The organism is Flavobacterium sp. MMLR14_040 (assembly GCF_033657265.1).
In the GTDB taxonomy this organism is placed as follows: Bacteria; Bacteroidota; Bacteroidia; order Flavobacteriales; family Flavobacteriaceae; genus Flavobacterium.
The window spans coordinates 173,015-288,357 of sequence record NZ_JAWVWO010000005.1; the positions used below are offsets into that span (position 1 = coordinate 173,015).

The 115,343-nt window shown below is 33.7% G+C and carries 97 protein-coding genes, 2 tRNA genes and 1 riboswitch (1 of these 100 cut by a window edge); of the genes, 46 read left to right on the top strand and 53 right to left on the bottom strand.

The window, feature by feature from the left end; genetic code table 11:
- The 4 genes from SD960_RS09295 to SD960_RS09310 all read left to right on the top strand — a co-directional run.
- A protein-coding gene (locus SD960_RS09295; protein ID WP_318802414.1) for an alpha-2-macroglobulin family protein crosses the window boundary here: on the top strand, nucleotides 1–4,775 show its 3' portion. 916 nt of this gene lie to the left of the window's left edge; the window shows 4,775 of its 5,691 coding nt (coding positions 917–5,691); the start codon falls outside the window, past its left edge; the stop codon is at nucleotides 4,773–4,775.
- A gap of 133 nt (nucleotides 4,776–4,908) precedes the next feature.
- Complete coding sequence (gene pbpC / locus SD960_RS09300) at nucleotides 4,909–7,284, top strand: penicillin-binding protein 1C (RefSeq protein ID WP_318802415.1); 2,376 nt, start codon at nucleotides 4,909–4,911, stop codon at nucleotides 7,282–7,284.
- Nucleotides 7,285–7,405: 121 nt separating this feature from the next.
- Entirely contained in the window at nucleotides 7,406–7,630 is a 225-nt protein-coding gene (locus SD960_RS09305) for a DUF2798 domain-containing protein (protein WP_318802416.1), read from the top strand.
- Nucleotides 7,631–7,679: 49 nt separating this feature from the next.
- Complete coding sequence (locus SD960_RS09310) at nucleotides 7,680–8,252, top strand: Crp/Fnr family transcriptional regulator (protein ID WP_318802417.1); 573 nt, start codon at nucleotides 7,680–7,682, stop codon at nucleotides 8,250–8,252.
- A 223-nt stretch (nucleotides 8,253–8,475) separates the two neighbouring features.
- Here SD960_RS09310 and SD960_RS09315 read toward each other — a convergent pair whose 3' ends face one another.
- Nucleotides 8,476–10,020: a ribonuclease E/G gene (locus SD960_RS09315; protein WP_318802418.1), complete on the bottom strand. Its 1,545-nt coding sequence runs from the start codon at nucleotides 10,018–10,020 to the stop codon at nucleotides 8,476–8,478.
- Between the two features lie 395 nt (nucleotides 10,021–10,415).
- Nucleotides 10,416–10,706 carry an HU family DNA-binding protein gene (locus tag SD960_RS09320; protein WP_042566188.1) on the bottom strand — a complete coding sequence of 97 codons (291 nt, stop codon included), beginning with the start codon at nucleotides 10,704–10,706 and terminating at the stop codon, nucleotides 10,416–10,418.
- Between the two features lie 139 nt (nucleotides 10,707–10,845).
- Here SD960_RS09320 and mutY point away from each other — a divergent pair, with 139 nt between their 5' ends.
- The 4 genes from mutY to gldD are packed head-to-tail and all read left to right on the top strand — an operon-like array spanning nucleotide 10,846 to nucleotide 14,249.
- Nucleotides 10,846–11,892 (top strand): A/G-specific adenine glycosylase, encoded by a 1,047-nt coding sequence (mutY, locus tag SD960_RS09325; RefSeq protein WP_318802419.1) that lies wholly within the window; start codon nucleotides 10,846–10,848, stop codon nucleotides 11,890–11,892.
- A 35-nt stretch (nucleotides 11,893–11,927) separates the two neighbouring features.
- The gene (locus SD960_RS09330; protein ID WP_302094517.1) at nucleotides 11,928–12,368 is read left to right on the top strand and encodes a single-stranded DNA-binding protein; all 441 of its coding nucleotides are present in this window, start codon (nucleotides 11,928–11,930) and stop codon (nucleotides 12,366–12,368) included.
- A gap of 23 nt (nucleotides 12,369–12,391) precedes the next feature.
- Entirely contained in the window at nucleotides 12,392–13,687 is a 1,296-nt protein-coding gene (locus SD960_RS09335; RefSeq protein WP_318802421.1) for a gliding motility-associated protein GldE, read from the top strand.
- A gap of 1 nt (nucleotide 13,688) precedes the next feature.
- Nucleotides 13,689–14,249, top strand: coding sequence for a gliding motility lipoprotein GldD (gene gldD, locus SD960_RS09340; protein ID WP_318802422.1), 561 nt, complete (start codon nucleotides 13,689–13,691; stop codon nucleotides 14,247–14,249).
- A gap of 69 nt (nucleotides 14,250–14,318) precedes the next feature.
- Here the strand turns inward: gldD and SD960_RS09345 are convergent, their stop codons facing one another.
- Nucleotides 14,319–14,780 carry a VOC family protein gene (locus SD960_RS09345; protein ID WP_318802423.1) on the bottom strand — a complete coding sequence of 154 codons (462 nt, stop codon included), beginning with the start codon at nucleotides 14,778–14,780 and terminating at the stop codon, nucleotides 14,319–14,321.
- Between the two features lie 132 nt (nucleotides 14,781–14,912).
- Nucleotides 14,913–15,287, bottom strand: coding sequence for a heavy metal-associated domain-containing protein (locus tag SD960_RS09350; RefSeq protein WP_318802425.1), 375 nt, complete (start codon nucleotides 15,285–15,287; stop codon nucleotides 14,913–14,915).
- Nucleotides 15,288–15,389: 102 nt separating this feature from the next.
- Between SD960_RS09350 and SD960_RS09355 the strand changes: the two genes are divergently transcribed.
- Complete coding sequence (locus tag SD960_RS09355) at nucleotides 15,390–16,256, top strand: DMT family transporter (RefSeq protein WP_318802426.1); 867 nt, start codon at nucleotides 15,390–15,392, stop codon at nucleotides 16,254–16,256.
- Nucleotides 16,257–16,443: 187 nt separating this feature from the next.
- Here SD960_RS09355 and SD960_RS09360 read toward each other — a convergent pair whose 3' ends face one another.
- Both SD960_RS09360 and SD960_RS09365 read right to left on the bottom strand, forming a co-directional pair.
- On the bottom strand, nucleotides 16,444–18,492 hold the full coding sequence (locus SD960_RS09360) for a pitrilysin family protein (protein WP_318802427.1): 2,049 nt from the start codon (nucleotides 18,490–18,492) through the stop codon (nucleotides 16,444–16,446).
- Between the two features lie 12 nt (nucleotides 18,493–18,504).
- On the bottom strand, nucleotides 18,505–19,827 hold the full coding sequence (locus tag SD960_RS09365; protein ID WP_042566197.1) for a M16 family metallopeptidase: 1,323 nt from the start codon (nucleotides 19,825–19,827) through the stop codon (nucleotides 18,505–18,507).
- Nucleotides 19,828–20,104: 277 nt separating this feature from the next.
- Between SD960_RS09365 and rplU the strand changes: the two genes are divergently transcribed.
- The 3 genes from rplU to SD960_RS09380 all read left to right on the top strand — a co-directional run bounded on the left by rplU (nucleotide 20,105) and on the right by SD960_RS09380 (nucleotide 22,409).
- Nucleotides 20,105–20,548, top strand: a complete 444-nt coding sequence (gene rplU, locus SD960_RS09370; RefSeq protein WP_115843754.1) for a 50S ribosomal protein L21 — start codon at nucleotides 20,105–20,107, stop codon at nucleotides 20,546–20,548.
- Between the two features lie 24 nt (nucleotides 20,549–20,572).
- Nucleotides 20,573–20,833 (top strand): 50S ribosomal protein L27, encoded by a 261-nt coding sequence (rpmA, locus tag SD960_RS09375; RefSeq protein WP_017497241.1) that lies wholly within the window; start codon nucleotides 20,573–20,575, stop codon nucleotides 20,831–20,833.
- Nucleotides 20,834–21,122: 289 nt separating this feature from the next.
- Nucleotides 21,123–22,409, top strand: a complete 1,287-nt coding sequence (locus tag SD960_RS09380) for a hypothetical protein (protein ID WP_318802431.1) — start codon at nucleotides 21,123–21,125, stop codon at nucleotides 22,407–22,409.
- Nucleotides 22,410–22,567: 158 nt separating this feature from the next.
- Here SD960_RS09380 and SD960_RS09385 read toward each other — a convergent pair whose 3' ends face one another.
- Together SD960_RS09385 and SD960_RS09390 are read right to left on the bottom strand one after the other, a co-directional pair.
- Nucleotides 22,568–25,297 carry an AsmA family protein gene (locus SD960_RS09385; RefSeq protein ID WP_318802432.1) on the bottom strand — a complete coding sequence of 910 codons (2,730 nt, stop codon included), beginning with the start codon at nucleotides 25,295–25,297 and terminating at the stop codon, nucleotides 22,568–22,570.
- A gap of 57 nt (nucleotides 25,298–25,354) precedes the next feature.
- Nucleotides 25,355–25,936 (bottom strand): tRNA-(ms[2]io[6]A)-hydroxylase, encoded by a 582-nt coding sequence (locus SD960_RS09390; protein WP_065448101.1) that lies wholly within the window; start codon nucleotides 25,934–25,936, stop codon nucleotides 25,355–25,357.
- 113 nt (nucleotides 25,937–26,049) lie between these two features.
- On the opposite strand from SD960_RS09390, the gene SD960_RS09395 reads away from it, so the two are divergent.
- Nucleotides 26,050–27,294 carry a glycosyltransferase gene (locus SD960_RS09395; protein ID WP_318802434.1) on the top strand — a complete coding sequence of 415 codons (1,245 nt, stop codon included), beginning with the start codon at nucleotides 26,050–26,052 and terminating at the stop codon, nucleotides 27,292–27,294.
- On the opposite strand, the gene SD960_RS09400 is transcribed toward SD960_RS09395, so the two are convergent.
- The 9 genes from SD960_RS09400 to porU all read right to left on the bottom strand — a co-directional run bounded on the left by SD960_RS09400 (nucleotide 27,291) and on the right by porU (nucleotide 40,109).
- Nucleotides 27,291–28,169, bottom strand: coding sequence for a helix-turn-helix domain-containing protein (locus SD960_RS09400; protein WP_318802435.1), 879 nt, complete (start codon nucleotides 28,167–28,169; stop codon nucleotides 27,291–27,293). The genes SD960_RS09395 and SD960_RS09400 overlap by 4 nt on opposite strands.
- 10 nt (nucleotides 28,170–28,179) lie before the next feature.
- Complete coding sequence (locus tag SD960_RS09405; RefSeq protein WP_318802436.1) at nucleotides 28,180–28,593, bottom strand: nuclear transport factor 2 family protein; 414 nt, start codon at nucleotides 28,591–28,593, stop codon at nucleotides 28,180–28,182.
- Nucleotides 28,594–28,666: 73 nt separating this feature from the next.
- Nucleotides 28,667–29,218: a carboxymuconolactone decarboxylase family protein gene (locus SD960_RS09410; RefSeq protein WP_318802437.1), complete on the bottom strand. Its 552-nt coding sequence runs from the start codon at nucleotides 29,216–29,218 to the stop codon at nucleotides 28,667–28,669.
- Between the two features lie 485 nt (nucleotides 29,219–29,703).
- Nucleotides 29,704–31,566, bottom strand: a complete 1,863-nt coding sequence (locus SD960_RS09415) for a hydrolase/aminopeptidase (protein WP_318802438.1) — start codon at nucleotides 31,564–31,566, stop codon at nucleotides 29,704–29,706.
- Nucleotides 31,567–31,658: 92 nt separating this feature from the next.
- Nucleotides 31,659–33,302 carry a pyruvate dehydrogenase complex dihydrolipoamide acetyltransferase gene (locus SD960_RS09420; RefSeq protein WP_318802439.1) on the bottom strand — a complete coding sequence of 548 codons (1,644 nt, stop codon included), beginning with the start codon at nucleotides 33,300–33,302 and terminating at the stop codon, nucleotides 31,659–31,661.
- A 6-nt stretch (nucleotides 33,303–33,308) separates the two neighbouring features.
- Nucleotides 33,309–34,307, bottom strand: coding sequence for a pyruvate dehydrogenase (acetyl-transferring) E1 component subunit alpha (pdhA, locus tag SD960_RS09425; protein ID WP_115843738.1), 999 nt, complete (start codon nucleotides 34,305–34,307; stop codon nucleotides 33,309–33,311).
- 158 nt (nucleotides 34,308–34,465) lie between these two features.
- Complete coding sequence (gene cdd, locus SD960_RS09430; protein ID WP_318802441.1) at nucleotides 34,466–34,948, bottom strand: cytidine deaminase; 483 nt, start codon at nucleotides 34,946–34,948, stop codon at nucleotides 34,466–34,468.
- 75 nt (nucleotides 34,949–35,023) lie between these two features.
- Complete coding sequence (gene porV / locus SD960_RS09435; protein ID WP_318802442.1) at nucleotides 35,024–36,232, bottom strand: type IX secretion system outer membrane channel protein PorV; 1,209 nt, start codon at nucleotides 36,230–36,232, stop codon at nucleotides 35,024–35,026.
- Between the two features lie 40 nt (nucleotides 36,233–36,272).
- Nucleotides 36,273–40,109, bottom strand: a complete 3,837-nt coding sequence (porU, locus tag SD960_RS09440; RefSeq protein ID WP_318802443.1) for a type IX secretion system sortase PorU — start codon at nucleotides 40,107–40,109, stop codon at nucleotides 36,273–36,275.
- 213 nt (nucleotides 40,110–40,322) lie between these two features.
- Here porU and gldJ point away from each other — a divergent pair, with 213 nt between their 5' ends.
- Complete coding sequence (gene gldJ, locus SD960_RS09445) at nucleotides 40,323–42,005, top strand: gliding motility lipoprotein GldJ (RefSeq protein WP_318802583.1); 1,683 nt, start codon at nucleotides 40,323–40,325, stop codon at nucleotides 42,003–42,005.
- A gap of 120 nt (nucleotides 42,006–42,125) precedes the next feature.
- A complete protein-coding gene (locus SD960_RS09450) occupies nucleotides 42,126–43,409 on the top strand; it encodes a UDP-N-acetylmuramoyl-tripeptide--D-alanyl-D-alanine ligase (protein ID WP_318802444.1) in 1,284 nt (427 codons plus the stop codon).
- A gap of 59 nt (nucleotides 43,410–43,468) precedes the next feature.
- Here the strand turns inward: SD960_RS09450 and SD960_RS09455 are convergent, their stop codons facing one another.
- Entirely contained in the window at nucleotides 43,469–46,348 is a 2,880-nt protein-coding gene (locus SD960_RS09455; protein WP_318802445.1) for a triple tyrosine motif-containing protein, read from the bottom strand.
- A gap of 344 nt (nucleotides 46,349–46,692) precedes the next feature.
- Between SD960_RS09455 and SD960_RS09460 the strand changes: the two genes are divergently transcribed.
- From SD960_RS09460 to SD960_RS09495, 8 genes are all read left to right on the top strand, one after another.
- Nucleotides 46,693–49,815: a TonB-dependent receptor gene (locus SD960_RS09460; protein WP_318802446.1), complete on the top strand. Its 3,123-nt coding sequence runs from the start codon at nucleotides 46,693–46,695 to the stop codon at nucleotides 49,813–49,815.
- Between the two features lie 18 nt (nucleotides 49,816–49,833).
- Entirely contained in the window at nucleotides 49,834–51,378 is a 1,545-nt protein-coding gene (locus SD960_RS09465) for a RagB/SusD family nutrient uptake outer membrane protein (RefSeq protein WP_318802447.1), read from the top strand.
- A 187-nt stretch (nucleotides 51,379–51,565) separates the two neighbouring features.
- A complete protein-coding gene (locus tag SD960_RS09470) occupies nucleotides 51,566–53,026 on the top strand; it encodes a glycoside hydrolase family 30 protein (protein ID WP_318802449.1) in 1,461 nt (486 codons plus the stop codon).
- Between the two features lie 37 nt (nucleotides 53,027–53,063).
- Entirely contained in the window at nucleotides 53,064–54,518 is a 1,455-nt protein-coding gene (locus SD960_RS09475) for a glycoside hydrolase family 30 protein (protein WP_318802451.1), read from the top strand.
- A gap of 32 nt (nucleotides 54,519–54,550) precedes the next feature.
- A complete protein-coding gene (locus SD960_RS09480; RefSeq protein ID WP_318802453.1) occupies nucleotides 54,551–56,815 on the top strand; it encodes a glycoside hydrolase family 3 N-terminal domain-containing protein in 2,265 nt (754 codons plus the stop codon).
- A 238-nt stretch (nucleotides 56,816–57,053) separates the two neighbouring features.
- On the top strand, nucleotides 57,054–58,799 hold the full coding sequence (locus SD960_RS09485) for a cellulase family glycosylhydrolase (RefSeq protein ID WP_318802454.1): 1,746 nt from the start codon (nucleotides 57,054–57,056) through the stop codon (nucleotides 58,797–58,799).
- 129 nt (nucleotides 58,800–58,928) lie between these two features.
- Entirely contained in the window at nucleotides 58,929–59,768 is an 840-nt protein-coding gene (locus SD960_RS09490) for an endonuclease/exonuclease/phosphatase family protein (RefSeq protein ID WP_318802455.1), read from the top strand.
- Between the two features lie 6 nt (nucleotides 59,769–59,774).
- Nucleotides 59,775–62,003, top strand: a complete 2,229-nt coding sequence (locus SD960_RS09495; RefSeq protein WP_318802456.1) for a glycoside hydrolase family 3 N-terminal domain-containing protein — start codon at nucleotides 59,775–59,777, stop codon at nucleotides 62,001–62,003.
- A gap of 49 nt (nucleotides 62,004–62,052) precedes the next feature.
- Here the strand turns inward: SD960_RS09495 and SD960_RS09500 are convergent, their stop codons facing one another.
- Nucleotides 62,053–62,310 (bottom strand): hypothetical protein, encoded by a 258-nt coding sequence (locus SD960_RS09500; RefSeq protein WP_318802458.1) that lies wholly within the window; start codon nucleotides 62,308–62,310, stop codon nucleotides 62,053–62,055.
- Nucleotides 62,311–62,608: 298 nt separating this feature from the next.
- Here SD960_RS09500 and SD960_RS09505 point away from each other — a divergent pair, with 298 nt between their 5' ends.
- Nucleotides 62,609–63,364, top strand: a complete 756-nt coding sequence (locus SD960_RS09505) for an NrtR DNA-binding winged helix domain-containing protein (protein ID WP_318802460.1) — start codon at nucleotides 62,609–62,611, stop codon at nucleotides 63,362–63,364.
- A 57-nt stretch (nucleotides 63,365–63,421) separates the two neighbouring features.
- Here SD960_RS09505 and SD960_RS09510 read toward each other — a convergent pair whose 3' ends face one another.
- From SD960_RS09510 to ahcY, 8 genes are all read right to left on the bottom strand, one after another.
- Nucleotides 63,422–64,036 carry an alpha-ketoglutarate-dependent dioxygenase AlkB family protein gene (locus tag SD960_RS09510; protein WP_318802462.1) on the bottom strand — a complete coding sequence of 205 codons (615 nt, stop codon included), beginning with the start codon at nucleotides 64,034–64,036 and terminating at the stop codon, nucleotides 63,422–63,424.
- On the bottom strand, nucleotides 64,023–64,268 hold the full coding sequence (locus SD960_RS09515) for an Ada metal-binding domain-containing protein (RefSeq protein ID WP_318802463.1): 246 nt from the start codon (nucleotides 64,266–64,268) through the stop codon (nucleotides 64,023–64,025). The genes SD960_RS09510 and SD960_RS09515 overlap by 14 nt, the downstream gene beginning before the upstream one ends.
- A gap of 115 nt (nucleotides 64,269–64,383) precedes the next feature.
- A complete protein-coding gene (locus SD960_RS09520) occupies nucleotides 64,384–65,097 on the bottom strand; it encodes a 2OG-Fe(II) oxygenase (RefSeq protein WP_318802464.1) in 714 nt (237 codons plus the stop codon).
- A 100-nt stretch (nucleotides 65,098–65,197) separates the two neighbouring features.
- Nucleotides 65,198–66,040, bottom strand: coding sequence for a methylated-DNA--[protein]-cysteine S-methyltransferase (locus SD960_RS09525; RefSeq protein WP_318802465.1), 843 nt, complete (start codon nucleotides 66,038–66,040; stop codon nucleotides 65,198–65,200).
- Between the two features lie 135 nt (nucleotides 66,041–66,175).
- Nucleotides 66,176–67,261 carry a WG repeat-containing protein gene (locus SD960_RS09530; RefSeq protein ID WP_318802467.1) on the bottom strand — a complete coding sequence of 362 codons (1,086 nt, stop codon included), beginning with the start codon at nucleotides 67,259–67,261 and terminating at the stop codon, nucleotides 66,176–66,178.
- A 9-nt stretch (nucleotides 67,262–67,270) separates the two neighbouring features.
- Entirely contained in the window at nucleotides 67,271–67,555 is a 285-nt protein-coding gene (locus SD960_RS09535; protein WP_318802469.1) for a hypothetical protein, read from the bottom strand.
- Between the two features lie 119 nt (nucleotides 67,556–67,674).
- Entirely contained in the window at nucleotides 67,675–68,151 is a 477-nt protein-coding gene (locus SD960_RS09540; RefSeq protein WP_318802470.1) for a hypothetical protein, read from the bottom strand.
- Between the two features lie 224 nt (nucleotides 68,152–68,375).
- On the bottom strand, nucleotides 68,376–69,692 hold the full coding sequence (gene ahcY, locus SD960_RS09545; RefSeq protein ID WP_318802471.1) for an adenosylhomocysteinase: 1,317 nt from the start codon (nucleotides 69,690–69,692) through the stop codon (nucleotides 68,376–68,378).
- 345 nt (nucleotides 69,693–70,037) lie between these two features.
- On the opposite strand from ahcY, the gene SD960_RS09550 reads away from it, so the two are divergent.
- On the top strand, nucleotides 70,038–70,688 hold the full coding sequence (locus SD960_RS09550; RefSeq protein ID WP_318802472.1) for a 4'-phosphopantetheinyl transferase family protein: 651 nt from the start codon (nucleotides 70,038–70,040) through the stop codon (nucleotides 70,686–70,688).
- Nucleotides 70,689–70,840: 152 nt separating this feature from the next.
- Here the strand turns inward: SD960_RS09550 and SD960_RS09555 are convergent, their stop codons facing one another.
- The 3 genes from SD960_RS09555 to SD960_RS09565 form a co-directional block, all read right to left on the bottom strand.
- Entirely contained in the window at nucleotides 70,841–71,239 is a 399-nt protein-coding gene (locus SD960_RS09555) for a group III truncated hemoglobin (RefSeq protein WP_318802473.1), read from the bottom strand.
- Nucleotides 71,236–71,523, bottom strand: a complete 288-nt coding sequence (locus SD960_RS09560; RefSeq protein WP_042566229.1) for a hypothetical protein — start codon at nucleotides 71,521–71,523, stop codon at nucleotides 71,236–71,238. The genes SD960_RS09555 and SD960_RS09560 overlap by 4 nt, the downstream gene beginning before the upstream one ends.
- Before the next feature lie 81 nt (nucleotides 71,524–71,604).
- Nucleotides 71,605–72,201: a Crp/Fnr family transcriptional regulator gene (locus tag SD960_RS09565; RefSeq protein WP_318802474.1), complete on the bottom strand. Its 597-nt coding sequence runs from the start codon at nucleotides 72,199–72,201 to the stop codon at nucleotides 71,605–71,607.
- 95 nt (nucleotides 72,202–72,296) lie between these two features.
- Here SD960_RS09565 and SD960_RS09570 point away from each other — a divergent pair, with 95 nt between their 5' ends.
- From SD960_RS09570 to SD960_RS09590, 5 genes are all read left to right on the top strand, one after another.
- The gene (locus SD960_RS09570; protein WP_318802475.1) at nucleotides 72,297–73,025 is read left to right on the top strand and encodes a geranylgeranylglyceryl/heptaprenylglyceryl phosphate synthase; all 729 of its coding nucleotides are present in this window, start codon (nucleotides 72,297–72,299) and stop codon (nucleotides 73,023–73,025) included.
- A 33-nt stretch (nucleotides 73,026–73,058) separates the two neighbouring features.
- The gene (gene pnuC, locus SD960_RS09575) at nucleotides 73,059–73,679 is read left to right on the top strand and encodes a nicotinamide riboside transporter PnuC (RefSeq protein ID WP_318802476.1); all 621 of its coding nucleotides are present in this window, start codon (nucleotides 73,059–73,061) and stop codon (nucleotides 73,677–73,679) included.
- Nucleotides 73,643–75,757, top strand: a complete 2,115-nt coding sequence (locus tag SD960_RS09580) for a DUF4301 family protein (protein ID WP_318802478.1) — start codon at nucleotides 73,643–73,645, stop codon at nucleotides 75,755–75,757. Before pnuC ends, SD960_RS09580 begins: the two co-directional genes overlap by 37 nt.
- Nucleotides 75,757–76,161, top strand: a complete 405-nt coding sequence (gene arfB / locus SD960_RS09585; protein ID WP_318802479.1) for an alternative ribosome rescue aminoacyl-tRNA hydrolase ArfB — start codon at nucleotides 75,757–75,759, stop codon at nucleotides 76,159–76,161. Before SD960_RS09580 ends, arfB begins: the two co-directional genes overlap by 1 nt.
- Before the next feature lie 325 nt (nucleotides 76,162–76,486).
- The gene (locus SD960_RS09590; protein ID WP_318802481.1) at nucleotides 76,487–78,649 is read left to right on the top strand and encodes a TonB-dependent receptor; all 2,163 of its coding nucleotides are present in this window, start codon (nucleotides 76,487–76,489) and stop codon (nucleotides 78,647–78,649) included.
- A gap of 55 nt (nucleotides 78,650–78,704) precedes the next feature.
- On the opposite strand, the gene SD960_RS09595 is transcribed toward SD960_RS09590, so the two are convergent.
- Nucleotides 78,705–79,121: a hypothetical protein gene (locus tag SD960_RS09595; RefSeq protein ID WP_318802483.1), complete on the bottom strand. Its 417-nt coding sequence runs from the start codon at nucleotides 79,119–79,121 to the stop codon at nucleotides 78,705–78,707.
- Between the two features lie 155 nt (nucleotides 79,122–79,276).
- Here SD960_RS09595 and greA point away from each other — a divergent pair, with 155 nt between their 5' ends.
- Both greA and SD960_RS09605 read left to right on the top strand, forming a co-directional pair.
- Nucleotides 79,277–79,753: a transcription elongation factor GreA gene (greA, locus tag SD960_RS09600; RefSeq protein WP_173969212.1), complete on the top strand. Its 477-nt coding sequence runs from the start codon at nucleotides 79,277–79,279 to the stop codon at nucleotides 79,751–79,753.
- Between the two features lie 74 nt (nucleotides 79,754–79,827).
- Complete coding sequence (locus tag SD960_RS09605; protein WP_318802486.1) at nucleotides 79,828–80,214, top strand: HIT family protein; 387 nt, start codon at nucleotides 79,828–79,830, stop codon at nucleotides 80,212–80,214.
- A gap of 68 nt (nucleotides 80,215–80,282) precedes the next feature.
- Here SD960_RS09605 and SD960_RS09610 read toward each other — a convergent pair whose 3' ends face one another.
- The gene (locus SD960_RS09610) at nucleotides 80,283–81,431 is read right to left on the bottom strand and encodes a HAMP domain-containing sensor histidine kinase (protein WP_318802487.1); all 1,149 of its coding nucleotides are present in this window, start codon (nucleotides 81,429–81,431) and stop codon (nucleotides 80,283–80,285) included.
- Between the two features lie 158 nt (nucleotides 81,432–81,589).
- On the opposite strand from SD960_RS09610, the gene SD960_RS09615 reads away from it, so the two are divergent.
- The 4 genes from SD960_RS09615 to SD960_RS09630 all read left to right on the top strand — a co-directional run bounded on the left by SD960_RS09615 (nucleotide 81,590) and on the right by SD960_RS09630 (nucleotide 84,452).
- Complete coding sequence (locus tag SD960_RS09615; protein ID WP_318802488.1) at nucleotides 81,590–82,465, top strand: flavin reductase family protein; 876 nt, start codon at nucleotides 81,590–81,592, stop codon at nucleotides 82,463–82,465.
- A 30-nt stretch (nucleotides 82,466–82,495) separates the two neighbouring features.
- Nucleotides 82,496–82,867: a DUF3127 domain-containing protein gene (locus SD960_RS09620; protein WP_318802490.1), complete on the top strand. Its 372-nt coding sequence runs from the start codon at nucleotides 82,496–82,498 to the stop codon at nucleotides 82,865–82,867.
- 149 nt (nucleotides 82,868–83,016) lie between these two features.
- Nucleotides 83,017–83,661 (top strand): leucyl/phenylalanyl-tRNA--protein transferase, encoded by a 645-nt coding sequence (gene aat / locus SD960_RS09625; protein ID WP_318802491.1) that lies wholly within the window; start codon nucleotides 83,017–83,019, stop codon nucleotides 83,659–83,661.
- Nucleotides 83,658–84,452, top strand: coding sequence for an MOSC domain-containing protein (locus SD960_RS09630; RefSeq protein WP_318802492.1), 795 nt, complete (start codon nucleotides 83,658–83,660; stop codon nucleotides 84,450–84,452). Before aat ends, SD960_RS09630 begins: the two co-directional genes overlap by 4 nt.
- Here SD960_RS09630 and SD960_RS09635 read toward each other — a convergent pair.
- From SD960_RS09635 to SD960_RS09690, 12 genes are all read right to left on the bottom strand, one after another.
- The gene (locus tag SD960_RS09635; RefSeq protein ID WP_318802494.1) at nucleotides 84,449–85,159 is read right to left on the bottom strand and encodes a HesA/MoeB/ThiF family protein; all 711 of its coding nucleotides are present in this window, start codon (nucleotides 85,157–85,159) and stop codon (nucleotides 84,449–84,451) included. The two genes, SD960_RS09630 and SD960_RS09635, sit on opposite strands and share 4 nt — an antisense overlap.
- A gap of 61 nt (nucleotides 85,160–85,220) precedes the next feature.
- Nucleotides 85,221–86,333, bottom strand: a complete 1,113-nt coding sequence (gene thiH, locus SD960_RS09640) for a 2-iminoacetate synthase ThiH (protein WP_318802496.1) — start codon at nucleotides 86,331–86,333, stop codon at nucleotides 85,221–85,223.
- A 133-nt stretch (nucleotides 86,334–86,466) separates the two neighbouring features.
- The gene (locus tag SD960_RS09645) at nucleotides 86,467–87,243 is read right to left on the bottom strand and encodes a thiazole synthase (RefSeq protein WP_318802497.1); all 777 of its coding nucleotides are present in this window, start codon (nucleotides 87,241–87,243) and stop codon (nucleotides 86,467–86,469) included.
- A complete protein-coding gene (locus SD960_RS09650) occupies nucleotides 87,224–87,862 on the bottom strand; it encodes a thiamine phosphate synthase (protein ID WP_318802499.1) in 639 nt (212 codons plus the stop codon). The genes SD960_RS09645 and SD960_RS09650 overlap by 20 nt, the downstream gene beginning before the upstream one ends.
- A complete protein-coding gene (locus SD960_RS09655) occupies nucleotides 87,852–88,607 on the bottom strand; it encodes a hydroxymethylpyrimidine/phosphomethylpyrimidine kinase (RefSeq protein ID WP_318802500.1) in 756 nt (251 codons plus the stop codon). Before SD960_RS09655 ends, SD960_RS09650 begins: the two co-directional genes overlap by 11 nt.
- Nucleotides 88,574–89,173 (bottom strand): thiamine phosphate synthase, encoded by a 600-nt coding sequence (locus tag SD960_RS09660; RefSeq protein WP_318802501.1) that lies wholly within the window; start codon nucleotides 89,171–89,173, stop codon nucleotides 88,574–88,576. The genes SD960_RS09655 and SD960_RS09660 overlap by 34 nt, the downstream gene beginning before the upstream one ends.
- Before the next feature lie 34 nt (nucleotides 89,174–89,207).
- Nucleotides 89,208–91,031, bottom strand: a complete 1,824-nt coding sequence (gene thiC / locus SD960_RS09665; RefSeq protein WP_318802503.1) for a phosphomethylpyrimidine synthase ThiC — start codon at nucleotides 91,029–91,031, stop codon at nucleotides 89,208–89,210.
- 105 nt (nucleotides 91,032–91,136) lie between these two features.
- On the bottom strand, nucleotides 91,137–91,343 hold the full coding sequence (gene thiS / locus SD960_RS09670) for a sulfur carrier protein ThiS (RefSeq protein ID WP_318802505.1): 207 nt from the start codon (nucleotides 91,341–91,343) through the stop codon (nucleotides 91,137–91,139).
- An 85-nt stretch (nucleotides 91,344–91,428) separates the two neighbouring features.
- A riboswitch (TPP riboswitch) is annotated at nucleotides 91,429–91,527 on the bottom strand.
- 89 nt (nucleotides 91,528–91,616) lie between these two features.
- Nucleotides 91,617–92,177: a DNA-3-methyladenine glycosylase I gene (locus tag SD960_RS09675; RefSeq protein WP_318802508.1), complete on the bottom strand. Its 561-nt coding sequence runs from the start codon at nucleotides 92,175–92,177 to the stop codon at nucleotides 91,617–91,619.
- Nucleotides 92,178–92,253: 76 nt separating this feature from the next.
- Nucleotides 92,254–92,685: a lipocalin family protein gene (locus SD960_RS09680; protein ID WP_318802510.1), complete on the bottom strand. Its 432-nt coding sequence runs from the start codon at nucleotides 92,683–92,685 to the stop codon at nucleotides 92,254–92,256.
- A 251-nt stretch (nucleotides 92,686–92,936) separates the two neighbouring features.
- Nucleotides 92,937–93,590 carry a hypothetical protein gene (locus tag SD960_RS09685; protein ID WP_318802512.1) on the bottom strand — a complete coding sequence of 218 codons (654 nt, stop codon included), beginning with the start codon at nucleotides 93,588–93,590 and terminating at the stop codon, nucleotides 92,937–92,939.
- Nucleotides 93,591–93,604: 14 nt separating this feature from the next.
- A complete protein-coding gene (locus SD960_RS09690) occupies nucleotides 93,605–94,276 on the bottom strand; it encodes a queuosine precursor transporter (RefSeq protein ID WP_318802514.1) in 672 nt (223 codons plus the stop codon).
- A gap of 195 nt (nucleotides 94,277–94,471) precedes the next feature.
- Here SD960_RS09690 and SD960_RS09695 point away from each other — a divergent pair, with 195 nt between their 5' ends.
- Nucleotides 94,472–96,559, top strand: a complete 2,088-nt coding sequence (locus tag SD960_RS09695; protein WP_318802516.1) for a M3 family metallopeptidase — start codon at nucleotides 94,472–94,474, stop codon at nucleotides 96,557–96,559.
- A 68-nt stretch (nucleotides 96,560–96,627) separates the two neighbouring features.
- Here the strand turns inward: SD960_RS09695 and tsf are convergent, their stop codons facing one another.
- The 6 genes from tsf to SD960_RS09725 all read right to left on the bottom strand — a co-directional run bounded on the left by tsf (nucleotide 96,628) and on the right by SD960_RS09725 (nucleotide 101,316).
- The gene (gene tsf / locus SD960_RS09700) at nucleotides 96,628–97,590 is read right to left on the bottom strand and encodes a translation elongation factor Ts (RefSeq protein ID WP_294928287.1); all 963 of its coding nucleotides are present in this window, start codon (nucleotides 97,588–97,590) and stop codon (nucleotides 96,628–96,630) included.
- 134 nt (nucleotides 97,591–97,724) lie between these two features.
- Nucleotides 97,725–98,522: a 30S ribosomal protein S2 gene (rpsB, locus tag SD960_RS09705; protein WP_318802518.1), complete on the bottom strand. Its 798-nt coding sequence runs from the start codon at nucleotides 98,520–98,522 to the stop codon at nucleotides 97,725–97,727.
- Between the two features lie 173 nt (nucleotides 98,523–98,695).
- The gene (rpsI, locus tag SD960_RS09710) at nucleotides 98,696–99,082 is read right to left on the bottom strand and encodes a 30S ribosomal protein S9 (protein ID WP_007808909.1); all 387 of its coding nucleotides are present in this window, start codon (nucleotides 99,080–99,082) and stop codon (nucleotides 98,696–98,698) included.
- Nucleotides 99,082–99,537: a 50S ribosomal protein L13 gene (rplM, locus tag SD960_RS09715; protein WP_026983738.1), complete on the bottom strand. Its 456-nt coding sequence runs from the start codon at nucleotides 99,535–99,537 to the stop codon at nucleotides 99,082–99,084. Before rplM ends, rpsI begins: the two co-directional genes overlap by 1 nt.
- A gap of 193 nt (nucleotides 99,538–99,730) precedes the next feature.
- Complete coding sequence (locus SD960_RS09720) at nucleotides 99,731–100,543, bottom strand: ferritin-like domain-containing protein (RefSeq protein ID WP_318802532.1); 813 nt, start codon at nucleotides 100,541–100,543, stop codon at nucleotides 99,731–99,733.
- 26 nt (nucleotides 100,544–100,569) lie between these two features.
- Nucleotides 100,570–101,316: a ferritin-like domain-containing protein gene (locus SD960_RS09725; RefSeq protein WP_318802534.1), complete on the bottom strand. Its 747-nt coding sequence runs from the start codon at nucleotides 101,314–101,316 to the stop codon at nucleotides 100,570–100,572.
- A 194-nt stretch (nucleotides 101,317–101,510) separates the two neighbouring features.
- Between SD960_RS09725 and SD960_RS09730 the strand changes: the two genes are divergently transcribed.
- Nucleotides 101,511–102,536, top strand: a complete 1,026-nt coding sequence (locus tag SD960_RS09730; protein WP_318802535.1) for a LacI family DNA-binding transcriptional regulator — start codon at nucleotides 101,511–101,513, stop codon at nucleotides 102,534–102,536.
- 181 nt (nucleotides 102,537–102,717) lie between these two features.
- On the opposite strand, the gene polA is transcribed toward SD960_RS09730, so the two are convergent.
- Nucleotides 102,718–105,558 (bottom strand): DNA polymerase I, encoded by a 2,841-nt coding sequence (gene polA, locus SD960_RS09735; RefSeq protein ID WP_318802536.1) that lies wholly within the window; start codon nucleotides 105,556–105,558, stop codon nucleotides 102,718–102,720.
- Between the two features lie 314 nt (nucleotides 105,559–105,872).
- On the opposite strand from polA, the gene SD960_RS09740 reads away from it, so the two are divergent.
- The 6 genes from SD960_RS09740 (at nucleotide 105,873) to SD960_RS09765 (ending at nucleotide 110,627) form a co-directional block, all read left to right on the top strand.
- The gene (locus SD960_RS09740; protein ID WP_318802538.1) at nucleotides 105,873–106,082 is read left to right on the top strand and encodes a hypothetical protein; all 210 of its coding nucleotides are present in this window, start codon (nucleotides 105,873–105,875) and stop codon (nucleotides 106,080–106,082) included.
- A 412-nt stretch (nucleotides 106,083–106,494) separates the two neighbouring features.
- Nucleotides 106,495–107,169 (top strand): response regulator transcription factor, encoded by a 675-nt coding sequence (locus SD960_RS09745; RefSeq protein ID WP_318802540.1) that lies wholly within the window; start codon nucleotides 106,495–106,497, stop codon nucleotides 107,167–107,169.
- Between the two features lie 7 nt (nucleotides 107,170–107,176).
- Entirely contained in the window at nucleotides 107,177–108,514 is a 1,338-nt protein-coding gene (locus SD960_RS09750; RefSeq protein ID WP_318802542.1) for a HAMP domain-containing sensor histidine kinase, read from the top strand.
- Nucleotides 108,515–108,619: 105 nt separating this feature from the next.
- Nucleotides 108,620–108,823: a hypothetical protein gene (locus SD960_RS09755; protein WP_318802545.1), complete on the top strand. Its 204-nt coding sequence runs from the start codon at nucleotides 108,620–108,622 to the stop codon at nucleotides 108,821–108,823.
- Nucleotides 108,824–109,017: 194 nt separating this feature from the next.
- Nucleotides 109,018–110,253 (top strand): metallophosphoesterase, encoded by a 1,236-nt coding sequence (locus SD960_RS09760; protein ID WP_318802546.1) that lies wholly within the window; start codon nucleotides 109,018–109,020, stop codon nucleotides 110,251–110,253.
- A gap of 71 nt (nucleotides 110,254–110,324) precedes the next feature.
- Complete coding sequence (locus SD960_RS09765) at nucleotides 110,325–110,627, top strand: thioredoxin family protein (protein ID WP_042566267.1); 303 nt, start codon at nucleotides 110,325–110,327, stop codon at nucleotides 110,625–110,627.
- Between the two features lie 22 nt (nucleotides 110,628–110,649).
- Here SD960_RS09765 and SD960_RS09770 read toward each other — a convergent pair whose 3' ends face one another.
- The gene (locus SD960_RS09770; protein WP_318802548.1) at nucleotides 110,650–111,288 is read right to left on the bottom strand and encodes a polysaccharide deacetylase family protein; all 639 of its coding nucleotides are present in this window, start codon (nucleotides 111,286–111,288) and stop codon (nucleotides 110,650–110,652) included.
- Between the two features lie 95 nt (nucleotides 111,289–111,383).
- Nucleotides 111,384–114,665, bottom strand: a complete 3,282-nt coding sequence (locus SD960_RS09775; protein ID WP_318802551.1) for a DUF2723 domain-containing protein — start codon at nucleotides 114,663–114,665, stop codon at nucleotides 111,384–111,386.
- A 245-nt stretch (nucleotides 114,666–114,910) separates the two neighbouring features.
- Between SD960_RS09775 and SD960_RS09780 the strand changes: the two genes are divergently transcribed.
- Together SD960_RS09780 and SD960_RS09785 are read left to right on the top strand one after the other, a co-directional pair.
- A tRNA-Gln gene (locus SD960_RS09780) sits at nucleotides 114,911–114,981 on the top strand.
- Nucleotides 114,982–115,223: 242 nt separating this feature from the next.
- A tRNA-Gln gene (locus SD960_RS09785) sits at nucleotides 115,224–115,294 on the top strand.
- Nucleotides 115,295–115,343: the final 49 nt, after the last annotated feature.

Sequence of the window (115,343 nt, forward strand, 5' to 3'; positions counted from 1 at the left end):
TGGTTCACGAAGTTGAAGTTGAAACCGAAGCTGTTGCTGTAGATTCTGCAAGCGCAGTTGTAGATTCTGCGAGTGTTGCCGTGGATACTGTTGCAGTCGCAGAATCGGTTGTAGAGGAAGAAGTTGTAGCAGAGCCAGAACCGGAATCAGCAGTTGTTTCAGGTGAATTATTATTGGAAGTTTTTCAGGGAATCGAGAGCCAGTACGGTCAGAAAATGAAAAGCAATTATTCTGAAAAAATCTCTTTTGATCAAATAAAACCAAATGTTCGCCTTATCAAAAACGGGACAATCCTTCCAAGTTCAAGTAATTTGAAACTGAATTTCGAAGCCGTAAATTTAAGTGCTGTTGATGTAAAAGTGTATAAAATTTACAAAAATAATATTCTTCAGTTTCTTCAAAATAACGAACTAAACGGAACACAAAACCTAAAACGAGTTTCGCAGCCTGTCGCCAAAACGAGACTTAATCTTAAAGAAAATTCATTAATAAATCCGAGTAAATGGAACACTTTTGCATTGGATTTGTCTAAAATTATAAGCCCTGAACCGGGCGCAATTTACAGGGTTGAGTTCTCCTATAAAAAAGCCTATTCTTTATATAAATGCGAAAGTTCTGAAAGCGATGACAGTTCCGCAGAAAAAGAGGAAGAAGTCGATGAAAATGACGTAAACTACAGCGGAAACTCCTACGACGATTATTATTACGATGATTACGAATGGAGAGAAAGTCAGGATCCGTGTACGGGTTCATATTATTACAATGCTAAAATAGGAACCAATATTTTAGCTTCAGATTTAGGTGTAATTGCCAAAAGAGGTGAAAACAAATCCTATTTTTTTGCTGTAAATAATATTATTACAACTGAGCCGGTTTCAAATGCAAGAGTTGACTTATATAGTTTTCAGCAACAAAAGCTGGCAACAGCAGCAACAAGCAGCGAAGGAATTGCTTCGTTTCAGTTAGATAAATTTGCCTATTTTGCCATTGTCACTTTAGGAAATCAATCGACTTATGTAAAACTTGACGACGGAAATTCACTTTCGGTAAGTAATTTTGATGTTTCCGGCGAGACTTTACAAAAAGGATTAAAAGGGTTTATTTACGGAGAACGCGGCGTTTGGCGTCCTGGAGATAATTTGTATTTATCTTTTATTTTAAATGATGCTGCGAATAAATTACCAAAAGCGCACCCGATAAAATTCAGATTAACAGATCCGAATGGAAAAGTAACGTATCAAACCGTACAAAAAACGAATGAATTAAATCATTACGCTTTTACAGTCCCTACAGATCCTGATGCGCCAACCGGAAATTGGGAAGCGATGGTAAGCGTAGGCGGAGCAAAATATTATAAAAGCATCAAAATAGAAACGATTAAGCCGAATCGTTTAAAAATTAAAAATAGTTTCAGAAATCCTATTTTATCTTCCACTTATTCTAATACTAGTAATCTTGAAGTAACCTGGCTTCATGGTGCTATTGCCAAGAATTTGAATGTAGAAATGCAGGCTAAATTTTCGCAGCAAAGCACAACTTTCAAAAGTTATCCTAAATATGTTTTTGATGATTTGGTGCGCCAGTTTAGTACAGAAGAAATTAATGTTTTCTCCGGAAAATTAGACGCCAACGGAAGAGCATCCGTGAATATAGATCCTAAATTACAAGGTCAGGCGCCGGGAATGCTAAAAGCTGCGTTTGTTACCAAAGTTTATGAAGAAGGCGGGGATTTTAGTACCGATGTTATCTCGACAACTTATTCTCCGTATAAAACATATGTGGGGATTAAATCGCCAGAGCCAAACAAATACGGAATGCTCGAAACCAGAACAACTAATAAATTTGATGTTGTAACCGTTGATGAAAACGGAAAGCCAAAAGCAGTTAAAAATCTTGAAGTAAAAGTTTACAAGGTCGAATGGCGCTGGTGGTGGGATGCCTCAAGCGATAATTTATCGAATTACAATTCATCAGAAGCAACAACTTCATACAAAACCTTTAAAGTTAATACAGATTCAAGCGGAAAAGCAAGTTTTCAGTTTGCCTTAACAGATGAAGAATGGGGGCGTTATCTAATCCGTGTTTCAGATGAAGATGGCGGACATGCATCTGCATTAACTGTAAATATCGATTGGCCAATCTGGTCTGGGAAAACTAGAAATACAGATGCTTCTACAGCTAATATGCTTGTTTTTTCTACCGATAAAAAAGAATATGCTGTAGGTGAAAAAGCGCAAATTTCGTTCCCTTCAAGTGAAGGCGGAAGAGCTTTGGTTTCTATAGAAAACGGATCGAAAGTAGTGCAGACACTTTGGGTTGAAACTAAAAAAGGCGAAACAAAAGTTGAAGTTCCGGTTACAGCCGCAATGGCACCAAATGTGTATTTTAATATTACACTTTTACAGCCGCATGCAACGACCAAAAATGATTCGCCAATAAGAATGTACGGAATTGTTCCGATTGAAGTTGTGGACAAAAACACTATTCTTTCTCCTAAAATTACCATGCCCGATGTTTTAAAACCGGAACAGACATTTTCTTTAAAAGTAAATGAACAATCCGGAAAAGAAATGACGTATACGATTGCTATTGTCGATGAAGGTTTGCTGGATTTAACACGCTTTAAAACTCCAAATGCCTGGGATAGTTTTTATGTCAGAGAAGCTTTGGGCGTAAAAACCTGGGACGTTTACAATGATGTTATTGGAGCGTATGGCGGAAAAGTAAATCAGATTTTCAGTATTGGTGGAGATCAGGATTTAGGTGGAGGAAAAGCAAAAAAAGCCAATCGTTTTAAACCGGTGGTGGTTTATCTGGGGCCATTTAAATTAGAAAAAGGACAAACCAAAACACATCAGATCAAATTACCAAAATACATTGGTTCTGTTCGAACAATGGTTGTGGCGGGAGATGCGAACACAAGTGCTTACGGAAGTGTGGAGAAAGTAACTCCGGTTCGTAGTCCGTTGATGGTATTGGCTTCATTGCCGAGAAAAATTTCCCCATCAGAAAAAGTAACGATTCCAGTTACGGTTTTTGCAATGGAAAAACAGATTAAAAATGTTTCGGTTCAGATAAAAACCAGTAATGGATTAAAAGTTATAGGAAGCGCATCGCAAAGATTAACATTTGCTCAGCCAGATGAAAAAATGGCGTACTTTAATCTTGCAGTTGGAAGTTTAACAGGAATTGCAAAAGTGCAGATTGTTGCAACTTCCGGAAGCGAAAAATCGGTTTATGATGTTGAGATTGACATGACGAACCCAAATCCGGTAACGAATACTTTTACAGATGTAATTTTAGAACCTAATAGCTCTAAAACAATTAGCTGGAAAACGTTTGGAGTTTCAGGAAGTAATAAAGCTAAGTTGGAAGTTTCGTCAATGCCAACAATTAATTTAAACGGAAGATTACAGTTTCTTATTCAATATCCTCACGGTTGTGTAGAGCAGACAACTTCATCTGTATTTCCGCAATTATTCTTAAATGAAGTTGCCGATATTGATGCAACACGTTTACAATTGATTCAAAAAAATGTTACCGCCGGTATAAATCGATTAGGAAGTTTTCAGTTGCCAAACGGAGGGCTTTCTTATTGGCAGGGAAATACGCTTGCCGATGATTGGGGAACTTCATACGCAGGACATTTTATGATTGAGGCAGAGAAAAAAGGCTATGTTTTACCTATTAATTTCAAATCAAAATGGCTATCCTACCAACAAAAAGAAGCCAAACAGTGGCGATTTGAACCTCGTTACGGAAATGATCTGGCACAAGCTTATCGTTTGTATACATTGGCTTTGGCTGGTTCTTCAGATTTATCTTCGATGAATAGATTAAGAGAAACAAAAGGAATTTCTAATGAAAGTAAATTGCGATTGGCTGCCGCTTATATTTTGGCAGGACAAAAATCAGCAAGTCAGAACCTGTTTTTACATAGTAAAATTGAAGACGAAACCAGTGATTATAATTACTATTATTATGGTTCAAGCGCCAGAAACAGAGCAATGGCTCTTGAAACGATGTTATTGTTAGGGCAAAAAGAAAAAGCATTTGCAATGGCGATAAAATTGGCTAAAAATATGGCAAGTGACCAATGGATGAGCACGCAAACAACAGCATATTGCCTATATGCAATGTCTAAATTTGCTGCAAATAATGGTGCCAAAGGAATTGATGTTCAATTTAGTAAAGATGGGAAAACCCAAGTCGTAAAAACATCAAAAACAGTTGCTGACAAGAGTCTGGTTGTAAAAACAGGATCAAACAGTATTACTTTAAAAAATAATAAAAAGAACACCATTTATGTTCGTGTATTAAACACAGGAATTTTACCAATTGGGCAGGAAAATGTGGTGCAAAATGATGTTTCGGCCGGAATTGTTTTCAAAAATCGTAAAGGCGGAACAATAGATGTTTCGAGAATTACACAAGGAACCGAATTTGTTGCAGAAGTTACGGTTAGAAATCAACGAAATGAACATGTTGAAAATGTAGCATTATCACAAATTCTCCCGTCTGGGTTTGAAATCGTAAATACCCGTTTTACTGACTACGGAGATGCAACAAACAATATTGCAGATTATATTGATATTCGTGATGACAGGACAAATTTTTATTTTGGAATGAAAGCAGGCGAAACCAAAGTATTTAGAATTCTCCTGAATGCTTCTTATTTAGGAAATTATTATTTACCTGGATTGCAATGTGAAGCGATGTATGATAATACGTTTTTAGCAAGAACTAAAGGATTTTGGGTTGAGGTTGTGAAGTAAATAGATAAGATAGCCCACGGATCGAACGGATTAAACGGATTTACACAGATTATTTTTAAAATCATTCAGAAAAATTAAAAACCCGTGTAAATCCGTTTAATCCGCACAATCAGTGGGCTAAAATTCAAAAGTGTTGAAAAATAAAGTAAAAGCGTTCTCGCAACGCATTATAAACTGGATAAAAAGGAATAAAATAAAATTAGCAATTGTATTTTTACTCTTGCTGATTTATTATTTCTCGTTGCCGCGAACGTTATTTCAGGAACCTTATTCTACCGTTATTGAAAGTAAAGAAGGCGAATTATTAGGCGCAAAAATCGCCCGTGACGGGCAATGGCGCTTTCCTGAGCAAGATAGCGTTCCTGATAAATTTAAAAAATGCATTGTTTATTTTGAAGATGAATATTTCTATAAACATCCCGGTTTTAATCCTGTCGCAATGGTTAATGCCATCAAACAAAATCGCAAAGCCGGAAAAGTGGTTCGCGGTGGAAGTACATTAACGCAACAAGTAATAAGGCTTTCGCGAAAAGGAAAAAACAGAACTTATTTTGAAAAAATCATTGAACTTATTCTGGCAACACGTTTAGAGTTAGGGTATTCAAAAGATGAAATTTTAGATCTTTACGCCGCGCACGCACCTTTTGGTGGAAATGTGGTTGGACTCGAAATGGCTTCCTGGCGTTATTTCGGATTAAAATCCACACAGCTTTCGTGGGCAGAAAGCGCAACATTAGCAGTTTTGCCCAATGCTCCAAGTTTAATTTATCCCGGAAAAAATCAAATTAAATTACTTGAAAAAAGAAATAGACTTTTATTGAAATTAAATCAGGAAGGTATAATTGACAAACAAACCTATGAACTTTCTGTCGATGAGCCATTACCCGGAAAACCGTATAATTTGCCTCAAATTGCGCCTCATTTATTACAGCGGGTTGCTAAAGATCAGGAAGGAACAAAAGTAAAAACCACGGTTGATTTTGCTTTACAAAACAGAGTAAATCAAATTGCGAAGTATTATTACAATCAATACAAACAAAACGAAGTTAACAATCTGGCTATTTTGGTCATTGATGTCAAAAACAGAAATGTAATAAGTTATGTTGGAAATGCGCCAACAGATAAAGATCACCAAAAAGATGTTGATATTATTGACGCACCAAGAAGTACAGGAAGTATTCTAAAACCTTTATTATACGCTGCAATGCTCGACGATGGAGAAATTTTACCTAATACTTTGGTTGCAGATGTACCAACTCAAATTGCGGGTTATACACCCGAAAACTTTAATCTAACCTTTGACGGAGCTGTTCCGGCCCATCGCGCTTTGTCGCGTTCATTGAATATTCCGGCGGTTTTAATGCTGCAGGAATTTGGTGTAAATAAATTTTATGAAGAATTGCAAAAATTCAAATTAAGAGATATTAATAAAACACCGGATCATTACGGATTATCGCTTATTCTGGGCGGAGCCGAAAGTAATCTGTGGGATTTATGCCGTTCCTATGCAAACTTATCTTCGACAGTAAATTATTATACTAAAAGCCACGGAAAATATAGAACAAATGAGTTTGCAGAACTGAATTACGAAAATAATTTTGAGGCTGATTTTGGAGAAGAAACAAATCAGAAGAATATTTTAGGTGCCGGCTCAATTTGGCTGACGTATAATGCTATGGAAGAAGTAAACCGACCGGAAGGAGACGAAGCGTGGAAATTTTATGACAGTTCGTTAAAAATTGCCTGGAAAACCGGAACCAGTTTTGGTAATCGTGATGCGTGGGCTATCGGAACAAATTCTAGATATGTAGTGGGTGTTTGGGTTGGAAATGCAACAGGCGAGGGAAGGCCAACTTTGACAGGGGTTACAAGTGCGGCTCCTATTTTGTTTGATGTTTTTAATTTACTGCCAAGGCAAAAATGGTTCGAAACGCCGTATGATGATTTAGATGAGGTTGAAGTTTGTAAATTAAGCGGTTATCTGGCAAAAGAAGGTTGTCCGACATTGAAACAATGGGTTACCAAAAAAGGAAAAACAACGAGTATTTGTCCTTACCATAAAATAGTTCATCTCGATAAAACGGAACAGTTTCAGGTTAATAGCAGTTGTGAAAGTGTAGAGAATATCGTAGTTAAAAATTGGTTTATTCTGCCTCCGGTTATGGCTTGGTATTACAAAAGCAAACATATTGAATATTTACCATTGCCGCCATTTAGAGAAAATTGTATCGGTACTCAAACCGCCTCAATGGATTTTATTTATCCAAAAGCAAACAACAAAATTTATCTCACAAAAGATTTTAATAGCGAAATACAGCCCGTAATTTTTAAAGTAGCGTATTCGCAAAGAGAAAATAAATTGTTCTGGTATGTTGATAATGTCTACAAAGGCGAAACAAAAGTTTTTCATGAAAAACCAATTTTGATGACCGCCGGTTTTCATTATATTACCGTTGTTGATGAGTTTGGAAATGAGATTAGGAGAAAGGTTGAGATTGTGAGAGAGTAATGCTTTTTTTTGAAATCGAATATATTTTTTGTATAAATAACCGTTTTTGATGTACATCAAAATTTTTACTTTTTTGATTATACACCTTTGTCGTGAATTAATTATTAAACAAAAAATAAAAATGAAGAAAAAGTATTTTAAGTACATCAACACATTGTTTGTTGTGATTCCAATGACGTTAATTATGGCTTTTGTTGGGCTAATGCGTAATTATGGTTTTGGTCAAGATTGGTTTGTAAAGTTTCTTAAAGCCTGGAGTATTATGTTGCCTGTTGCTTATTTGGCTGCGTTTGTTATTATTCCGAATGCTAGAAAATTGGCAGAAAGAACAACCTCCAAATCATAATTTACAGAAAAGGTTTTTTTGTATATATTGGTAAATATTAGAATTGATAATGATACAGCAACTAAGTAATTACATAAAAAGTATTATAACCGTTACAGACGAAGAGCTGGTGATAATTCTTTCTTATTTTAAATCGCTAAAGGCAGACAAGAATGAGTTATTAGTGGTTCAGGGACAGATGAATCAAAGAAGCTTTTTTGTGGGTTTAGGTTGCTTGCGAATATATTTTATTACCGAAGAAGGGCAGGAAGCGACACGATATTTAGCATTTGAAAATAACTTCGCGACGGCTTTATGCAGTTTTATTTCAAACGAGCCATCGTTAGAATTTATTCAGGCGTTAGAACCAACGGAATTACTTTATATTTCAAGTCAGGATTTTTATTATCTACTTGAGAATATTCCGGCATGGGAAAAATTTTATCGCCATTATTTAGAATATGCCTATGTAAGTAATACCAATAGGCTTATGTCTTTTTTAACTCTTGATGCAACAGAACGATATAAGCAGCTGATGAATATAAGCCCGAAGATTATTCAGCGTTTGCCAAATAGAATAGTAGCAACTTACTTGAATATTTCACAAGAAACGTTAAGTAGATTGAAATCTAAACGCTACTAATTTTTACCTTATTCAAATTGGATTCCTAATAAGATTTATAAAATGATAAATTACTTATGAAAATTGCTGCTAACCCAGATAGAAGTGGAAATCCTGGAAATTGCTCCTAAAAAACAGCCACGAATTCACGAATTAAAACTTATAACAATTCTGAATTCGTGGCAAAAAAAAATAAAAAAAGGCACAAAAAAACCGCCAATCTTTCGAGAGGCGGTTTCTTGTTTTATTCTTTGATAACATTTCCTTTTTTGTCGTAGAAATGATATTCTAAGTACGTGTAAGCGTCACGAGGTATGATTTTCACCCATTTCTTATGTTCAAAAAACCATTTTGAACGTAATGATGGAAAACCTTTACTGAGGTATGCAGCCACAAATGGATGTGTGTTAAGCACAACTTTATTGTGGGTTTTTAAAATTCTTTCTAAATCGGAGGTGATTTTATCAATGATTAAAATTGGCGCTTCAATTTCGCCATGTTCATTGTTTGGATCTTCTTCTCTAGTTTTAATATTAACTTCGGGTCTTACTCTTTGTCTGGTAATTTGAACTAAGCCAAATTTACTAGGCGGTAAGATTTTATGCTTTGCTTTATCGTCGCTCATTTCTTCTCGCAAGAAGTCGAACAAAACCTTCCTGTTTTCAGGATTAGACATATCGATAAAATCAACTACGATTATTCCGCCCATATCACGCAAACGAAGTTGTCTGGCAATTTCAGCGGCAGCGATCATATTTACTTCCATGGCGGTATCTTCCTGATTAGTCGCCTTATTCGAACGATTTCCGCTATTTACGTCTATAACGTGAAGAGCTTCAGTGTGTTCGATAATAAGATAAGCGCCTTTGCTCATTGAAACCGTTCTTCCAAATGAAGTTTTGATTTGTCTCTCTATATTGTATTTCTCAAAAATTGGAGTGTCGTTTGATTGATAAAACTTAACAATCGATTGTTTTGAAGGGGCTATCTCTTGCAGATATTCCTTCGTTTGATGGTACAACTCTTCATCATCTATTTGGATACCGCTAAAGGTATCATTAAAAACATCTCTTAATATTGAAGAAGCTCTGTTAAGCTCTCCTAATACTTTTGATGGATGATGAGCAGTTGGTAATTTTTTACACATTGCAGTCCATCTGGCAAGCAGGTTCTGCAAATCTTTTTCTAATTCGGCTACGTTTTTGCCTTCGGCTACTGTACGAACAATAACACCAAATCCTTTTGGTTTGATAGATAGAACAAGTTTTTTTAGACGATCCTTTTCTTTTTTGTCTTCTATTTTTTGAGAAATAGAAACTCTGTCAGAAAACGGAACGAGAACAATAAATCTTCCTGCCAATGAAAGCTCAGCGCTTATTCTTGGACCTTTGGTAGATATAGGTTCTTTTACAACTTGAACTAAAACAGATTGATTGGCACTTAAAATATCAGTAATGATGCCATCTTTGTCAATCTCTTTTTCAAACTGAAAGGTTTTTAGGGAGAAATCTTTTAATTTACCTGCGCTTACAAGTTTTATGAATTTCAATTGAGAAGCTAAGTTAGGTCCTAAATCGTGATAATGTAAAAAGGCATCTTTTTCGAAGCCAACATTTACAAAAGCAGCGTTAAGACCAGCAACTGGTTTTCTTATTTTGGCAATAAAAATATCACCAACCTGAAAGTTGCTTTTCTCTTCTTCTTTATGTAATTCAATTAGTTTTCCATCTTTTAATAAGGCAAAATCTACGGCTTCAGAACTAGATCTAATGATTAATTCTTTATTCACACTGTAAATTTTTATCTGTTTTTTCAGAAAATAGAGTAAAGAGTAAAGAATATAGACTTAGTAAAAATCTAAAGTCTGAAATCTAAAATCTAAAATCTTATCTACAGATGGATTAAACAATATTTTTAACAGGTATTGAACCCGGGGAAAAGAAGATTAATAGAGAATAGAACAAAGAATATAGATTTTTAAGTCTATCTTCTATTTTCTTTACTCTTTCATCTTTTTTCAATTTCAATGAACGTTTAAAAAGAAAAAAGTAGTTTAAAACTACTTTTTCTTTTTGTGACGGTTAGCTCTCGCTCTTTTCTTTCTTTTGTGAGTAGCTACCTTATGTCTCTTTCTTTTTTTACCACTTGGCATATCGTGTCGATTTTATAAATTAATTAATAGTATTATTTTGCTTCGTTGTTTGTTTTTACTCCTTCTACAAAAACTTTTGCAGGTTTGAACGCAGGAATGTTGTGCGCTGGAATTTTGATAGTGGTGTTTTTAGAGATGTTTCTTCCAGTCTTTTCAGCTCTAGTTTTTACGATAAAACTTCCGAAACCTCTTAGGTAAACATTGTCACCAGTTTCTAATGAAATTTTAACTTCTTCCATAAAAGTTTCTACTGTTGCTTGAACATCTCCTTTTTCAAGACCTAGTTTCTCTGAAATTTTCGCTACGATATCTGCTTTCGTCATTTTCTTTCCTATTTTATTTATAAATGATGTACTATTTTTTTGAGTTTGCAAATATAGGAATTAAAAAAATAATTAATCAAGCTAATTCGTTAAATTTTAATTACATAAACATTTACTTTTGTATTCTAAGTATTTTACGATGGATTTTTCTAACATATTGATAAAATGGTATTTACAAAACAAACGTGATTTGCCTTGGCGAAAAACGACCAATCCGTACCTAATTTGGCTATCAGAAATAATGTTGCAACAGACTAGAGTTGCGCAGGGAACGCCTTATTTTTTTTCTTTTTCAAAGGAATTTCCTACGGTATTTGATCTTGCAAATGCTTCAGAAGAGCAAGTTTTGAAACTTTGGCAGGGATTAGGGTATTATTCTCGTGCCCGAAATTTGCATAAAACGGCTCAATATGTAGCAAATGAGTTAAATGGAATTTTTCCACCTTCTTATACTGAATTGTTAAAATTAAAAGGTGTTGGTGAATATACAGCTGCTGCAATTGCTTCTTTTTCTTATAACGAACCCGTTCCGGTAGTAGACGGAAACGTATTTAGAGTGCTTTCTCGTTATTTTGATGTTGAATCTGATATTACATTGCCGGCAACCAAAAAAGAATTTACAGAACTGGCTCGCCAATTAATGCCAAAGGAAGATCCTGCAATTTTCAATCAGGCAATAATGGAATTTGGCGCTTTGCAATGTGTGCCTAAAAGTCCGAATTGCCCGATTTGTGTTTTTACAAATAGTTGTGCGGCATTGCAAAAAAAGAAAGTAGATGTTTTGCCTGTAAAGTCTAAAAAAATAAAAGTAACGAATCGATTTTTTAATTATTTAATTTTAGAAGATGCCTTAGGTAATACTTTAATTCACAAAAGAACCGCAAAAGGAATCTGGCATAATCTGTATGAGTTTCCTCTTTTAGAAACGCGGGAAATTGTTGACTTTGATTTTGTTTCAAAAACTGTTCAAAATGATATATTTACAAACTATACTATATTAGGTATAGAAGATTGTAGCCATGCAACGGTTATTCATAAACTTTCGCATCAGCATTTGCATATTCAGTTCTGGAAGGTTAAAATCAATGAAATAATTGAAAATGGAGTAGACTCAGTTAGTTTGGAAGCATTTCCTTTTCCTATTGTAATTTATAATTTTATCAAAAAGCAAGAAATAAATTGCTAAAAAAATGTATCTTTGAGATAAATACCACAAAAAAAATGAACGGAACATTAAATAAAGTGATGCTCATCGGCCACTTAGGCGATGATGTAAAGATGCATTATTTTGATGGAGGAAATTGCATTGGACGTTTTCAGTTGGCAACAAACGAAGTTTATATTAATAAAACGACCAATGAAAAGATAACCTCTACAGAGTGGCATAATTTAGTAGTACGCAATAAAGCGGCTGAAATTTGTGAAAAATATCTCTCTAAGGGAGATAAGATTTATATCGAGGGACGCATAAAATCGCGTCAATGGCAAGCCGAAGACGGGACTACAAAATATACAACCGAAATTCAGGTTACGGAGTTTACTTTCTTGACTACCAAAAAAGAAGTGTCAAATCATAAACAAAATCACGAGTCAGAATCAGCAAAAAGTGTTAACTTTGATGCGAGTAATGAAGGCTTGCCTATAAATGATTTGCCTTTTTGATTGTTTAACTAATCTTTTTTGATTTGGACCCGGAGCCCAGTTTATTTTTCTCTACTAACTTAGACATCCATTTAATTATTGGTTTTGTCGGAATATTTATTTTGCTGTTCTTATCAGCAATTGTATCAGGTGCCGAAGTAGCACTTTTTTCTTTATCTCAAAAAGATATCGAAGATACTTTACAAGAAGATACTTCAAAAGGAAAGATTATTTCCAGTCTTTTAGACAAACCCAAAAAACTCTTAGCCACTTTATTGGTAGCCAACAATTTTTTAAATATTGGAGTTGTTATTTTATTCTCTTTTATTGGACAAAATATTTTTGCAAATGTTATTTCACCTGTATTTAAGTTTGGTTTAGAAGTTACTCTGGTGACAACTTTGATTTTGCTATTTGGTGAAGTTTTACCTAAAGTTTACGCCAGCCGAAACAATATAAAATTTGCCAAATGGGCAGCATATCCAATTTCTTTTTTAGATACATTACTCTCGCCAATAAGTTTGCCGATGCGTCGGGTTACCTTATATTTGCAGGATAAATTAGGAAAACAGAAGAATAATTTTTCGATCAATCAGCTTTCACAGGCTTTAGAACTTACAGATTCTGAAGGAACATCAAGCGAAGAACAAAAAATACTCGAAGGAATTGTTTCCTTTGGAAATACGGACACAAAACAGGTAATGAGTCCAAGGATTGATATTTTTGCATTAGAGATATCAGAATCATTTGCTTCAATTTATCCAAAAATAATCGAAAAAGGATTTTCACGAATTCCTGTTTATAAAGACAATATCGATCAGATAGAAGGCGTTTTGTTTGTTAAAGATTTATTGCCTCATATTGATAAAAAGGAATTTGAATGGACATCTTTATTAAGAGAGCCTTTTTTTGTTCCGGAGAATAAAAAACTGGACAATTTATTAAAGGATTTTCAAAGCCTTAAAAGCCATTTGGCTATTGTGGTTGATGAATATGGCGGAACATCCGGATTGGTTTCTTTAGAAGATGTTATAGAAGAAATTGTAGGCGATATAAGTGACGAGTTTGATGATGAAAACCTGAATTATTCTCAAATAGATGAAAAGAATTTTCTCTTTGAAGGAAAAATCAATATGAAGGATTTCTACAGAATTGTAGATGTAAATGAAGATGTTTTTGAATCACATAAAGGTGAAGCCGAAACATTAGCCGGTTTTATTCTTGAGATTCTGGGGAATTTCCCTAAAAAAGACCAAAAAATAGCGTTTGAGAACTGTGTTTTTACTATAGAGACAGTTGATAAAAAACGTGTAAAACAAATAAAAGTAACAATAGAATAAAATGCTTAAAAGAATAATTTTAGTAGCAACAATTTTACTAACACTAACAATTGTAAGCTGTAAAGATGATGTGATGCCCAAACCGGCAAGCTTTTTACGTTTGGATTATCCGGAAGCTACTTATGCTAATTTTGAAAGTAATTGTCCGTTTTCTTTTCAAATGAATGACGCTGCAATTATAAAAGACGAAAAAAATTGTGGTTTTGCTATTACATATCCGAAGATGAAAGCTACCATTTATTTAACTTATAAGCCAGTAAACGGCAATATCGAAAAATTGCTTAAAGATGCTCAGAAACTAACTTACGAGCATGTAATAAAAGCTGATGATATATTAGAACAGCCGTATTTAAACCCTGAAAAAAAGGTTTACGGGATGTTTTATCAAGTTGATGGAAACGCTGCTACAAACTCTCAATTTTACGTTACAGACAGTACAAAGCATTTTATAACCGGATCGGTTTATTTTTATGCAAAACCCAATTTTGATTCGATTATGCCGGCAGCCAGCTATATCAAAAATGATATGCGACAGCTGATGGAAACATTAAAATGGAAATAACATAAAAAAAGCATTCAACTGAATGCTTTTTTTACGTTTTAAAGTGATGTAATTTAAAATTGCATTGAACTAATAAGCTGAAAATGCATCATTCATAAATTCCTGAAGTCCTGCTTCTTCGAGTATCTCGATTGAGAATCCTCCAAAACGCTTTGGAAGCCAAATAATTCGAATTCCGCTGGGAGAATTAAGGCTTTCCAGTGATAAAGGATTTCCATTTTCATCTTCCGGCTGAACTCCCTTAGATACCAATTCACCAAAAACTTTTTCAATGTCGGGAACAGAATAACAATGACGATAAATAGTTCCTTCGCCTTTAGTATCTAATAGTTCTTTTAAATTTCCTGAAAAAGGCTTCACCAGCATAAATCGTTCCTGACCCATTTTCACCACAGCATATTCGACATGGAGTTCTCCTCTTTTCCAAGTGAATTTCTTTGAGATTTCGGCTCCGAGGATTTGTTTGTAATAATCACAAGCTGCCTGAAGGTCTTTAACTAAAATGTCTATATGGCTAAATTTAAGGTTCATTCTTTTTGTATTAATTATTATTGCTTTGATTGAAATCGATTAGAATAATTCAAAAAAAAACAGTAGCAATCCGGAGTTTGCTACTGTTTGAAATGTATTATTTCTTTTGTTTTTCAGTACTCTGCAAATGTTTTACGATTTTACATTCGAAGTTTTATATGTCTTTCCGTCTCCTGTTTCCTGAACCACTTTAGTTAAACTTTCAGGGTTTTGAATTGTTTTATCGAAAGTAACTGTTGCTGTTTTTTTGTCAAAATCAACGGCAGCTTTTTCAACTCCTTCAAGATTAGATAATTCTTTTTCAATCGTTTTTGCGCATCCTACTGCACAAGTCATTCCTTCGATTGTAAAACTTGCAGTTTGCACGTTTTCAGCTGCAATTGTTTTGTGTTCTTTTGGAGATTCTACAGCTTTTATATTGGCTAAGTTTTTATCTTCTTCTTTTTTACAGCTTACAAATACTAAACCTGAAATTGCTAATGCCGTGATGATTTTTGTGAATTTCATTATATTGATGTTTTTAAATTAGCTAAATGATGTTTACAAAATTAATAAAAAACAGAAGGTCAGTTCATAAAATAATTACAAATTTGCAGTAAAATACTATTTATGGATGCAAAACAATTAAAGTGGTTTTATTTATTCTTGCTTTCACTAATTTGGGGAAGTTCTTTTATTTTAATTAAAAGAGGATTAGTTGGTTTGACAGCGATTCAGGTAGGTTCACTCCGAATTATTTTTGCCGCTTTGTTTTTGCTAATTATAGGATTTTCGAGTTTAAAGAAAATTTCCCGCCGTCAATGGAAATTTGTGGCGCTAACATCAGTTTTTGGGACATTTATTCCGGCTTTCTTTTTTGCTATTGCCGAAACTCAGGTGGATAGCTCGATTGTAGCTATTTTAAATTCGCTTACCCCTTTAAATACATTGGTTTTAGGAATAATTGCTTTTGGAATCCAATTTCAAAAACGTCAGGTTTTAGGAGTTTTTGTTGGTTTAGTTGGATGCTTATTACTGGTTTTAAGCGGCGCTTCTGCGCATCCGGGACAAAACTATTATTATGTTTTTTTGGTAGTAATTGCAACGATTTGTTATGCTATAAATGTAAATCTAATCAAGAAGTATTTACCAGATTTAAATTCATTGAGCATTACAACAGGAAATTTTACGGTTTTGCTTATTCCAGCATTAATTATTTTAAGCACAACCGATTTTGCACAAAGAATAAATATCGAAACAACACAGCATTCTATTCTATTTGTAATGATTTTGGGTGTTTTGGGTACCGGAATCGCCAATGTTTTATTCTTCAAATTAATTCAAATGTCCTCGCCTGTATTCGCAACATCTGTAACTTATTTAATTCCTATCGTTGCTTTTTTCTGGGGATTATTAGATAATGAAATGCTAACACCAGTTCAGTTTTTTGGTGCTTTTATTATTTTGATTGGCGTTTATTTATCGGCGAAGAAATAAGAGTTTTTGTTTTTAACGGATGCCAGGCTGAGCGAAGGCGAAGCCCGTTCCAATTGGTGCGCCCTTCTCCCTAAGCTTCGGGACGCTCAGGTGACAAAAATAACCCATAAAAAAAGCTTTGTCAAAGTTTAAAACTTTGACAAAGCTTTTAAGAAATCTTAGTATCTCAAGACCTCAGACCCTTTCCCTAAAGAAAATCTGCTTCAGAAACACCTTCGTTGATTTTAATGTCTGACATTTTAATATCCAATTCAAAACCTGCGTTTTGTATTAGGTTAAAAGGAACTTTCACGCCTTTTACTTCTTTATAATCATTAAAATAAGTTGTTTGTGTTGTCGATTGCCCGCTTTGTTCTTTTATTTTGGTTTCAGCTACTTTTAATCCTGATTTTACATCATAATAATAAATAGTTTTTCCATCTTTTATAGCATAGGCGTCGTTACCGTTTATTGGTTCTATTCCTTCAACTTTTAAACCCGTTTTTTTGCTTAATAGCAATTCCTCAAAGGGAGCTGCGTTTGCTTTCATTTCGGCTAAATCTGCTCCTTCCAGGTTTTTACGTTGACCTTGTTGTTCGATATAAGCACCTTTGTCGTTCACAACTTGCTTCATCAAAGCCATAGTTCCCATAGAAAGTGAAACCATCATTTTGCCTTTTGAATCTAATTTTGAAGTAAAAGTTAAAGGAGTCGGCGCTTGCGGAATTGTTGTTGAACCTTTCATGGAAAGTGTTTTTGCTGCAGAAACTGCTTTTTCGCCGCCAATTGCTTTGATGTAATTTTCAAACACAGTTTTTGCGGTGATTTCAGACGGAGCCTCTTTTTTGCTTGCCGGTTTTTCAACAGGGTTTCCGTATTTGTCAAAATAATAAATAGGAATTTGAAGTTTTTCTAAACCGCCTAACACTTCAGATCCTTTTCCTACGATAACAATTCGCATATTATCAAGAGGAAAATATTTGTTGGCAACACGATAAATATCATCCGGAGTAACATTGTTAATCGTCTGAATGTATTTTTCATAGAAATCAGCCGGAAGCTTTTCTGTTTCGATATTTAAAGCGTAACGAGCCACAGCCTGAGGTTTTTCAACCTGCATAACAAATCTTCCGATATAACCTGCCTTTACGTTTTTTAATACATCATCAGAAACTTTTTCTGTTCTGATTCTTTTAATTTCTTTTACAAATTCTGTAACGGCACTATCGGTAACAGCATTTCTAACTGCAGATGTTGCTTTGAATTTAGTAACATATTTTCCACTTCCAATATTTGAGTTAGCACCGTATGTCCAGGCATGCTGTTCGCGGAGATTCATGTTTAAATAACTGTTGAAATCACCACCCAAAATTTGATTTGCAATTACAGCAGGGAAAAAATCAGGATCACTCATTTTTAAATTTACTGTATTTACCAATGAAATTTCAGATTGAACTGCGTTTGGAACATCAACAAAATCAATTTGAAGTTTTGATACATTCTGCGGATCTGTGTAATTGTTTTTTGGAGCGCTTTGTTTTTTCCATTCACCAAAAAGCTTTTCTACAGCTGCTTTTGTTTCTTTAAATTTAACATCTCCAATTACAACCAAATAAGCATTTTCAGGAACAAAATAAGTAGCATAATTTGCCTGAACATCTGCAAGTGTTACATTTTTTAAAGTTTCTTCAGAAATAAATTCCCCCGCTGGATGGTTTTTTCCAAAAGCTAAAGCATCTACAACGCGATTTGCAATTGCCGGAACGCTTTTTTCATCGGCTTTAAGGCCTTCTAATAATTTTGCCTTTTCCTTATCAAATTCTTCCTGAGTAAAATTTGGCTGTAAAGCGCCTTCGGCTAAAAGCTCCAGAACTCTTCCGGAATATTTAGAAAGCGAACTTGCATAAGCACCAGATGAAGTAAAATTGATGCTTGCGCCATAAAAGTCAATTTCTTCATTAAAAGCTTCTTTTTTTGTTTTTTTAGAGCCGTTTCCGATTAAACTGCTGGTTAATTCGTCAACGCCTTTTTTGTTTCCTTCGGTAAAAGGAGCATTGTCAAGCGTAAGGTTAAAGCTCACTCTTGGTAATTTATGATTTTCGACTACCAAAACTTTCATGCCGTTTGCCAAAACAAAAGTTTGTGGTTTTTTAATATTGACTACTGGCGGATTGCCTGGTTTAGGTTGTGTGCGATCTTGTGCTTGCATAATTCCGGTAAGGAATAAAAGGATTAAAATTGTATGTATTTTTTTCATGATTTGAGATTCTTAGTTTTCAACTTTTTTTGAAGGAACATAATCTAAAATTAAACGCTGATTAGGGTTTAAATACTTTTTAGCGACATCTCTAATTTCTTCTCTTGTTATAGAGTGGTAGAGGTCGATTTCGGTATTTATAAGATTTACATCTCCATAAAGTAAATAATAAGAAGCTAAATTTTCGGCAATTCCTTCGACACTTGCGTTTGCGTTGACGAAATTATTATCAAATTTATTTTGTAATTTTTGATAATCTTTTTCAGAAATCAAATCGGTTTGGATTTTTACAATTTCCTCATCCATTTCTTTTAAAATGTCTGCGGTTGTATTGGGCTGCATTGGCAAGCCGTATAAAATGTACATTCCGTAATCTTCCTGACTAAACCCGACAGCACCAATTTGAAGCGCCATTTTTTTATCATCAACTATTTTTTTGTACAATTTTGAACTTTTCCCATCACTTAAATAAGAAGAGATTAAGTCTAAAACACGGGCGTCCCTTGTTTTCATTGACGGTGTTCTGTACGAGGCAACCACCATCGGAATCTGAATATTTGGATCTTCGTAAGTTGCTTTTATCGTTTGATTAATTGGTTCTTCAGTAAAAGTTTGTTTTTTTACAACTTCCCCTTTCGGAATTGGGCCAAAATACTTTTGAATCCATTCTTTGGTTTTTGTTTTGTCAAAATCACCGGCAACAACTAAAACGGCATTATTTGGGGTGTAGAATTTTTTATTAAAAGCCTGGAATTCTTCAAGAGTTGCGGCATCCAGATCTTTCATAGAGCCAATTGTTGTCCATCGATACGGATGATTTTTGAACATATTTTTCTTCACTTCCGGCAAAATATTTCCGTAAGGCTGATTGTCGTAACGCATTCTTTTTTCTTCTTTTACAACTTCATTTTGCGTGTCAACTCCAATTTTGTTGATGATTGGATGCATCAATCTTTCAGATTCCATCCATAAACCAAGTTCTAAACTATTTGACGGAAAAACTTCATAATAATAAGTTCTGTCATCAGATGTATTGGCATTGTTTACTCCACCATTTGCGGTAACAATTTTCATCCATTCACCGCGTTTTATGTTTTGGGTTCCTTCAAATAACAAATGTTCAAAAAAGTGAGCAAAGCCTGTACGATCCGGGCGTTCATCTTTAGATCCCACGTGATACATCACAGAAGTTACAACAACCGGCGCCGAAGGATCGTTGTGCAAAATAACATGCATGCCGTTGTCTAAATTATATTCTTCAAAAGCTACTTTTTGAGCATGAGCTACTCCGCCAAGCATTAATGCAGCACTTAACATCATTATCGAATTTTTCATAAAGATTAATAATTTTTTATTACCTAAATATTATAGTAGGTAGTCAAGAGGTAATTATAATTACATCAAAAATAAGTTTTTTTAATGATGATTTTAATATTAGCCAATATTTTGATGCTACTTTAACAGTCTTTTACATCGTGATATGTTTTTTAAAGCCATAAAACACCTTGAAAAACAGACTTTAATGCAAGGAAAATATTTTTGAAATAAGAGATTGCACAGTAAATTATTAATTGTATATTTGCAACCTTAAAAATCAATAAATCAATTTGGTATGTATGCAATCGTAGAGATAGCAGGGCAACAATTCAAAGTAAGCAAAGACTTAAAGGTTTATGTTCACCGTTTGGCTAATGAAGAAGGTTCAAAAGTTTCTTTTGACAAAGTTCTTTTATTAGACGATAATGGTAGCGTAACTTTAGGCGCCCCAGCTATAGAAGGTGCTTCAGTAGAAGCTAAAGTGTTACAACACTTAAAAGGAGATAAAGTTATCGTTTTCAAAAAGAAAAGAAGAAAAGGATACAAAAAGAGAAATGGTCACAGACAATATCTTACTCAAATTGTAATTGAAGGTATTACTGCAGCAGGTGGAACTAAAAAAGCAGCAGCTAAAAAAGCAGTTGTAGCGGAAGAAGCTCCGGCTACTGAAGTTGAAGCAGCTCCAAAAGCAAAAAAAGCAGCAGCTCCAAAAGCAAAAAAAGAAGCTACTAAAGAATAATAACAATATTTAAACTCATACGTCATGGCTCACAAGAAAGGTGTCGGTAGTTCGAAGAATGGTAGAGAATCAGAATCAAAACGTTTAGGCGTTAAGATTTTTGGTGGTCAAGCTGCTATTGCTGGGAACATCATCGTTAGACAAAGAGGTTCTAAACATAATCCAGGTGAAAACGTTTACATCAGTAAAGATCACACACTACACGCAAGAGTAGCTGGAGTTGTTAAGTTCCAAAAGAAAAAAGATAACAAATCTTATGTATCTATTCTTCCATTCGAAGCATAATCATAAAGATTACTTATTACAAAACCCGTTCTGAAAAGAGCGGGTTTTTTGTTTTTTCTGTAAATTGAAATTGACTATCGGCGTATACATATGTAAATAAAAACGGTGAAAATTATTGTTTTATTATAGAAAGAAGCATATAATCAGCGTTATGTTGTTTTTTCTTAGTTGAAATTGACACAGAATCAAGCTTTTTTATTTTTGGAATTTGATCCGAAGTTTCGGGATTAATTTTGGAATTTTTCCATTGTATTATTTGTATTTTTGGCTGGACTAAACCACCCAAATTTTGAAAAAAATAGTTTTTCTTTTATTTCTTTTCTCTACCAGCTTGTTTTCAAGAGAAATTTATCCTGCTGAACCAATAGCGTCCTTAAACGATACTCAAAAAAAGATTTTATATGAATTCGCAGTTTTACAAAAAAGCGGTTCTGATGCTAATGCTTATTGGCTAAGACATAAAAATCACTTTTCTGCGATTCATGATTCAGTAAGAAATCAATTAGCTCAGGAAATTTATGTTAATGCTCATGTAATATATGTTCCCGTAAAAGATTCTGCAGTTCAAATCTGGATGCAAACGCAATCTCTCACCACTTGGATGTTGTATTTGGCTGCCTTTATTGCAATTTGTGCCATAATTACTTTATTACGTAATTATTGGAATTTGTTAATAGGTATTCTTATAAAACAATTTGCGCCGTTATTCAGACTTTTGTTTTCGGCAATTTTGCTTACTTATGAGTTGTTGTTGATAGGTGTTGTATGCGTTATTTGGGGATGCTATTTAGGAGAAATGACACTTAGAACAGTAATAATTCATACAGGTTTGTTTTTATTGTGGAGTCAGTCAACGGCTGTTTTTACACGAAAATATTTAGTTCAAAAATATGTTTTTCAAATAAAAGACAATTTCTGGGGAAGTAATAAATGGGAAACGGTAAAAACAATTTGTCTTCCGGCAATTATTGTGACTGTCGCTCTTTTGTATGTCTTATATAAAGTTCCGGGTGATACATTATATAATTATGAGATTGTTGTGTCTTGTATGGCGGCTATTTGTGCTTTGCCTTTTTGGCGTGTTTTAGAGAAATATATATCGCCAATTCTCATTCCTTTTAAAGACACTTCAATCGAGAGAAGTATTTATTCACTTGCTGCCTGCATGGTTTTAGCTTTACTTATAGATGGCTTTTTTATAGGACAACAGAATCCGCTTTTTTCCTATGTCATAATTGCCTTGACCAGTTTGCTGATTATCTCCTTTTTATTATTGTCACTTAAGGATAATTTTAAATACAATTATAAAAATTACTATTATCTACAATTTATTACCATTCTTTTTCTTTCGGCTGTTCTGTTGTATAGTTTTTATATTCATTCAGGTGAGATGATCTGGGCATCGCTAATAGGAACAAGCATTTATGTTATTATAAAATATTGGGAAATACCAACATTTTTTATAAGATGGAAAAGAAGTAAAACAGCCACTTGGGGATTTCTGGGAATGGCAGTTTTATTGTGGTTATTGGCCAAAGGTATTTTGTATATTTCGGGCGTTCTGTATGTAGCTTAACTTATAATTTGCCAGTATTTTGTCATTTCGACCGAAGGGAGAAATCACATAGTGAAGACGCACAGTACGTCGCTCTCTGGATGTGATTTCTCCTTCGTCGAAATAACACAGAAGTCTTTTGCAGTGTTGGAATTTAAAATTTAAAAAACTTGGAATTTCTACTCTGTATCCTTAGTTTCCTCCAAATCTTCTGTCTGACGCCCAACTTTTACTTTTGGACTATTTTGTGTTCCGGTAACGGTTAACGGAATTCCAAAAATACCTAACGGAGGTAATCCTAAACGCATTTTCAAATTCAGTTTTCCGTCTAAACTTGTAGTTCCTTCAATTCTTGGTCTAAAGCCGGCAAACTTAAATTTAAAGCGTTCAACCGTCATGATGTTGTTTTTAATAGTCGTTTTGATATCTACTTTAGAAACATCCGGATTTTTCATTGATTCAGAACCAGTTTGTTTGCTCACGGCATTAAACATTTTCAATCCTCTTACTTTTATGTCTTTAACAGCAAGTGTTCCGCCGCCCACAAGAGATGGATAAACAGGTTCCATATTGCCATTTAATCTTCCTTTTAGCTGGTAATCCAGGGAAACAATTCCTTGTGCTTTTTCTGCAGCGCTGGCCATTTTTCTAAAAACTTCTATTTCATTGTAAGCTCTTTTAATATTAAAATCAGATGCTTTAATTTTATACTCAAAATTAGCATTTTGAGTATTAACAGCGTGATAATTTCCATTCATGGAAACATGACATCCAATTAAATTAAAGCCGGTTTCCTGCATCATAATTTTACTATTATCAATTTTCAGGTTTCCTTTGGCATTTTCAAGTATCAATTTGTCAAAATAAACTTTCTGCGCATTCGCTGTAAGCTGTAAATCAAAATTATCCGGAATTATAATAACCCCAGATTTATTCTTTTCAGTTTTTGGCGCCTGAGTTTTTGGAGTATTGTTAAACATAAATTCGTCTACATTAATATATCTCGAAGAAACAGTAAAAGCCCCTTTTAAAATGCCTTTTTTGCTTGTAGCATAGTTAATTGCGTTTTGAAAATAACCATTCATTTTAAAATCAGACTGTCCATAGGATGCAATGAAATTATTAAATAAGATTTTATCCTGATTGATTTTAAAAAGACCATCTCTTATAATAAACTTTTGAGGAAGAAATTCTGAGTTGATACCAATGTTTCTTATTTCCAGGGTTCCTTTATTGTTTAGTTTATTATAATTTCCATTTTCGGCATCGCTTTGTTTTCCTTTTAAGGCTAAATCAGCTTTTATAAATCCATCTAAATTAAGTCCTTTGTGTGAGAAAACTTTATATATTTTTTTCACATCAAGTTCGCCTTTTGCTGTAACATCGTAATGTAAATCATCAAAATTATTTAGAAATGCCTGAACAAAAACCGGATTTCCTTCAAACGTAAATTGAGCAGGTTTAATGTTAAATTTCAAATCTTCAAATGTTCCTTTTTTATCCTCAATTGTAGTTTTAAATTGAATATTAGTAATAGGGTTAGGGTAATAACTTGTTTTTACAAAGCCATTCTTCAAATCAATTATTCCTTTTGCAACCGGAAATAACTTGTTTTTTCTGTCGAATTTGCCTTTTGCCTTAACATCCCCAACTAAAATCCCCTTTAATGTTAAACCAGGAATTCCTAATCCTTTATTGAGTTTAGCAAGATCAATTTTGGCTTTAAAAGCAGCATCTACTATTGGTGCATCCATTCCTTCTAAATAAAATTTCGATTTTAAATAATCCTCACCCACACGAAATGATAAATTTGCAGCATCAACAATTAAGAGATTTGGCTTTAAGGAAGGAACTTTTGTCTTAATTTCAAAATTTAAGTCTGAAACCGGAAAATCGCTATCGTCATAATTTATAAAACCATCTTCTATTTTTAAATCAAAATTCAAATCTGGTGCAATGTTTTGTGATGCTATATACTTTCCTTTCAGAGTTAAAAGAAGATTTGTATTTCCTTTCAATTCAGTTTTAGAAAGCCATGTGATATATTTTGGAGGGAAAGCCGTAAATACATCATACAATTCGCTATCATCAGATTTAAGAACAAAATCCATATTATAGCCGTCTTTCAGGAAATCAAATTTTCCTTTGAAATCAACTGGCAGCTGATTGATTTTTAAATTGTTCTGCTGAAAAAAGAAGGATAAAGAGTTAACGTTTATCTGAGTAATTAGATCTGCATCTACTTTCTTATTCATCAAATAAGGTTCGTTATCGTAAATGATGTTCAATTTCTCGATTTTCGCTTTAGAATGAAGATCAAATAAAGATTTACTTAAATCTCCCTTCCCTAAATAATTAAAGCCAATCGCATCAAAATGTACTTTTGTCGATTGATCGTCGTAAATAATTTTACTATTTATGATTTCGATTCTTTCGAGCGTTAAGGCTGTTTCTGTGCTGTCTTTTGGATTAGAATCCTGAGATGTAGATTTATAAATATTGTAATTTGCCTCGCCGTTTGGGCTCACTTTTACATTGATAAAAGAATCTGATAAATAAATCTGATCAATTTTTGCGGAGTTACCAAAAATTAAACTTACAACATCAATACCAAAAGAAACTTCCTTCGCTGTGATAAATTTTTCATTCTTATATGGCGCAGATCCATTTAAGTTTAGATCGTTCAGGGTTAAAGTCAGAGATGGAAAGTGGTGAAAAAATGAGACAGAAACATCCGAATAATTAAGTTCGGCACTCAGGCTTTCGTTTGCTGTTTTTTTAATTTTTTCTTTAATCTGATCTGCAAAGAGAATAGGGGTAAAAAATAATAATGCTAAGATTACGATAAGTGTTATTCCTGTGTATTTAGCTATTTTTAATAAAAAAGGTTTTGATGTAATTTTAGACATATAGGCTTAAATGCGGTATTTTTAATTGATTGTGGGGGTGGTAAAAAAAACTGTAGACTAGCCGTGTACAGTTTCTTTTTTTCCGTAATTGGTAATAATAGAACCTTCATATTCAATCCACTCTTTCCAGCGTTTGTCAATATCTATATTATCAGTATATTTTCGGGCAAAGCCTAAAAATGTAGTATAATGACCGGCTTCAGAAATCATTAAATCACGATAAAATTTTGCCAGTTCTTCGTCTTTTATGTTTTCAGAAAGTACTTTAAAGCGCTCGCAGCTTCTTGCTTCGATCATTGCAGAGAACAATAAGCGATCACAAAGTGCATCTTTTCGGCTTCCGTCTTTCTTCATGAATTTAAAAAGTTCATTTACATAATGATCTTTTCTTTCGCGTCCCAAAGTCAGACCTCTTTTTTTAATTATATCATGAACCATTTGTAAATGTTCCAGTTCTTCTCGGGCAATTACCAGCATTTCGGTTACTAATTCCTCAAGCTCAGAGTTATAGGTAACTAAACTAATGGCGTTTGAAGCAGCTTTCTGCTCACACCACGCATGGTCTGTCAAAATTTCTTCGATATTTGATTCGACTATATTTACCCAACGTGGATCTGTGGCTAATTTTAATCCTAACATAATTATTGCAGATTTATATTTTGCAAAATTAGTCTTTTTTTACCACCGAAAGTCAGGAAATATCGTGTAATTACGGCTAAAAAAGCATTATTTTTGTAGTTTAAAGATTTAAGATGAATCAAACAAAAAAACTTGTAATAATTGGTTTTGTGTGGCCTGAACCAAATTCGTCGGCAGCGGGCGGAAGAATGATGCAATTGATTTCTATTTTTAAGGAAAATGGATTTGAAATTACATTTGCAAGTCCGGCTTTAGACAGTGATTTTATGGTTGATTTATCACAATTTGGAGTAGAAAAAAAGTCAATAGAATTGAATAATTCCAGTTTTGATGATTTTATAATCGAATTAAATCCCGATGTTGTTTTATTTGATCGTTTTATGATCGAAGAACAATTTGGATGGCGGGTTTCTGAAAATTGTCCAAAAGCGATTCGTTTACTTGATACGGAAGATTTACATTGTTTGAGAACGGCGAGGCAGAAGGCGTTTAAAGAAAAAAGAACTTTTGAACTTCATGATTTGCTTTCAGAAGAAGTAGCAAAACGTGAAATCGCGAGTATTTTGAGATGTGACTTATCTTTTATTATTTCAAAATTTGAAATGGATCTTCTAAATGATATTTTCAAAATTGATCCCAGTCTGCTGTATTATTTGCCTTTTTTAGTTGATAAAATGTCTGAGGAAAATCTTCAGAAATTACCTTCTTTTGAAGAACGCAGGAATTTTGTCTTCATCGGAAATTTTCTTCATGAACCCAATTGGAATACAGTTCAGTATTTAAAAGAAACGATTTGGCCTTTGATTAAAAATCAATTTGCGGAAGCCGTTTTAGAGGTTTATGGCGCATATCCATCACAGAAAGTACTGCAATTGCATCAGCCTAAAAATGGTTTTTTTATAATGGGAAGGGCAGAAGACGCCAATGAAATTGTGAAAAATGCCAGAATTGTTTTGGCTCCAATTCGTTTTGGCGCGGGTTTAAAAGGGAAATTGTTAGAAGCAATGCAATGCGGAACGCCAAGTGCGACCACAACAATTGGTTCGGAAGCAATGTATGGTAATTTGCCTTGGAATGGCTTTATTACTGATGATGTTCAGGAATTTGCCCAAAAAGCTGTTGAACTCTATAAGAATGAAAATCTTTGGGAACAAGCCCAAAAAAATGGAATTGCAATTGTGAATGAATGCTATCAAAAAAATAAATATTCAGACGAATTAATTAAAATAATTAATTCATTGTTGAATGATTCTGAAAATCATCGTTTGCATAATTTTATGGGAAGTTTGCTGCAGCATCATACTTTAAAAAGCACCAAATACATGGCAAAATGGATTGAAGCTAAAAATAAAAATTAAGCTTCCATTTTTCCAAATCCCACCGTTTCTCGATACAATTGCGGCGAAACATCAGCATTAGTTTTAAAAAACCGGCTAAAATAATGTTCATCATCATAACCTAATTCGTAGGCGATTTCTTTTACGGATTTATTGGTCATGTACAATTCTCTTTTGGCTTCAATAATGATTCTTTCAGCAATTAAGTCGGTTAGTGTTTTATTGAAATAATTCTTTGATAATTTGGCTAAAGCTTTTGCCGAGATATTCAGCATGTCTGCATAGTTTCCGGCAGAATGTTTGGTTTTAAAATTATCCTCAATAGCGTCTTTTAAATTCTGAAGAATAAAAGGTTCTTTAGAATTTGGAATTGATTTCATTTCTTCTAATTGCTGATTTTTTAATCGGGAAGCTGTAATTAAAAATATTTTCAAATAAGAAACCAGTGATTCATATTGCGCTAAATCGGTGTTTTGAATTTCGGTTTTCATCTGATCCAAAACCATTTTAAAAATAGCAGAAGCTTCATCTGTAATTTTAACAAATGGCGGCTGATAGACGTTATTGAATAAAACACCGCTGCATGAAACTTCTTTTTGATGCATATGAATGCAATAAAAATCAGGATGAAAATGAATAGCAATTCCTTCAATAGGTTCTTTTACACAAAGCATAAAGGGCTGGTAAGGAGAAAAGGCGAGGAGTGAATTTTCTTCAAACTGATGTTCGGCAAAATCTGCTTTTACGTTTCCTTTTCCTTTTGTAACCCAAATTAATGAGAAAAAATTATTACGCTGCAAATGATCAAAATGGCTGTTGTCATCAAACGGAAGAATTTTGAAAGCCAAATTCCCTGTTTGTGGATTTATTAAAGTAAAAACATTTTGACTACTCATGTTTAATATTTTATAATTTTCGATCGCTTTCTTCAATTGGTAAATCATTAATGCTGGCGAATCTTTTTTGCATATAGCCATTTTCGTCAAATTCCCAAAGTTCATTTCCGTAACTGCGAAACCATTGTCCGGAATGATCTTGCCATTCATATTCAAATCTCACAGCCATTCTGTTTTCGCGAAAACCCCACAATTCTTTTTTGAGTTTGTAATGAAGTTCTTTTTTCCATTTATTGGTTAGGAATTGTTTTACTTCTTCGCGGCCATTAATAAAATCGGTTCTGTTTCTCCATTCCGTATCAATAGTATAGGCAAGCGCAACTTTTTCAGGATCTTTTGAGTTCCAGGCATCTTCGGCAATTTGAACTTTTTGAAGTGCAGTTTCAGTAGTAAAGGGAGGTAAAGGATGTCTTGGTGTTTCCATGCTATTTTTTTTAATATAAAGATAGTCATGAAATAATCACAACTATCTTTATAGCTTTGTTTTTTTTGTTGAATTAGTTTTGTAATTCTAAACTTGGAATTGCAGGAAAATCAATTTCTGTATTGGCAGTATTGTTGAAATAATTGGTTAAAACATTCAAAGCTACATGGGCTACAGTTTCTGCAATTTCAGCATCAGAAACGCCTGCATTTTTAACCGTGTTTACATCTTCGTCGTTTACCAAACCGTTTTTACTTACTAATGCTTTGGCAAATTTTAGTATGGCATCTGTTTTAGCATCTGTAGAATTTCCTGTTCTTGCATCGTGTAAAACTTGTGCGTCGGTTTTTAATAATTTTCCGCCAATGAAAGTGTGAGCGGCAACGCAATAATCACATGAATTTTTTTCTGAAATCGTTAAGGCTAATAATTCACCGGTTCTTGCACTTAATTTTCCGTGGCTCAAAGCACCGCTTAAGTTTAAATATCCTTCAAGAACTGCTGGGGAATTTCCCATTGTTCTCATCATGTTAGGAACAACTCCTAATTTTCCTTGTACGGCATTGAATAAATCTTTAGTTTTTCCTGTTACTTCTTCTGGGTTTAATGCTGTTAATCGTGTCATTGTATATAATTTTTATGTTATTATTTATTTGTTGTCTTTTGACATTACAAAGGTGCGACGATTACAGATCTTAAAACATGGAGAATTTACGCCAAGTGATGGACAATTTTCCCTGGATAGTTTTTTGAATAAAATTTTTGATTTATGTGATTTTTTAGTAGCTAATCCCGCTATCCGCTTCAATCTTTTGTTCCATTCCATTACACAAAAGGATTTCCACTCCTATCGGGGCTAGGGCAATCATTTTCATTAGAATCTTTTCGTTTAATTTGTCATTTCGCAGGAGAAATAACACGAGAAATTCCGTAAAGAAAATCGCTAATCTTTGTCGAATACTGAATGTGATTTCTCCTGCGTCGAAAAATGACAAATAAGAATAAAAAATCCCCGATTATCTTAATAATCGGGGATGTAAACTGTAAAAATGAAAAAACTGCTACTGTTCACTGCCACTTTCCAATGTGACTAAAAACTGTCACTGTAAACTATTTTAGCAAACCTTCAACAGCCTGAACGGTTGTCGCATGATAACCTGATTTTGCTTTTTCAAATATTTGTTTTGCCCAGGCTTTTCCTTCCGGGGTTTTAACCAATTCTTTATAAAGGGTCATTAATGATCCCGTTCTGCTGGTTGCAATCATAAATTGCTCAATTGCAGGATAAGCAGGTTTATATTGATGAATTATTGCCTGCGCAAACCACTGACGTTTAATAACGAAGTTTCCATTTTTAGTAAAACTAAATTCGTTATCAATTGCAGCCATTTCTTCGGCTGTAATATCTGCTGGTAAGTAATCTATAAAATGCTGTTTTTCTGTAGTTGATTTTATTTTTTGACTTAGTCCTTTAACGCTTGTTTTTCTCCAGCTTTTCTGAATATTATCTATTGCAGTAAAATCTTCAGAAGAAGGAGTTGTTATATTTGATGGAACGCCTGGTTTGTAAATCCAATCATCTAATTTTATTTTATCTGCAAGAGCTTTATCTCCTTTAATAAGGTTATCGTTTAAATATTTTACAAAATCTTCTGTTGTTATAGATTGAAAAGCATGCGCATTAAAATAGTTTTTAATAAACGGATCGAATTTTTCACGACCAACAGCAGCTTCAATTACTTTCAGGAAGTTATACCCTTTTACATAAGGAATCTGGCTAATTCCATCATCTGGATTTCTGTTTGTAAGACTTACTTTTAATCTTGTATCTGGATTTTTAGCGCCATATTCAGCGATATTATCATCTAAATCTTTTCGAGTTAAAACATCCTGCATTTCAGCCTCTTTTTTACCGAAAATTTCTTCTCCAATTCTATGTTCCACATAAGTAGTGAAGCCTTCATTTAACCAAATATCATCCCAGGTTGCGTTGGTTACTAAATTTCCACTCCAGCTGTGGCCTAATTCGTGTGCCAATAAACTCGTTAAAGAACGATCGCCGGCAATAACGCCCGGAGTCAGGAATGTTAAGTTAGGATTTTCCATTCCGCCATAAGGAAAGCTTGGAGGTAAAACCAAAACATCATAACGTCCCCAACGGTAAGGTCCATACAATTTTTCGGCAGCGCCAACCATTTTTCCAAGTTCAGCAAATTCCCATGCCGCTTTTTTTAATATAGAAGGTTCGGCATAAACTCCGGTTCTGTTGTCAATTGATTGAAAAGCAATATCTCCAACAGCAATAGCCATTAAGTAAGACGGAATCGCCTTATCTTGTTTGAAAGTATAAATTCCTGTATCATTTTTTTGTTGCGGATTTACAGAGGCGCTCATTACCGCCAATAAATCTTTAGGAACCGTAACTTTAGCATTATAGGTAAAACGTATTCCCGGTGAATCCTGACACGGAATCCAGGTACGAGACCAAATACTTTCGCCTTGAGAGAAAACAAAAGGTTTCTTTTTATCTGCAGTTTGTTGCGGATTTAACCATTGCAATGCAACAGCATCTTTGGTGGTGCTGTAATAGATGTTAACTTTTGTAGTGTTTGGTTCAATAGTAATATGAAGTGGTTTTCCGTGAAATTCAACTTCGTTTCCGAGTTCGAATTTGGTTTCTTTTTCTTCGTCACCTAAAGTTACTTTGGTAATGTTTAGTGTGTTTTCATCAAAGATAATTTCGTTTCCTTTGCTAATATTATCAATTTTCCAGGAAGCTTTTCCTGAGATTGTTTGTGTATCAAAGTCAACTTTGATGTCAAGATCTAAGTGTTTTACAACAGCAAGATCTGCTTTAGAAAAGGTGTGTTCGTCTTTAATAGTAGCTTTAGCAGTGTTTGTTTTTTCTGCCGAATCTTTTTTCTGACACGCAAAAGCTGCTAAAAATAAAGTTACTAAGAATATTTTTTTCATATTTATGAAGTATTGAAATTGAGAAACTAAAATTAAATAAAAAATCCCGTTCTGATTACTCAAAACGGGATTTAAATATGTAAAACAATCGATTATGCCAACATTGTAACCGGGCTTTCGATGTATTGTTTTAACGTTTGTAAAAATTGAGCTCCGGTTGCACCGTCAATTGTTCTGTGGTCACAAGCTAATGATAACATCATTGTGTTTCCAACTACAATCTGACCGTTTTTAACTACTGGTTTCTCAACAATTGCACCTACAGAAAGGATAGCAGAGTTTGGTTGGTTGATAATTGAATTAAATTCAGTAATACCAAACATTCCAAGGTTAGATACTGTAAAAGTACTTCCTTCCATTTCTTGTGGTCCTAATTTTTTGTTTTTAGCTCTTCCTGCAAGATCTCTTACTGAAGCACCAATTTGAGATAAACTCATAGCGTCTGTAAATTTCAATACAGGAACTACTAATCCGTCTTCAACTGCTACAGCAACACCAATATTAACGTGGTGGTTGATGATGATAGCATCTTCTTTCCACTGAGAGTTAATTTTTGGATGTTTTTTCAAGGCTAAAGCACAAGCTTTAATTACCATATCGTTGAACGATACTTTTGTATCAGGAACCGTATTGATTGTTGCTCTTGCGCCCATTGCTTCGTCCATGCTTACTTCGATCACTAAGTTGTAGTGAGGAGCTGTAAATAAAGATTCTGCCAAACGTTTTGCAATAATTTTACGCATTTGAGAGTTTTTGATCTCTTCTGTGTAAACTTCTCCGGCAGGAACAAATACTTTTGGAGCAGCTGGTGCAGCAGTTTCTGATTTAGCATCAGCACTTGCAGCAGGTTTTGCTTGTGTAGACGGCGTAAAGTTTTCGATATCGCTTTTTACAATACGTCCGTTTTCTCCAGAACCTTTAACCTGAGTCAATTGGATTCCTTTATCAGAAGCAATTTTTTTAGCTAAAGGTGAAGCTAAAATTCTTCCTCCATTTGATGAAGTATCAGCAGTTGCTTCTGTTGCTTTTTCAGCAGCAGGAGCAGCTTTAGTTTCTTCTGCAGCAGGAGCACTTGCAGTTGCAGCGCCTCCGGCAGTATAGTTATCAGCAATTCCAGAAATGTCAGTTCCTGCAGGTCCAATGATGGCTAATAAGCTATCAACGGGAGCAGTATTTCCTTCCTGAATTCCGATGTATAATAATGTTCCGGCATTGAAAGACTCAAACTCCATTGTTGCTTTGTCTGTTTCAATTTCTGCCAAAATATCTCCTTCTGCAACAGTATCACCTACTTTTTTCAACCAGGTTGCTACAGTTCCTTCTGTCATCGTATCACTTAAACGTGGCATAGTTACTACTATAACACCTTTTGGTAATTCAGTTGCAGTTTTTGCAGGAGCAGCAGTTTCTGTTTTTGCTTCAGCAGCAGGAGCGTCAGCTTTTGGAGCTTCGGCAGCAGGAGCGTCTCCACCAGCTAAAAGTGCTGAAATGTCTTCTCCTTCTTTTCCAATAATTGCTAATAATGAATCAACCGGAGCAGTTTCTCCAGCTTGAATTCCAATATGTAAAAGAGTTCCTTCGTTAAAAGATTCGAACTCCATTGTTGCTTTGTCTGTTTCAATTTCAGCTAAGATATCTCCTTCGCTAATTTTGTCGCCTACTTTTTTTAACCAAGTCGCTACCGTTCCTTCCGTCATAGTATCGCTCAAACGAGGCATTGTTACTTTAATAGCCATAATTAATTATAGTTTATGAGGTGTAAATGGATAGTCTTCTTGTGCGTATACTACATCGTATAATTGTTGCAATTCAGGATATGGAGATTCTTCAGCAAATTTCTGACATTCCTCAACTAAATCCTTAACTCTTTGGTCAATTGCTTCAATTTCTTCTTCTGTAGCGTATTTTTGATCCATAATTACATCTAAAACCTGAGTAATAGGGTCAATTTTTTTGTATTCTTCAACCTCTTCTTTAGAACGGTATAATTGTGCATCAGACATTGAGTGTCCTCTGTAACGGTACGTTTTCATTTCAAGGAAAGTTGGTCCGTCTCCACGACGCGCTCTTTCGATAGCTTCGTGCATTGCTTCAGCAACTTTTACAGGATTCATTCCGTCAACAGGTCCGCAAGGCATTTCGTATCCTAAACCAAGTTTCCAGATATCAGTGTGATTTGCAGTTCTTTCTACAGATGTTCCCATTGCATAACCGTTGTTTTCAACGATAAATACAACTGGTAACTTCCATAACATAGCCATATTGAAAGCTTCGTGTAATGAACCTTGTCTTGCAGCCCCGTCACCAAAATAAGTCATGGTAACACCTCCAGTGTTGAAATATTTATCAGCAAAAGCCAAACCAGCTCCTACTGGAATTTGTCCACCTACGATTCCGTGACCTCCGTAAAAACGGTGCTCTTTAGAGAAAATGTGCATAGAACCTCCCATACCTTTAGAAGTTCCTGTTACTTTTCCTAAAAGTTCAGCCATTACGTTTCTGGGATCAACTCCCATACCAATTGGCTGTACGTGGTTTCTGTAAGCAGTAATCATTTTATCTTTAGTCAGGTCCATAGCGTGCAACGCGCCTGCTAATACAGCTTCCTGACCATTATATAAGTGTAGAAAACCTCTAACTTTTTGTTGAATGTATAATGCTGCAAGTTTGTCTTCAAACTTTCTCCAAAGCAGCATGTCTTCGTACCACTTTAAATATACTTCTTTTGTAACTTCTTTCATCTGAATTCTTTCTTTTGCTAAAGTTTGTTTGTGTTATCAATTGTTGCCTATAACGCAAAATAGTTTCCTCCCACAAATTTGCGCCCGAAAGGTCGGGATGCAAAAATAAGACATTACATTTAAGAACTAAAATTTAAACGCTACTTTTTGGCTTTTTTTTACAAGAACTTTTTATCAAACATAAAAGGGAGCAAATTTTTAAGGGATGTTGATTTGTAAACCTCCCCAATTTCGCCCATAAAATAGATTTCTATAGGGGTTTCCTGTTTAATTTCGTATTCTGCTATTGATTGGCGGCATGAACCACATGGCGGAATTGGAGCTTTTGTCTGATTGTTGTCTGACGCTGCTGTAATTGCCATTTTTACGATTTTGGCTTCCGGATAAACACTTCCGGCGTAAAAAATAGCGACACGTTCTGCACATAATCCCGAAGGATAAGCTGCGTTTTCCTGATTTGATCCCAGAACTATTTTTCCATTATCTAAAAGTAAAGCCGCGCCAACTCTAAATTTTGAGTAGGGTGCATATGCTTTTTTTCGAATTTCAATTGCCTGTTCCATTAAGTCCTGAACTTCATTTGAAAGTTCTTTTATTGAATCATAAACTAAAAATGATGATGTAACGCTTATTTCTTTCATTCTTTTTAAGGGAAAAAAAATCCAAATTTCTAAAATCAGAAATTTGGATTGTTATATTGTTTAAATTTTTCTTGTTTAGTATTGCTCGTATTTATCGCCAAAGTTAAACGTTAAAGAAAAACGAAGTGTGTTTTCTAAAGGATTTTTAACTTTTGATGACGAAAATAAATATGATACGTCAATTTTTACTGCACTATACTTGAATCCTGCTCCTAAAGAGAAAAATTGTCGGGCTCCTTTTTCAGGGCTCTCGTGAAAATATCCTGCTCTTACTGCGAATGAATCCTGATACATATATTCTGCACCAACACTATAGGTGATTTCTTTTAGTTCTTCGCTAAAACCGTCCGGAGCATCTCCAAAAGATTTAAATATTCCAGAAACCCAGCCAATATCATTGTAAGCTTTATAATTTGCAGCATCGGCATCTGCCTGAGAAATATCGCCGACATCAGTAAAGTCTCCATCTCCGTTTGCATCAACAGCGGTTCCAGGTCCTGGAGGAGTTGGTACTAAAAGTTTTGTAAATTCTACACTTACCCCCACTTTATTATAATCGTCTAAAATAAAATCGAAACCTCCTCCTAACCTTAGGTTTGCTGGTAAAAAGTTAGCACTTATATCATCATTATCATAACTGATTTTTTGACCTACATTTTGCATATTAAAACCTGCTCTCCATCTTCCGTTAAAATCAGCATAAGCAATTTCATCAGATTGATAGAAGCCCGCAATGTCTACTGCAAAAGAACTTGCAGCTGATGCGTCAATGTCGGTTGAAGGAATTTTTAAGTTTGAACGGATGTATCTTGCACCAACAGCCATAGAGAATTTATCACTTAATTTTAATGAATAAGATCCATCTAAGGCAAATTCATTAGGATTTACTTCTCTTGTAGGTTCGTTTGGGTCTCCGGTTTCTCTTAGTTCAATTCCTCCAAAACCAAAGTAACGAAAGCTTGTTGCAAAAGCACTTCGTTCGTTAATTTTGTTGTAGTAAGTAAGTTGTCCTAAAGAAATGTCGTTGGCCAAATCTGTCAAATAAGGAGTGTAGCTTATTGAAAGTCCTTGCGCATCTGTTGCAAATGCATATTTTGCAGGATTCCATTGTTGAGAGTAAGCATCTGTTGATGTTGCAACTCCCTGATCTGCCATACCTGCCGCTCTTGCATCAGCAGCAACTAATAGGAAAGGTACTCCGGTAGTAATAGGACGTGTAATGTCTTGGGCTTTTGCGTACGAAATAATTAATAAACAAATTAATAGTAGAGATATTTTTTTCATTTATAGATTTAAGGTTTTTATGGTAAAAATATATATATATTTATAATATGACAAGTTTTTCGTACTTTTCTGCTCTTTTATTTGTTAAATTTGATCTCACAGTGAGTTTATAGATGTAAACGCCTTTCCCAATGCGGTCTCCAAAATCATCTTTGCCGTCCCAGGTTATCTCTCTTGATAAAAAGCCTTCGGTTGTAATCACCTGATTTTTTGTCCATACCACTTTTCCTGTAATTGTCATCACCTGAACCTGCACATCCAAAGGTTCGTAAGGTCTGTTGTGTGAAAACCAAAATTGAGTGTAGGTCGAAAATGGATTTGGATAATTAAGAACGTGTGTCAGCGTCAGCGATTCATCTCCAACAACTATAAACTGTATTTCACTTGTAACGGGATTGTTATAAACATCCCAGGCTGTAAAGCTTATAGTGTGCAATCCTGCTTCTAAATTTCTTAGCGGAAAACGTAAATTTCCATTTGTGTAATCGTCTAATTTAGTTTGATAGTAATCGTTTAATATATAAGGATTACTTACATCGCCGTCTAAAATCGCAACAATGTCATGGCCAATTCCGCTAGCGGTATTTATTCCGTTTTCATCTTCTAAAAAAGCCAATAAAAATGGGGAACTATTCGTGATTCCGCCAGAAACAAAAGTTTCATCGTTCATATATAACTTCACTTTCGGATTAATATTGTCCACAGGTGCATTTTCATTTATTCCGCCTATTTTAATGGCGGTATTATAGCCTGATTGATTCTCTAAAATTGTTGTTTTCTTGGCATAAAAGCTAATTCGGCCATAGTCTAAAGGGATTCTAATGTCTCTTGGCACAACAAAACTAAATTCAAACTGACCATTGGTTACTGATGCATTTCCTCTAAAAATGGTTTCTCCCAAAGTTTTGAAAGACATTGCAGGACTATAACCATCGTTATTTAATGTTGTGGTTGTAATTAATTTATCAAAAACAGCAGTAGCTAATTCGCCATTATAATTGCTTAAAATAGTATTGTTCTCGTCTGTAATTTCTCCTGTAATTTTAATTTTTGCTAAAGATTTAAAATCATCAATAGGTTGTGAAATAACAACATCATTTACTTTTGTTAAATTAATTCTGGGTTTTGGAATAGCCAGCATCAAAGCGGGATCTCCAATATAAAAAATCACATTACTGGATGAGCTTGGATTGTCATTTTTAGAAATTCGAAGCGCTTCTGAGATCGTAGTATATTGGTTTGCACCATAAGAAAGCAGGTTTTTTGTAAGGCTGTCATTAAAATTTTCTGCATTATATTGACCTATAGAGCGAATGGTTGTAAGCATTGCAATGGCTCCTCCTTTCGGGTTCCAAAATGTGTATTCGCCCGCTGTTGGCCTTGTTGGGTCATCAAATCTCGAAAACTCGCAGGTAATGGTTATGAATAAAGGATATTTGTATTGATTGTTTAAGTTTTGACCGTCAGATTTCTCCCAGATTCTTTCGCTTGCTAATCCATCTTCGCCACCATGACCTAAATAATTAAAGACTAAAGCTCCTTTTTCAAAAGCATCAAAAAAGTCAGTTCTTGCTTTAGGATATCTCGATCCTCCGGCAGAAGCTTCCTGAGTATAAGAGTCCAGAATAATTTTGTCAATATTAAAAAAAGGTTTTTCGGTTGAGATAAGATCTGCCAATGCGTTTTGACGGGATTGTAAAGAAGCGTCAGAACTCTGGTCGGCATCATCGCTTACTAAAACAAAATTATTTCTCCAGTTTCCATACGATTTAGTATCGTGATATTCTAAAACTTTAGTGACCATTTCTTCGGCCTGAGCATTGTCTGAAATTAGCATTCTTCCAACCGCGATATCAATTCCTCCAAAAAAAGAAATCACATTTCCTTCATCAGCATCCATGAGGCCGTAGAAGTCATCTGATGCAAATGAAGATTCTCCAACGGTATTACTGTTTAAGGAATGATATATAGGTACAATATTCGTGTTATTTGAAATTCTGTTTTTATAATCGAATGATGCATCTCCAAACAAATTCACGTATTTAATTCTTTTTTCTGCAGAAGAAGCATTTTCATAAATATATCGAATGCAGTTTCTAATGGCCGAAATATCTTGTTTTCCAGAAGAAAATTCCTGATAGATGTTCTCTAGCGAAATTACTTTTACATTTAGATTAGAGTTTGTGCGATGAAAATTGGCAAGTTTTTCAGCTTGGGAAATTAAAATTTTGGGAGTTATAATTACATAATCAATATCCTGAAATGCATTTTGATTGTTTCGAAAAAGTGTTCCTTTCAAATCCTGGTTTGCAATTTTTGGCTGACTATCTTTTAAAGGAGTATAAAAATCTGATGCATCAATTGCAATATATTTTCGAATTTCTCCTAAAGAAGCTTTAAAGCTAAAAATGGCTAAATTTGTATTTTCTATTTTTGATACATTATATAGGTCTGTAACATCCCAAATCTGGCTAATGCCTGAAGCGTTGCCAACAGTGTAATTCACAATTCCTGGAGTTGAACCCGCCAGATCGTATTGAAACTTAAATTGTTTTCCGGTTCCCTGTAGTTTTCGTTTTGCACTTAAGTTGATATAATCCAGATATCCTTTTGATCCGGGTACACCATTATTATTATAGGTAAGTTTTATTTTGATATTATCAGTACCTGTAAAAGTGCTATTGGAAGGGAGTTTTACCGAGTAATATCTAACATCAGAACTTGCTACTAATGAATTAAATGAAATGTTGCCAATGTTTTGCCCGTTGGCAGAAACCGCAAAAGAAGTAGGAGTATAGGCAGCCGAAGCTGCGTTTACTTCTATTTTTACAGGAATTGTTGTTTCCAGATTAGGAAAGCTGAACTCAAATTCCTGTTCTGCATTAATATCGAACGCTTCTCCTAGCCATTGGCGGCCTAAATGGGCAACGTTAGTAAGATCAACTTCGTGAAATTGATAGTCATCAAACGTGTTTAAGTTCAGTGTAGCGTTGCCTGTTGGCTGATTTGCGGTAGAAATTCTTTTTCCATCACTGCCCGTAGCTGTAATATAATAGTATGATTTGGTATCGTATAAATTAATATTAGTCTGGCTTTCAGTATTCCAGTTATCAACTCCTTCGGCATAAAAAAGAATATAGTCTTCATTGTTAAAAGTTCCGTCGTTTTCTCCTGTAACCTGAATGCTGTTTTCCATTAAGTCATCAGGATAATAAGTGTTGTTTGCTAATGGAAGCATTTTTCCGCCATTTCCATAAATTTTGATTCTTCTCGGATCAACTTTGCCTGCATCAAATCCTAAACTCTGTAAAAAAGACTTTGAAATTTTATAAACCCCTGATTTTTCGACATAAAAGCGATACCATTCGCCAGAAGCCAAAACAGAATTAGAAACTAAGGCTGATTTTTGATAAGAAGAAGAATTACTGCTTTTTGCTGTACTATTATTTATTGTATACGAAAATGACTTGATTCGTTTATAGCTATTTCCTTCCTTAATAATTGGATAAAGAGAAAGAAAAGTTTGTTTCTTATCCCTTGCTGAGACGTTTTTTAATGTTTCATTAGGTCTGTCCGGAATGTTTTGAAGTGTTAAATCTCCTAAATCCGTAATTGAAATTGTTTCGTATATGACGTTAGTTAACGAAACAGAACTGCTGTTTGAAGAGCTCGATTCGCCAAGTTTAAGAAGCAATGTTATGCTTTTTTTAGTAGTATCGAACCTAAAACTGCTTCCTGTGAAGTAAGGTATGATTATTTTGTATTCGCCAAAACTCATCTCTTTTTTATTTTGCCAATCTAATGTGAGGCCGCCATTTATCTGAGAAAATGAGACAAAAGGAATCAAAAAAAGATATAGAATTATAGCTTGTTTCATAGGTTGAAAATACTAGTTTGAAATTAAAATATTTTAGTAAGTAAAAATATAGTATTTCATGTTATAGTAAATAATAAAAAGTATATTTTTGCGTTCGTAACTATAGGTTATTTTCTGGTAAAAAACAGCTAAATAAAATTATTAGAACAGATGTTGCTAATTAAATGTTAATTATTATATTGCAGCACCTAAATTTATCACCTAAGAATGAGTATGAAAGTAAACAAAATTGTAGTCTTGCAATTAATGATGTCAATGGTATTGATGTTGGGCACGGCTAGTTGTAGCAAAAAATCGAGTTCAAGCCACGCTTCTAGAGCAACAGGTTGGGATGTAGATAGTCAGAATGGAACTGCTGCTAGAAATGCAGGAAAAAAACAACAGGCTGGTCCTGGTTTAGTTTTTGTTGAAGGAGGTACATTTACTATGGGTAAAGTACAGGATGATGTTATGCACGATTGGAATAACACCCCAACTCAACAACACGTTCAATCATTCTACATGGATGAAACTGAAGTTACGAATGGTATGTACTTAGAGTACCTGGAGTGGCTTAAGAAAGTTTTCCCTCCAACAGAAGAAAATTACAAAAATATTTATGAAGGAGCATCTCCTGATACTTTGGTATGGAGAAATCGTTTAGGATATAACGAAACGATGACTAATAATTACTTAAGACACCCATCTTATGCTAACTATCCTGTAGTTGGTGTTAACTGGATTCAAGCTGTTGAATTTAGTAAATGGAGAACAGACCGTGTAAACGAAGCTGTTCTTGAAAAAGACGGATATCTTAAAAAAGGTGCTAAAACTACAGACGTAAGTGCTGAAAGTTTATTTAATACTGAAGCTTACCTTGCTTCACCTTCTACTACTTATGGTGGTAATGAAGAATTAGTATTAAAGAAAAATCCAAACGGAAGAAGACCAAAAGCTAATAAAGATGGTGTAGTAGAAGAAAAAAATGTGTATGCACAACGTTCTTCTGGAGTTATCTTACCAGAATACAGACTTCCTACAGAAGCTGAATGGGAATATGCAGCGGCAGCTGATGTTGGACAAAGAGAATACAATATATATAAAGGACAAAAGAAATATCCTTGGTCTGGAGATTATACTCGTTCAGCAAAACGTAAAAATAAAGGAGATCAATTGGCTAACTTTAAACAAGGAAACGGTGATTACGGTGGAATTGCAGGTTGGTCAGATGATGGAGCAGATATCACAAATGCTGTAAAAAGCTATGCTGCAAATGATTTCGGATTATACGATATGGCAGGTAACGTTGCAGAATGGGTTGCTGACGTTTACAGACCTATTATTGATAATGAAGCAAATGATTTTAACTACTATAGAGGAAATCAATACGCTAAAAACAAAATTGGTAAAGACGGTAAACTTGAAATCATTACTAAAGACAATATCAAATATGATACTTTAAGTAACGGTAAAGTTGTAGCCAGAAATCTTCCGGGAGAAATTGCTCAGGTGCCAGTTGACGAAAACGAAACTTACTTGAGAACAAATTTCAGTACAAGTGACAACATCAATTATAGAGATGGTGACAAACAATCATCTAAATATTTTGACTTTGGAGATTCAGAATCTGGAACAAAAACTGATCAAACAATGTACAACTCTCCTAAACATAATATCACTACAGATAGTTTAGGTAAGGTTTTGAGAAAATATGACAACTCTAGTAAACGTACTACTTTAATCGATGATAAAGTAAGAGTTTATAAAGGAGGTTCTTGGAGAGACAGAGCTTATTGGTTAGATCCGGCTCAAAGAAGATATTTCCCTCAGGATATGGCAACTGATTATATCGGTTTCAGATGTGCAATGTCTAGAGTAGGTTCTAAAGCTGAAAGAAGAAAGTCGCCTAGAAACTAAGTTTTAGAAATTTCAAAATAAAAGATTCCAAATTCCAAGTGCTGAATATTCAGTTTGGAATTTGGAATTTTTTTGTAATAACTTTTCTATTTTTACAATTCATAAAAAAATGTTTTATAAATGAATATTCAGGAAATTCATAATTTGTTTTTGCAATGTAAATCTGTTTCAATTGATACACGAAAAATTGAAAAAGGTTCTATGTTTTTTGCTATTAAAGGAGAAAATTTTGATGCTAATACTTTTGCTCAGCAAGCATTGGATTTAGGTGCTTTGTTTGTTGTTATTGACAACGAGGCCTACTTAATAGATGAAAGAACTATTCTGGTTCAAAATAGTTTAGAAACATTACAGGAATTGTCAAAATTTCACAGAGCATATTTAAAATTGCCAATTATTGCTTTAACAGGAAGTAATGGTAAAACAACAACCAAAGAATTGATTAATGTTGTTTTGGCTAAAAAATTCAACACAAAAGCAACAATTGGAAACTTAAATAATCATATTGGAGTTCCGTTAACCTTATTGTCTTTTAATGGTGAAACTCAAATTGGGATTGTTGAAATGGGAGCAAATCATAAAAAAGAGATTGAATTTTTATGTGAAATTGCACAGCCTGATTATGGTTATATAACCAATTTTGGCAAAGCTCATTTAGAAGGTTTTGGTGGTGTTGAAGGCGTAATTGAAGGAAAAAGTGAGATGTATCAATATCTTGCCAAAAATAAGAAAACGGCTTTTGTGAATCTGGAAGACCCAATTCAGATTGAAAAATCAAGCGCCATAGCTTCGTTTACATTTGGAATTAAAAAAGAGAAAGCTGATTTGGAAATTAATAGTATTGAAGCTAATCCATTTGTAGAAATTAAGTATAATGATTTTAATGTAAAGTCTAATTTAATTGGCCTTTATAACGCTAATAATATTAATGCGGCTGTTGCTATAGGAACTTACTTTAAAGTTGATACAAAAGATATAAAGGCGGCTATTGAAGGATATGTTCCGGATAACAATAGATCTCAATTATTGAAAAAAGGTACAAATCAAATTATTTTGGATGCTTATAATGCAAATCCTAGCAGTATGGCGGTAGCTATTGCCAATTTTGTACAATTAGATAATCCAAAAAAAGTGATGATTTTGGGAGATATGTTCGAATTAGGGAACGAAAGTATTCACGAGCATAAAATCATTGTTGATTCAGTTTCAAATCAAAGCGAATCTGCTTGTTATTTCATTGGAAAAGCATTTTATGAGAATAGAATTTCAAAAGAATATATCTGGTTTTTTGAGACCTTTGATGCTTTTGCAGAATACCTTAAAACCATAAATTTTAATGACAATATTATTTTAATTAAAGGTTCAAGAGGAATGGCTCTTGAGCGAAGTTTAGAATATATTTAATTTTTATAGCAAAAAACAAAACAGCCATTTATCATTATAAATGGCTGTTTTGTTTTTAATTAAATACTCATCAAAAAGCCAATTAAATTCTCTTTTTTATTTAGTCCGAGTTTTTTTCTTAATCGATATCTGGCAAGTTCAACGCCGCCGCTTGAAATATTCATGATTTCGGCTATTTCCTTTGTTGACATATTCATTAATAAATAGGTAGACAAATCGAGTTCGCGCGGAGAAATCGTCGGATATTTTTCTTTGAGTCGCTTTAAAAACTCAAAATGAACATTTTTAATGTGCTTTTCCAGGTCTTTCCAGCTTTTGTCTGTATTAACTTCTTTGACGATACTTTTATGTAATTTATTGAACTCAAATTTCGTTGAGTCATCCAGAATATTAGTATCAATGTCTTTGAGTTTGTGAATTATTCCATTTAAGATTTTATTCTTCTTTACAACCTGAAGGGAATTATTTACGAGTTCTTTATCTTTTGCTAAAATTTTAATTTGAAGTTTGTCGCTTTTAAGTTTTTCGATTTCTTTCTCAAGTTCATGCTGCTCATGTCTTATTCTGGATTCTTTTTCAAGATACAATCTTCGTTGTTCTATTGTTTCGTAATATTTGTTTTTTCTAATTTTTGATTGAATTCTATTCGAAATAATATAGATAGCGGCTAAAACAAAAATAAAATAAATAAGATAAGCCAGAAAATGTCTGTACCACGGCGGAGAAATGGTAAAATTCACTTCATTAACATCAGAGACCACACCATAGCTGTTTTTGGCCCTAATTTTCATTGTATAATTGCCTTCTCTCAAATTAGTGTATTCCTTAATTGCTACAGTAGACCAATTTCTCCAGTTATCATCAAAAGGTTCCAGCTTATAGGAATACAGTAAGTTTTCCTGATTTTCATAAGTTGGTGACGAAAATGTAAATTTAACGTGATTCGAACTATAAGGCAGTTTAAATTCTTTTTCCTGTATTTCAAGATTTCCTATAAGAATGGTATCATCAGTAAATGAAAAACTTTCGATGAAGGTGTTTGGTTTAGTTATAAAACTGTTTGATATTTTTGAATCATAATGCGTTAAACCATCCGTTAGGCCAATAAAAATATTGCCGGGATCGATAGTATTTACAGAAATGTAATTATTGACCAGATTGCCTGTAAGGTTAGAAAACGGAGCTTCTTTTTTTGTAAAACTACCATTTTTATTTTTTGTTAATACCCCCAGCGATTCGCCATATGAATACCATAAATTGCCATAAGCGTCTTCTATTAAAGTGTTAATTGTGGGTATACCCTGAAATAAATGCGTAATTTTTTTATCTTCAAAAAAGGCTTCCTGTTCTTTCGAAAACCTGAAAAAATGATTTTTAGTTTGAAAATAGATTTTTTTATTTACTACTTGCAAGCTTCTGATTCCTTTATAATCTGATGAAAGCCGAGTATGCTTTTTTATGTAATCAAATCTTTTTAAATCATCAGATAATACCATTTGATACAAATACGGATCTTTTTTTAGCCATAAAAAATTTTCATCTAATGCTATTTCAAATGTATTTGTGGTTTGGTCAAATCCTTCAACCTGATTTACATATTCAATGCCATTTGCGCCCTTTTTAAAAATCGAAAAACCATTATAGCTTTCTCCAATTATGTAGTTTTCGTGATTCGGAATTGCTTTAAATCCGAAATAACCTTTTGTGTCTAATACTTTTGAAACCCTGTTTTGATCAATCACTAGTGCTCCGCTATTACTGGCGCATAATAGTGTGTTGTTTATTACCTGTACATTCCAGGCCTGCGCAATTGTACCTTCGACCCTGCTAAACGGTTCATCTTTAAATGATTTATTCCAGGAATGATAGAATAATCCCTGATTTGTTGCAACATATAAATATCCATTAAAAAGCAGAGACGAGTAAACGGTTCCGATATTATAACTGTAATCAAAAAAGGTGAAAGGCGAATTCTCGTTTATAAAAGTGATTCCATTATCCAACCCTAGCCAAAGATTGTTCTTGCTGTCTACAAATGAAGTTAATATAGTATTATTTTGAAGCCCTTTTTGGCGATTAAGATGCTGGATTATCTTACCGTTTAAATCGCAAACTATGAAACCATTTAATACAGAATTAAGAACGATAAACTTATTCTTTATTATACAGCCGCCAAGTGATGTGTTTTTTTTAATAAATTCATTAGCCTCGGTTTCCCATGCTTTAACTGAATTTCCATCGGTAACAAAAAGTCCTTTTTCCAGAGTGGCCAGAAGTAACCTGTTATTTGGTAAAGGAAAAACAGACCAGATTTCCTTATCATTAAAAACCGTCGAACCTTTTAGCGGAATTAATTTTCCATTTTTATATTCTAAAATTCCCAAAACTTTGTCCTGAAAGTATAGTTTTTTATTGACCAAAAATGAAAATTGAAACTTATTAGGAGCATCAATAAATCGTAATTTGTCATTTTTATAGAAAAATACTTTGGTAAATGATTGGAAAATTATTTCTCCTTTATATATATGAATCCTCCAGATAAGATTAATGTTCTTGTTTGCTTTTTTATCAATTAGTTTTGAAAGTGAAAAGTATTTTAAAACCCCTTTTTCATTGCTTTTAAAATATCCAAATTCATCATTTCCTCCTACAAAAATCCTTCCTGAATTATCAATTTTTACACTTCTTATTGCTGTTCCATTTGGCAAAGAATATTTATGCCATGTAGATCCGTCAAACTGAATTAAACCACTATTATTGGCAAAGTACATATTTCCTTTTTTGTCCTGATCTATGCTCCAGTTTTGGGTTCCTCCTTTATATTCTGTCCTTTTATAGTTCTTAACCTGAGGCAAACCTACACTTTTTACTTGCGCAAAAAACGAAAAAGGTAAGATAAAAATTACAAACAATGTTAAAAGTGATTTTATGAATTTCATAATTTTTAAGATCTATTTTTATGGGTAATGTTTTATATTTTGATTTAAAATCGAATATCGTGATTGTGATTCTATTGTTTTACTTAATTATTTTCAATAAAAGCGAAAATAATTGTTTTTTCATAAATGTAGTGTTTATTTTTATAATTAACATTTCGATAACATCTAATAATTTATGTTTAAATGGTTGTAAATCAATTTTTTATAAAAAAAATGATGTGTTTTTGTAATGTTATAAAATTTACTTTGATGTGTTTTTGTAATGAATTTTAATTATAAATAGTAAAAATTTAACTTTATTATTGCATCAAATTACTAATTAATTAACCAAAATTTTTAGAAAAATGAAATTAACAAAATTACTTATGTTTTGTATTTCATCTCTATTGTTCTCGGTTATCGCAATGGCACAGGACGTTACGGTAAACGGAACTATTAATGATGAAAGTGGATTACCCGTCCCAGGGGCAACTATCTCAGTTAAAGGAACGAACAAAGCAACAGCTTCCGACTTTGATGGAAAATTCCAAATAAGCGTTCCTTCAAACGGAACCTTAACTGTTACTTTTGTAGGTTATGTTACTGTACAGGAAGCAGTAAATGGAAGAACTAAACTGGATATTAAATTAAGACCAGAATCTCAAAACTTAAATGAAGTTGTAGTAGTAGGATATGGTACTCAAAAGAAGAGTGTTGTAACAGGATCAATTTCTAGTGTTAAGGCAAAAGATTTAGAAAGTTTACCAATTACCAGAATCGAGCAATCTTTACAAGGTAGAGTTTCAGGAGTTTCTATTGCTGCAAATGCAGGTCAGCCAGGATCAGCGTCTACAATACGTATTCGTGGTTTTACTACATTAAACAATAATGATCCTTTATGGGTAGTTGATGGTGTAATTGTAGATAACGGCGGAATAGGTTACTTAAACCAATCTGATATTGAATCTATCGAGGTACTTAAAGATGGTGCTTCTGGTGCAATTTACGGTTCTCGTGCTGCTGCCGGGGTTATCCTTGTAACTACCAAAAAAGGTAAAGCAGGTAAAATTTCTGTAAGTTATACTGGTTATGCAGGAACATCTCAGGCGGCTAAAAAAATCGATTTATTAGATGCTTCTCAATATACAACCATTTTAAATGAAGCGTATGTTAATGGAGGAAAACCGGCACCTTTCGCACCAACAACGGCAAAAGGAACTAATTGGCAGGATGTAATTTTTAATGATCATGCACAGCGTTATTCTCACGAATTAAGTTTTAGTGGTGGTAATGATACATCAACTTTTTACATGTCTTTTGGTTTAACAGATCAGGAAGGTATCGTTACAACTGATATTTCTAACTATAACAGAAAAAATATTCGTTTAAATTCTAACCATAAACTTGGTAAGTATATCAAAATTGGTCAGACTTTAGGATACTCTAATGAAAAAACAATTGGTATTGGTAACACAAATGATGAGTTTGGTGGTCCATTATCATCTGCAATCAACTTAGATCCATTAACGCCATCAATTGTTGGTCCGGAAGCAGCAGTTGCAGGAAGCCCATATGTAAATGCAAATGCGCTTAGAGATGCAAACGGAAACTATTATGGTATTTCTACAAACGTAACTCAGGAAACTTCAAACCCATTAGCATATACACAAACAAGATTAGGAAATAACGATTTCTCTGAAAATTTTGTTGGAAATATTTTTGTAGAAGCTGAAATTTTGCCTGGATTAAAATTCAGATCAACTGCAGGTGCTAAATTAGCTTACTACGGTTCAGATAATTTTACACCGGTTTACTACTTAAATGGGGCTACGAAAAAAGATGTAAACGAATTGTTTAGATCTTACAAAAAATCATATAGCTGGAATTGGGAGAATACCTTGAATTATGCTAAAAAATTAGGCGATCATAATTTTAGTGTTTTAGTAGGGAAAGGAACTTATGTAGATAATATTACATCTGGTAATGATATCACGTACAGAGGCGTTCCTGCAACAACACATGCAGATGCATCATTTAATGTTGATATTCCAATCGCTGATAAAATAGCAAATGCTTATAACGCACAAGCTTTAGAGCACAGAGTTGAATCTTTGTTCGGAAGATTAAACTACGATTATAAAGAGAAATATATTTTTACTGGTATTATTCGTCGTGACGGTTCTACACGTTTTGGACCAAACCATAAATACGGAACTTTCCCTTCTGTGTCTCTAGGATGGGTACCATCTAAAGAAGGATTCTGGAAAGAAAATGATGTAATAAACAATTTAAAAATTAGAGGAGGTTACGGTGTAACTGGTAATGACTCTTCTCCGGATTTCTTATATATTTCAACTGTTGGAATCCAAAGAAACTACACTATTGGTGGAAACATTGCTAACGGACAAAGTACCAATGCAATTGCAAATCCTGATTTGAAATGGGAAGAAACAAAACAAACCAACATTGGTTTCGAAACTATGTTATTCCATGATTTCAATTTAACTGTAGATTTTTTCAACAAGAAAACAGAAGGTATCTTAATGCCAGTTCCTGTTCCTGGATATGTTGGAGCAACAGGAAAAACATATGCTAACTTAGCAGATATGGAAAACAGAGGTATTGATATTGAATTAGGATACCGTAAAAAAATTGGAGCGTTAAACCTTTCAGTAAACGGAAACTTCTCATACATTAAAAATGAAATCACTTATCTTGATAAAGGAACAAACTTTTTAGTAGGTGATGAAACAGTTCAGTCTAGCTCTTATGAGATCAACAGAACACAAGTAGGACAAGCTTATAACTCATTCTACGGATTTAAAACAAATGGTATTTTCCAGACTCAGGCGGATGTTGATAATTATAAAAATGCTGCAGGAAAGGTAATTCAGCCAAATGCTAAACCAGGAGATTTCCGTTGGCAAGATTTAGATGGAGATGGTTCAATTGGATCTAATGACAGAACTTTCTTGGGAACTTCATTGCCTAAATATACTTACGGGTTTACTTTAAACTTAGATTACAAAGGATTTGATATGTTAGTTTTTGGTCAGGGAGCTGGTGGAAACATGATTTACCAAGGTTTAAGAAGACTTGATATTACAAATGCAAACTATCAAACAGAAGTTTTAGGTCGTTGGACAGGACCGGGATCAACAAACAGTTATCCTAGAGTTACTACAAATGATTCAAATAAAAACTTTACAAATCCATCTGATTTTAACTTAGAAAAAGGAGATTTCTTTAGATTTAAAACAGTTCAACTTGGATATTCATTTCCAAAAGAATGGATAGAAAGCATTTCATTGCAAAAAGTAAGATTGTACGTAACAGGAGAAAATTTATGGACAATAACTAAATACACTGGTTATGATCCTGAAATTGGAGGCCCTACTACGGCAGGGATGAACAACGTACAAGGTGTTGACAGAGGTTATTATCCTCAGGCAAAATCGTACATGTTAGGAGTTAATTTGCAATTTTAATTAAAAAAATAAAATATTATGAAACTTATAAGTTTTAAACAGTCACTTATGGCATTTGGAGTGTTGCTTACACTTGGAGCGTGCGATACAGATGAAAAATTAGAAGTGAAAGGTGATGGAGTAGTATATGAAGAAAATTTCTATAGAAACGAAACAGAAGCTTATTCAGGTCTTGTTGCAGCTTACGATAAATTAGGGAAGTTTGCGGGAGCAATGGAAAACGCGCCATTATTATTTTTAAACTCTGCATCAGATGATTTCTATGCAGGTGGTGGAGGACCAGATGACCAACCAGGTCTTCAGGTTGCATCAAACTATAGCATTAGTCCTGGAAATATTCCGCCAAATATTTGGGCAGATTATTACAAAGGTGTTGCAAGATGTAACATCATGTTGGCAAAACTTCCGGCTATTCCTATGGATGCTGCTAAAAAAACAAGATTTACTGCCGAAGTAAAAGCTTTACGTGCTTATTACTATTTTGATCTTGTTAGAATGTTTAAAAATATTCCTTTAATCCTGGCTCCTATAGTTCTTAAAGAAGAAATTCCATTAGTAGAACAGTCTAAGCCGGAAGTAGTGTATGCTCAAATCGAAAAAGATTTAAACGAAGCTATTCCTGATTTACCTATGAAATTACTAACTAATGAATTAGGAAGATTTAGCCAGGGAGCTGCAACGGCACTTTTAGGAAAAGTATATTTATACGACAATAAAAAAGCGGAAGCTGCTGCTGAATTAGCAAAAGTAAACGGAACTACTCCTGGACAACCAAGTAGTTACGGATATAATTTGATGGAGCATTTTTCAGATTTATGGAATCACGCAAACAAATTTAATACAGAATCAATTTTTGAAATTGCTTACACAGATAAATCAAATGCTGACTGGGGTAATTTTGAAAGAGGTGATGATGAAGGAAACGTTGCTGCTCAGTTAATGGGAATTAGAGATTACACTAGAACAAAACTAGGTATTGCAGCACTTTTGCCAGATTATATTAACGGCTGGGGTTTCATGGTAGTTACTAACGATTTAAGAAATACTTTACTGGGAGATCCTCGTTATGCTTCGACTATTTTTGATGCAGCTGCAGCGAGAGGTACAGATAATAAAGATCCAAACGGACTTATTACATATACAGACAGTTATAACGAAACAGGATATCATTTTATTAAATATGCAGCTGTTAATGCCGATATTAAATCTTCGAATCCTTTCCTGAATTTTGGTATTAATACTTATGTTATTCGTTTGGCTGATACTTATTTACTAGAAGCTGAAGCTTTAGGAGGAACAGGAGCAAGAGCTCAGGCACTTTTAGATGCAGTTAGATTAAGAGCAGGGGTACCAGTTGTACCAGTTTCTTTAGATGCTATTTATGCAGAAAGAAGATTGGAACTTGCAGGAGAAGGACATCGTTGGTTTGATTTAGTAAGAACAGGTCAGGCTGCTGCTAAATTGGCTTTCAAAGGATTTACTCCAGGAAAAAATGAAGCTTTCCCAATTCCTTACAGTGAATTCAACAACACTAAAATGGTTCAGAATCCGAACTATAATTAGAACCTTTAAAATAAAAATAACATTCATATAAGAATTGTAACTTCAAATATGATGTTAGTTTGAGTTAAGTTTAAGTTTGGTTGTCAGAATAGCCCATATTCTTTATTGATTATGGGCTATTTTTAAATCAAGTTGGCTAAGTTCAAAACGAGATTTGTACAAAAGTCTTACTACTAAAACATATACAATGAAAAAAATTGCATTCATTATTACTACTTGTTTATGTTTTTCTTTATCTGTTTTTTCACAAAAGAGCCAAAAACCGGTACAGAAATTTACAACAACCAACAAAAAAATCACAGTATATACTACTGCCGATAATACAAAATTAAGGTTAACCCCTACAGATAATTTAAGTTTTACAGCATCAAAGCAACCCGTTGAAACAGAAGTTTCGGTTTTTGTAGAACCTTCAAAAAAGTTTCAAACCTTTATGGGAATTGGCGGTGCCGTTACAGACGCAAGTGCCGAAATCTTCGCTAAATTGTCTAAAGAAAAACAACAAGAATTTTTAAATGCCTATTACGATGCTCAAAAAGGAATTGGATATTCATTGCTAAGAACAACCATTCAGAGTTCTGATTTTAGCAGTGGAAGTTATTCTTATATCGAAGAAGGCGATAAGGATCTCAAAACTTTTTCAATAGATCACGATCGAAAATATCGTATTCCGTTAATTAAAGATGCTATTAAAACCGCTGGCGGAAAGTTAGTTACTTATGCAACACCTTGGTCGCCAAATGCTTTTATGAAAAGTAATAAAGACGTTTTAAAAGGTGGAAAATTGTTGCCTGAATATTTTCAGCCTTGGGCAAATTTCTATGCCAAATTTATAAAATCGTACAACAAAGAAGGAATTCCAATTTGGGGAACATCGGTACAAAATGAACCAATGGCAACTCAAACCTGGGAATCTTGTTTGTATACCGCAGATGAAGAAAGAGATTTCCTTAAAAATTATCTTGGACCAACATTAAAAAAAGAAGGTTTAGGAGATGTAAAAATCATAGCCTGGGATCATAATCGTGATTTAATGGTACAAAGAGCCAACGTAATTTATTCAGATCCCGAGGCTTCAAAATATGTTTGGGGAATGGGTTTTCACTGGTACGAAACCTGGACAGGTGCTCAGCCCATGTTCGACAACGTAGCAAGAGTGAACGAAGCATATCCGGATAAAAAATTAATGTTTACAGAAGGATGCGTAGAAAGATTTGACGATACAAAATATCAGTTTTGGCCAAATGCCGAAAGATACGGAACCTCAATGATTAACGATTTTAATAACGGAACTGTTGCCTGGACAGACTGGAATATTCTTTTGGACGAACGCGGCGGACCAAACCATGTAGGTAATTTTTGTTTTTCGCCAATTCACGCTGATACAAATACAGGTCAGTTAATTTATACACCTTCATATTATTACATCGGACATTTTTCAAAATTCATTCGTCCAAATGCAGTGCGTGTAAGTACAGCAGTTAGCAGAAGTTATTTGTTAAGTACTTCATTCTTAAATACTGATGGCAAAATGGCAACGATTGTAATGAATCACACAGATAATGAAATTACGTACAATTTTATTATTGGAGCAGAAAAATCGATTGTCAAAATTCCGGCGCACGCTATACAAACGCTTGTATATTAATTATTTGCAGTAAAATTAAAAGAGTTTTTGAAAACATATGAAATCAATCAGCAGCATATTTATAACAGCAATTCTAATTCTGCAAGCCAATTATTCTTCATCACAACATGCAGGATCTTCCGGAGTTTCATCATCAAAATCAAATAAAAAAATCCAGATATATACAACAGCCAAAAATTCAGATTTACGGCTGTCGTTGTCTAATAATTTTATTTCGAAAGAAAAAGCGACCGTTTTTATTGAAGTTGATGCTTCAAAAACGTTCCAGACTTTTTTAGGAATTGGCGGTGCAATAACAGATGCAAGTGCTGAAGTTTTTGCTAAACTTTCTCCAGAAAAGCAGCAGGAATTTCTAAACGCTTATTATGATAAAGACAAAGGAATTGGTTATTCATTAGCCAGAACAAACATTCACAGCTGTGATTTTAGCAGCGAAAGTTATACTTATATAGCTGAAGGTGACAAAGATTTAAAAACTTTCAATATTGATCACGATCGAAAATTCAGGATTCCATTACTTAAAAGAGCAATTAAAACTGCCGGCGGAAAATTAACTTTATTTGTTAGTCCGTGGAGTCCCCCAGCTTTCATGAAAGACAATAATGATATATTACACGGCGGCGTTTTGTTGCCTGAGTTTGCACAATCATGGGCAAATTATTATGCCAGATTTATAAAAGAATACCAAAAAGAAGGAATTCCAATTTGGGGATTAACCATTCAAAACGAACCAATGGCAACCCAACGTTGGGAATCTTGTATATATACTCCCGAAGCCGAAAGAGATTTTCTTAAAAACTTCCTCGGGCCAACTTTAGAAAAAGACGGTTTAGGAGATAAAAAAATAATTATCTGGGATCATAATCGTGGAGACATGTTAGAAAAAAGAGCACAGCTTGTTTTTTCAGATCCTGAAGTTTCAAAATATGCGTGGGGAATTGGATTTCACTGGTACGAAACCTGGAATGGCGGAACACCAAAATTCGAATCGGTTGGCAATGTTCACAAAGCTTTTCCAAATAAAAATCTATTATTTACAGAAGGCTGCATCGAAAAATTTGACGCAACAAAATTTCAGTTTTGGGGAAATGCAGAACGTTACGGTCTTAACATGATCAACGATTTTAATAACGGAACCGTTGGCTGGACAGATTGGAATATTCTATTAGATCAAAATGGCGGACCAAATCATGTGGGTAATTTTTGTTTTGCACCCATTCATGCCGATACAAATACTGGACAATTAATTTATACACCTATGTATTATTATATCGGACATCTTTCAAAATTCGTTCGCCCCGATGCTAAAAGAATAAGTGAAACTGTAAGTGATAAAGTTTTGCTTTCAACCTCATTCAAAAATGCAGATGGAAAAATAGCTACAATTGTTATGAATCAGTCAGACAAAAATGTGGTTTATACGATTACAGTTAAATCTCAAAAAAATACAATTACAATACCGGCACATGCGATGCAAACGCTTGTGTATTAGTTTTTAATACGATATTAATTTAAAAAATTAAAATGAAAAATTCAGTTTTGCTATTGTCTTTGTTTCTTATTTGTGGAGCAGGATGGAGCCAACAATCAAAAAACAAAGCAGATATTGATGCTAAAGTTTCAGAGTTATTATCAAAAATGACACTGGAAGAAAAAGTGGGACAAATGACTCAAATCACAGTTACCATTTTTGAAGATACAAAAAAACCGGGTTATTTTGATGCTGCAAAATTAAAGCAGGGAATTCAGGATTATCATATTGGTTCTATTTTGAATGTGCCAAATCCGGGTGCGCCAACTTTAAAAAGATGGCAGGAAACCATGACGGCAATTACAAACGAAGCCAATAAAACAAGATTGAAAATCCCTGTTTTATACGGAATTGATGCTATTCACGGTGCAAGTTATACAGATGGAGCAACATTGTTTCCACAACAAATAGGTTTGGCTGCAACGTTTAATACGGCTTTAGTAAAACGCGGAGCTGAAATTTCGGCTTACGAAACCAGAGCTTCCTCAATTCCATGGGTTTTTTCTCCGGATTTAGATTTTCCTAGAAATCCTGCGTGGTCAAGAATGTGGGAATCTTTTGGAGAAGATGCTTATTTATCTTCAAAAATGGCAGTGGCTTTAGTAGATGGTTTTGAAGGAAACAACAATGTAGGTTCTAAATACAGCGTTGCTTCGTGCATGAAACATTACATAGGTTACGGAAGCACAACAACCGGAAAAGACAGAACGCCAAGCATTATTCCGGAACGTATTTTAAGACAATACGACTTAACAATCTATCAGGCAGCAATAAAAGCAGGTGCAAAAAGCGTGATGGTAAGTTCAGGAGAAATCAATGGAACTCCCGTACACGCCAGCAAACATTTAATTACAGATATTCTTAAAAACGAACTAGGATTTCAGGGCGTTGTTGTTACCGACTGGAAAGATATTATTTATCTAAATACCAGACATAAAGTTGCCGAAACCAAAAGAGACGCCGTGCGTATTGCGGTTATGGCAGGAATTGACATGAGCATGGTTCCGGAAGAATTTTCTTTTTATACAGATTTAGTTGATTTAGTAAAAAAAGGCGAAGTGCCAATGTCCAGAATTGACGATGCTGTAACAAGAATTTTGAGAATGAAATACGAATTGAATTTGTTTCAAAATACTGTTGCTGATTTAAAAGATTATCCAAAATTTGGTTCGGAAGAACACATTCAGGAAGCGTATAATACAGCTGCAGAATCGATTACTTTATTGAAAAATAAAGACGCTGTTTTACCTTTAAACAAAACAGAAAAAATTCTGGTTACAGGTGCAACTGCAAATAGCATGAAATACCTTAACGGAGGCTGGTCATATAATTGGCAGGGTGAAAACTCAGATACTTATGCCGCAGATAAATCAACAATTTTGGAAGCTTTTCAAAATAAATTAGGCAAAGAAAATGTGTTATATACAGCTGGAGCGGATCTTGAAAAAGAAGACGATGCCGAAATTCAGAAAGCTGTTGACTTAGCAAAAAATGCATCAAAAATAGTATTGTGTTTAGGAGAGAAAAATTATACTGAAACTCCGGGAGACATCAGCGATATTTATATTACTAAACCTCAAATAAAATTAGCACTTGCCTTATCAAAATTAAACAAGCCTATTATTTTAGTTTTAAACGAAGGAAGACCAAGATTAATTAGTGATTTTGAAGATAAAATGAGTGCTGTTGTACAATGTTATTTACCTGGAAATGAAGGTGGAAGAGCATTGGTAGATATTCTTTACGGAGACATAAACCCAAGTGGAAGATTGCCTTATAATTATCCAAGATACCCTAACTCTTTAGAAAAATACAATAGAAAATATACCGAAAGTATTTCTGAAGGAGAGCAAAATAACGATGCAACTTACGAGAAAAGTTATTTGCCTCAATTTGAATTTGGAACTGGATTATCATACACAACTTTTTCTTATTCCAATTTAAAAATTGATAAAAAAGAAATCAACAATACAGATGAAATAAATGTTTCTGTTGATGTTACAAATTCAGGAAAAAGAGCCGGAAAAGAATCTGTTTTATTGTATTTGTCAGACAATTTTGCTTCGATTACACCAGAATTTAAATCCTTAAAAAGATTCGAAAAAATCAGTTTAGAGCCAAACGAAACCAAAACAGTAAAATTCACTTTAAACCAAAAAGATTTGCAATTTGTAAATGAAGATCTAAAATGGATTTCGGAAAAAGGAACTTTTACAGTTCAAATCGCCAATCAAAAAACGGATTTTTTACTAAAATAAATCAGTCTTAACTATTCCTGCAAGGTTTTCAAAACCTTGTAGGTATTTTAAGTTTAAATTAAACACATAGAAATATAGATTTTATTTTTAGAAATCAATAAAAAGAGAATAAAAAGAAACTAGTTTCTCACACATAGCTATGTGCATTAATACAAGTGAAACGCCTTTTGAGCGCAAACTAAGCTATGTTTCTATGTGTTAAACAATACAACCAACGGATTAATATTTAAAATAGAGCATGAAAAATTTAATTATAACATTACAATTGTTGTTTTCAATTGCCGTTTCTGCGCAAGGATTTCTACACAGAGACGGGCAAAATATTGTAGACGGCAACGGAAAAAATGTAATATTAAGAGGGTTAGGCGTTGGTGGCTGGATGGTTCAGGAAGGATATATGTTGCAGACACAGCCTTTTGCAAGTCCGCAATATATGATCAGACAAAAAATTCAGGAAGTCATTGGCGAAGAAGGAACAAAAGAATTTTATGCTGCTTACAAAGTAAACGGAATAACCAAAAGAGATGTTGATTCGCTGGCTAAATGGGGATTCAATTCCATTCGTTTGCCCATGCATTACAACTTATATACACCACCAATCGAACAGGAAAAGAACGGTGAAATAACCTGGATTGAAGAAGGTTTTACCATGACTGATAATTTGGTAAAATGGTGTGCAGCAAATAAAATGTATCTTATTTTAGATTTACACGCTGCGCCGGGTGGGCAAGGAAATGATGCCGCAATTTCAGATTACGATACTACAAAACCATCTTTATGGCAAAACGAAGACAATCAGAAAAAAATGATTGCTTTATGGAAAAAACTGGCTTCACGTTACAGAGATAATCCATGGATTGGTGCTTACGACATTATCAACGAGCCCAACTGGAATTTTACCGGAACTAATAAAAACGGCTGCGACGAAAACTCAAACGGACCTTTGAGAGATTTAATGGTTCGCGTTACCAAAGCGATTCGGGAAGTCGATACCAACCATTTAATTTTTATTGAAGGTAATTGCTGGGGAAATAATTACAACGGCATCTTTCCTTTATGGGATGAAAATATGGCCTTGAGTTTTCATAAATACTGGAATTACAACACAACAGCTTCTATCCAGAAAATGCTCGATTACAGAAAACAATACAACGTTCCAATTTGGTTGGGCGAAAGCGGAGAAAACTCAAATGTTTGGTTTAAAGATGCGCTGACTTTGGTAGAAACAAACAATATTGGATGGGCTTTTTGGCCAATGAAAAAAATCGAAAATATTGCCGGAGTAACTTCTGTAACCAAAATTCCGGAATATGATGTTTTACTAAAATACTGGAAAGACGGTGGAGAAAAACCATCTGCAGAATTTGCGAAAAAAACATTGATGAAAATGGCGGATAATTACAAAATGGAAAACCTAACGATAAAACCAGATGTAATTGATGCGATGTTCAGACAAGTACAAACCAATGATACAAAACCATACAAAAATCATATTATTCCGGGAAAAATTGCAGCAACGCATTATGATTTGGGAACGAATGAAAAAGCCTATTCAGATAAAGATTTTGTGAATTACAGAGTCGAAACCGGAAATTTTGACGAATGGAACAAAGGCAACTCAATGCGAAATGATGGAGTTGATATTTTGCCTTGCAAAGATGCTGGTTCAAACGGTTATCAGGTTTCTTTTATCGAAGATGGAGAATGGCTCCAATATACAGTTGAAGTTAAAAAGCAAGGCACTTATAAAGTAGCGATTCGTTATTCAGCAGAAACAGAAGGCAAACTTCATTTAGAAATTGAAAACGTAAAAAAATCAGAAACAATTTCTCTACCAAAAACTGAAGGAAACGACAAATGGGAAACAGTTGTTTCATCAGGAATTGAGTTAAATAAAGGAACAAATAAAATTAAGGTAGTTTTTGACAAAGGAGGTTTTAATTTGAATTATCTGGATTTCACTGAAGCTAAAAAAAGCCGCTAAAAGGTAAAAAGTATTAAAAAAAGACTAATTAACTGTATGGTAAAATGCATGATTAATTATTTTGTTACATTAGTTTTCTCCATTAAGACTCTAAAACATTAAAGCTTTTGTGGACTAAAATTATTTTATATGAAAAAATTACATTTTATCGTTTCAGTTTTAATGCTGCTTTTTGTAAGCATCTCATCTTATGGTCAAAATTTAAAAATGATGACCTACAATATTCGGTTAGATAATCCTTCAGATGGAGAAAATGCGTGGTCTAATCGAAAAGAATATTTTACATCACAAGTGCAATTTTATAGTCCCGATATTTTTGGAGTTCAGGAAGCTTTGCCAAATCAGGTTAACTATATAGCTTCGGCTTTGCTGGAATATAACAAATTTGGAATTGGAAGAGAAGAAAAAGGAGAAGGCGAGGCTTGCACGATTTATTATAAAAAAGACCGTTTTCAGGTACAAAACATAAATACATTTTGGTTGTCGGAAAACCCAAATGTAGTTTCCAGAGGTTGGGATGCAGCTTGTAACAGAGTCTGTACGTCGGCTCTTTTTAAAGATTTAAAGACAAAGAAGTTTTTTTGGGTTTTTAACGTGCATCTCGACCATATTGGAAACGAAGCAAGAATAAAAGGAGTACAATTGGTTCTTTCGAAAATAAAAGAATTCAACACAAAAAATTATCCTGTTTTTTTGATGGGCGATTTTAATTCAGAACCTGATACACCGCAAATTGCTGAAATAAAAAAAGTGATGGATGATACCAAAGATGTTTCTATGCAAAAGCCTTTTGGACCATCAGGAACTTTTAATGATTTTGAACACAATAAGCCTGTAACCCTGCTTATAGATTATATTTTTATTTCTAAAAACAGCGGGTTAAAAGTGCAAAAGCATGCCGTTTTAAGTGATTCGAAAGATTTAAAATATCCCTCAGATCACTTGCCGGTTTATATTGAAATTAATTAAATTAAAATGAAAAAATTAACCACATTTACCTTGTTGATGGTGTCGTTTTTTGCGGCCGCACAACAAGAAACAATCGATCAAAAAGTAAATGCTTTATTGAAAAAAATGACTATTGAAGAAAAAATAGGTCAGCTTAATCAATATACAGGCGATAATTCTGCAACCGGACCAATTACCATAAATCCTAATAAACAAGCTGAGATAAAAGCAGGATTGGTAGGTTCAATGCTTAACATTGTTGGAACAAAATATACCAGACAATATCAGGAATTAGCGATGCAGTCACGCCTTAAGATTCCGTTGTTATTTGGTCAGGATGTAATTCATGGATATAAAACAACATTTCCTATTCCGTTAGCCGAAGCTGCAAGTTGGGATTTACAGGCAATTGAATTAGCTGCCAGAGTTGCTGCAACCGAAGCTTCTGCAAGCGGTATTCACTGGACATTTGCGCCAATGGTTGATATTGGCCGTGATCCGCGTTGGGGCCGCGTAATGGAAGGTGCCGGAGAAGATACTTATCTGGGTTCTAAAATCGCTTATGCGAGGGTAAAAGGCTTTCAGGGAAATAAGCTTGGAGATTTAAACTCTGTTATGGCTTGCGTAAAACACTTTGCAGCTTATGGAGCCGCAACAGGCGGTAGAGATTACAACTCGGTTGACATGAGCGAAAGAATGTTATTTGAAACTTATTTGCCTCCTTTTAAGGCAGCTTTGGATGCAGGAGCAGCCACTTTTATGAATTCGTTTAATGATTTAAACGGAATTCCGGCAACCGGAAATGTACATTTACAGCGTGACATTTTAAAAGGAAAATGGAACTTTCAGGGTTTTGTAGTTTCAGATTGGGGTTCAATTGGTGAAATGGTCGCACACGGTTATTCAAAAGATCTTAAAGCGGCTGCACTTTCTGCCATTACAGCGGGAAGCGATATGGATATGGAAAGTAACGCTTACCGTTATAATTTAGCCGAATTGGTAAAAGAAGGAAAAGTATCTATTGACCTTATTGATGATGCTGTAAAACGTATTCTTCGTAAAAAATACGAATTAGGATTGTTTGAAAATCCGTATAAATATTCAGATGATAAAAGGGCTGAAAAAGCGTTGAATAATCCTGAAAACAGAAAAGCCGCGCTTGAAGTTGCTGAAAAGAGTATTGTTTTACTAAAAAATGAAAACCAGACTTTGCCACTTTCTAAAAGCGTAAAAACAATTGCATTTATTGGTCCAATGGTCAAAGAATACAAAGCCAATATGGGATTTTGGTCTGTAGAATTACCAGATGTTGATTATGATAAATGGGTAGTTTCGCAATGGGACGGACTTCAAAATAAAGTGGGTAAAAATACCAAATTGCTTTACGCAAAAGGATGTGAAGTGGATGGCGATAACAAAGACGGATTTGCCGAAGCTGTTGCAATTGCAAAACAAGCTGATGTTGTTATTTTAAGTATTGGCGAAAGACGCGATATGAGTGGTGAAGCAAAAAGCCGAAGTGATCTTCATTTACCGGGAGTTCAGGAAGATTTAGTGAAAGCAATTCAGGCAACAGGAAAACCGGTTGTGGTTTTGGTAAATGCAGGAAGACCACTTATTTTTAACTGGACTGCAGATAATGTTCCGGCAATTGTGTACACTTGGTGGTTGGGAACTGAAGCAGGAAATGCAATTGCCAATGTTTTGTTTGGAGATTATAATCCGTCTGGTAAATTGCCAATGACTTTTCCGAGAGAAGTAGGGCAAGTGCCAATTTATTACAATCATTTTAGTACCGGAAGACCGGCTCCAAATGAAAATGCTACAGGTTATGTTTCTTCTTATATTGATTTGAAAAACTCACCAAAATTTCCGTTCGGATATGGTTTGAGTTATACAAAATTCAATTATTCCGATTTGAAATTATCTTCTGCTAAAATAAAAAGTAACGAAACCATTAAAGTTTCTTTCCAATTATCAAATGTTGGAAAAGTTGCCGGAGAAGAAGTTGTGCAGTTGTATTTGCAGGATAAATTTGGATCTGTAGTAAGACCGGTTTTAGAATTGAAAGATTTTCAAAAAGTAAAACTAAATGCAGGAGAATCTAAAACAATCGAATTTACAATCGACAAGGAAAAACTTTCTTTTTACAATGATAAAATAAAATGGGTTGCTGAACGGGGAGATTTTGAAGTAATGATCGGAGCTTCGTCAGCAGATATTAAATTAAAAGCAGATTTTGAATTAGTACAATAAATAGAATGTCAATTAAATTGGCGCTATGAATTTTATAAACGGTTTCGAATTATTTCAAAACAGTGTTTATAAAATCCATAGCGCCAATTCCTTTATAGGAAGCGTATAATGCTTTATCAAAAGCTTCACGTTTTGCTTTTTTATCTTTGGCTTCCGTTTCAACAATCATCTGGTTGAAAATTCTTTCCTGCTCTTCGCTGTATTTTATAGAAGCTTCTAAAAGATAAGTCTTAGAAACAAATCCGAAAGAAGCCCAGATTTTGTTTTTAATTTTCTGATTTATTTTATTTAACGAATTGGTAATCATATCTCTTGCATTAAAGTCAGTTTTTTATTTTTCTAAAAAAGATTACAAATACAAATAAAAAACGTATTACTATTCTTTCTTTTAAAGATTTTATAACAAATTGATTTTCAAATGTGTTATTATGACGCAATGTACTTATTTTTTTAATTCGTTTTTGATTTTAAGTAAAAATTATGACTTGTTAAAAGTTGCATTTTTATCAATTGTGCTTTACAATTCTAAAGAAATACTTCCGCTTTTATAAAAATGACTTAAATTGCGTGTTAATTGAGAAATTAAATTTTTAAGAAAAAGACGAATGTCAAACGGATTTATAGAAAATAGCGAAAATTATCAACCCGGACTTTCAATAGATTGTGTTATTTTCGGATTTCACGACAATCAGCTTAAAGTTTTATTGATTAAAACGCCTTATGAAGATAAATGGTCCTTGCCCGGCGGATTTATTCCTCTGGATCAGGATATTGATACTGCAGCTAGTACCGTTCTAAATGGCAGAACCGGGATAGAAGGTATTTTTTTAAGGCAATTTGCAACTTTCGGAAAAGTAAAACGAAACGATCAGCATTTTAACAATGCCGTTTTAGAACATTTCAAAATTCCCAAAGAAGCCGGAAAATGGTTTACACAGCGCTTTGTAACAATTGGATATTATGCTTTGGTCGACTTTCTAAAAGCGATTCCACAAAAAGATAACAGTCAGGAAATCATAGAATGGATTGACCATAAAGAAGTTCCTGAACTTATTTTAGATCACAAGGAAATTCTCGATAAAGCTTTAGATACGCTAAGAATAGAATTGAATTTAATGCCAATTGGATATAATTTATTGCCTGAAAAATTTACGATTCCGGAACTTCAGAAATTATATGAAACCATTTTAGACAAACAACTTGACAGAAGAAACTTCCTCCGAAAAATAACCAATATCGGAATCCTGAATAAACTCGATGAAAAGAAAAGTAACGTTGCTCATAAAGCGCCAAACCTATATACTTTTGATAAAAATAAATACGAAGAAGTTCTAAAAAACGGCTTGAATCAGGGTTGGTAAAACAAATAGCTTATTATTACAGAAACCTGACAGGTTTTTAAAACCTATCTGGTTACTTTATGGTTGTCTCACAATCGTTCTAAAAGTCAAATTCACCCTTGGTTTTGAAGTTGTTTTGGTTGGCGGTAAACGGTGCAGCCAATATGTTTGCGTTTCATCTTTCATTACCAACAAACTTCCGTGCTCCAGAATTAAAGAAACCGTTTCTTTGGTTTCTTTATACTTAAAAGCAAACTTACGCTCAGCACCAAAACTTACCGAACCAATTGCGCCGTTCTTTTTTAAATCTTTTTCTGCGTCGCTGTGCCACGCCATTCCTTCATCTCCGGAATGGTATAAATTAAGCAGGCAGGAGTTGAATGTTTCGCCTGTTTTTTCTTCAATAACCTTTTTTAATTCTAACAATTCCTTCGTCCAGCGCAATGCTTTTTTGGTCGTATTCGAATAAGTATATTCAAACTCCGAATCTCCGTACCAGGCAACTTTTCGTTTGGTCAAAATTAATTTTCCGAAGATTACAGCTTCATCATTTTTCCATTCAATAGTATTTAAAAGAATATCCAAATAATGATTTGACTCTTCGCGGGAAAACAATTTTCCATAGTAATTTACAGTTCCATTTTTCGGAAGTAAGTTGGTAGTTTCGTCTGTTTCGGGATTAAATAAGTCCATTTTTCCAGTTTTGATATTCGGTTTTCATACAATGTCCGCAAGGTCTGAAGCCATTTTGCCTGGCTTCCTTTTCAGATAAAAAGAAAACCCGATTTTCACGTTTCATTCTTTTTCCTGATGAACATTTTAGCGTTCCGTAGATTTTTAGTTTTTGGTTTCCACCGAAACAAATTTCCGCATTTTTAATTTTATTTCGAAGATCTGAATCCGGAATTTCATTATGATAGATCATTTGTTTTTAGGTTCAAAGGTTCAAAGAAGCAGAGGTTCAAAGGTAAGGAGGCCTATGCAAACAAGGTTGTAAAACCTTTGTAGCTTTGTCCCTCTGAGCCTTTGTCTCTTTTTTTTTAAGACAACGCATCATGAAATATAATTCCCAATGTATGTCTTTCGCCAGAATGAATTTCACTCACGCCATGTTTCATATTCACGCGATAATATCCTTTTGTACCTTTTACAGGTCTGAAATTGGTGGTAAAAACCAAAATATCACCTTTTTTGGGTTTCAAAACAATCGCTTTGGATTGCGCTCTGGGCGTTTGTTGCGTTAATACAAATTCCCCGCCTGTAAAATCTTCATCCGGCTCGTTGAGAAAAAGCACTATTTGAATAGGAAAATAAACATCTCCGTATAAATCCTGATGCAAAGTATTAAAACCGCTTTTACCATATTTTAGAATTAAAACAGTTGCTTTTAATTGATTGTTGGCGTGACATTGTTCGAGTAATTTTTCGTGCGTTTCAGGAAAAACTGTGTTGATGTTTAATGCTTTCATCCAGGCATTTGCAATTGGTGCTAATTTTGGATAAATAGAAGATCGAATATTCTGAATCAAATCAGGTAAAGGATAATTGAAATATTTATATTCTCCCAATCCAAAACGATAACGTTCCATTACAACTGTTTTTCGGTATAAATTTGGATTATCATAATCGAATTTTAAATCTTCGCATTGTTCGTTATTTAGCACATTTGGAATAATGGCAAATCCATTTTCGTGCATAGATTCGGTGATGCTTTCCCAATTAAGAGAAGCAATTTTTGATTGTATATTTTGCATAAATAATTTTTGATTGATTTTTTTTTCGCCACGAATTCACGAATTAAACTAATTCTGTTCGCTATCGCTCGGGTCGTGGCGGAAAAATAATATGATTGATTTATGGATTTATCTGCGCACCTTCCCAACCAATAATGGCAGTTTTTCGGGTATTTCCCCACATATAACCGCCAAAAATTCCGGACGATTGAATAACGCGATGACACGGAATAAGGAAAGCAACCGGATTGCTTCCAATGGCAGTTCCAACGGCCCGGGATGCATTTGGTTTTTCGATTTTCTGTGCAATAGAACCATAAGTCGAAAGTTGCCCCATTGGAATTTTAAGCAAGGTTTCCCAAACTTTCAATTGAAAATCGGTTCCCTTTAAATGCAGTTTGATTTCGGATAATTTGCTCCAGTCATTCTGGAAAATGAATAAAGCATTTTGCTGTGCCAAATCTAGTTTTCTGGAGAATGCTGCGTTTGGAAATTTATGTTTTAAATCTTCAAGTCCTCTTTCTTCATCTTCGGCGAAAGCCATAAAACAAACACCTTTTTGTGTTGAAGCGACAATAATATTCCCAAAGGGACTTTCGGCAAAACTGAAATTAATTTCCAGGTTTTTACCGCCATTTTTATATTCAGCAGGCGTCATTCCTTCAATGTTTACAAACAAATCGTGAAGACGGCTTGTGCCCGAAAGGCCTGTTTCATACGCTGTTTCAGAAATTGTTGCCAGATTTTCTTTAAGAAGTTTTTTAGCGTGTTCTAAACTTGTGTACTGTAAAAATTTCTTAGGGCTCGTACCTGCCCACTCGCTAAAAAGCCTCTGAAAATGGAACGGACTCAAATGCACTTTTTCTGCAACTTCATCAAGATTGGGCTGATCCTTGAAATTTGCTTTGATATAATCAATGGCTTCGGCGATACGATTATAATTGATGTTTTCTTGTGTGTTCATTTCTTCAATTTTATAATACAAATATCAGGTGGATTTTGCGGTTATAAAATCCGAAACTTGCGGAGTTCACTTTTGTTTCAAGTTTCAGGTTTCAAGTTGCTGTAGAAATTGAAACCTGAATAATCAATTGTGATTTCATTTAAGGTCCTCTTTTCTGGATGACGCGCTTATTAGTTTATATCCATTTTTGGTTCTTAAAAATTCAAAATGATCTTGTCCTGATTCATTTTTATTCTGAGGAGAAATAACAATGTTTTTTACAGGATTAATCCAGTCTTTCGCCTGACGGCAATTATCAAAATATTGATCATATTCATCTGCTTCAAAGATAAATTTATTCAAGCTTTCAGAAAATATATGATAATCACAATTTGCCGATTTTAATTCTAATAATTTCGCTTTTATGAGTTTGTAATTTAGTTTCATAAACGCTTCTTTTGGTTTAGTAATCCAGCCATCATCGTCTTTCTTTTTCCAATACGTGATGTTATCGTAAGAGTGTTTTAATAAATTTTCTTTTGATAAATCGGTAAGGATATTGTTTTTTAACCATGATTTAAATTCTTTATCAAAATTGATGAACGAGTAATATTGTCCGTCAATACCAAGGAAATTATCTCTGATAGGATCTGGATTTTTTTCTTTTGATTTTTCTAAAGAATAAAAATTCAACTCATCATTGAAGCTGAAATTTTCAATTAGAATTTTATTGTTAATGTCAATTAGAAATTCTTTTCCTCCAGTCCAAAAAAAATGTTCTCCATCTTTTTCCTTCACTGCATCTTTTAGAGCTATAATCATTCCGTTTCTAACGTTTGTTAAATGACTGTATTCAGCCGGAATTACAATTTTTCCATCACCATTAAAGCAACCCATTTTGTCTGTTTTATGATCATTAAAGCGTATAAAGCCTTCATTCTCACAATCGGCACCGTTATCAAAAATATATAAACTGTCGCGTCCGACTATTTTTCCGGTTTTAGTTAAATAGTAGCTTTTCCAGCTTTCATTTTCTTCTTCGCTAACAGCAATTATATTTTCAAATTTATGAGCAATAGTAAGGCCCATAAATCTCGGTTCTATTTTGATGTTTCCGCTTTTATCTTTAAATCCCAAATGGGTTGTGTCTTTATCCCAGAATGAAATCCAGGTATCTTTATTTTGTGCTGATAAAGTAAAATTCAAACAAAGGAATATATAGAGAATAATAATTTTTTTCATGAGATTTATTTATCGGATATGAATTTCTAATTCATTGTTTTTTGCCTCTTCAAAACAATCAGAACATAATGTTTTAAAATAGGCGATGGTTTCAAAGGCGTCATTCCATTCTTCGCCATTGTCCAGCAACCATTGTTCGCAAGCGCCACACCAGGCAATTTGCGGAAGGTCTTCTTCAGCTTCTGAATAGAAAAAACCAACTTTTTCTTTGTTGTCTATAGCCATTGCAATATGAATACAGGAAAAAGACATTTCTTTTGATCCATGTTGCTCGCATAAAACTTTTTCAATCATATTTTTGTATTCAATGAGATTTAAACTCTGTTTTATAGCTAATATATAAATATAATCTGATTACTTCCTTACTGTAAAAGAAAAAACCCTCACGTTTTGTAAGGGTTGAAGTACTGTTTTTAATATCCTTGTCTCGTATATTTAGCTTCTTCTATTGCTTTTTCCAGCTCCTGTACTTTTTTTGTGCTTAGTTCGACTTCAGCTTTTGCCTTATCCAATTCATCTTTCAATTGAGCTATTTGCCTCTTACATTTTTCAATTTCTTTTTGTTGATCGGGATTATTGATATTTTCGGGTGCAGTTTCAAGGCTTTTTAATTGTGCTTGTTCTTTTTTTAAATCATCTTCCTTATTCCATGCTTTTCTTGCCAGTTTAATTAGTTTTTGCTCTTCTCTTTCTAATTTAGATTGTGCCTTTTCTACGCGACTTAGAGTAGAAATAGGTTTCATGGTTGGCAACTGTACTAACTGCGGTGGCTTTTCGTCCTCCATTGGCAAGGGATTCGTCCTAGGTTGCATTTTTGAGGCATTAAAATTTTGAGCATTCGAAAATAGAGGAGTAATGATTAATATCATTACAATTAAAAATATTCTCATTATTAGGTTTCAGATTTGGTTTTGTTTTTCAAAAATAAACTTATAATTTAAAAAAGCCGAGAAACATGAAATTAATTTTAAAGTTCCTGATTTACTTATGATGGCACGTCCAGATTATTTTAGATTTTATATTAAAACAGAAAACCCGACAGATTTCTAAAATATCTATCGGGTTTTGAATATGTATTAAAAATCTAAGATCTACAATCTTAAATCTAAAATTATTAATATCTGTAGTATTCTGGTTTGAATGGACCTTCAACCGGAACGCCAATATAAGCAGCCTGGTCGTCACGTAAAGTTTCCAATTCAACTCCTAATTTAGCTAAGTGCAAAGCAGCCACTTTTTCATCTAAATGTTTTGGTAACATATAAACGTCATTGTTGTAAGCACCGCTGTTTTTCCATAATTCGATTTGAGCCAAAGTTTGGTTTGTAAATGAGTTACTCATTACAAAACTTGGGTGACCTGTAGCACAACCAAGGTTTACTAAACGACCTTCAGCAAGAATAATGATATCTTTTCCGTTGATTGTATATTTGTCAACCTGAGGTTTGATTTCGATTTTAGATGCACCGTGGTTTTTGTTCAACCAAGCCATATCAATTTCGTTATCAAAGTGTCCGATGTTACAAACAACAGTTTTGTCTTTCATTTGCTCGAAGTGCTCTCCAAGAACAATATCTTTATTTCCAGTAGTTGTAATGATGATATCAGCATTAGCAATTACAGTGTTTAATTTTTTAACTTCATAACCATCCATTGCAGCTTGTAAAGCACAAATTGGGTCAATTTCAGTAACAGTTACAATAGAACCAGCACCTCTGAAAGAAGCAGCAGTTCCTTTTCCAACATCACCATATCCGCAAACGATAACTCTTTTTCCAGCTAACATTAAGTCAGTTGCACGACGTACAGCATCTACAGCAGATTCTTTACAACCGTATTTGTTATCAAATTTAGATTTAGTAACAGAGTCGTTAATGTTGATTGCAGGCATTGGTAAAGTTCCGGCTTTTACTCTTTCGTAAAGTCTGTGAACCCCAGTTGTTGTTTCTTCAGATAAACCTTTGATTCCAGGAACCAATTCCGGAAAACGATCAATAACCATGTTAGTTAAATCTCCACCATCATCAAGAATCATGTTCAATGGTTTTCTGTCTTCGCCAAAGAATAAAGTTTGCTCAATACACCAGTCAAATGATTGCTCATCAAGACCTTTCCAAGCGTAAACCTGAATTCCGGCAGCAGCAATAGCAGCAGCAGCCTGATCCTGAGTAGAGAAAATGTTACAAGAAGACCAAGTAACTTCTGCACCAAGAGCGATTAAAGTTTCGATTAAAACAGCAGTTTGAATCGTCATGTGCAAACATCCAGCGATACGAGCACCTTTAAGAGGCTGTTCGTCTTTATATTCAGCGCGAAGTGCCATTAAACCTGGCATTTCAGCTTCAGCTAGTTCAATTTCTTTTCTTCCCCAAGCCGCTAGAGAAATGTCTTTTACTTTGAAAGCCACAAAAGGCGTAGTTGTAGTACTCATTTATAGTATATTTGTATATTGTAATATTTTTGCAAATTTACGGAATAGCTTTTTAATTTTGACTATTTCTGTAAGATTTGTGAAATGTTTAATTTCTTAATCTTTAGAACATTAGTTTCGAAATTATTTTTCACCATATAAGTGATATAAGTTCATTTAAAAAAAGATTCAATATTGTTTTACCATATAAGCGATATAAGTTCATTTAAAAAAGAACGGATTTTTTTTATTGTATGAAGTCATATTCTTAAATTTACTAAACACATTTTTTTTAGCCATAAAATTATATTTACTTATATAACTTATATGGTTTAAAAAATAAACCACATAACAAGTAAGATACTAATGCCTCTATTTCAAACCATACAATGCAACGAGAATACCAAACTTTTAATTTGGGAAATAACAGAATCTTTTGAGGAGTTATTGAGCAAAGTAGTTTTAAAAGAAAAAACGCAGAAAAGATTAAACGGGATGAAATCTCAACTTCATCAGCGTGCTTTTTTGAGTGTTCGCATGCTGATTCAGGAAATGGGGTTTACAGATCACGATTTGCATTATGACGAATTCGGGAAACCTTATTTTGATTGTCATAACTATATTTCGATTACACATTCGTATCATTTTGCAGCCATCATTATCAGCCATGAAACGGTTGGAATAGATATGGAATTACAGCGCCAGAAAATCCTTCGAATTGCCGATAAATTTGTTGATACCGAATTCAATTATTTAAATCAGGATGATTTAGAAGAATATATAAAAAAGCTCACCGTAATTTGGGGAGCGAAAGAAGCGATTTTTAAAATCAGAAATGAAAAAGGAATCAGTTTTAAAGATCATATTCAGGTTGAAGATTTTTCGTTAACCGAAAGTCGAACAGATGCAAGTCTTCATTTTGATAACCTTGTAAAAGATTTTGATGTGCATTACAAAGAAATTAAATCAGAGAATTTTGATGATACTTTTACTTTGGTTTATGCTTTTGAGAAATAGTTGTGGATTAAATTCCAATTTAAAAATAGAATTTCGAACAATTTGTCATTTCGACCGAAGGGAGAAATCACACTCGCAACTCGACAAAGATTGGCGATTTTCTTTGCGGAATTTCTAGTGTGATTTCTTCCTTCGGTCGAAATGACAAAAAACTACACTTCGCTTTCTTTTTTTCGATGCTCAAACATACTCATATACAAAAAAGTACTCATTTTTCTGGCGCGACGTTTTAGTGTGTCGGCATTTTCTCCTTCAAAATGCTCATCGATAGTTTGAAACCAATGATTAAGCCAGATTCCAAATTCATTTGAAGTGATTTTTTCGCCAAAATGAGCATCAACTTCATTATGTACAGTATGCGGATTCCCTTTGTATTTTTTTACAGCAAATAAATTGGTTTCCCAAAAATCAGTCAGCTTTTCCAGATGTTTATCCCAATCTTTTATCATCGTATTAAAATAAAAGCCGATTTCTGCATCGGCTCTTATTTTAGCATAAAACTGATGTACTAGGAATTCGACATCGGTTCTATTTTCTATTTGTTTTTTCATAGTACAAAACTATTCAGAAATATAAAGAAAACACTCAATAGAGCACTTAAAATAATAAGGTTAAAAACTACTTTATGTTTCATTTGCGCTAAAATTGAAGTGTTGGCAAAAACAGAAGCTAAAACAATAATTGCCAGTTGTATCATTTGTACAATAGAGGTTCCATGTGAAAGAATGTACATTGCAGCTGCACCACCTAAACAGCTTTGACCAATTACAGCCATTGCTGCAGAACCCATGTAATTTTTATTGAAATTTTCGAATGTTGTTTGATATAGTGTCATGATATTGAGATTTTTATACTACAAAGGTACATGCACTATCCAGCTCTATTTTATGACTTTAATCATAAAACAAGAATTTTTTTATCTGTATACTTTTCTGTTTATAATCTTCAAAACGCCTTTTTTTTCTAATGCTTTAATGGTTCTGATAACGGTTTCAACCCGTAAACCGGTTAAATCGCCAATTTGCTGTCTGGTAAAATTGATGAGGTATCCATTTTCATCCTTTTGGAAATTGAAATACTCAATTCCGTGATCCATTAATTTTAAAACCCGGTGTTCTGGTTCCTGTGTAGACATTTCTGCCGCCATAACCGATTTGTAATATAATCGCTGCGCCAGATTCTGAATTATTTTAATACTTACGAAAGGATTTTCCTCCAGTAATTTCATGAAATTATTTTTTGAAAGAAGAAGAATTTCCGAATCTTCAACAGCAATTGCGTTAGCCGGATAATTTTGATTTAAAAACAAAGGCGGTTCACCAAAAGATTGTCCTTTATAAAAGATTCCCTGAATAAATTCCCTTCCATCATCATTATAATTGCTCATTTTTACTTCGCCGGAAACGATTTGATAATAATAAGCAGGTAAATTTCCTTCTTCAAAAATGACAGCCATTTTATCAAAAACTTTTTTCAAAGCACCATATTTTTCTAATAACTCAGTAGCAATCATAATTTTGTTTTTTGGATTCTAAAAAACCTTCACACAAATATAATTCATTCAAAATTGTTCTTCTACATTAAAAAACTTTTACTTTTACGGCCATTATGCAACAAAAAATACCCAATATCTACGAGCAAATTATTCAGGCCAAAAGCAATGGGCAAAAATTGCTGGCCATTCTTTTAGATCCGGATAAGATTGCTTTAGAAAATATAGAAAATTTATTGCTGAAAATAAACCAATCACCAGCTACACATATTTTTGTGGGCGGTAGTGTTGTTCAGACTACAATTTTAGAAGAGTTAATTGCTCAATTAAAACAAAAGACAAATTTACCGGTGGTTATCTTTCCGGGAGATCCTTCGCAAATCTCTCCTCAGGCAGATGCCATTTTGTTTTTGTCGCTTTTATCGGGCAGAAATCCCGATTATTTAATAGAATATCAGGTTCAGGCCGCGCCAATTCTTAAAAAAATGAATCTTGAAGTAATTTCAACAGGATATATTTTAATCGAAAGCGGTAATGAAACAGCAGTAGCAAGAGTAAGTAAAACACAGCCGTTAAACAGGGAGAATCTTGATTTGGTTTTGGCAACTTCGCAAGCCGGAGAAATGTTAGGAAATAAATTAATTTACCTTGAAGCCGGAAGTGGTGCCAAACAAGCAGTTCCATTCAAAATGATACAGCTAATTTCTCAAAGCGTTAAAATTCCGATAATTGTTGGAGGAGGAATTGTAGATTTGCAAGGAATTCAGAATGCGTACAAGGCCGGTGCAGATTTAGTGGTTATAGGAACAGCTTTCGAAAATAACAGCCGTTTTTTTGAATCATAGAAAATTAAATAATAGCTAAACACAACAACCCAAATGATTGATTTTTTTTTAGAAAGTTATAAAAATGCTCCTTTATGGCATATTGCTTTAGAGTTTCTGGTTTTTGTGTTCGGAATTTTAAGTGTTTGGTTTGCAAAAAAAGAGAACATCTGGGTATATCCAACGGGTTTAATTGCGACTGTAATTTCTGTTTATCTTTTATATATTGCCGGTTATATTGGCGATATGATTATCAATGGTTACTTTTCTGTAATGAGCATTTATGGCTGGTACGTTTGGGCAAAAGGAGGAACGGTCGAAGATAATTTACCTATAACACGAACAAATCTTAATGAAAAAATAATTGGTGTTCTATTGTTTTTTGTGACCATTTTTGTAGTTTTCGGCATTTATAAATATTTTGATTATGAGATTCATAATGACAATTATGTCGATATGATTTCATCGGGAATATTTTTTGCGGGAATGTGGTACATGGCCAGAAAAAAAATCGAAAACTGGACACTTTGGATTATTGGTGACATTATTGTTGTGCCTCTTTATGCGTATCGTGGCTTAGGAATGTTGTCACTTCAATACTTAATTTTTACAATTTTAGCTATTTCAGCTTATTTAGAATGGAGAAAAATCTTAGACAGCAAAAAACAGCTATAATAAAAATTGCTTTGTTTGGTCCTGAAAGTACAGGTAAAACAACTTTGGCAAAACAACTTGCCGCATATTACGAAACGGAATGGGTTCCTGAGTTTGCACGCGATTATTTGCAAAAAAGATGGGAAGAAAACCAACATATATGCGATGCAGATGATATGCTGCCAATTGCTTACGGGCAGGTTGCACTAGAAAATGAAAAACTTTCTTCGGCAAATAAATACCTGTTTTGCGATACTAATTTAATGGTTACCAAAGTTTTTTCTGAAATATATTATGGTTTTTGCGATCCTCTTTTAAATGAAGAAGCATTAGAACATGAATACGATTTATTTTTCCTGACAGACATAGATGTTCCTTGGGAAAAAGATGATATTAGAGATAAAGCTGAAGGAAGAGAAACTGTTTTTTCAGTTTTTAAACAAACTTTGATTGATAATAAAAAGCCATTTATTACCCTTTCGGGGAATAAAGAAAGCCGCCTGGCAAAAGCTGCAATTATTATCGACAATTTGACTATTGCCAAACAACACGGATTTTCATCTTCTGATTTTGTTGAAATTTACAATCACGGGGTTTCTGTTGAAAGTGTTTTAAAGCAACTGCAAATTTTTAAAAACGGAATTTTAAAGAGTAATTTAATAAGTCCTGCAACAATTGGCAATGGAATTTTAAATTTAACTGAAAATGATTTTGAAGCAAAAGCCCGTTTTTTTGATCTTCAAAAATCAAAGTTAAAACTAAAGAAATTTGTTCCGGCTTCTGGTGCAGCAAGCCGAATGTTTAAATTTTTAACTGCCTTTTTGAATGATTTTGATCTTCAAAAAGAAACTATAAATGCTTACATCAACAGAAAAAAAGATAGTGATTTGTCTATTTTTATTGTAGCAATGGAAAAATTTCCTTTTTTTGAAGCTGTAGATAAAAAGCTTAGAGAGGTTTATCCCGATTTTGAAACTTTAGACAGAGATTACAAAAATTATTATTTCATAAAATTATTATTATCTCCTTATTATTTTGATTTTGCAAATAAGCCCAAAGCAGTTTTGCCGTTTCATCACTATCAAAACCATATTGCAACTCCAATAGAAGAACATTTGAATGAATGTGTGCATTATGCCACAGCCGATCAAATATCAAACCTGCACTTTACGGTATCAGAAATTCATCAGGCTCAATTTGAAAAAGCAGTTGATTTGATTCAGGATAATATAGAAAAAGAGGCCGAAACTAAAATTAATATTGGATATTCTTATCAAAATAAAAGTACAGACTCGATTACAGTCGATAGTAATAATGAATTAGTTAGAAGCAAAAATGGAGAACTGGTTTTTAGACCCGGAGGACATGGAGCACTAATCGAAAATTTGAACACACTTGACTCAGATATTATTTTTATTAAAAATATAGATAACGTAATTCAAAATCATATTGATAAAATTACGTTGTATAAAAAAGGTCTTGCAGGAATTTTAATTGAAATTCAGCAACAAGTTTTTGGTTATTTAAAAGCTATTGAAGAGCAGCATATAAAAGAAAGCAATATTGTTGAAATTGTTCAGTTTTTAAAAGACCAGTTGAATATTAATTTGACAAATGATTTTAATAAATTTACATTTGAAAATAAAATTATTAAAATTAAAGAGCTATTAGATAGACCAATAAGAGTTTGCGGAATGGTGAAAAATGAAGGAGAGCCGGGAGGTGGCCCTTTTTGGGTTATGGACGAAAAAGGAACAGTTTCACTTCAGATTGTAGAAACATCTCAGGTAGATTTAAAAAACAAAAAACAACTTCAAATTTTAGCGGAAGCGACCCATTTTAACCCGGTTGATCTAATTTGTGGTGTCAAAAATTATAAAAACGAAAAATTTGATCTAACTCAATTTGTAGATCATAAAACAGGATTTATTGTCGAAAAAAGTATCGAAGGAAATATAGTCAAAAGTTATGAGTTGCCGGGTTTATGGAACGGAGCAATGGCAAATTGGATAACTATTTTTGTTGCTGTTCCACTAATAACTTTTAGTCCTGTAAAAACAGTAAATGACTTATTAAAACCGGCACATCAGCCACAGTAATGGATTCAGAAAAAATCATATCAGAGTTAAGTTTTAAAGCCGTTCGGAGTAGTGGTGCTGGCGGACAAAATGTAAATAAAGTTTCTTCAAAAGTCGTGTTGAATTTTGATTTAAATGCTTCTCAGGCTTTATCTGAAGAAGAGAAATTACTTTTACAAACTAATATTGCGCCAAGATTAACCACTGAAAACATTCTGATTTTAAACTGTGACGAAGACCGAAGTCAGCTTAAAAATAAAGAAATTGTTGTAAAACGTTTTTTGGAAATGATTAAAAAAGGATTGTTTGTTCCAAAAGTTCGTAAAGCAACTAAGATTCCGAAATCTGTAATTAAGAAAAGAATTAAGGATAAGAAAAATATTTCTGAAATAAAACAATCAAGGAGAAAACCAGATTTGGAATAAATCCCAATTATAAAATTCCAAATTTCAAAAAGAAACGCAGTTATGTAGTTTTCAATTGGAATTTGGAATTTTCGTTTTTTGGAAATTTTATTCGTTTTTGGAATTTGGGATTTGATTTTTGGAATTTTTAACTTTACATTTGCACTGTCTCAAAGGGGTGCTCTAAATAACGAGCTGAGATCATACCCAAAGAACCTGAGCGAGTAATGTTGCTAAGGGAAAAAACGACAATTGTTAGTGTGCACACTATATTTTGTTGTAAGAAACACATTTATTAATTTAACAAAAAGAATAATTCCCCCTTTTATTCGTAATTTTTTTACGGATGAAAACATTTTTTGAAGGTACTGAGGTGCTAAGTTACAAAGGTTATAAGTTTTCTAAAATGAGAAGAACCCAATCAATTTTCTTTCTTCTTTCTTCTTTTTTCTTTACTCTATTCTCTATTGCTCAGGAAAAAGATTCTACCAAAGTAAATTCTCTCGATGAGGTTTTGGTTTCTGCCGTTCGTGTTACTGCAAAAACGCCGGTTACGTTTAGTAATTTGGATAAAAAAGATATTAAATACCGAAATTTAGGTCAGGATATTCCAATTTTAATGAATTATTTGCCATCGGTTGTTACGACTTCTGATGCAGGAAATGGTTTTGGATATACCGGAATCAGAGTCCGCGGAAGCGATGCCACAAGAGTAAATGTTACCATAAACGGAATTCCGTACAACGATGCTGAAAGTCAGGGAACATTTTGGGTAAACATGCCAGATTTTGCTTCTTCTGTAGAAAGTTTGCAATTGCAGCGAGGTGTAGGAACATCTACAAATGGTTCTTCAGCTTTTGGTGCAAGTTTAAATATGTTGACAGATAATTATGCTTCTAAGGCAAATGGCGAAATTTCCAGTTCTTACGGAAGTTTCAATTCCAGAAAAAATACGGTAAAATTTAGTACAGGTTTATTAAACGATCATTTTGAATTGGCAGGACGTTTGTCTACGCTTAAATCTGATGGTTATATCGACCGTGCAAGTTCTGATTTAAAATCGTATTTTTTGCAGGGAACTTACGTTGGTAAAACAACTTTAATCAAAGCATTAGTTTTTGGCGGAACAGAAAAAACATACCAATCCTGGAATGGAATAGATACTGAAACTTTAAATACAAATCGTACCTTCAATTCTGCAGGAATGTATACTGATGAAGCTGGAAACGTTCGTTTTTATGACAATGAAACCGATAATTACCAACAAGATCATTATCAATTGCATTGGAACGAATCTTTTTCGGATAAGTGGAGTACGAATTTAGCAGTTCATTACACAAAAGGAAAAGGTTATTACGAGAATTATAAAGAAGATGCCGACATGGCTGAATATGGTTTGCTGCCGCTTGACGCAATAGCTACAACCGATTTAGTGCGTCAAAAGTGGTTAGACAATGATTTTTATGGAACTACATTTTCTGTAAAATACAAAGACGAAAAATTTGACGTGATCTTTGGCGGAGGCTGGAATAAATATGAAGGCGATCATTATGGCAAAGTAATCTGGGCAAGATATGCTTCTCAATCAGAATTGGGAGATCATTATTATGATGATTTTTCGACAAAAACAGACGGAAATATTTTCGCGAAAGCAAATTATCAATTCACAGAAAAATTGAGTTTTTACGGAGATTTACAATATAGAAATGTACAATATAAAGCCAATAGTATTGAAACAGGCCTGGTAAATGATAACTTTAATTTCTTCAATCCAAAAGCGGGATTGAATTATCAAATCAATCAAAAAAACACACTTTACTTTTCATACGCCAGAGCTAATCGCGAACCAAACAGAACCGATTATGAAGGTGGAAATGTAAAACCTGAAAAATTAAATGATTTTGAATTAGGCTGGAGGTTTAATTCAGAGAAATTTCAACTGAATTCAAACTTCTATTATATGGCTTACAAAGACCAATTAATTTTAACCGGAACACTAGATGATGTTGGATCTCCAATTCGTTCAAATAGTGAAAAAAGTTATCGTTTAGGGTTTGAAGTTGATGCAACAATTAGGCTTTCAGAAAAATTTATGCTGCGTCCAAACTTTACTTTAAGCAGTAACAAAAATGTTGATTTGGCTGTAGAAGGACAAAATTACGGAACCACGTCTATTGCATATTCACCGGAAGTAATTGCAGGAAATATTATTGTTTACAGTCCGATTGAAAATTTACATATTTCATTATTACAAAAATATGTTGGCGAGCAATACATGAATAATATCGAATTGCCAGAAGCTAAACTGGCTGATTATTTTGTAAATGATCTAAATGTATCTTTTGAAATCAAACCAAAATCTATTTTTAAATCAATTATGATTACAGGTTTGGTAAATAATATTCTGGACAAAAAATATGTTTCAAACGGATATATGTATGATGTTTACCCATACTATTATCCTCAGGCGGGGATTAATTTCCTGGCAGGATTAACTTTAAAATTCTAAAAAAGGAGCAGAAAATAAAAAAGCCTGAAAATTTAAACTTTCAGGCTTTTTTTATTTAGTTATATACGTGAACAGAAGTTCCGGATAATTCGACCCGATACTGTTTCATCGGGTATTCCTGTCCGCCAAGTCCTGTAAATAAATTGTAAGATGTTTTGTCGCAAGAACAAACGGCATAAATACCGTCAATTGTCATAGCAACGCAAGAAGTTAAGGGTTCATTTGGACATGCAGCATCAAAAGCGGTATAAGTTCCTTCGCCTGTTTTCATTACAATAATACCTTTTGCTCCGTAATTTGGAACAAAAACCGGGCTGCTCACATATAAAAGGTTATTGTATGATGGCAAACTTGTATTAAGATAAGCATTTACAGCATAATTAGGGATATTAGGATTGCTGTTGCTTTTATTATTATCACTACAAGAGAAAAACACACAAGTTAATACGATAAAGAGCCAGATTTTTTTCATTATTTTAAAAAGTATTAGTGAAACAAAATTAAATTATTTAGTTTTGAATTCTATATGATTAACATATAATTATGTACTATTAAAAATAATAGTATATTTGTAATAAGAAATCCCGTCCCGATGGGATTTTTTGTATTTATATAAACGATGAAGTTATGAGTAAAGTATCTTATTATACAGCAGAAGGATTAAAAAAACTAAAAGATGAGTTGGAGCATTTGAAAAGTGTAATGCGACCAAAGGCATCTCAAGACATAGCAGAGGCAAGAGACAAGGGTGATTTATCTGAAAATGCAGAATACGATGCCGCTAAAGAAGCACAAGGTTTATTAGAAATGAGAATTTCTAAATTAGAAGAAGTGTATTCAAATGCAAGATTAATAGACGAATCACAACTTGATGTTTCGAAAGCTTTGGTGCTTTCTAACGTAAAAATTAAAAACCAAAGCAACGGAATGGAAATGAAATATACACTTGTTGCTGAAAGTGAAGCTGATTTGAAAACCGGAAAAATTTCGGTAACTTCTCCTATTGGAAAAGGTTTACTGGGAAAATCTGTTGGAGAAGTAGCAGAAATTACAGTGCCAAATGGAGTTTTGAAATTTGAAATCCTTGAAATTACAAGAGACTAAATTATAAATGTTTAATTGGTTAATCGTTTATTTGTTTAACCGATTTAACGATTCAACAAATAAACGAATAAACGATGTCGATATTTACCAAAATAGTTAACGGAGAAATTCCGGCTTATAAAATTGCCGAAGATGAAAATTATCTGGCTTTTTTAGATGTAAATCCGAATGCAAAAGGACACACACTTTGTATTCCTAAACAAGAAATCAATAAGATTTTTGATATGGATGATGAATTGTATTTGGGATTAATGAAGTTTTCTAAGAAAATTGCAATTGCTTTAGAAAAAACTGTTCCTTGTAAAAGAGTTGGTATGGCAGTTGTTGGTTTAGAAGTTCCTCATGCACACGTTCATCTGATTCCTTTAAATGAAATGGATGAAATGCGTTTTCATAATAAAGTATCCCTTTCGAAAGAAGAATTTGAAGCTTTGGCCAAAAGTATTCAGGCGAATTTGTAAAAAATAATGTCAGATTGAGCGAAATCGAAGTCTGATTAAAATAAAAAAGTGTAGTAGAGTTATTTTTACTACACTTTTTTATTTAACTGAATTTGAAAAGTAGTCCCTTTTCCTATTTCAGAATGTAAAACTTTTATTTTACCGCTATGATATTCTACAACAATTCTCTTTGTTAAAGAAAGACCTAAGCCCCAACCTCTTTTTTTGGTAGTAAAACCGGGCTCAAATATAGTTTTGAATTGTTTTTTAGAAATTCCGGTTCCGGAATCCTTTACATTTATTTTTACATGATGTGCATCCTGCTCAATTTGAAGGTCTAAAGTTCCTTTTCCTTTCATGGCATCAATCGCATTTTTTACCAAATTTTCTATTGTCCAGCTATGTAAAGTTGGATTTATCATAACCAAAATAGGCTCAGCTGGGGTATCATAAGAAAACTCAACCTGTTTTGAAAAACGGGATTGTAAATATTTGTATGAGTTTAAAGTTTCCTGTACAATATCATGAACTTCTAAAACAGGAACAGAGCCAATTTTTGAAAAACGATCTGTAATAGTTTGTAAACGTTCAATATCTTTTTGAATTTCAAAAGTTATGGACTGATCAATTTCTTCGGTCTTTAAAATCTCAACCCAGCCAATTAATGATGATAAAGGTGTGCCAATTTGATGAGCTGTTTCTTTAGCCATTCCCGCCCAAAGTTTATTTTGAGTCGCCATTTTTGTGCTTTTATAAAAATTGTAAACCAAAGCGCCGCACAAAAAGATGATCAGCAATAATGCAATGGGATAATATTTGAGCTTATTAAGTAAAGCCGAATTTCCATAATATAATTTCTGATACTTTCCGGGAGAATATTCAAATACAATGGGCTCATTTTCATTTTGGAGATTTTTTAAAAAGCGCATCGATTTTTTTTGGTCATTTAATATTTCATCTGGTACATTTCTAGTCGTCAGAATCTTGTCATACATTGTTAGTATTACAGGAATAGAAGTGTTGTTGCTGGAAATTTGAAGCGGAAGTTCGAGATCAGTATTTTCGTCTGCGTTGATTAATGCTATTTGCGCATTAGCCAGGAGTTTCATTTTGATTCGTTCTTCATTCTTGAATATTTGAAAAAAAGTATAAGTGTTCCAAAGAATCAGGGTAATGATCGAAAAGGAAATAAAAATAATAATCCAACGAGTTGTATTTCTACTTTCAGAAAAACGCATAAAGTAATTTTTGAGGTATAAATATAACGAAATATACTCATTTAATATTTTGATTGCGCTAAAGATTTTTGTTTTTAAGGCTAAAACTATTTCTCTGACTTAAACCATTTCTATACTTTTGTAGTTGCCAAAACGAGATTTGGTTAAAAAGAAAAATTATGATTAGCATTGATCCAAAAGAGATTTCAACGGTAAAATTACAAGGTTATTTACAAAGTGCCATTGGCCCAAGACCTATTGCTTTTGCCAGCACAATAAGTGCAAAAGGAATCCCTAATTTGTCGCCTTTTAGTTTCTTTAATGTATTTAGTGCCAATCCGCCCATTTTAGTTTTTTCACCGGCAAGACGCGTGCGTGATAACACAATTAAACATACACTTATTAATGTAGAGGCAACTCGAGAGGTTGTTATTAATGTTGTAAATTATGATTTGGTACAGCAAACGTCATTGGCCAGTACAGAATATGGCGATGGAGTAAATGAATTTATAAAGGCAGGATTAACACAAATTCCGTCAGATTTTGTAAAACCATATCGCGTAAAAGAATCTCCGGTGCAGTTTGAATGCAAAGTCACGCAGATAATTCCGCTTGGAACAGAAGGCGGAGCAGGAAATCTGATTCTTTGTGAAGTGGTGAAAATGCACATTCATGAAGCTGTTTTAGATGAAAACGGAGCAATTGATCAGCATAAAATTGATCTGGTTTCACGATTAGGAAATAATTGGTATTCAAGGTCTAACCAGGGACTTTTTGAAGTTCAAAAACCACTTACAACTTTAGGTGTTGGAGTAGATGTTATTCCTAATTTTATAAAAGAGAGCCCTGTTTTTAACGGAAACGATCTTGGAAAATTAGGAAACATAGAAGCCTTGCCTACAACAGAAGAAGTTAGTATATTTGTGAAAGAAAATTTTTCTGTGAAAGGAGTTTTAAGTTCTGATGATCAGGAAAAAATACATCTGGAGGCTAAGAAATACCTTGACAAAGAAGATGTTACATCGGCTTGGAAAGTGCTTTTAGCCAAAAAATAAGAAAAGAAACAATAATAAATATAGACGAAGATGGAAGTTACAGGAAAAGTAAAAGTGGTAAACCCAGAGCAACAAGTTAGTGCCTCATTCAAAAAAAGAGAATTAGTTGTTACTACTGATGAGCAATATCCACAACATATTTTAATCGAATTTACACAAGATAAATGCGATTTGTTAAGTAGCTATAAGCAAGGAGAGGCAGTAAAAGTTTCTATCAATTTAAGAGGAAGAGAATGGGTTAATCCACAAGGGGAAACCAGATATTTCAATAGTATTCAAGGTTGGAGAATCGAAAGAGTAGCGCCAGAAGGTCCTGGACAAACTCCAGCAATGCCTGCTGCAGAAGCATTTGCTCCGGCTACTAATTTAAACGAAGACGAACCAGACGATTTGCCTTTCTAAAAGTTTAAATTCTAAAATATAAATTCCAAATTCCAATTCATAAATATGTAATTGGGGTTTGGTTTTTTGTTTTTTATTAACATTTTCTGCCATTAGTATGCAGACAAGCAGTTGGAATTTGGAATTTTCTATTTTGTAATTTTTAAAATATGTATTACGTATTCAAAGATTTATTTTTTCCTCCAGTTTCAGAAGCCGATGAAGAAGGAATTCTGGCAATAGGCGGCGATTTAAATCCCGAACGTTTAAAGCTGGCTTATACAAGTGGAGTTTTTCCATGGTTTAATGAAGGAGAGCCAGTTCTTTGGTGGTCGCCGGATCCCAGAATGGTTTTGTTTCTCGATGAATTAATTGTGTCAAAAAGCATGCGTAATGTTTTGAACAGGAATCAGTTTAAAGTAACTTTCAATCAAAATTTTTTGGAGGTTATTTCAAATTGTCAAAAAATAAAAAGAGAAGGCCAGGACGGAACCTGGATTTCAAATGAAATGATCGATGCTTATTGCCAATTACATAAAGAAGGCATGGCAAAATCGCTTGAGGTTTGGCAAGATGAGGTTTTGGTTGGTGGTTTATACGGAATAGATTTAGGTCATGTTTTTTGTGGTGAAAGTATGTTTTCGAAAGTATCAAATGCATCTAAAGTAGCATTTATAGCATTGGTACAATCGTTAAAAGAAAGAAATTACAAACTATTAGATTGTCAGGTTTATAATCCGCATTTAGAAAGTTTAGGTTGTCGTGAAATTGATCGTGAAGAATTTATGTCCATTTTAGAAAGTAAGAAATTATGAGTGCCATTTACACTGTAAAAGAAATTTATATTTATCCTATAAAAAGCCTTGCAGGAATTAGCTGCAAACAAGCTTTTGCTGAAGAAATGGGATTTGAAAACGATCGTCGATGGATGTTGATTAATGCTGAAAATCTGCACATAACGCAAAGAGAATATCCGATTTTGAGCCAGTTTTATCCTCAAATTTCAGATGGAAAAATCAGTATTACTTTTAAAGAGCTTAGACAAGAATTTTCGGTTAATGAACATTTAGATCAGCCAATAGACACCAAAGTCTGGGAGGATAAAAGTGAAGTTGTCGAAGTAAATAAATCAACCTCAAAATGGTTTAGCGAACAATTAGGTTTTGAGTGTAAATTGGTGAAAATCATCAAAAGCGGAGATCGAAAACATGAAAGCTCAACATTAAAAGAAACCTTCAATGTAAGTCTTGCCGATGGTTATCCTTATTTGTTAGTTGGAACAAAAAGTCTTGATTTTTTGAATGAAAAATTAGAAGATAAAATTATAGTTTTGCGATTTCGACCAAATATTGTTATAAGCAGTGAAGTTCCTCATGAAGAAGACAACTTCGATACTTTTAAAATTGGAGAAGTCGATTTTAAAAATGTAAAACCTTGCGGAAGATGTATTATGGTAAATAATGATCCGCAAAAAGGCATTATCAAAAAAGAACCTTTGAAAACTTTAAGTAAATATCGAAAAGTTGACAATTCAGTTTTTTTTGGAACTAATATTGTAAGTTTAAATAACGGATTAATTAAAGTTGGAGATGAGATTGTTTTCTAAAAATTCAATTTTGTAAAACTCCAATTCAATGTATTAAAAAGTACTAATTCGTTTTTTAAAGCAGGTAAATCCAGAATTACCTTAAGTGTTTCATGTGCCATCATAGTGCCGATAATTCCGGGTAAAGTTCCTAAAACTCCATTCAAATTACAGTTTGGAACATCTTTCGGATCGGGCATTTCAGGAAATAAATCTCTTAGGTTCTTACTTCCATTATGATTGAAAACAGCAATCTGGCCTTCAAATTTTAAAATACTTCCATAAATTAAAACTTTGTTGAGTTCGACACAAGTATCGTTTACCAAATAACGTGTCTTAAAATTATCTGATCCATCAACTACAATATCATATTGCTCAATAATTACTGCGGCATTTTCCAAAGTCAATTTTTCAGGAATTGCAACAACTTCAATCAACGGATTTAGTTCAGAAACCACTTTTTTTGCTACAAGAGCTTTTAGTTGACCAACTTCGTTTTCAGTATATAAAATTTGGCGATGTAAATTGTGAATTTCAATGGTGTCAAAATCCATTATTCCGATAAAACCAACTCCGGCAGTCGAAATATATTGTAAAATCGGACAGCCCAAACCACCTGCACCAATTACTAAAACTCTTGCTTTTTTAAGTTTTTCCTGACCTTCATCTCCAATTTCAGGAAGTATAGTTTGTCTGTTGTAGCGAAGGAATTCTTGTATAATACTCATTTTAGATTGCTGATTTAGATTTTAGATTGTTGGAATTTGGAATTATTTTTTGGAATTTTTCCTAACTATAGCTTTTATCCCAATCTTTCCAAACGGGTTCGTAGCCTGAATTTGTTATGATTTTGGCAATCTCTTCTGGAGAACGTTCATCACTAATTTCAAATTGTTCCAGAGATTGTGGATCAACGACATAACCACCCGGATTTGTTTTAGAACCTGCACTCATACTCGTTACTCCAATTGGGATAATGTTATTTCTGAATTTTTCGTTTTCACGAGTCGAAATTGAGATTTCCAAGTCTTCATTCCATAAGCGATAAGCACAAATAAGTTGCGTTAAATCTTTGTCGTCCATGATGAAATTGGGCTCAATAATACCTTCTGCGGGACGCAATCGTGGAAAAGAAACTGAATACTTCGTTTGCCAGTATTTCTTTTGAAGATAATCTAAATGCAGTGCATTAAAAAAACTGTCCGTTCGCCAATCTTCCAAGCCTAATAAAACGCCTAAGCCTATTTTATGAATTCCCGCAGTTCCAATTCGGTCAGGCGTTTCCAGACGATAATCAAAATTTGATTTTTTCCCTTTTGTATGGTATTTTTTGTACACTTCCTGATGGTAGGTTTCCTGATAAACTAAAACAGAATAAACTCCGGCCTCATGTAAACGTTCGTATTCTTCTGTAGAAAGCGGCTGAACTTCAACAGAAATAATGGAGAATTGTTTTCTTATTAAAGCGATTGCATTCAAAAAATAATTAATATTTACGGTGTAATTTGCTTCGCCCGTAACCAATAAAACGTGATCAAAACCAAGATTTTTTAAGGCTTCAACTTCAATTTTAATCTCGGTATCAGAAAGTGTTTTTCGTTTGATTTTATTGTCTAAACTAAAACCACAATAAGTACAAATGTTCTGGCATTCATTGCTTAAATAAAGTGGCGCATACATCTGGATCGTTTTCCCGAAGCGTTTCTTGGTGATTTCATGGCATTCCTTCGCCATTTGTTCTAAATAATTTTGCGCAACCGGAGAAATTAAAACTAAAAAATCATCGAGATTTCGTTTGGTTTTTGATAAAGCGCGCTCGACATCTTTTGCTGATGTTTGGTATATTTTATATTGAATGGTATTCCAATCGTAGTTTTCAAAAACCGATTTAAATGTTTTCATTGGATTGTGGTTTTTTACCGCAAAGAGCGCTAAGGTTTACGCTAAGTTCGCAAAGCTTTGTCTAATTTTTTTGATTGAAAAAGCTTTGCGAACCTTGCGTAAAAAACCTTGCGAACTTTGCGGTTAAATAATTTTAGTCATATAAAAATGAAGTCAAAGGGCTGGAACCAACAGCAAAATTGTGCTGATTAGCAATCCTGGCTTCAAATGCTTTTCTACCGGCAATTACGGCTTCTCTAAAAGCCTCTGCCATTAATTTCGGGTTTCCGGCAACGGCAATGGCAGTATTGACCAAAACAGCATCGGCGCCAATTTCCATTGCTTTTGCAGCATCAGACGGAGCGCCAATTCCCGCATCAACAATTACAGGAACATTGCTTTGTTCGATAATAATTTCAAGAAAATCAATTGTTTTCAGACCTTTATTACTTCCAATAGGAGAGCCCAAAGGCATAACAGCTGTTGTTCCCGCATTTTCCAAATGTTTGCACAAAACCGGATCAGCATGAATGTAGGGCAAAACGAAAAAGTCAAGTTTAGCCAGTTCTTCTGTCGCTTTCAATGTTTCAATCGGATCAGGCATCAGGTATTTTGGATCAGGATGAATTTCGAGTTTTACCCAATTGGTTTCTAATGCTTCACGCGCCAATTGAGCTGCAAAAACAGCTTCTTTGGCATTTCTTGCACCAGATGTGTTGGGTAGTAAATTAATATTTGGATGTTTTAAATGAGATAAAATTGCATCTGTTTCTGTTTCAAGATCAATACGTTTTAAAGCAACAGTCACTAATTCGCTTTCTGAAGCTAAAATTGCTTCCTCCATTTCCAGATTCGAACCAAATTTTCCCGTTCCTAAAAACAAGCGGGATTTGAAGGTTTTGTCACCAATATTAAACAATGACGTTTGCATATAATTTTTCGTTTAGTTGTTGAATGGTTTTTGCTTTTTCATCGCTTTCTGTGATCATTCCAGAAACTGCAATTCCGTGAATTCCAGTTTCTATTAATTGATCAATATCTTTTAAAGTTATTCCCCCAATTGCATAAACCGGAATCTTGATTTTGCTGGTTTTAAGTTTTTGCATAATCTCAAAATAACCTGATAAGCCTAAAACAGGACTTAGTTTTTCTTTTGTTTTAGTAAACTGATATGGACCCAAACCAATATAATCGCAACCGTTTTTTAAGTGATTTTGTATATCTTCAAAAGTATTTGCGGTTCCTCCAATAATTTTTATGTTTCCTAAAATTGCTCTTGCTTCAGCAATATTCATGTCGGTCAAGCCTAAATGAACACCATCTGCAGCAATTTGCTGAGCCAGATAAAGATTGTCGTTTACAATAAAATTGGCGAGATATTCTTCGCATAAAAATTTTACTGATTCTGCCAGGGCAAAAGTATCTTTGGCAGTTTGGTTTTTGAAACGCATTTGTATCCAGTCACAGCCAGCATCTAAAGCCTGATGGATATTATACAATTGTTCTTCGATAGTATTTCCCTGTGAGATGTATTGCAGTTTATTGTACATAATGATATCCGATTAATGTTGATGTTGAACTAAGGTATTTCTCTATGTAGGTTTTTGCATTTGTGCAAGCTTCTTTTGGAGTTTGATGTAATGCAAGGTTTGAGGCAATCGCTGCTGATAAAACACAACCGGAGCCATGTTTCTCAAAGCATTTTTTTTCCGAGGGCAATAAATCAATTATTTCATCTTTTAGAAACAAACGATCTATTCCAATAGCCAAAGGATTATGTCCGCCTTTTAATAAAATAACGCTCGAAACTTCATTTTGAATTCTAAGTTGGTGCTGAATGAAACTCGGGAAAAGCAATTCTATTTCATTATAATTAGGTGTTATCAAATCAATTTTGGATAAAATTTTATTTAGGTCCAAACGATTTTCAATACTCATAAACTCAAACTTTGTTGTTGATTTTAAAACTGGGTCCCAAACGATTTGTGTTGAAGGTGATAACAACCTAATGGTCGAGAGAATTCGATTTAAATAATGCAGATTGGGAACAATTCCAATTTTTACAGCATTGATTTTATACCTTTCAAATAAAGTTTCAATAGAACGAATGACATAACTAAGATCTATCCATTGAATATCAAAAAACTCATTTTCAGTTTGAATTGTATTTGCTGTTATAATTGCAAATCCAGTCAGGGAATGCTGTTCGAATGTTTTGATATCCGCCAAAACTCCTGCACCACCCGAGGGATCAAAACCGGCTATACTAAGTATGAATGGGCGATTTGCTGACATAATTTAAATTGTTTTACAGGATTTTCATTGTTCCAAATAGTACCTAAAAGTGCAACATCATCAAAGCCATTTTTTAATGGCTTTTCGATGTTTTTAGAATCAATTCCGCCTAATGCAATACATTTTGTACTGTGATTTGTTCTTGATTTTAATGCTGCAAATAAATTCTCTTTTGGATAATAATCTTCTTTAGAAATACTTTTAAAAACCGGACTTAAAAAGGCATATTCAAAGTCATTTTCCAATGCATTGAAATCTTCAATTGAATGAGTGGAAGTTGTATACCTGTAAGATTTTAAAAACCTTGCACAATAATTAAAAATGCTCTTTCTGTCTGTTTCAGAGAAATGAATTCGGTTAATTCCAAAATCTTCCGCTAATTCATGATGATTGTGTAATGCCAATTTAGATCGAAATTCGAGTTTTATCTGATGAATAAACTGAGCCATTTCCATTTCAGAAAAACCAGGTTTCCTAATATGAAGTAAAGACAATCCTTCTTCAAACAAAGATTCAATAATTTTAATTTCGTCGGTAACGAAAGAAGGATTAGTAATTACGATCATATCTTTTTTCTTTACTCTTTCTTCTATTTTCTTTTTAAATATAAATCTCTTTCCCTTGTTCAATAAACTCTTCTGATTTTTCCTGCATGCCTTTTTCAGCGGCAGCCACATCTCTAATTTCCTGAGATATTTTCATAGAGCAGAACTTCGGTCCGCACATCGAGCAAAAATGAGCAACTTTTGCACCGTCGGCAGGAAGTGTTTCATCATGAAATTCTCTGGCAGTATCAGGATCAAGAGACAGATTAAACTGATCTTCCCAACGGAATTCAAAACGAGCTTTACTCAATGCATTATCGCGATATTGAGCACCGGGATGACCTTTGGCCAAATCTGCGGCATGTGCCGAAATTTTATACGTTATCACACCATCTTTTACATCTTTTTTGTTTGGTAAACCAAGATGTTCTTTTGGCGTTACATAACATAACATCGCACAGCCGTACCAGCCTATCATCGCCGCGCCAATGGCAGATGTAATGTGATCATAACCTGGCGCAATATCAGTAGTTAAAGGACCTAAGGTGTAAAATGGAGCTTCATGACAATGCTCTAATTGTTTGTCCATATTTTCTTTAATCATGTGCATTGGCACGTGACCCGGACCTTCTATAAAAACCTGAACATCATGTTTCCACGCGATTTTTGTTAATTCTCCCAAAGTTTCCAGCTCGGCAAATTGTGCAGCATCGTTGGCATCTGCAATAGAACCAGGGCGTAAACCATCACCAAGGGAAAAAGCAACATCATACTGTTTCATAATTTCGCAGATTTCTTCAAAATGTGTATATAAGAAGTTTTCTTTATGATGAAACAAGCACCATTTTGCCATGATAGATCCACCACGTGAAACAATTCCGGTAACACGATTTGCTGTTAAATGAATGTAACGAAGTAAAACGCCGGCATGAATCGTGAAATACGAAACACCTTGTTCTGCCTGTTCAATTAAAGTATCACGGAAAACTTCCCAGGTCAAATCTTCGGCGATTCCTTTTACTTTTTCTAAAGCCTGATAAATCGGAACTGTTCCAATTGGAACTGGAGAATTACGAATAATCCATTCTCTGGTTTCATGAATATTCTTTCCGGTAGACAAATCCATAATGGTATCTGCACCCCAGCGACAAGCCCAAACTGCTTTTTCGACTTCTTCTTCAATAGTTGAAGTCACGGCACTGTTGCCAATGTTGGCATTTATTTTTACCAAAAAATTACGGCCAACAATCATGGGTTCACTTTCGGGATGATTGATGTTGTTGGGAATAATGGCCCTTCCATAAGCTACTTCACTACGAACAAATTCTGGTGTAATTTTACTTTTAGGTGTGTTTGCTCCAAAACTGTGGCCGTCGTGTTGACATTGCATTGCTTTGGTTTGTTCATTTAAAAGTTCAATCCTTTGGTTTTCACGAATCGCAATATATTCCATTTCGGGAGTAATTATTCCCTGTTTAGCATAATATAACTGCGTGACGTTGGCGCCTTTTTTGGCTCGTTTTGGCTGGTGTAAATATTCAAAACGAAGATGGTTTAAACTCTCGTCTTTCAATCGGCTTTGACCGTAATTTGAAGAGATTTCTTCAAGAATTTCGACATCATTTCTTTCTAAAATCCAATTTTCGCGTAAGCGTGGTAATCCTTTTCTAATGTCGATTTCTATATTTGGATCTGTATATGGCCCAGAAGTATCATAAATAGTGACAGGCGGATTTTTCTCAATTCCACCATTTGAAAGCTTGGTATCGCTAAGAATAACTTCGCGCATAGCAACTTTTATAGGATGAATTTCGCCACTAACATATACTTTTTTAGAATTGGGAAATGGAGTTCTGGAGATTTGTTCTTCGGTTGTCATAGGGAAAGAAGTTATGAGTTATGAGTTATTGTAGAGACGCACAGCAATGCGTCTACGTCCTACATGAAATTGAAAATTGGAATTTTAAAAATTGGAATTTAATACTTAACCTCCCTGAGTAGCTGAAATAATCAAAATTTCGTCAGTTTCGGATACAAAATGTTGGTTCCAATTAATTTTTGGAACAATAGTGTTGTTAATGGCAACGGCAATTCCGTTTTGTTTGTTTGGAATTTCGAGATCGAGCAATGATTGAACGCTTAGCGATTCAGCATTGAATGTTTTGATTTGTTGGTTGATTTTTAGTTCCATTCCTTTTTGATTTAGAGATTACTGAAATACACTGATGTGCGTCTCTACTCTAGGAATGGCTACAATTGCGCATGAAAATGCGCGCAGAAGTCATCTTACTTTTCCCTACGCTAGTATGAACTAGATCAGGTTCAGAGGGTAAAATCTCAGCCTGCTTTTTTAGCAGACACCCCTAAAGTGTGAAGCAAATGTAATAAATTTTTGTTTGGTTGTTTAAAAAAGTTTCAGGTTTCAGGTTTCAAGTTGTTTTTGAAAACTAAAAACTGCGGCCGTTTACTGGCTTCTTTTCCAACAGTTTTCGGCGTGATCATTGACCATTCCGGTTGCTTGCATATGAGCATAAACTACAGTTGAGCCCACAAATTTAAAGCCTCTTTTTTTTAAATCTTTACTGATTTCATCAGAAAGTGGAGTAGTGGCCGGAACATCTTTTGAGGTTTTTGGATGATTTATAATCGGTTTTCCGTTAGTAAATTTCCAGATGTAATCAGAGAAAGTGCCAAATTCTTCCTGTACTTTCATAAAGGCCTGTGCATTCGAAACTGCTGCTTTTATTTTAAGTTTATTTCTGATGATTCCGGTATTTTGCAGTAATTCTTCAATTTTATTTTCAGAATAATGGGCAATTTTTTTATAATCAAAATGATCAAAAGCATTTCTGAAATTTTCTCTTTTGTTTAAAATTGTAATCCAGCTAAGCCCAGCCTGAAAAGTCTCCAAAATTAAAAATTCAAATAAAGTAGGGTCGTCATAGACAGGAACGCCCCATTCTTCGTCATGATATTTTTTATACAAATCGCTGGCGGTGCACCAACCACATCTTATCGGTTCCATTTTTTATTTCAAATGTATAAAAAAACCTCAAATCAATTAAGATTTGAGGTTTTTCAAAATTAGTATCTTTTCAAAATTAGATTTTTTTGTATACCTGTACAGCTGAAATTGTGATTCCTCCTTCAGAATAAGTGAATTTTAATTTTAATTTGCTTCCTGTTAATTCAGCAACTTCAAGTTTTTCTTCATCTTCACTTGCGTATTTTTTAGTCAATGTGCTTCCGTCTTTAGTCCACGTTCCTTCTTGAGTGTAGGCGTTACATTTATTATTAGTAAATTCTGAATAACTATCAATAAATTTTCCATCCGCTTTAAATTCCATGATATCGTTGTCACATCCTTCATTTGTAGCTGGCTGTAATGCTTCCTGACCATTGTAAACTACTCCTACTTCAGAAAGTTGCCATTTACCTTCAATTGATCCTCCATTGTCATCATCACTACTACAAGATGTTGCTGCTAATCCTAATGTCAATACAGACAAAAATAAAATGCTTAATTTTTTCATTTTGGTGGGTTTTTAATTGTTAATTTTCAGCAAAAATATATTTTTTTTGAAAAAATTAACATAATATAACAGGTTTTTTCGTGTTTATTTTGTGTTTTTGTGTAATGTATTGATATACAAGTGTTTTTTTTTAAAAATATTTTTTTATGTTGTACAAATGATCTTGTTAAATTGGAAAATGGAGACCTTATTTGAATATAAAACTGACAAAATGCACTAGGAAATTCCTTTATTTAAATGATTACTGGTTGTTATTTTCCAATTTGCCAATGATATCCTTTTACCTTTGGAATATAAGCGGATTGGCCAATAATCACCAAATCATTATAGATTTTTTTATTGTATTTTATGCCTATAGCTTTGCCGGAAGTGTACATTTTATTAGCAACAAACTTAATTTTCATACGACCATCACGCAGCTTAGCATCTGAAATTTTTTCAATAAGCCAAGTCGAATGCCATTTTAGAGCAATTTCATCTTCGGCGGTTTTAGTAACACTTTTTACTAGTTTTACTGCGTCTTTCGGAATTTCAAAATTATGAATTAAGTCTTTTTGTGTCAGGGTTTCTCCAATTTCAGCCTGAGAAAGAATTTTACGAATATTAACAAAACTTATTAATTGATTACTTGATTCGGTGTTTATTGCGTCTGCAATATTTTTCTTTTCAGTTGTTGAACTATCAATTGGTTTACTAGGAAATAATATTTTTTTGGTGTTAGTAATATTATGTTTGTTTTTAATAGATGTGGTAATAGTTATGGTATCTGAAGAAATAGTTTCAGAGATAGGTTTTAAAGAATTTACAGGATAAAGCTTTTTCTTTGGCTGTTTTTTTTCGTCGTTACCACAGCTGGAAAAGCAATATACTATAGAGAAAAGTATAATTATAATGTGTTTTTTCATTGTGGTAATTCGTCTTATAGTTCTTGAGAATGATTTTCATCATCTTCACCTAAATATTTTTTAATTAAATGATGACCAGCATAAATTAACGGAGTAAGTAAAACGGCTACTGATAATTTGAAAACATATCCCGTCAATCCTGACGAAATAAAAGTGTCAAAATCGATTTTACCAGGTAACCAGAAAGCGATTCCAAGAACAATAAATGAATCAAATAATTGAGAAATTACTGTTGATCCTGTTGTTCTGAGCCAGATTTTTTTATCGCCGGTTCGTTTTTTAAAAAACCAAAAAATCCAAACGTCAATTAATTGAGATGCGATAAATGCTATTAAACTACCTACAATAATCCACATACTTTGCCCGAAAACGGCCTGAAATTGTTCGTCATTTACCGGACTTATTCCTTTTGCAGCCGGAATTACTATTGCCATAAATAATATCAAAAAGGCATATGCAATTAAACAGGCTGTTATAAAAGAAAGTTTTTTAACTCCTTTTTCCCCAAAATATTCATTGATTAAATCTGTAGTTAGAAAAACAATAGGCCAGGGCAAAATACCAATACTCATTACAAATGGTCCAATCTGAATCAACTTTCCTCCAATAAGTTCTGCAACAACGGCGTTAGTAATAAATATTCCGGCAAGAATTACAAATACAATTTCTTTTTTGGTTTTAAACATGTTATTTGGGTAATTTATTTTTCAAATTTAAGGTATTTCTATTTAAATCATTGTTTGAACTAATAATTTAAAAGAGCAAATTGAGCATAATAAAATTGTAAATTTGGGTGAATGATTTATTATAAATACATTTAAGATAAACAATATTGTGCTTTAATAAATTATTTTTCATGAATAAAAATAATACTATTTCTTATGACTACAACAACTTTTACCTCTACAGAAGGGACTTTTCAGAATCCATTATTTCAAAAATGGTCTGGTCCTTATGGAGGAGTACCTTCTTTTGATAAATATAAAGTTTCAGATTTCCGGCCGGCAACAGAGTTTGCTATTCAGGAAAATTTAAATGAACTAGACGCCATTGCGGATAATTTGGAAGCGCCAACTTTTGAAAACACAATAGCAGCACTCGAAAATTCAGGAAAAACAATTGCCAGAATTAATGCTGTGTACGGGATATATAGTTCTAATATTTTTACGAAAGAATTTGGAGTTGTAGAGACAGAAATGTCACCAAAATTATCAGCTTTGAGTGATAAAATGTACCAAAATGATAGGCTCTTCTCTCGCATTGAAACTTTGTATAATTCAAAGGACAAAGAAAAACTAAATAGAGAACAACAGCGTTTGGTTTGGCTGTATTATACAAATTTTGTTCGTGAAGGCGCAAAATTAAACCATGATGATAAAATAAAAGTGGCAGGAATCAATCAGGAATTGGCAACGCTGTTTACAAGATTCAGCCAAAATTTACTGGCAGAAGAAAATAGTCAGTATGTAATTTTAGAAACGAACGCTGATTTTGAGGGTTTACCTGTCGAAATAAAAAATGCTGCGATTGCAGAAGCAAAAGAGAGAAATATAAATGCTTTGGGATGTATTGCAAATACACGTTCTTCAATCGAGCCTTTTTTAACATTCTCTACCAGAAGAGATTTAAGAAAGAAAGCTTTTGATATTTTTGTTAAAAGAGGTGACAATGGAAATGAAAATGACAATAATGAAACGCTGATTTCCATTTTAAAACTACGTGCTCAAAAGGCAAAATTATTAGGGTTTAATTCATTTGCAGAATGGAGTTTGTCTAATAAAATGGCAAAAGACCCTGCTAAAACACTTGAGTTAATGAATTCGGTTTGGAAACCAGCAGTCGAAAAAGTACAGCAAGATGTTGCCGAAATGCAAAAGATGGTAAATGCCGAAGGTGGTGATTTTAAAATTCAGCCTTGGGATTATCGCTATTATGCGGAAAGAGTTAGAAAAGCAAAATATGATTTGGATCAGAATGAAGTCAAACAATATTTACAGCTTGAAAATTTGCGTGAAGCTATGTTTTGGGTTGCCGGTGAATTGTTTAATTTAAGTTTTAAACAAATTACTAATGTATCTGTTTTTCATCCAGACGTGCGTGTTTGGGAAGTAAGAAATAAAGTAACAGGCAAAGCAGTTGGTTTGTGGTATTTTGATCCGTATGCGCGAGTAGGAAAACGTTCCGGTGCCTGGATGGATTCCTGTCGTGATCAGGAGAAGTTGGATGGGGATGTTTTGCCTATCGTATCTAATAATTGTAATTTTATTAAAGGAAACGAAAATGAACCTGTCTTAATTTCCTGGGATGATGCTACGACCTTATTTCATGAATTTGGTCATGCATTACACGGATTATGTTCTAATGTGACTTACCCAAGTTTGGCAGGAACGGCAGTTGCAAGGGATTATGTTGAATTTCCTTCGCAATTATTAGAGCATTGGCTTGCTACGCCTGAGGTGTTGAATAAGTTTGCTTTGCATTATAAAACTAATGAACCATTACCACAATCTATGGTTGACAGAATAGAGCAGGCAGCAAATTTTAACGAAGGTTTCGCAACGGTTGAAACAATTTCAAGTTCTTTTGTTGATATGGAACTGCATTTAACAACTGAAACTATTGATCCTGATAAATTTGAAAAAGAAACATTAGAAAAGCTCAATATGCCATCAGAAATTGTGATGCGTCACAGAATTCCACAATTTGCGCATATTTTTTCCGGAGATGGATATGCGGCAGGCTACTATAGTTATTTGTGGGCAGATGTGATAAATGCAGATGCTTATGAAGCTTTTATGGAAGGTAAAGGACCTTATGATAAAGAAGTTGCAAAAAGACTTTATGATACAGTTTTTAGTGTTGGAAATACTGTTGATAATGAAACAGGATATGAAAATTTTAGAGGAAGAGCACCAAAATCTGATGCGCTGATGCGAGCAAGAAATTTTCCGATTAAAGAAAAGATTTAATGAACATTTGTCGAAATAAAAAAGCCCGAATAAATTAATATTCGGGCTTTTTATATTGAAATAATATATTAACCTAAAGTAACTCTTTTGAAACCTGTAATTTCAACGTTGTATCCTTTTACATAATCACCAACTTTTTTACTGTCATCTTTGATGAAGTTTTGATCTAGTAAAGCTTTCTCTTGATCTAAAGTAGTATTGTCAGAGATGAAACGTTGAACTTTTCCTGGAATAATTTTATCCCAAATTTGCTCTGGTTTACCCTCAGCTTTTAATTCAGCTTTAGCATCTTCTTCAGCTTGTTTTAAAACTTCTTCAGTTAATTGAGAGTAAGAAATATATTTAGGAACATTTTTTAAAGTTTTTCCTAAACGTTTTGCTTCTTCATTATCTTTTTCGATTACAGCAATACGAGCAGCAAGTTCAGATTCAACGAAAGCAGGATCAAAATCTTTGTAAGATAATGTATCAGCTCCCATAGAAGCAACTTGCATAGAAACATCTTTAGTTAAAACGTCAGCGTTAGGAATTGCAGCAGAAATCGCCGTTAATGCAGCAATTTTATTAACGTGAACATAAGATCCAACGAAAGCGCCTTCTAAAATTTCAAAACCACCGATTTCGATTTTTTCACCGATAACACCAGTTTGCTCAATTAATTTTTCAGCAACAGTAATTCCGTTAAAATCTGAAGCTAAAAATTCTTCTTTAGAAGAGAAGTTAATAGCTCTTTCTACTAATTCTTTAGCCAAAGTTACAAAAGCCTCATTTTTACCTACGAAATCTGTTTCGCAGTTTAAAGTGATGATAGCTCCTTTAGTTTTGTCAGCATTAACAAAAGAAACAGCAGCTCCTTCAGAAGACTCACGGTCAGAACGGTTAGCAGCAACTTTTTGACCTTTTTCTCTAAGGTTTTGTATAGCTTTATCGAAATCTCCATCAGCTTCAACTAAAGCTTTTTTACAGTCCATCATTCCGGCACCTGTAGTTTGTCTTAATTTATTTACGTCTGCAGCAGTAATTGTTGCCATAATATTTTGATTTTAATGTTAAAAGTAAAAATTCCATCTTTTAAATCCCAAACTCCAATTTTAATAAATTATCAACATAACGTTTTTAATTATTCTTGGATTTTGGAATTTAAAATTTGGAATTTAAATTTGATTTATTCTTCAGTTGCAGGAGCAGCAGCTTCAACAGCTGGTGCAGCCTCTGCAGCAGGAGCAGCTTCAGCAGCAGCTTCTTCTGTAAATACTTCAGTTTCTTTGTCAGAACCTCTGTCAGAAAGACCTTCGATTACAGCAGCAGTTACTAAAGATAAAATTTTGTCAATTGATTTAGAAGCATCATCATTTGCAGGAATAACGTAATCAACCTCTCTTGGGTCAGAATTCGTATCAACCATTGCGAAAACTGGAATGTTTAATTTTTGTGCTTCTTTTATTGCGATGTGTTCAGCTTTGATATCTACTACGAACAATGCTGCAGGTAGTCTAGACATATCAGCGATTGAACCTAAGTTTTTCTCTAATTTAGCACGTAGACGATCAACTTGCAAACGCTCTTTTTTAGATAACGTCATGAAAGTACCATCTTTCTTCATTTTATCAATAGAAGACATTTTTTTAACTGCCTTTCTGATAGTTACAAAGTTAGTTAGCATTCCACCAGGCCATCTTTCAGTAATATAAGGCATGTTTGCAGCCTTTGCTTTTTCAGCAACGATGTCTTTAGCTTGTTTTTTGGTAGCTACGAATAAGATTTTTCTACCTGATGCAGCGATTTTTTTCAAAGCTTCATTAGCTTCTTCAATTTTTGCTGCAGTTTTATATAGATTGATAATGTGAATACCATTACGCTCCATATAAATGTAAGGGGCCATATTTGGATCCCATTTTCTAGTCATGTGTCCGAAGTGAACACCTGCTTCTAGTAAGTCTTTTACTTCTATTTTGTTTGCCATTTTTGTACTAGTTTACGTTCTGTTGATTAGCAATGTATAAATGGCGGTTTCCCAGGCTTTATACATTTAGATGCTAAACTATTTCCTACCTCGGTAGGAGAGCAACAACAACTGTGTTTTTTAATTTCAATAAATTGATGATGTCTTGTACCATATGCACAAGACAGGTAATATTAACGTTTAGAGAATTGGAATCTCTTACGAGCTTTCTTCTGACCGAATTTCTTACGTTCAACCATTCTTGGATCTCTTGTTAATAAACCTTCTGGTTTAAGGATAGCTCTGTTTTCAGCATTTACTTCACACATAACGCGTGCTAATGCCATTCTTACAGCTTCTGCCTGACCAGTTGAACCACCTCCGTAAACGTTTACTTTTACATCAAAGTTGTTTACATTTTCTGTCATAGACATTGGTTGTAAAACTTTGTATTGTAAAGTTGCAGTTGGAAAGTAAGTTGCGAATTCTTTTTTGTTTACAGTGATTTTTCCTGTTCCTTCAGAAACATATACACGTGCAACAGCGGTTTTTCTTCTACCGATTTTGTGAATAACTCCCATTACTTAAGATCGTTTAGGTTAACAGTTCTAGGTTTTTGAGCTCCATGAGTATGCTCAGCACCTACAACAACATTTAGATTTCTAAAAAGTTCAGCTCCTAATTTGTTTTTAGGTAACATTCCTTTTACAGCTTTTTCTACTAATAATGCAGGATTTTTAGATTGCAATACTTTAGCAGTTAAAGTTCTTTGTCCTCCTGGGTAACCTGTATGACGCATGTAAATTTTGTCATTCATTTTTGTACCTGTAAGGTTAATTTTTTCTGAGTTGATAACAATTACGTTATCTCCACAGTCAACGTGTGGTGTGTAACTTGGCTTGTACTTACCTCTTAAGATCATCGCAACCTTTGAAGCAAGACGACCTAAGTTATGACCTTCAGCGTCAACAACAATCCACTCTTTTGTTACAGTGGCTTTGCTAGCTGAAATTGTCTTGTAGCTTAATGCGTCCATAATATTATTTTAATTAAACATTCCATCCCCAATAAAGGGGATGCAAAAGTACAATTAATTATTTTAAAACCAAATACCTGAAAAGATTATTTTATCTACTGAAAATCAGGGCCTCCCTTTTTTATTTAAAACAATAAAAAAAAACCACCTTCACAATAACGCGAAGGTGGTTCAATATTTAGAATTGTTTTTGTTAAACAATAAATAAATTGGCAATATCAACTACCTGTTGTGTTGCAAGTGGCTCATCATAAGCTTCTGATCCGGCGGCTGCTCCAAATAAAGTAGCGGTATTATAACCTGCCTGTACCGTAACACCTTCTCCAGCGTAAACTGCCTGAGTTGCTTCGGGCATTCCTGCACCTCTTTCATCATTAGAAATCCATCCTTTTAATCCGCGTAAGCGTCGCACTTCTGATGCGTGACGTGCTTCTACAGAATGTATTTGTAATGCTGCAGTTAATAAATCCGGCGTTGTAATTAAATTTCCCGCCTGACCTTTATAGGCTCTTACTCCTGTATCCTCAAAGGCTTGTGCCAATGCTAAAAAGGTTTGATAATTGTCAAATGGATCAAATGCTCCGCCAACAGTAAAGTCAAAAGTAGGTTTCGGAACAAAATTCGCACTCATGCTACCGCCCAATCCTGCAATTAAAAAAGAAACGTGATCAGCTTCATGAGCTGCAATTTGCTGGAAAACTTTTAAATCGCGTCCGCCATTTTCTGATGCAGGAATTACTCCTGAATCTAAAGCCATTGCGTAAAATTCGTTTTCAAGATATTCTAAAGTCAGTGCAAATTGCAAAGCTCCAATAGGAGTTGCTGGTGTTGCCGTAATGTCTTTTGCTAATGCTTTATTTGCCATTGCAGATAATCCAAATGGGATTGATGCATATGCCAGTGTTTTTCCTATGTTTCCAAACTGCGAAAAACTGTCTCTGCGAGAGCCAGTGCTTCTCATTAAGCTATCATCAGTAAAGGTTTCTATAAATTTTAAAATATTCATAATTTCTAAGTTTTAGCTAGTTAAGATTAAGGTAAATATTTGGCAGTAAATTTTGTAGTAATAAATCCTCCCGCAATTGGCAGAATTTTTGAAGGATCTTTAGCAACATCTAATCCGGTTGATGTGTTAATAATATCGTCTCCGGCAAAATCTGCAGAATTTGGATTAATCAAACTTCTGATTGCTGAAGCATGTCTTGCCTCAACAGAAACAATTTTCCCAGCCAATACTAAATAATCAGGGCTTTTAATTAATTTTCCCGCTCCGTTATAAGCAGCGACCCCGGTATCTTCTAGTGCTTTTGCAGTAGCAAGAACTTCGGTACGGCTGTTAAAATTTAGAGCGCCATAATTAAAAGCCAGAGAAGGAAGTAATTGTGAGCTTGGATCAGGAAGCGCTCCGCTTAAAGCTGCTTTGAAGAAATCTCTGTGAATTACTTCATGATGGTATAAGTCAGTCAAAACCTGACGTTCTGTGTCGTTGAAAGTTGCATTGAAACTTGTAGCATTTACAACTTTAGTATAAAAATCTGCTTCAAGCTGTTCCAGAGCATAAGCATAAGTTAGTACGCCAAAATCTCCTGATCCCAAATCGAAAACACCATTTCGAATTCCAGGCAATGAAGTGTCATCCATTTCTTCATCGTTATCATTATCGCTGCATCCAGCCAAAACCAAACCTGCGGTAACTAATGTTAAGCCACTGAGCTTAAGAAAGCTCCTTCTGTTATTCAATGAAGGATCTACTTCATGAATTTTAACTTCGTTTTTCATAATTAAAGGTTTTTAATAAGGTTAATAACATGTATTAAGTTATTAACGAAATTTTAGGAAGGGCGGTTTTAAAAAATCAATCTTTTTTAGCTTTATTTTGAAAATGGCTTATAATTTGAAATAGTAATAGGTGTTTTTTGTTTTATTTTCGGTAATTCTACTATATTTGTATCAATTACATAAACATTTATTAGATGAAAGCTAAAGCAACTCTAAAACAAATTGCGAAAGAACTAGGTGTTTCTGTGTCGACTGTGTCTAAAGCATTGAATGACAGTCCGGAAATCAGTGAGCAAACGAAGGTGAAGATTAAGGAGTATGCCAAACTCAAAAATTATAAACCGAATGTTATTGGTCTAAATTTAAAAAATCGTAAAACCAAAACAATTGGTGTAATTATACCTAATATATTGAACTCCTTTTTTGCAAAGGTTTTTAGTGGTATCGAAAAGGTAGCCGATAAAAAAGGGTATAATGTAATTACATGTATTTCGAATGAATCTTTAGAAAAAGAAATTCATACGCTTGAAATGCTAAGCAACGGAACTATTGACGGATTTATTCTTTCTGTTTCTGAAGAAGCTCAGAAATTACAAGATTACAGTCATTTTTCTGCTATTATTAATGACGGAACGCCAATTGTAATGTTTGACAGAATTGCAGATGAAGTAGAATGTGATAAAGTTGTAGTTGATGATTTTGATTCGGCTTTAAATTCAACTCAGCATTTAATCAATTTGGGATGCAAAAACATTGCATTAATTTCTTCTGTAGATAATTTAAGTGTCGGGAAACTGAGAGCTGATGGATATTTGAAAGCTTTAAAAGACAATAATATTCCGGTAAACGAAAAAATTATTCTTCGTACCGATTCTGAAGATGATATGAAAGCTAAAATTGATGGAATCTTCGATCATAAAATCGATGCTATTTTTGCTTTGGATGAAAATGACTCAGTTGCTGCTTTAAGGGTAAGTTTGAAAAAAGGTTTTAGAGTTCCTGAAGATATTTCGATAATAGGATTTGCTGATGGAATTTTAGCATCAAGACGTTTATCACCAAGTTTAACTACAATTAGCCAACACGGAATTGAAATTGGAGAAGTTGCCGCTAAACAATTAATCAAACGTTTAGAAGAAAAAGAAGGTGAAACTTCAGATTACGAAACTATTGTAATTAAAACAAAGTTGAAGGAAAGAGAATCGACTAGAAAAGTTTAAATAAATAAAAAATCATCAAAAAAAGACTGTTCATTTGAACAGTCTTTTTTTGTTTTTGAGTCATTGCGAGGAACGAAGCAACCTCACTTTTGTGAATTACTTTGTATCTCTTATTAGTGAGATTGCTTCGTTCCTCGCAACGACAATAATGCGCTTTGATATATAAAAATCTAAAATTAAATTAATGCGCCGCCAGCCAATCATTACCCAGACCAAGTTCAACTTCTAAAGGAACAGCCATTATAAAAGCATTCTCCATTTCGTGTTTAATCATTGGCTGAATTTTTTCGAGTTCATCGTTGTGAACATCGAACACAAGCTCATCATGTACCTGAAGCAGCATTCTTGATTTCCAGTTTTCTTCTGTTAGTTTTTTATGAATGTTGATCATCGCAATTTTAATTACATCGGCAGCACTTCCCTGAATTGGTGCGTTTACGGCATTTCTTTCGGCAGCACTTCTAACCACTGCATTTGCAGAGTTAATGTCTTTTAAGTATCTGCGACGGCCTAAAATGGTTTGTACATATCCTTTTTCACGTGCAAATTCTATTTGCTCATTAATATAAGATCTTAATCTTGGATATGTTTTGTAATATGCCTCGATCAGAGCAGCACTTTCGCTTCTTGATAACGAAGTTTGATTGCTTAATCCGAAAGCAGAAACCCCGTAGATAATTCCGAAGTTTACTGTTTTGGCATTGCTTCTTTGTTCGCGTGAAACTTCTTCTAACGGAACATCAAAAACTTTTGCAGCAGTAGCTTTATGAATATCTTCTCCATCCTGAAAAGCTTTAATCATATTTTCTTCTCCGCTTAAAGCAGCAATAATTCTTAATTCTATTTGCGAGTAATCCGCAGAAATTAAAGTGTGATTTTCATCGCGGGCAACAAAGGCTTTACGAATCTGACGACCTCTTTCGGTACGAATCGGAATGTTTTGTAAGTTCGGATTATTAGAACTTAAACGTCCCGTTGCAGCAACGGTTTGCATATAATCGGTATGAACGCGCAAGGTTTTTTTATCGACTTGTTCCGGCAAAGCCAAAATATAAGTGCTTTGTAATTTCACCATTTGACGCCAATCCAGAATTTCTTTTACAATCGGGTTATCATTGGCCAAATAAGTCAAAACTTCTTCACCGGTTGCATATTGACCCGTTTTGGTTTTCTTTTGTTTTGCGCCGCCAATTTTTAATTTATCAAATAAAATATCACCTAATTGTTTCGGCGAAGCCAGATTAAATTTCTCACCTGCAGTTTCGTATATTTTTTCTTCTAAAGATTTAATTTCAATCTCCATTTCTTTAGACATGATACTTAAAAACTCCGTATCCAAACGAATTCCTTCGGTTTCCATTGCAGCTAAAACGCTTACTAACGGAATTTCGATTTCATCAAATAATTTTTTGGTTTCGGTTTTGTCTAGTTCTGCAGTGAAGATTTCTTTTAATTGTAAAGTAACATCAGCATCTTCTGCAGCATATTCCTTGATATCTTCAAGCGGAACCTGGCGCATCGAAATTTGATTTTTTCCTTTTTTACCAATTAAGGTTTCAATTGATTTTGGTGAATATTTCAAATAGGTTTCTGCCAAAATATCCATATTATGACGCATATCCGGATTAATCAAATAATGCGCAATCATGGTATCAAAAAGTTTTCCTTTTACAGTAACGCCATAATTAGAAAGAATTTTTAAATCATATTTTAAATTTTGACCAATTTTTTCGATGTTTTCATTTTCAAAAAACGGCTTGAATTTATCCACTAAAACCTGAGCTTCTTCCTGACTTTCCGGAAACGGAACATAAAATGCTTTTCCTTTTTCATAGGAAAATGACATTCCAACCAATTCTGCGTGCAATGCGTCTAAACCGGTTGTTTCGGTATCAAAACAAACAGAATCCTGCTTTTGTAAATTTTGTAAAAGCAATTTTATTCCCAAATCACCTTCAATAGCCTGATAAGAATGTGTTGTGTTTTCTAAAGTGTTGTAAAACGAAGTTCTTTCTTCAGTTTCTGCGTCTATAGTTGCACCACTTCCAAACAGATCAAATTGATCCTCGTTTTTAGGTTGTGGTTTTTTATATAATTTGGCTTCGTCACCTTTGTTGGCTAATTCATTTCCTCCGCCAACTTTAAATAGATTGTCGAATTGTTCTGCCATTCTTCTAAATTCCAATTCCTGAAAAATAGCATCTGTTTTTTCAATATCAGGGCGAGAAAGTTCGTAGTCATTCTCATTAAAAACGACATCACAGTCACATATAATAGTAGCCAGTTTTTTAGATAAAATTCCTTTTTCTTTATTGGCTTCGATGTTTTCTTTCATTTTACCTTTCAGTAAATGTGTGTTTTCCAAAAGATTTTCCATCGTACCAAATTCTTTCAGAAACTTTTTAGCAGTAACTTCTCCAACACCCGGTAATCCCGGAATGTTATCAACGGCATCTCCCATCATTCCAAGAAAGTCAATGACCTGATCTGGTCTTTCGATTTCAAATTTTGCTAAAACTTCTGGAACACCCCAGATTTCAATTCCATTTCCCATACGGGCAGGTTTGTACATGAATATATTTTCAGAAACCAATTGTGCAAAATCTTTATCGGGAGTAACCATAAAAACTTTGTAGTTTTCTTTTTCGGCTTGTTTGGCAATAGTTCCAATTAAATCATCAGCTTCACAACCGGCCATTTCGATAATCGGAATGTGCATGGCTCTTAATAAATCCTGAATATACGGAATCGCAATTTTAATCGCCTCAGGTGTTGCATCACGATTGGCTTTATAATCAGAATACATTTCAGTTCTAACCTGGCTTCCTTCTTTATCAAAAGCTACAGCTAAATGATCCGGTTTTTCACGTTTTATAACATCTAAAAGCGAATTCATAAATCCCATGATCGCTGATGTATCCATTCCTTTTGAGTTAATTCGCGGGTTTTTTATAAAGGCATAATATCCACGAAAAATTAATGCATAAGCATCGAGAAGAAAAAGACGTTTTTGAGTTGACATAAAAAAAATATTAGTCTGTAAAAATAAACAATTGGGTTCTCAAAAATTAGACTAATAAGAATTTTTTTTTCACCATATAAGTTATATGAGTTCATTTTAGTAAGGACGCGTAGCATTGTAGAGATGCAAAGCATTGAGTCTAACATTCCGTTTATAATTAAATGGACTTATATAGCTTATATGGTAGAAAAACATAAACCGTTAATATCTCGTTAAAATATTCAGGGTAGCTATTTTCTTCATTTTCTCTTCATTTTACAGAGGTAAATTTGATCTGTAAAATAAAAAGTAATAATTTTTAAATAGTAGAAATCATGAGAAATTTATTGATGTTATTAGTAGCAGTTTTAGGAACAAGTGTGATGGTAAGTGCATTTCCTGCAAAAGGAAAAGAAGCTCCGGTTAAAGAAATTAAAGCAACAAAACACCCGAGAACCAAAGCTGAGAAAAAAGCAAAATCTGAGAAAAAAATGACAACAAAATCAGAAACTGCTAAACCGGAAGCTGCAAAAGCAAGTAAATAATATTTTTTTTGTTTTGCTATCGAAGAATTGTAAGGGCAGAAAAACAGAAAGGATAATTATGGAGAGAGCTGATAGAGAAATTTATCAGCTTTTTTTTGATTCGTTAATTTTTTAATAATTGGGAACCACGCTTTTTAGAATTGTTTACTTTAGTTGCGCTTACAACAGATCAATTCTAAAACCTGTAGAGAGAAAAAAATTACCACGGAGAACGCAAAGTTTTTAAATATACTAAGTTTAGTAAAATCACAAAGTTCTCAAAGCTTTGCGGACTTAGATTGTGTAAACACAACTTTAATCTTAGTGAACTCTGCGAAAAACCTTTGAGTTCTCTGCGGTAAAAATAATTAGGACTATAATTTTTTAATATTTTCTACAACATTTTAACGTTGATCCCATAGAACATTGGCTTATGAATATTTTAATTGTTGAAGATAATAAAGAACTTGCTGCAGAAGTTTACGACTTTTTGTGCAACACGGGCTATATATGTAAAATTGCAAATACATGTGCTGATGCTTTAGAAGAAATAAACAGTAACGATTATGATGCCATGCTGCTTGATCTTGGTTTGCCTGACGGAGATGGTTTTGAGGTTTTGAAAACCGTTAGAAAATCAAAATCTAAAATAGCGGTAATTGTTATTACTGCACGCGGCGAACTCGACGACAGAATTAATGGACTGCATCTTGGTGCCGATGATTATTTGACAAAGCCTTTTGCTTTGACAGAACTTAGCGCCAGAATATTTGCTGTAATTCGCAGAATACATGGTTTTACTTTAAATGATTTACTGATACATGGATTTTCATTACAGTTGCAGGATTATAAAGTAAGTTATGATTCAATTCCGATTAATTTGACGAAAAAAGAGTTTGATATTTTTCAGTATTTGGTTCTGAATAAAAATCGGGTAATTACACGATTACAGCTCACAGAGCATATTTGGGGAGATATTCTCGAAGTCAATTCAGATTCTAATTTCATTGATGTTCATGTTCGAAATCTCCGAAAAAAGCTCGACAAACATACCGCCATAGATTGGTTCGAAACCGTACGAAATGTGGGGTATCGTATAAACGAATAAATAAACGATGAAAATAAAACATCAGCTCGCTATTTTTAATGCACTAACACGTTTGTTGGTGATTTTAGTTTTATGGTTGATGTTGCCGATTTTAGTTCAGAATGTAGTTTATAAACACATTAATAACGGATTACTCGAAAAGAAGAAAAAATTCATTGATCATTTAAACCAAAATGAAATTAATGATTTTATCGAAAACGAAGGTGATTCTACGGAGACCTATTCTCAGTTTTCGACTTTACACAGTGAATTTTTAGTTTTGTCGAGAACCTCAATTAAACCAAAACAAAACAAAACCACTTTTAGCAACGATCTCCGAATTATTGAAGGTGAAGAAAATGAATATAGAATTCTTCGTCATCATTTTACGTATGAAAATCAGCATTATCAGCTCGAAATTGGCAGCAGTCTTAGCGAAGTAAATGATCTTACGTTTATTATCAAGCTGTTTATTATTATCGTTTTGGTCGTTATTCTTCTGGTCACTTTTTTGGCAGATACTTTTTATATAGAATACTTACTTAAACCTTTTTATAAAATTATCGATACTAAAATAAGGCGCGTAAATGAACCCGAAGCGTTTGATTATACGCCCATAAATGCCAAATCGAGAGATTTTAGGGAACTGGATTTGGTTTTAAATCAAATGATGGACCGCATTGGAATTGTTTTCAAAAAAGAAAAACAATTTATTTCGAATGTTTCTCATGAGCTGCTTACGCCAATTGCTTTGCTAAAAAACAAATTGGAAAACTTGCTTCAAAATGGTTCTTTGGATGACAATGCAATTGATAAAATCGCCAGTTCACTCAAAACACTCGACATGCTCAAAAAAATCATTAATAATTTATTGTTGATTTCCAGAATCGAAAACAATCAATATGAAGCCAATGAAAATATTGATTTTAATGAAATCGTAAATGGTTTATACGAAGATTTACAGGATCGAATTGAAGATAAAGGTTTGCGGTTTGAAAATGCGATTCGGCACGATTTTCATTTTACAGGAAATAAAACACTAATTCATATTTTGTTGTATAATTTGGTAACCAATGCGATAAAGTACAATCGAGAGAATGGAAATGTCAAAGTTAGCGACGGATTTTCAAATCAAAATTACTTTTTATCTATTTCCGATTCCGGAATTGGAATGGATGAATCTCAACTAGAACGCATATTCACTCGTTTTACCCGCATTAGTTCAGATCAGGATGGGCAAGGCTTAGGTCTTGCTATTGCAGAAAGTATTGCTGTTTTTCATCACATTGAAATTAAAGTTACTTCGACTTTAAATCATGGAACGACGTTTTTATTATTGTTTCCAAATGCTGTAAAAGCCAATTAAATGTTAATTGTTTTAGTAAGATAATTTCTTCATTTTGTCTTCATTTGGCGATTATATCTTTGGCTTATAAATAATGAAACAATAATAATCATAAAAACTTTAGTCATGAAAAAATTAGTAATGTTAGCTGTAGCAATCTTAGGAACAACAGCAATGGTAAGCGCTCAAACTACTCCAGCTCAAACAGCTCCAACAAAAGAAGTTAAAGCTACAAAACATGCAAAAAAGAAAGCAGAAAAAGCAGATAAAAAAGCAGAAGCTGCAAAAACAGAAGCAGTAAAAACAGAAACTGCAAAAGCTAAAAAATAACGATTGATTTTCATTTTGGGTTCATAAATTGTTGGTTTGGTTTATGAAATTAGTTGACAATGATAATTTTTAGTCAGAGAAAGAGCTGTTAGAGAAATCTATCAGCTTTTTTGTTTCTTTTTTGAGTTAAATTTTTGATAATAAAAAGCAATAAAATTTTCATTCTTTGTTACTTTGCTTAAAACTATACCTACATGATAATTCGTTTTGTTATTCTTTGTGCCCTTTTTTTATTTATTGAGTTCTATTCTTATCAAGCCTTTCGTACCTTAATCAAATTAAGATGGGTTTTGATTAGTTATCAAGTGATTAGCCTGCTTATTTTAATCTTTATAATTTATTCTTTCTCACAAGTAGATCGTTCTGTTGGTCAAACCAAACAGTTTATGTTTACAACAGGGTTGATGTTGTTGGTCTATGTTCCAAAAATTGTTCTCACATTGGTAATGTTTGGCGAAGATATTTTTAGAGTAGGGGCGAGTATTTTGAATTATTTTATTTACAATGCTCCAAGAAAAGAAATGATGCCGGACAGACGAAAGTTTATAAGTCAAATTGCATTGGGACTTGCTGCAGTGCCTTTTTTATCTTTGATTTATGGAATTTTTGAAGGGAAATATAATTTTAAGGTCTTTAAGCAAACGATCTTTTTTCCTGATTTACCGGATGCTTTTGATGGATTTAAAATTACTCAGATTTCAGATGTTCATAGCGGAAGTTTCGATAATCCCGAAAAAATAAATTATGCTATTGATTTAATTAATGAACAAGAATCAGATATAATTTTGTTTACCGGAGATATTGTAAATACACATGCTGTAGAAATGAATCCGTGGTTAACGGCTTTTAATAGAATAAAAGAGTATAAATATGGTAAGTTTTCAGTTTTAGGAAATCATGATTACGGAGAATATGTGACGTGGCCTTCTGAAAAAGAAAAAGATGAAAATTTCCAGGCAATTAAAAGTCTGTACGGGCAAATAGGTTTTAAACTTTTATTAAACGAACATACTTACATTCAAAAAGGCGATGATAAAATTGCAATTATTGGTGTTGAAAACTGGGGTGTGAATTTTAAGAAAGCAGGGGATTTAAATAAAGCTTCGCAAAATGTTCATCAGGACGATTTTAAAGTTTTAATGAGCCATGATCCAAGTCATTGGGAAGCTGAGATTAAAGAACATCCTAAAAATTTTCACTTAACACTAGCAGGACATACACATGGAATGCAATTTGGAATTGAAATTCCGGGATATTTTAAATGGAGTCTGGCGCAATACATTTATAAACAATGGGCCGGCCTTTATGAAAATGTAGGAAGATATGTTTATGTAAACCGCGGTTTCGGGTTTCATGCCTATCCGGGACGAGTTGGTATCATGCCGGAAATAACGGTGATTGAACTAAAAAAAGGCAACAATGTGGCTTAATTCGTTAAAAATGCTACATTTGTATTAATTATCTCTTTTTAAAAGATTAAAAGAATTAAATTTTTGGTTTTATGTCAAAATTTGGAGAACTTATAAATGCTCAAGTTCCGGTGTTAATTGATTTTTACACTGATTGGAACGAATCATCTGTATCTATGCATCCTGTTATTAAAGATGTTGCGGCTGCGCTTGGCGATAAAGCCAAAGTGATTAAAATTGATGTAGATAAGAATCAGGAGCTGGCTGAAGCATTACGTATTAAAGGACTTCCTACTTTAATGATTTATAAAGAAGGACAAATGATCTGGAGACAATCCGGAGAACTTGATGCGAATACTATTATAGGGATCGTTCAGGATCAATTTAGCGTATAAAGGAAACTCTCCTGAAAGGATATTAATGAATAATATCAAAAGCAAATCCGTTTTCTTTTAAAAAATGCAGTGTTTTAGGTAACGCAAATTTTAAATTTTGTGAAGCTTTAATACTGTCATGAAATACAATTACACTTCCTGATTTTACATTTTTAGTAACGTTTTCAAGACATTTCTCAGGTGTAATGCTTTGATCAAAATCGGCACTCAAAACATCCCACATTATTATTTTATAGCCCAGATTTCGTAAAATCTTAGATTGCTCTTTTTTGATTTTCCCGTAAGGAGGACGAAATATTAAAGATTTTTCGATTTTTTCTTCTTCTAAAACCGCAGCACAATTTTTCACATTTTCTATATAATCATTCGTTTGGCTTTTCCATCCGTTAACGTGATTCATAGTGTGATTACCTATTGAATGACCTTCTTTAATTAGTTTTTCAAATAAGGATAAATTGGCTTTTATGTTTTTTCCAATACAGAAAAAAGTCGCTTTTGCATCAAATTTTTTCAATTCAGATAAAACCCAATCAGTAATTTCAGGAGTAGGGCCATCATCAAAAGTGAGGTAGATTTTCTTTTCATTGTTCGGAATATCCCAACAATATTTAGAAAATACCCTTTTTATAAATGAATTAGTTTTTACCCAATAAAAGCTCATTTTGAAATTATTTTAGATATATGTAAAAATAAAAAATGTAGCGCTATTTTTCAATAATGCTACATTTTTTTAATTAATATGTTTTTCGTATCTTATTATTCTTTTTCTCTGCCAAAGCGTTCGAAAATATTCACATAAGTATTGAAAGTAGCTTTGTGTTTTTCATAGAAAGCCGAATCCTTATTTTCTTTCATAACCTGTAACAAGCTTCTGTAGCGCTCAATATCTGTAATGATATCAATCGCCAAATCAGATTGGTCTCCTGAAGTTAAGGTTTTATAATAATCTAAGTTCTCTCTGTATTTTTGAACTAGTTTGCCAAGTAAATCATGTGCTTTTGCAGTTTCTCCTACTTGATAATATCCTCCGGCAAAAGGCTCTACTAATGAATAATAACCAAATTTATCTAAAGGCATTTTTGTCATGGCTAAATTGATAATGTTTTTAGCCTTGTCAATTTTTCCTTCTTCGATAAGTTTATACATTAAACGCGACAGGTTTGTGCGGTATGTAATGCTATTTCTTCTTGTTTCAGGATCGTGATAGATTTTTTCACTTTCGCTGTTGCCCCAATCCCATTTCATTACAATGTCATACATTTTATCAGCGTCAATTTGCCCCATATCCATAGGTCCGCCATCTTTAGAAGGTGTGTTTTTAATAGGAACCAATTTGTACACCATTCCGTCTAGCTGTAAATAATCTTTCAGCCATAAATAATCTTCATCATCAAAAGCACCTCCACTAAAATAAATAGGACGTTTCCAGTTGTTATTCGCTAAGATATCCAACATCATTAAGCGGTTTTTGTAGATCGCGCTTCCTTTGATATCAATATCCATATAAGGAACAATAGAATCGTTGTATTTAGGGTTGACAACTTTATTTTTGATGATTAAAGCTTTATCAACATTTACTCTGATTTTATTTGTTGGATAAAAGTGAATCGTTTGTCCGTTTTGTAAACCAACAGTCGATTTTGGATTCTTAATAAAACTAATAAAGTCATTAATATTCCAACGAGTTTCTATTTTTGGTATATGAGCCACATAATCCAGTTTGTCACCCACATATTCTGCATGCGTAAACGAAATAGGCAGCGGATCAGATTCATAAGATTTGGCCTTCATTTGATCAATATACCAATCCGTCATAAATAAACTCGTATTTACGATTTTTACGTCGGTTCTAAAATGTTCAATTTCCTGTGCATACCATAGAGGGAAAGTATCATTATCACCAATGGTAAATAAAATAGCATCTTTGTCGCAAGAATCCAGATAAGCTTTTGCCATTGCAACTGCCGTACGCTTATTAGATCTGTCGTGATCATCCCAGTTTTGAGACGCCATTAAAATTGGCGCTGCTAATAAACTTCCCGCAATAATAATTGGACCCGCAATTTTTGGGGCTACATATTTTTGAATGCTTTCATATAAAGAATAAACCCCAAAGCCTATCCAGATTGCAAATACATAAAATGATCCTACAAGTGCATAATCTCTTTCACGAGGCTCAAAAGGTCTTTCGTTTAAGTATATTTTTAAAGCAATTCCGGTAAATAAAAACAAAGCTAAAAGCACATAAAAGCTTTTAAGATCTTTATTTGCGTGGTACATCAAACCAATAAGACCAAGAATAAAGGGCAGAAAGAAGTAAACATTTCTTCCTTTGTTATTTAAAACATCCGATGGCAAATTATCCTGAGAACCAAGGTGTACTGAATCCAGAGGTTTAATTCCGCTAATCCAGTTTCCGTCCAGATTGTCATATTTTCCCTGAACGTCACTTTGGCGACCAACAAAATTCCACATTAAATATCTCCAGTACATATATCCAAATTGATATTCAATCATAAAACTGAAATTATCAGCAGTTGTTGGTTTTTCTATGATTAAATAATCACCGTAACTTTTAAGGAATTTTACATAACCTTCATTGTCAATTTGTTTTTGCGCATAAGCTCTTCTAAATTCAGAAACTGTCTTCTCAACTTCATTACGCAATTGAGCAGTAGCTTTATTGTATTCTTCTTCGCTTAATTGGCTGGCGTCAATTCCGTATTTTGCCAAATCATCTTCATAAGGATAATTAGGGTTTATTTTGAATTGAGGTGGATTTGTAAAATTGATGTAGTTTTGAATGTGTCCCGTTTCGGTACTCCACATTCTTGGCAGAATCGTTTTTTGATTATCATCAGTATTCTGCTCTGCATTTTTATAATTATTGGTAATGATATATTTGCCGGTTTTATAATCTCTTTCGTAGTTTGGGTTTTTGTCTAAATAAGGCGTTTTTGCATCTAAACCAGCGAATACTTCTGTGTATTGCGGTCCGTAAAACAACGGATTTACACCATATTGTTCACGATTATAGTAAGCCAAAACCTCAGTAGCATCTGATGGTTTGTTTTCGTTAATTACTGTGTTTGCGTTAGCACGAACAGGCAGCATCATCCAGGTAGAGAAACCTATTAAGATAAAAAGAATACAAAGAATGATAGTATTATAGAAAACCAATCCTTTTTGTTTGGTAAATTTTAATCCAAAATAAAAGAAAGCAATAAATACTAAGCCAACGAAAATAGTTCCAGAGTTAAAAGGCAGCCCCATGCTGTTTACCATGAATATTTCGGTTTTACCGAAAAATGCCATTGTAAGCGGAAGAAGTAATTTAAAAATAAACAACAAAATAGCAATTACAACAGCATTTGCAATAATGAAATTTTTGATGGTAACTTTTTCGTAGTGTTTAAAATAGTAAAGAAAACCAATTGCAGGAATGGTCAATAAAGCCATAAAGTGAACTCCAAACGAAAGTCCAATAACAAGTGAAATGATTAATAACCATTTGTTTCCTTTAGGTTCGTCCATATCTTGCTCCCAACGTAATCCAAGCCAAAAAAGCAATGCAATTAATAGGGAAGCCATGGCATAAACTTCGGCTTCAACAGCGTTGAACCAAAAACTGTCAGAGAATGTATAAGCAAGAGCTCCAACAAAAGAACTTCCTAAAATAACAACCGAATTGTTTTTATCAATTTCAGTAAATCGTGCAATGATTTTTTTCAAAATCATTGATGAAGACCAAAACATAAACAAAATTGTAAATGCGCTAGAAAATACAGACATCATATTTACCATTACCGCCACATGTTCTTTATCTATAGCAAACATGGCAAAAAAGGCACCCATCATTTGAAATAAAGGCGCTCCCGGAGGGTGACCAACTTCCAGTTTAGCAGCTGTAGCAATATATTCACCACAATCCCAAAAACTCATGGTAGGTTCAACAGTTAGTGTATAAGTAATTAAAGCGATTGCAAATGCAAACCAACCAATAATTGTATTCCATTTATTGAAATTGAATTGTGCCATATTTAGGTGTTAAAATTTTGTATGTTTTCTATCCTACAAAGAAAATGTTTTTTTGTGTAAAGAAACGAGCATTAACAAAAAAATCTATAAAAGTATTTGCTTAAAGTAACGTGTTGTTTGTGAAATACTTGCGGTTGTAATAAAAATTTAGAAGAAATAAAAAGGAAAAAAAATTGATTTTTTTTATCAAAAAGTTTGCGCAAACTAAAAAAAGCTTTAAATTTGCACTCGCTTAACAGCACTGCTGGTCTATGGTGTAATGGTAACACAACTGTTTTTGGTGCAGTCTTTCTAGGTTCGAGTCCTAGTAGACCAACATAAAGCCTCTCAATCGAGAGGCTTTTTTTATGTAATAAATTTAGAGATTTTGTAAAATAAGTAATTTTCAATTTTACAAGAGAGAGTAAAATTTTTATAGAGAATAAAATTAAATTTCGTTGTTTATTTAATCTCTATGTGGTTTGAATTTTTATAAAAAATTTTTGTTTACGGTTTATTTATAAAAAGTTTGCGTAAACTAAAAATTAAATTAAATTTGCACTCGCTTAACGGCACTGCTGGTCTATGGTGTAATGGTAACACAACTGTTTTTGGTGCAGTCTTTCAAGGTTCGAGTCCTTGTAGACCAACATAAAAAGCCTCTCAAATCGAGAGGCTTTTTTTATGCAATAAATTGAG

Coding starts and splice junctions, on each gene's coding strand:
- SD960_RS09305 (WP_318802416.1), top strand. CDS start 7,406: ATGAAGAAAAAGTATTTTAAGTACATCAACACATTGTTTGTTGTGATT.
- SD960_RS09310 (WP_318802417.1), top strand. CDS start 7,680: ATGATACAGCAACTAAGTAATTACATAAAAAGTATTATAACCGTTACA.
- SD960_RS09320 (WP_042566188.1), bottom strand. CDS start 10,706: ATGACGAAAGCAGATATCGTAGCGAAAATTTCAGAGAAACTAGGTCTT.
- mutY (WP_318802419.1), top strand. CDS start 10,846: ATGGATTTTTCTAACATATTGATAAAATGGTATTTACAAAACAAACGT.
- SD960_RS09330 (WP_302094517.1), top strand. CDS start 11,928: ATGAACGGAACATTAAATAAAGTGATGCTCATCGGCCACTTAGGCGAT.
- gldD (WP_318802422.1), top strand. CDS start 13,689: ATGCTTAAAAGAATAATTTTAGTAGCAACAATTTTACTAACACTAACA.
- SD960_RS09345 (WP_318802423.1), bottom strand. CDS start 14,780: ATGAACCTTAAATTTAGCCATATAGACATTTTAGTTAAAGACCTTCAG.
- SD960_RS09350 (WP_318802425.1), bottom strand. CDS start 15,287: ATGAAATTCACAAAAATCATCACGGCATTAGCAATTTCAGGTTTAGTA.
- SD960_RS09355 (WP_318802426.1), top strand. CDS start 15,390: ATGGATGCAAAACAATTAAAGTGGTTTTATTTATTCTTGCTTTCACTA.
- SD960_RS09360 (WP_318802427.1), bottom strand. CDS start 18,492: ATGAAAAAAATACATACAATTTTAATCCTTTTATTCCTTACCGGAATT.
- SD960_RS09365 (WP_042566197.1), bottom strand. CDS start 19,827: ATGAAAAATTCGATAATGATGTTAAGTGCTGCATTAATGCTTGGCGGA.
- rplU (WP_115843754.1), top strand. CDS start 20,105: ATGTATGCAATCGTAGAGATAGCAGGGCAACAATTCAAAGTAAGCAAA.
- rpmA (WP_017497241.1), top strand. CDS start 20,573: ATGGCTCACAAGAAAGGTGTCGGTAGTTCGAAGAATGGTAGAGAATCA.
- SD960_RS09385 (WP_318802432.1), bottom strand. CDS start 25,297: ATGTCTAAAATTACATCAAAACCTTTTTTATTAAAAATAGCTAAATAC.
- SD960_RS09390 (WP_065448101.1), bottom strand. CDS start 25,936: ATGTTAGGATTAAAATTAGCCACAGATCCACGTTGGGTAAATATAGTC.
- SD960_RS09395 (WP_318802434.1), top strand. CDS start 26,050: ATGAATCAAACAAAAAAACTTGTAATAATTGGTTTTGTGTGGCCTGAA.
- SD960_RS09400 (WP_318802435.1), bottom strand. CDS start 28,169: ATGAGTAGTCAAAATGTTTTTACTTTAATAAATCCACAAACAGGGAAT.
- SD960_RS09405 (WP_318802436.1), bottom strand. CDS start 28,593: ATGGAAACACCAAGACATCCTTTACCTCCCTTTACTACTGAAACTGCA.
- SD960_RS09410 (WP_318802437.1), bottom strand. CDS start 29,218: ATGACACGATTAACAGCATTAAACCCAGAAGAAGTAACAGGAAAAACT.
- SD960_RS09415 (WP_318802438.1), bottom strand. CDS start 31,566: ATGAAAAAAATATTCTTAGTAACTTTATTTTTAGCAGCTTTTGCGTGT.
- SD960_RS09420 (WP_318802439.1), bottom strand. CDS start 33,302: ATGGCTATTAAAGTAACAATGCCTCGTTTGAGCGATACTATGACGGAA.
- pdhA (WP_115843738.1), bottom strand. CDS start 34,307: ATGAAAGAAGTTACAAAAGAAGTATATTTAAAGTGGTACGAAGACATG.
- cdd (WP_318802441.1), bottom strand. CDS start 34,948: ATGAAAGAAATAAGCGTTACATCATCATTTTTAGTTTATGATTCAATA.
- porV (WP_318802442.1), bottom strand. CDS start 36,232: ATGAAAAAAATATCTCTACTATTAATTTGTTTATTAATTATTTCGTAC.
- porU (WP_318802443.1), bottom strand. CDS start 40,109: ATGAAACAAGCTATAATTCTATATCTTTTTTTGATTCCTTTTGTCTCA.
- gldJ (WP_318802583.1), top strand. CDS start 40,323: ATGAAAGTAAACAAAATTGTAGTCTTGCAATTAATGATGTCAATGGTA.
- SD960_RS09450 (WP_318802444.1), top strand. CDS start 42,126: ATGAATATTCAGGAAATTCATAATTTGTTTTTGCAATGTAAATCTGTT.
- SD960_RS09455 (WP_318802445.1), bottom strand. CDS start 46,348: ATGAAATTCATAAAATCACTTTTAACATTGTTTGTAATTTTTATCTTA.
- SD960_RS09460 (WP_318802446.1), top strand. CDS start 46,693: ATGAAATTAACAAAATTACTTATGTTTTGTATTTCATCTCTATTGTTC.
- SD960_RS09465 (WP_318802447.1), top strand. CDS start 49,834: ATGAAACTTATAAGTTTTAAACAGTCACTTATGGCATTTGGAGTGTTG.
- SD960_RS09470 (WP_318802449.1), top strand. CDS start 51,566: ATGAAAAAAATTGCATTCATTATTACTACTTGTTTATGTTTTTCTTTA.
- SD960_RS09475 (WP_318802451.1), top strand. CDS start 53,064: ATGAAATCAATCAGCAGCATATTTATAACAGCAATTCTAATTCTGCAA.
- SD960_RS09480 (WP_318802453.1), top strand. CDS start 54,551: ATGAAAAATTCAGTTTTGCTATTGTCTTTGTTTCTTATTTGTGGAGCA.
- SD960_RS09485 (WP_318802454.1), top strand. CDS start 57,054: ATGAAAAATTTAATTATAACATTACAATTGTTGTTTTCAATTGCCGTT.
- SD960_RS09490 (WP_318802455.1), top strand. CDS start 58,929: ATGAAAAAATTACATTTTATCGTTTCAGTTTTAATGCTGCTTTTTGTA.
- SD960_RS09495 (WP_318802456.1), top strand. CDS start 59,775: ATGAAAAAATTAACCACATTTACCTTGTTGATGGTGTCGTTTTTTGCG.
- SD960_RS09500 (WP_318802458.1), bottom strand. CDS start 62,310: ATGATTACCAATTCGTTAAATAAAATAAATCAGAAAATTAAAAACAAA.
- SD960_RS09505 (WP_318802460.1), top strand. CDS start 62,609: ATGTCAAACGGATTTATAGAAAATAGCGAAAATTATCAACCCGGACTT.
- SD960_RS09510 (WP_318802462.1), bottom strand. CDS start 64,036: ATGGACTTATTTAATCCCGAAACAGACGAAACTACCAACTTACTTCCG.
- SD960_RS09515 (WP_318802463.1), bottom strand. CDS start 64,268: ATGATCTATCATAATGAAATTCCGGATTCAGATCTTCGAAATAAAATT.
- SD960_RS09520 (WP_318802464.1), bottom strand. CDS start 65,097: ATGCAAAATATACAATCAAAAATTGCTTCTCTTAATTGGGAAAGCATC.
- SD960_RS09525 (WP_318802465.1), bottom strand. CDS start 66,040: ATGAACACACAAGAAAACATCAATTATAATCGTATCGCCGAAGCCATT.
- SD960_RS09530 (WP_318802467.1), bottom strand. CDS start 67,261: ATGAAAAAAATTATTATTCTCTATATATTCCTTTGTTTGAATTTTACT.
- SD960_RS09535 (WP_318802469.1), bottom strand. CDS start 67,555: ATGATTGAAAAAGTTTTATGCGAGCAACATGGATCAAAAGAAATGTCT.
- SD960_RS09540 (WP_318802470.1), bottom strand. CDS start 68,151: ATGAGAATATTTTTAATTGTAATGATATTAATCATTACTCCTCTATTT.
- ahcY (WP_318802471.1), bottom strand. CDS start 69,692: ATGAGTACTACAACTACGCCTTTTGTGGCTTTCAAAGTAAAAGACATT.
- SD960_RS09550 (WP_318802472.1), top strand. CDS start 70,038: ATGCCTCTATTTCAAACCATACAATGCAACGAGAATACCAAACTTTTA.
- SD960_RS09555 (WP_318802473.1), bottom strand. CDS start 71,239: ATGAAAAAACAAATAGAAAATAGAACCGATGTCGAATTCCTAGTACAT.
- SD960_RS09560 (WP_042566229.1), bottom strand. CDS start 71,523: ATGACACTATATCAAACAACATTCGAAAATTTCAATAAAAATTACATG.
- SD960_RS09565 (WP_318802474.1), bottom strand. CDS start 72,201: ATGATTGCTACTGAGTTATTAGAAAAATATGGTGCTTTGAAAAAAGTT.
- SD960_RS09570 (WP_318802475.1), top strand. CDS start 72,297: ATGCAACAAAAAATACCCAATATCTACGAGCAAATTATTCAGGCCAAA.
- pnuC (WP_318802476.1), top strand. CDS start 73,059: ATGATTGATTTTTTTTTAGAAAGTTATAAAAATGCTCCTTTATGGCAT.
- SD960_RS09580 (WP_318802478.1), top strand. CDS start 73,643: ATGGAGAAAAATCTTAGACAGCAAAAAACAGCTATAATAAAAATTGCT.
- arfB (WP_318802479.1), top strand. CDS start 75,757: ATGGATTCAGAAAAAATCATATCAGAGTTAAGTTTTAAAGCCGTTCGG.
- SD960_RS09590 (WP_318802481.1), top strand. CDS start 76,487: ATGAAAACATTTTTTGAAGGTACTGAGGTGCTAAGTTACAAAGGTTAT.
- SD960_RS09595 (WP_318802483.1), bottom strand. CDS start 79,121: ATGAAAAAAATCTGGCTCTTTATCGTATTAACTTGTGTGTTTTTCTCT.
- greA (WP_173969212.1), top strand. CDS start 79,277: ATGAGTAAAGTATCTTATTATACAGCAGAAGGATTAAAAAAACTAAAA.
- SD960_RS09605 (WP_318802486.1), top strand. CDS start 79,828: ATGTCGATATTTACCAAAATAGTTAACGGAGAAATTCCGGCTTATAAA.
- SD960_RS09610 (WP_318802487.1), bottom strand. CDS start 81,431: ATGCGTTTTTCTGAAAGTAGAAATACAACTCGTTGGATTATTATTTTT.
- SD960_RS09615 (WP_318802488.1), top strand. CDS start 81,590: ATGATTAGCATTGATCCAAAAGAGATTTCAACGGTAAAATTACAAGGT.
- SD960_RS09620 (WP_318802490.1), top strand. CDS start 82,496: ATGGAAGTTACAGGAAAAGTAAAAGTGGTAAACCCAGAGCAACAAGTT.
- aat (WP_318802491.1), top strand. CDS start 83,017: ATGTATTACGTATTCAAAGATTTATTTTTTCCTCCAGTTTCAGAAGCC.
- SD960_RS09630 (WP_318802492.1), top strand. CDS start 83,658: ATGAGTGCCATTTACACTGTAAAAGAAATTTATATTTATCCTATAAAA.
- SD960_RS09635 (WP_318802494.1), bottom strand. CDS start 85,159: ATGAGTATTATACAAGAATTCCTTCGCTACAACAGACAAACTATACTT.
- thiH (WP_318802496.1), bottom strand. CDS start 86,333: ATGAAAACATTTAAATCGGTTTTTGAAAACTACGATTGGAATACCATT.
- SD960_RS09645 (WP_318802497.1), bottom strand. CDS start 87,243: ATGCAAACGTCATTGTTTAATATTGGTGACAAAACCTTCAAATCCCGC.
- SD960_RS09650 (WP_318802499.1), bottom strand. CDS start 87,862: ATGTACAATAAACTGCAATACATCTCACAGGGAAATACTATCGAAGAA.
- SD960_RS09655 (WP_318802500.1), bottom strand. CDS start 88,607: ATGTCAGCAAATCGCCCATTCATACTTAGTATAGCCGGTTTTGATCCC.
- SD960_RS09660 (WP_318802501.1), bottom strand. CDS start 89,173: ATGATCGTAATTACTAATCCTTCTTTCGTTACCGACGAAATTAAAATT.
- thiC (WP_318802503.1), bottom strand. CDS start 91,031: ATGACAACCGAAGAACAAATCTCCAGAACTCCATTTCCCAATTCTAAA.
- thiS (WP_318802505.1), bottom strand. CDS start 91,343: ATGGAACTAAAAATCAACCAACAAATCAAAACATTCAATGCTGAATCG.
- SD960_RS09675 (WP_318802508.1), bottom strand. CDS start 92,177: ATGGAACCGATAAGATGTGGTTGGTGCACCGCCAGCGATTTGTATAAA.
- SD960_RS09680 (WP_318802510.1), bottom strand. CDS start 92,685: ATGAAAAAATTAAGCATTTTATTTTTGTCTGTATTGACATTAGGATTA.
- SD960_RS09685 (WP_318802512.1), bottom strand. CDS start 93,590: ATGAAAAAACACATTATAATTATACTTTTCTCTATAGTATATTGCTTT.
- SD960_RS09690 (WP_318802514.1), bottom strand. CDS start 94,276: ATGTTTAAAACCAAAAAAGAAATTGTATTTGTAATTCTTGCCGGAATA.
- SD960_RS09695 (WP_318802516.1), top strand. CDS start 94,472: ATGACTACAACAACTTTTACCTCTACAGAAGGGACTTTTCAGAATCCA.
- tsf (WP_294928287.1), bottom strand. CDS start 97,590: ATGGCAACAATTACTGCTGCAGACGTAAATAAATTAAGACAAACTACA.
- rpsB (WP_318802518.1), bottom strand. CDS start 98,522: ATGGCAAACAAAATAGAAGTAAAAGACTTACTAGAAGCAGGTGTTCAC.
- rpsI (WP_007808909.1), bottom strand. CDS start 99,082: ATGGGAGTTATTCACAAAATCGGTAGAAGAAAAACCGCTGTTGCACGT.
- rplM (WP_026983738.1), bottom strand. CDS start 99,537: ATGGACGCATTAAGCTACAAGACAATTTCAGCTAGCAAAGCCACTGTA.
- SD960_RS09720 (WP_318802532.1), bottom strand. CDS start 100,543: ATGAATATTTTAAAATTTATAGAAACCTTTACTGATGATAGCTTAATG.
- SD960_RS09725 (WP_318802534.1), bottom strand. CDS start 101,316: ATGAAAAACGAAGTTAAAATTCATGAAGTAGATCCTTCATTGAATAAC.
- SD960_RS09730 (WP_318802535.1), top strand. CDS start 101,511: ATGAAAGCTAAAGCAACTCTAAAACAAATTGCGAAAGAACTAGGTGTT.
- polA (WP_318802536.1), bottom strand. CDS start 105,558: ATGTCAACTCAAAAACGTCTTTTTCTTCTCGATGCTTATGCATTAATT.
- SD960_RS09740 (WP_318802538.1), top strand. CDS start 105,873: ATGAGAAATTTATTGATGTTATTAGTAGCAGTTTTAGGAACAAGTGTG.
- SD960_RS09745 (WP_318802540.1), top strand. CDS start 106,495: ATGAATATTTTAATTGTTGAAGATAATAAAGAACTTGCTGCAGAAGTT.
- SD960_RS09750 (WP_318802542.1), top strand. CDS start 107,177: ATGAAAATAAAACATCAGCTCGCTATTTTTAATGCACTAACACGTTTG.
- SD960_RS09755 (WP_318802545.1), top strand. CDS start 108,620: ATGAAAAAATTAGTAATGTTAGCTGTAGCAATCTTAGGAACAACAGCA.
- SD960_RS09760 (WP_318802546.1), top strand. CDS start 109,018: ATGATAATTCGTTTTGTTATTCTTTGTGCCCTTTTTTTATTTATTGAG.
- SD960_RS09765 (WP_042566267.1), top strand. CDS start 110,325: ATGTCAAAATTTGGAGAACTTATAAATGCTCAAGTTCCGGTGTTAATT.
- SD960_RS09770 (WP_318802548.1), bottom strand. CDS start 111,288: ATGAGCTTTTATTGGGTAAAAACTAATTCATTTATAAAAAGGGTATTT.
- SD960_RS09775 (WP_318802551.1), bottom strand. CDS start 114,665: ATGGCACAATTCAATTTCAATAAATGGAATACAATTATTGGTTGGTTT.